Origin of the sequence: Aeoliella sp., from assembly GCF_965227375.1 — a bacterium.
In the GTDB taxonomy this organism is placed as follows: domain Bacteria; phylum Planctomycetota; class Planctomycetia; order Pirellulales; family Lacipirellulaceae; genus Aeoliella.
Genome location: NZ_CBDDFX010000002.1, coordinates 4202668 through 4318010 on the forward strand (window position 1 = coordinate 4202668; position 115343 = coordinate 4318010).

At 60.3% G+C, this 115343-nt stretch carries 77 protein-coding genes and 1 tRNA gene (1 of these 78 running past the window's edge); 47 read left to right on the top strand and 31 right to left on the bottom strand.

All coding sequences use genetic code 11. The features are described 5' to 3' along the window. Window positions 1-1065, bottom strand: partial view of an MJ0042-type zinc finger domain-containing protein gene (locus ACQK2L_RS29455; RefSeq protein ID WP_425400632.1) — the 5' portion only. 360 nt of this gene lie to the left of the window's left edge; the window shows 1065 of its 1425 coding nt (coding positions 1-1065); it begins with the start codon at window positions 1063-1065; its stop codon lies off the left edge, out of view. Window positions 1066-1177: 112 nt separating this feature from the next. Between ACQK2L_RS29455 and ACQK2L_RS29460 the strand changes: the two genes are divergently transcribed. The 3 genes from ACQK2L_RS29460 to ACQK2L_RS29470 all read left to right on the top strand — a co-directional run bounded on the left by ACQK2L_RS29460 (window position 1178) and on the right by ACQK2L_RS29470 (window position 5021). Then, window positions 1178-2158: an ATP-binding protein gene (locus tag ACQK2L_RS29460; protein WP_425400633.1), complete on the top strand. Its 981-nt coding sequence runs from the start codon at window positions 1178-1180 to the stop codon at window positions 2156-2158. Window positions 2159-2497: 339 nt separating this feature from the next. Then, on the top strand, window positions 2498-4822 hold the full coding sequence (locus ACQK2L_RS29465; RefSeq protein WP_425400634.1) for a sodium-translocating pyrophosphatase: 2325 nt from the start codon (window positions 2498-2500) through the stop codon (window positions 4820-4822). A gap of 110 nt (window positions 4823-4932) precedes the next feature. After that, window positions 4933-5021: transfer RNA gene (locus ACQK2L_RS29470), tRNA-Ser, on the top strand. Between the two features lie 112 nt (window positions 5022-5133). On the opposite strand, the gene ACQK2L_RS29475 is transcribed toward ACQK2L_RS29470, so the two are convergent. From ACQK2L_RS29475 to ACQK2L_RS29490, 4 genes are read right to left on the bottom strand one after another with little or no spacing between them, the layout of a single operon-like run. Beyond that, window positions 5134-6744 carry a sulfite reductase subunit alpha gene (locus ACQK2L_RS29475; RefSeq protein WP_425400635.1) on the bottom strand — a complete coding sequence of 537 codons (1611 nt, stop codon included), beginning with the start codon at window positions 6742-6744 and terminating at the stop codon, window positions 5134-5136. Window positions 6745-6767: 23 nt separating this feature from the next. Beyond that, window positions 6768-8603, bottom strand: coding sequence for a NirA family protein (locus ACQK2L_RS29480; protein ID WP_425400636.1), 1836 nt, complete (start codon window positions 8601-8603; stop codon window positions 6768-6770). Then, entirely contained in the window at window positions 8600-10855 is a 2256-nt protein-coding gene (locus tag ACQK2L_RS29485) for a molybdopterin oxidoreductase family protein (RefSeq protein ID WP_425400637.1), read from the bottom strand. The genes ACQK2L_RS29480 and ACQK2L_RS29485 overlap by 4 nt, the downstream gene beginning before the upstream one ends. Next, complete coding sequence (locus ACQK2L_RS29490) at window positions 10852-12570, bottom strand: DmsC/YnfH family molybdoenzyme membrane anchor subunit (RefSeq protein ID WP_425400638.1); 1719 nt, start codon at window positions 12568-12570, stop codon at window positions 10852-10854. The genes ACQK2L_RS29485 and ACQK2L_RS29490 overlap by 4 nt, the downstream gene beginning before the upstream one ends. Before the next feature lie 530 nt (window positions 12571-13100). On the opposite strand from ACQK2L_RS29490, the gene ACQK2L_RS29495 reads away from it, so the two are divergent. After that, window positions 13101-14486, top strand: coding sequence for an MFS transporter (locus ACQK2L_RS29495; protein WP_425400639.1), 1386 nt, complete (start codon window positions 13101-13103; stop codon window positions 14484-14486). A 638-nt stretch (window positions 14487-15124) separates the two neighbouring features. On the opposite strand, the gene ACQK2L_RS29500 is transcribed toward ACQK2L_RS29495, so the two are convergent. Continuing rightward, window positions 15125-16519, bottom strand: coding sequence for an alginate export family protein (locus tag ACQK2L_RS29500; protein ID WP_425400640.1), 1395 nt, complete (start codon window positions 16517-16519; stop codon window positions 15125-15127). A 394-nt stretch (window positions 16520-16913) separates the two neighbouring features. Here ACQK2L_RS29500 and ACQK2L_RS29505 point away from each other — a divergent pair, with 394 nt between their 5' ends. Continuing rightward, entirely contained in the window at window positions 16914-17918 is a 1005-nt protein-coding gene (locus tag ACQK2L_RS29505) for a hypothetical protein (RefSeq protein ID WP_425400641.1), read from the top strand. Window positions 17919-17935: 17 nt separating this feature from the next. Here the strand turns inward: ACQK2L_RS29505 and ACQK2L_RS29510 are convergent, their stop codons facing one another. Both ACQK2L_RS29510 and ACQK2L_RS29515 read right to left on the bottom strand, forming a co-directional pair. Then, window positions 17936-22069 carry a beta strand repeat-containing protein gene (locus ACQK2L_RS29510; RefSeq protein WP_425400642.1) on the bottom strand — a complete coding sequence of 1378 codons (4134 nt, stop codon included), beginning with the start codon at window positions 22067-22069 and terminating at the stop codon, window positions 17936-17938. A 243-nt stretch (window positions 22070-22312) separates the two neighbouring features. After that, the gene (locus ACQK2L_RS29515; protein ID WP_425400643.1) at window positions 22313-24172 is read right to left on the bottom strand and encodes a BBP7 family outer membrane beta-barrel protein; all 1860 of its coding nucleotides are present in this window, start codon (window positions 24170-24172) and stop codon (window positions 22313-22315) included. A gap of 268 nt (window positions 24173-24440) precedes the next feature. Between ACQK2L_RS29515 and ACQK2L_RS29520 the strand changes: the two genes are divergently transcribed. The 7 genes from ACQK2L_RS29520 (at window position 24441) to ACQK2L_RS29550 (ending at window position 34242) form a co-directional block, all read left to right on the top strand. Further along, window positions 24441-27131, top strand: coding sequence for a TolC family protein (locus tag ACQK2L_RS29520; RefSeq protein WP_425400644.1), 2691 nt, complete (start codon window positions 24441-24443; stop codon window positions 27129-27131). A gap of 148 nt (window positions 27132-27279) precedes the next feature. Next, a complete protein-coding gene (locus ACQK2L_RS29525) occupies window positions 27280-28800 on the top strand; it encodes an efflux RND transporter periplasmic adaptor subunit (protein ID WP_425400645.1) in 1521 nt (506 codons plus the stop codon). Between the two features lie 60 nt (window positions 28801-28860). Further along, window positions 28861-29577, top strand: coding sequence for an ABC transporter ATP-binding protein (locus ACQK2L_RS29530; RefSeq protein WP_425400646.1), 717 nt, complete (start codon window positions 28861-28863; stop codon window positions 29575-29577). Then, on the top strand, window positions 29571-30896 hold the full coding sequence (locus ACQK2L_RS29535; RefSeq protein ID WP_425400647.1) for an ABC transporter permease: 1326 nt from the start codon (window positions 29571-29573) through the stop codon (window positions 30894-30896). The genes ACQK2L_RS29530 and ACQK2L_RS29535 overlap by 7 nt, the downstream gene beginning before the upstream one ends. Before the next feature lie 338 nt (window positions 30897-31234). After that, complete coding sequence (locus ACQK2L_RS29540; protein ID WP_425400648.1) at window positions 31235-31606, top strand: Hpt domain-containing protein; 372 nt, start codon at window positions 31235-31237, stop codon at window positions 31604-31606. Between the two features lie 65 nt (window positions 31607-31671). Continuing rightward, window positions 31672-32718, top strand: coding sequence for an HD domain-containing phosphohydrolase (locus tag ACQK2L_RS29545; RefSeq protein ID WP_425400649.1), 1047 nt, complete (start codon window positions 31672-31674; stop codon window positions 32716-32718). Between the two features lie 216 nt (window positions 32719-32934). Continuing rightward, complete coding sequence (locus ACQK2L_RS29550; protein ID WP_425400650.1) at window positions 32935-34242, top strand: OmpP1/FadL family transporter; 1308 nt, start codon at window positions 32935-32937, stop codon at window positions 34240-34242. Between the two features lie 127 nt (window positions 34243-34369). Here ACQK2L_RS29550 and ACQK2L_RS29555 read toward each other — a convergent pair whose 3' ends face one another. Continuing rightward, a complete protein-coding gene (locus tag ACQK2L_RS29555) occupies window positions 34370-35965 on the bottom strand; it encodes an SAM-dependent methyltransferase (protein WP_425400651.1) in 1596 nt (531 codons plus the stop codon). Window positions 35966-36518: 553 nt separating this feature from the next. Here ACQK2L_RS29555 and ACQK2L_RS29560 point away from each other — a divergent pair. After that, window positions 36519-42311 (top strand): protein kinase domain-containing protein, encoded by a 5793-nt coding sequence (locus ACQK2L_RS29560; RefSeq protein ID WP_425400652.1) that lies wholly within the window; start codon window positions 36519-36521, stop codon window positions 42309-42311. A 17-nt stretch (window positions 42312-42328) separates the two neighbouring features. On the opposite strand, the gene ACQK2L_RS29565 is transcribed toward ACQK2L_RS29560, so the two are convergent. Together ACQK2L_RS29565 and ACQK2L_RS29570 are read right to left on the bottom strand one after the other, a co-directional pair. Beyond that, window positions 42329-43837, bottom strand: a complete 1509-nt coding sequence (locus tag ACQK2L_RS29565; protein ID WP_425400653.1) for a glycoside hydrolase family 13 protein — start codon at window positions 43835-43837, stop codon at window positions 42329-42331. 219 nt (window positions 43838-44056) lie between these two features. After that, window positions 44057-44524 carry a hypothetical protein gene (locus tag ACQK2L_RS29570; RefSeq protein ID WP_425400654.1) on the bottom strand — a complete coding sequence of 156 codons (468 nt, stop codon included), beginning with the start codon at window positions 44522-44524 and terminating at the stop codon, window positions 44057-44059. Between the two features lie 636 nt (window positions 44525-45160). On the opposite strand from ACQK2L_RS29570, the gene ACQK2L_RS29575 reads away from it, so the two are divergent. Then, window positions 45161-46582: a Gfo/Idh/MocA family protein gene (locus ACQK2L_RS29575; protein ID WP_425400655.1), complete on the top strand. Its 1422-nt coding sequence runs from the start codon at window positions 45161-45163 to the stop codon at window positions 46580-46582. A 2-nt stretch (window positions 46583-46584) separates the two neighbouring features. Here ACQK2L_RS29575 and ACQK2L_RS29580 read toward each other — a convergent pair whose 3' ends face one another. Further along, complete coding sequence (locus ACQK2L_RS29580; RefSeq protein ID WP_425400656.1) at window positions 46585-47883, bottom strand: hypothetical protein; 1299 nt, start codon at window positions 47881-47883, stop codon at window positions 46585-46587. 219 nt (window positions 47884-48102) lie between these two features. Here ACQK2L_RS29580 and ACQK2L_RS29585 point away from each other — a divergent pair, with 219 nt between their 5' ends. From ACQK2L_RS29585 to tsaD, 7 genes are all read left to right on the top strand, one after another. Continuing rightward, entirely contained in the window at window positions 48103-49254 is a 1152-nt protein-coding gene (locus tag ACQK2L_RS29585; RefSeq protein ID WP_425400657.1) for a fatty acid desaturase family protein, read from the top strand. A 68-nt stretch (window positions 49255-49322) separates the two neighbouring features. Beyond that, the gene (locus ACQK2L_RS29590) at window positions 49323-50378 is read left to right on the top strand and encodes a ketopantoate reductase family protein (protein WP_425400658.1); all 1056 of its coding nucleotides are present in this window, start codon (window positions 49323-49325) and stop codon (window positions 50376-50378) included. Window positions 50379-50417: 39 nt separating this feature from the next. Then, complete coding sequence (locus ACQK2L_RS29595) at window positions 50418-52115, top strand: GH3 auxin-responsive promoter family protein (protein ID WP_425400659.1); 1698 nt, start codon at window positions 50418-50420, stop codon at window positions 52113-52115. 51 nt (window positions 52116-52166) lie between these two features. Further along, window positions 52167-53189 carry an NAD-dependent epimerase/dehydratase family protein gene (locus ACQK2L_RS29600; protein ID WP_425400660.1) on the top strand — a complete coding sequence of 341 codons (1023 nt, stop codon included), beginning with the start codon at window positions 52167-52169 and terminating at the stop codon, window positions 53187-53189. Between the two features lie 23 nt (window positions 53190-53212). Beyond that, entirely contained in the window at window positions 53213-54451 is a 1239-nt protein-coding gene (locus ACQK2L_RS29605; protein WP_425400661.1) for a dipeptide epimerase, read from the top strand. Window positions 54452-54550: 99 nt separating this feature from the next. Beyond that, entirely contained in the window at window positions 54551-55405 is an 855-nt protein-coding gene (locus ACQK2L_RS29610; RefSeq protein ID WP_425400662.1) for an alpha/beta fold hydrolase, read from the top strand. 102 nt (window positions 55406-55507) lie between these two features. After that, window positions 55508-56530, top strand: a complete 1023-nt coding sequence (tsaD, locus tag ACQK2L_RS29615) for a tRNA (adenosine(37)-N6)-threonylcarbamoyltransferase complex transferase subunit TsaD (protein ID WP_425400663.1) — start codon at window positions 55508-55510, stop codon at window positions 56528-56530. Between the two features lie 89 nt (window positions 56531-56619). Here the strand turns inward: tsaD and ACQK2L_RS29620 are convergent, their stop codons facing one another. After that, window positions 56620-57141, bottom strand: coding sequence for a hypothetical protein (locus ACQK2L_RS29620; RefSeq protein ID WP_425400664.1), 522 nt, complete (start codon window positions 57139-57141; stop codon window positions 56620-56622). Window positions 57142-58113: 972 nt separating this feature from the next. Then, on the bottom strand, window positions 58114-58419 hold the full coding sequence (locus tag ACQK2L_RS29625) for a TIM barrel protein (protein ID WP_425400665.1): 306 nt from the start codon (window positions 58417-58419) through the stop codon (window positions 58114-58116). Between the two features lie 85 nt (window positions 58420-58504). Here ACQK2L_RS29625 and ACQK2L_RS29630 point away from each other — a divergent pair, with 85 nt between their 5' ends. From ACQK2L_RS29630 to ACQK2L_RS29675, 10 genes are all read left to right on the top strand, one after another. Further along, window positions 58505-59908 (top strand): alkaline phosphatase PhoX, encoded by a 1404-nt coding sequence (locus ACQK2L_RS29630; protein ID WP_425400666.1) that lies wholly within the window; start codon window positions 58505-58507, stop codon window positions 59906-59908. A gap of 90 nt (window positions 59909-59998) precedes the next feature. Then, on the top strand, window positions 59999-60919 hold the full coding sequence (locus tag ACQK2L_RS29635; protein WP_425400667.1) for a TIM barrel protein: 921 nt from the start codon (window positions 59999-60001) through the stop codon (window positions 60917-60919). Window positions 60920-61351: 432 nt separating this feature from the next. Next, window positions 61352-61657, top strand: a complete 306-nt coding sequence (locus ACQK2L_RS29640; protein ID WP_425400668.1) for an STAS domain-containing protein — start codon at window positions 61352-61354, stop codon at window positions 61655-61657. A 62-nt stretch (window positions 61658-61719) separates the two neighbouring features. Beyond that, window positions 61720-62085, top strand: coding sequence for a response regulator (locus ACQK2L_RS29645; protein WP_425400669.1), 366 nt, complete (start codon window positions 61720-61722; stop codon window positions 62083-62085). Between the two features lie 12 nt (window positions 62086-62097). Beyond that, on the top strand, window positions 62098-65121 hold the full coding sequence (locus ACQK2L_RS29650; protein WP_425400670.1) for an Hpt domain-containing protein: 3024 nt from the start codon (window positions 62098-62100) through the stop codon (window positions 65119-65121). 6 nt (window positions 65122-65127) lie between these two features. Continuing rightward, entirely contained in the window at window positions 65128-65628 is a 501-nt protein-coding gene (locus ACQK2L_RS29655; RefSeq protein ID WP_425400671.1) for a chemotaxis protein CheW, read from the top strand. A gap of 199 nt (window positions 65629-65827) precedes the next feature. After that, entirely contained in the window at window positions 65828-67876 is a 2049-nt protein-coding gene (locus tag ACQK2L_RS29660; RefSeq protein ID WP_425400672.1) for a methyl-accepting chemotaxis protein, read from the top strand. 88 nt (window positions 67877-67964) lie between these two features. Then, complete coding sequence (locus tag ACQK2L_RS29665) at window positions 67965-69515, top strand: CheR family methyltransferase (RefSeq protein ID WP_425400673.1); 1551 nt, start codon at window positions 67965-67967, stop codon at window positions 69513-69515. A 66-nt stretch (window positions 69516-69581) separates the two neighbouring features. After that, on the top strand, window positions 69582-70661 hold the full coding sequence (locus ACQK2L_RS29670; protein ID WP_425400674.1) for a protein-glutamate methylesterase/protein-glutamine glutaminase: 1080 nt from the start codon (window positions 69582-69584) through the stop codon (window positions 70659-70661). A gap of 181 nt (window positions 70662-70842) precedes the next feature. Then, the gene (locus ACQK2L_RS29675) at window positions 70843-72963 is read left to right on the top strand and encodes a methyl-accepting chemotaxis protein (protein ID WP_425400675.1); all 2121 of its coding nucleotides are present in this window, start codon (window positions 70843-70845) and stop codon (window positions 72961-72963) included. Window positions 72964-73070: 107 nt separating this feature from the next. Here ACQK2L_RS29675 and ACQK2L_RS29680 read toward each other — a convergent pair whose 3' ends face one another. The 4 genes from ACQK2L_RS29680 to ACQK2L_RS29695 all read right to left on the bottom strand — a co-directional run bounded on the left by ACQK2L_RS29680 (window position 73071) and on the right by ACQK2L_RS29695 (window position 76519). Then, a complete protein-coding gene (locus ACQK2L_RS29680; RefSeq protein ID WP_425400676.1) occupies window positions 73071-73301 on the bottom strand; it encodes a hypothetical protein in 231 nt (76 codons plus the stop codon). Between the two features lie 232 nt (window positions 73302-73533). After that, on the bottom strand, window positions 73534-74892 hold the full coding sequence (locus ACQK2L_RS29685; RefSeq protein WP_425400677.1) for a Gfo/Idh/MocA family protein: 1359 nt from the start codon (window positions 74890-74892) through the stop codon (window positions 73534-73536). A 101-nt stretch (window positions 74893-74993) separates the two neighbouring features. Continuing rightward, a complete protein-coding gene (locus ACQK2L_RS29690) occupies window positions 74994-75740 on the bottom strand; it encodes a 4'-phosphopantetheinyl transferase family protein (protein WP_425400678.1) in 747 nt (248 codons plus the stop codon). Continuing rightward, window positions 75737-76519 carry a thioesterase II family protein gene (locus tag ACQK2L_RS29695; RefSeq protein WP_425400679.1) on the bottom strand — a complete coding sequence of 261 codons (783 nt, stop codon included), beginning with the start codon at window positions 76517-76519 and terminating at the stop codon, window positions 75737-75739. The genes ACQK2L_RS29690 and ACQK2L_RS29695 overlap by 4 nt, the downstream gene beginning before the upstream one ends. 573 nt (window positions 76520-77092) lie before the next feature. On the opposite strand from ACQK2L_RS29695, the gene ACQK2L_RS29700 reads away from it, so the two are divergent. From ACQK2L_RS29700 to dnaB, 12 genes are all read left to right on the top strand, one after another. Next, window positions 77093-79306 carry an AMP-binding protein gene (locus tag ACQK2L_RS29700; protein WP_425400680.1) on the top strand — a complete coding sequence of 738 codons (2214 nt, stop codon included), beginning with the start codon at window positions 77093-77095 and terminating at the stop codon, window positions 79304-79306. 180 nt (window positions 79307-79486) lie between these two features. Beyond that, complete coding sequence (locus ACQK2L_RS29705; RefSeq protein ID WP_425400681.1) at window positions 79487-80437, top strand: ribose-phosphate diphosphokinase; 951 nt, start codon at window positions 79487-79489, stop codon at window positions 80435-80437. A gap of 423 nt (window positions 80438-80860) precedes the next feature. Continuing rightward, entirely contained in the window at window positions 80861-81373 is a 513-nt protein-coding gene (locus ACQK2L_RS29710; protein WP_425400682.1) for an RNA polymerase sigma factor, read from the top strand. Continuing rightward, window positions 81366-81929: a hypothetical protein gene (locus ACQK2L_RS29715; RefSeq protein ID WP_425400683.1), complete on the top strand. Its 564-nt coding sequence runs from the start codon at window positions 81366-81368 to the stop codon at window positions 81927-81929. The genes ACQK2L_RS29710 and ACQK2L_RS29715 overlap by 8 nt, the downstream gene beginning before the upstream one ends. Beyond that, the gene (locus ACQK2L_RS29720) at window positions 81926-82864 is read left to right on the top strand and encodes a secretin N-terminal domain-containing protein (RefSeq protein ID WP_425400684.1); all 939 of its coding nucleotides are present in this window, start codon (window positions 81926-81928) and stop codon (window positions 82862-82864) included. Before ACQK2L_RS29715 ends, ACQK2L_RS29720 begins: the two co-directional genes overlap by 4 nt. A gap of 28 nt (window positions 82865-82892) precedes the next feature. After that, window positions 82893-83453, top strand: a complete 561-nt coding sequence (locus ACQK2L_RS29725; RefSeq protein WP_425400685.1) for a hypothetical protein — start codon at window positions 82893-82895, stop codon at window positions 83451-83453. Between the two features lie 417 nt (window positions 83454-83870). After that, the gene (locus ACQK2L_RS29730; protein WP_425400686.1) at window positions 83871-84509 is read left to right on the top strand and encodes a 50S ribosomal protein L25; all 639 of its coding nucleotides are present in this window, start codon (window positions 83871-83873) and stop codon (window positions 84507-84509) included. Between the two features lie 61 nt (window positions 84510-84570). Further along, window positions 84571-85128, top strand: coding sequence for an aminoacyl-tRNA hydrolase (gene pth, locus ACQK2L_RS29735; RefSeq protein ID WP_425400687.1), 558 nt, complete (start codon window positions 84571-84573; stop codon window positions 85126-85128). Window positions 85129-85189: 61 nt separating this feature from the next. Continuing rightward, window positions 85190-85585, top strand: coding sequence for a 30S ribosomal protein S6 (gene rpsF, locus ACQK2L_RS29740; protein ID WP_425400688.1), 396 nt, complete (start codon window positions 85190-85192; stop codon window positions 85583-85585). A 127-nt stretch (window positions 85586-85712) separates the two neighbouring features. Continuing rightward, window positions 85713-86165, top strand: coding sequence for a single-stranded DNA-binding protein (gene ssb, locus ACQK2L_RS29745; RefSeq protein ID WP_425400689.1), 453 nt, complete (start codon window positions 85713-85715; stop codon window positions 86163-86165). Between the two features lie 158 nt (window positions 86166-86323). After that, window positions 86324-86848 carry a 50S ribosomal protein L9 gene (gene rplI / locus ACQK2L_RS29750; RefSeq protein WP_425400690.1) on the top strand — a complete coding sequence of 175 codons (525 nt, stop codon included), beginning with the start codon at window positions 86324-86326 and terminating at the stop codon, window positions 86846-86848. Between the two features lie 112 nt (window positions 86849-86960). Continuing rightward, entirely contained in the window at window positions 86961-88406 is a 1446-nt protein-coding gene (gene dnaB / locus ACQK2L_RS29755) for a replicative DNA helicase (RefSeq protein ID WP_425400691.1), read from the top strand. A gap of 20 nt (window positions 88407-88426) precedes the next feature. On the opposite strand, the gene ACQK2L_RS29760 is transcribed toward dnaB, so the two are convergent. Together ACQK2L_RS29760 and ACQK2L_RS29765 are read right to left on the bottom strand one after the other, a co-directional pair. Beyond that, entirely contained in the window at window positions 88427-89062 is a 636-nt protein-coding gene (locus ACQK2L_RS29760; RefSeq protein ID WP_425400692.1) for an SGNH/GDSL hydrolase family protein, read from the bottom strand. A 22-nt stretch (window positions 89063-89084) separates the two neighbouring features. Then, window positions 89085-91139, bottom strand: coding sequence for a PEP/pyruvate-binding domain-containing protein (locus ACQK2L_RS29765; RefSeq protein ID WP_425400693.1), 2055 nt, complete (start codon window positions 91137-91139; stop codon window positions 89085-89087). Between the two features lie 360 nt (window positions 91140-91499). Here ACQK2L_RS29765 and ACQK2L_RS29770 point away from each other — a divergent pair, with 360 nt between their 5' ends. Next, window positions 91500-94655 (top strand): BamA/TamA family outer membrane protein, encoded by a 3156-nt coding sequence (locus ACQK2L_RS29770; RefSeq protein ID WP_425400694.1) that lies wholly within the window; start codon window positions 91500-91502, stop codon window positions 94653-94655. A 6-nt stretch (window positions 94656-94661) separates the two neighbouring features. Here the strand turns inward: ACQK2L_RS29770 and ACQK2L_RS29775 are convergent, their stop codons facing one another. From ACQK2L_RS29775 to ACQK2L_RS29810, 8 genes are all read right to left on the bottom strand, one after another. Then, window positions 94662-94952 (bottom strand): hypothetical protein, encoded by a 291-nt coding sequence (locus tag ACQK2L_RS29775; RefSeq protein WP_425400695.1) that lies wholly within the window; start codon window positions 94950-94952, stop codon window positions 94662-94664. 40 nt (window positions 94953-94992) lie between these two features. After that, complete coding sequence (locus ACQK2L_RS29780) at window positions 94993-95517, bottom strand: hypothetical protein (RefSeq protein WP_425400696.1); 525 nt, start codon at window positions 95515-95517, stop codon at window positions 94993-94995. A gap of 546 nt (window positions 95518-96063) precedes the next feature. Beyond that, the gene (locus tag ACQK2L_RS29785; protein ID WP_425400697.1) at window positions 96064-97563 is read right to left on the bottom strand and encodes an amidase; all 1500 of its coding nucleotides are present in this window, start codon (window positions 97561-97563) and stop codon (window positions 96064-96066) included. 69 nt (window positions 97564-97632) lie between these two features. Continuing rightward, window positions 97633-98493 (bottom strand): heparin lyase I family protein, encoded by an 861-nt coding sequence (locus tag ACQK2L_RS29790; RefSeq protein ID WP_425400698.1) that lies wholly within the window; start codon window positions 98491-98493, stop codon window positions 97633-97635. A 112-nt stretch (window positions 98494-98605) separates the two neighbouring features. Further along, entirely contained in the window at window positions 98606-101689 is a 3084-nt protein-coding gene (locus ACQK2L_RS29795; RefSeq protein WP_425400699.1) for a PEP-CTERM sorting domain-containing protein, read from the bottom strand. 115 nt (window positions 101690-101804) lie between these two features. Next, on the bottom strand, window positions 101805-103145 hold the full coding sequence (gene clcA, locus ACQK2L_RS29800; protein WP_425400700.1) for a H(+)/Cl(-) exchange transporter ClcA: 1341 nt from the start codon (window positions 103143-103145) through the stop codon (window positions 101805-101807). Between the two features lie 31 nt (window positions 103146-103176). Beyond that, window positions 103177-104058, bottom strand: coding sequence for a sigma-70 family RNA polymerase sigma factor (locus tag ACQK2L_RS29805; protein WP_425400701.1), 882 nt, complete (start codon window positions 104056-104058; stop codon window positions 103177-103179). A 309-nt stretch (window positions 104059-104367) separates the two neighbouring features. Continuing rightward, entirely contained in the window at window positions 104368-106227 is a 1860-nt protein-coding gene (locus tag ACQK2L_RS29810; protein WP_425400702.1) for a 30S ribosomal protein S1, read from the bottom strand. 320 nt (window positions 106228-106547) lie between these two features. On the opposite strand from ACQK2L_RS29810, the gene ACQK2L_RS29815 reads away from it, so the two are divergent. Further along, on the top strand, window positions 106548-107225 hold the full coding sequence (locus ACQK2L_RS29815) for a 3-keto-disaccharide hydrolase (protein ID WP_425400703.1): 678 nt from the start codon (window positions 106548-106550) through the stop codon (window positions 107223-107225). A 102-nt stretch (window positions 107226-107327) separates the two neighbouring features. Then, the gene (locus tag ACQK2L_RS29820) at window positions 107328-108812 is read left to right on the top strand and encodes a family 16 glycoside hydrolase (protein WP_425400704.1); all 1485 of its coding nucleotides are present in this window, start codon (window positions 107328-107330) and stop codon (window positions 108810-108812) included. 784 nt (window positions 108813-109596) lie between these two features. Here the strand turns inward: ACQK2L_RS29820 and ACQK2L_RS29825 are convergent. Together ACQK2L_RS29825 and ACQK2L_RS29830 are read right to left on the bottom strand one after the other, a co-directional pair. After that, window positions 109597-110136, bottom strand: a complete 540-nt coding sequence (locus tag ACQK2L_RS29825; RefSeq protein ID WP_425400705.1) for a DUF4303 domain-containing protein — start codon at window positions 110134-110136, stop codon at window positions 109597-109599. Between the two features lie 94 nt (window positions 110137-110230). Continuing rightward, window positions 110231-111532, bottom strand: coding sequence for a DUF3748 domain-containing protein (locus ACQK2L_RS29830; protein ID WP_425400706.1), 1302 nt, complete (start codon window positions 111530-111532; stop codon window positions 110231-110233). A gap of 281 nt (window positions 111533-111813) precedes the next feature. On the opposite strand from ACQK2L_RS29830, the gene ACQK2L_RS29835 reads away from it, so the two are divergent. Beyond that, window positions 111814-113229, top strand: coding sequence for an excinuclease ABC subunit UvrC (locus ACQK2L_RS29835; RefSeq protein ID WP_425400707.1), 1416 nt, complete (start codon window positions 111814-111816; stop codon window positions 113227-113229). A 9-nt stretch (window positions 113230-113238) separates the two neighbouring features. Here ACQK2L_RS29835 and ACQK2L_RS29840 read toward each other — a convergent pair whose 3' ends face one another. Further along, on the bottom strand, window positions 113239-115125 hold the full coding sequence (locus tag ACQK2L_RS29840) for a BPL-N domain-containing protein (RefSeq protein WP_425400708.1): 1887 nt from the start codon (window positions 115123-115125) through the stop codon (window positions 113239-113241). Window positions 115126-115343 lie beyond the last annotated feature (218 nt).

Sequence of the window (115343 nt, forward strand, 5' to 3'; positions counted from 1 at the left end):
GGCGGAAGCCAAGGCGGCGACCATCATGTAGAGCGCTTCGCCCATCCAATCGATGGGATTGATCGTCGGCCAGGCGGTCATCTTGTCGTTGCCTTCAGAGCTTTCGGTGATCACCGTCATGGCGATGGCTGCACAGCATCCGTACCACAAGCCAAGCATCGCCCCGGCAGCGCAGAATAGCGGCAGGCCGGCCACCGCGCCGTAGGGGCCGCCGCCGAAGATGAGTGTGAACGAGAACGCGGCCAGCGCAATGCACCCGCTCAGCCACACGCTGAGCCCCAACCACCGCGGCACCACGCCGGGTGAACGGAGGAAGGCTCCCCAACCGGTCACCAGCGGCAACCGCGGCATCTGAGGGCGTGCCTTGCGGTTGGTCGCCACGCGCGACATCCGCTCTTCTTTATCTTCGTCGCTCAAACTTTCAAAGTCATGCAGCCGTGAATAGACCGGCGGCGCCGTGGGCGTGGCCATCTCCTCGGTGACCGTAGGCGGCTCTAATTCCAGGTCGGGCCCCAGGTCTTTCTTGGCGGTCGTTGGTTTGGGGTGAACTCGCGTGCCATGATCGCAGTCGGGGCAGACCGCCACCGAGCCAACCATCTCGGGCGGCACATGCTGCAGCGTGCCGCACAACTCGCAGTGCACCGGCACCGACTCGGCCTGCGCGGCGGCTAAGGTGATGCCCCACGGCTGGTCGTCGCCTTCGTACAGTTCGTACTGCTCGCCGAGCATCGCCGCGGGAACCGCTTGTTTGGCCGTGGGCTTGGGCGGCGGCAAGGTGGTCTCGGTGTCGCAGTCGGGACACTTCATCGGTTTGCCGACCTGATCCAGCCGTCCGTACATCCGCGTACCGCAGAGTCGGCAGTTCACGCCGACGTAGGTTACCTCGGGCGGGGCGTCGGCCTTGTTGGACTTGGGCCCGTTGGATTTGGACTGGGCCACGGGCTGAATCTCGAACGCCTGGCGGCAACCAGGGCAGCGGGTCCGCCGCCCGACGTGCTCGCTGGCCACGCGAAACTTCGCCTGGCAGCTTGGGCACTGGGTGCGAATGGTCGCGTCGGTCGTCATGGCGGATCCGCAGGTTCCAGCGGGGGAGACGAAAAACATCGCAGCTTCGAGTATAACTGTTTCGCACGCGGTATGTGTTTCAATTCCCGATTTACCCAGCGGTGGTGCTGCGATGTGGATGGGCATCCACGGTCACGATGCGATTGCCGAGCGATTCGCGCACACGCTGCGCGACGGGCGACTGGCGAGCACCTACTTGTTTGTGGGGCCGGGCGGAGTGGGCAAGCGGATGTTCGCCCATCGGCTGGCCGAGTGTTTGCTGTGCACCGAGTCGCCGCCCAACGAACTGGTGGCCTGCCGCCAATGCAAGTCGTGCTTGTTGATGGCCGCCGACAACCACCCCGATCTGCTGGAAGTGGGACTGCGAAAGGACAAGCGAACGCTCATCCTCGAGCAGTTCGTTGGCGACGACGAGCATCGCAATCGCGAGGGGCTGTGCCACGACATTTCGCTCAAGCCGTACCTCGGCCGACACCGCGTGGCAGTGATCGACCACGCCGATACGTTCAACAACTCCACGGCCAACGCGCTGCTAAAAACCCTGGAAGAGCCTCCGCCCCGCTCGGTGATCATCCTGATTGGCACCAGCGAAGCGCGGCAATTGGCCACCATTCGCTCGCGGTCGCAAATTGTCCGTTTCGCTCCCCTCGACGTGGAAACGGTAGCGCAGTTGCTAGTCGAAAACCAGCTGGTCGCCGATCCTCAGGTTGCCGCAACCGTTTCGGAATTGGCCGAGGGAAGCCTTGATCAGGCGGTGGCGATGGCCGACGAGGCGCTGTGGCAGGTCCACACGCAGGCCGTGGAATTGCTGAGCCAGCCGGTGATCGACAGCGTGAAATTGGCCAGTATGGTGCACGAATTCTCCAACTCGGCCGGCAAAGAAGCGGGCCCCCGTCGTAACGCGCTGCTGCAAGTGCTGGGCCTCGTGGCGCGGCATTATCGCCGTCATCTCCGCGCCGATGCCGCCTCGGCCGACGCGCCGCGGATCATTCGTCGCATCGATCGCTGCCTGGACGCGGAGTATCAAGTCGACCGAAATGTCCACCTACAGACGGTCATCCAGGCGTGGGCGGACGATTTGGCGCGCTCGTGAGTGTGCACTGAGACGATAAGGCGCGCTCGATGGACAAAGCGTGCTGATGCGGCCCACTCCCCGCATTGACAGCAATTCGACGCGTGGGCTAGACTTCCACGTTATTAAGCGTTGGGCCATGTGAAATCACACGATCCGCGCTTGCCCGAGGGGCATAGGAATCCACTCGTTGACCAACAGGAGCGGTGACGCGGCACCGATGGTCCATTCGCATGTAGTCGTGCTACGGCTATCTCTCATTACGCCGGCGCTACACGGCGAACGCCTCGCCCGCAGAGCCTCCCAACTATACCATCGTTCACCTCAATGGTAGCTGCTTGAGCTACAAGGACTCGCACCATGCCCGACCCGAAACTCATCATTTATGTTGTTCCCGCGGTTGCCATCGCCGCCCTGGTCTATGCGATGGCCAGAGCCAAGTGGGTTCGTGAGCAGGACGCTGGCGACGATCGCATGAAGATGATCGGCAACTGGGTGGCCGAAGGCGCCATGGCCTTTTTGGCTCGCGAATACCGATCGCTGGCCGTGTTCGTCGTGGCCGTGGCAATCCTGCTGGGCATTTCGAACCAGAGCCTCGGCAATGATCAGAACACGAACGGCTTCATCGCCCTATCTTTTGTGCTTGGGGCGTTTTGTTCGGCCCTGGCGGGTTTCTTTGGCATGAAGACGGCCACACTGGCTAACACCCGCACCGCTGCGGCAGCTCGCGGCGGGCTCAACACGGCGCTGCAAGTGGCGTTCGCTGGCGGCTCGGTCATGGGACTGTCGGTTGTAGGCCTAGCATTATTGGGACTCGGGGGCTTGTTCTTTGCTTATACCGTGATGTATCCCGAATCGCTTAGCGACAACGAGTCCGCACGAAATTTGGTCCTCAACATCCTGTCTGGCTTCTCACTCGGTGCTTCGTCCATCGCGCTGTTTGCGCGTGTGGGCGGTGGCATCTTCACCAAGGCGGCCGACGTGGGTGCCGACTTGGTGGGTAAAGTCGAAGCGGGTATTCCCGAAGATCACCCGCTCAATCCCGCGACCATCGCCGATAACGTGGGCGACAACGTGGGCGACGTGGCCGGCATGGGCGCCGACCTGTTCGAGTCGTACGTCGGTGCGTTGATCTCCAGTATGATTCTCGGCGCTGCCTGGTACGGTAGCCTGGAACTAGCAGAGCCTGGCTCCGGCATGAACGCGGTGTACTTGCCACTGGTCGTCGCGGTGGTGGGGGCGATTGCCTCGATCATCGGCTTCTTCTTCGTCACCACCGAAGAAGGGGGCGACCCGCAGAAGGGTCTGAACCGCGGCATGTTTGTCGCTGGCGGCCTAATGATCATCGGCACGATCGGTGCGATTTACGCGCTGATCCCCGAAGGCATCGCCTTTCAAGAAACAGTCATCTACGGCCAGAGTGCGCCTGAAAACGTGTACTCCTGGAAGGGCGTAAGCATGGCTGTGGTGGCCGGGCTGATCGCCGGCATTTTGGTCGGCATGATCACCGAATGGTACACCGCATGTAACCGCAAACCGGTCGAGACGATTGTCCAAGCCTCAAAGACCGGCCCGGCCACAACCATCATCCAGGGCGTGGCGGTTGGCATGAACTCCACCACTGCCCCAATCCTGGTGATCGGCGTGGCGATTCTCGTGGCGTTCTATTGCGCCGGGCTGTATGGCATTGCGATGGCCGCTTTGGGCATGCTCTCGACACTCGGCATCCAACTAGCCACTGACGCGTACGGACCGATCGCCGACAACGCGGGTGGGATCGCCGAAATGTCGCGCCTGGGCCGCGAAGTGCGTGCTCGTACCGACAAGCTCGACGCGGTGGGCAACACCACAGCCGCCATCGGTAAAGGTTTCGCCATCGGCTCGGCTGCGCTCACAGCGCTCAGCCTAACCGCAGCCTACCTCACCAAGATGAACGGCACCGTGGAAATCAATGCGGCCGATCCTTTCGTGCTGGTCGGTCTGCTAATTGGCTGCATGCTGCCGTTCCGCTTCTCGGCCATGGCCATGGTGGCGGTGGGCAACGCGGCCCAAGACATGATTCAAGAAGTGCGTCGGCAGTTCCGCGACATTCCCGAACTACGCCCGGCGCTCGACGCGGCGCAACGGGCGGAGAGCGAAGAGCGTGACCCCACGGACGAAGAAAACGCGATTATTACCGCGGCCGATGGAAAGGCTGAATACGCCCACTGCGTCGAAATCGCCACGGCAGCGGCCATCAAGCAAATGGTGGCGCCGGGTCTCTTGGCAGTGATCGCCCCCATCGTAATTGGCCTCTACTCGCCCGATATGCTGGGCGGCCTGCTGGTGGGTGTAACGATTTCGGGAGTTTGCTTGGCGATTTTCCAGGCCAACTCCGGTGGTGCTTGGGACAATGCCAAGAAGCAGACCAAGGACGAAGGTCACGGCAAATGGGGCGACGACTTCGACGAAATGCACAAAGCCACCGTGACCGGCGACACCGTGGGCGATCCGTTCAAGGACACCTCCGGCCCGTCGATCAACATTCTGATCAAGCTGATCAGCGTGGTGGCGATGATTATTGCCCCGGTGCTTTATTCGCTCCACCACCGAACCGAGGGCAACTCGGACGGGTCCAGTGAAGCAGAGGCCCTGAATCGGCCAGCCGCAGTCGCCCCCGTGGACGACAGCCTGGCCGCCCGGTAGGCCCAAAGAGCCCGCCCAAATCGCAAAAAAGGCTGGACTTTTCAGCACGCGATGGGCGACGTAGAATAGGACCCTTGGTGCTGGCGCGAGCCGTGCGCCGGCACCCACCAGGAGAGGTGGCTGAGTGGTCGAAAGCACCGGTTTGCTAAATCGGCGTACGGGTCATTCCGTACCGCAGGTTCGAATCCTGTCCTCTCCGCTTGCACAAAGTTGCACCGAGTTGCCGCTCGCGGCATTGGCCCCTGCAAGAGCAGGGGCTTTTTTATGCGCAGACCCCAACGCCCTGCCCATTGTCCAAGGGGCCTGAATTTCTAGTACACGTCTCGCATGTACCGTTGGTTGGACTTGAGCTTCTCGACGTAAGCTTTCGCGTCCTCGGGCGTCATGTTGCCGTGGGTCTCGACCACTTCGTGCAGCGCGCGGTCGACGTCGGCGGCCATCCGCTTGGCGTCGCCGCATACGAAAAAGTACCCACCTTGCTCCAGCCAACTAAATAGCTCGGCGCCTTCTTCACGCATTCGGTCCTGCACGTAGATCTTCTGCTCCTGGTCGCGGCTGAAGGCCACGCTCAGTTTGTTCAGCTTGCCGGACTCGATGAGTTCGTCGAACTCGGTGCGGTAGAGGAAGTCGGTCGACGCGCGCTGATCGCCGAAGAACAACCAGTTCTTGCCGGTGGCTCCGGTGACGCATCGCTCTTGCAGGAACGCACGAAACGGTGCGATGCCGGTGCCGGGGCCAACCATGATCATGGGAGCGTTGGGATCGGCCGGCACGGTGAAGCCGTGCGACGGGTGGACGTACACACGCACCGGGGCGCCTTCGCTCACCCGGTCCGCAAACATCGTGGAGGCCACGCCCTTGTAGGTTCGCTCGCCGATGGTCGCAGTCGCGCGGCCGACCGTGAGGTGCACCTCGCCAGGATTGGCGTTATGCGAACTGGCGATCGAATACAATCGCGGCGCCAGTTCCGAGAGGCTCTCGACAAACTCGGCGGCCGGGAGCTTCGTGGTCGAGCATTTCCTGAGTGCATCGAGCACGTCCATCTCGTCCAGTTCGTCCGCATCGATCAGTTGCAGGATGCTCTGCTTCTGGGCGGAGTCGTCGCACTTGGACGCCATGAGTTCGATCAGCTCGTCGGTCACCGACCGCAAGCAGTACTTCTCCATCAACAGCGAACGGAGCGATTCCGGATCGGGCGTGTCGAGGTACTGGAAGATGTCGTTCACCAGTTCGTCGCAGTTGGTGGGATAGACTCCCAGCGAGTCGCCCACTCGGTAGTCGAGCCCGCTCTCGCCCAGGTCGATCACCACGTGCGAGGTATGCTTCGCGGAGCCTTCGAGGTTCAAATTGAAGCTCGACTTGAGCCTGGCGGTGAAGGGGTTCGAGCGACTGAATCCGTTGGAGGCTCCATTGAGGGCGGTGCCGTTGCCATTCGTATGACCGTTGCTGTGCCCGTTGGCTTTACCGTTCGATTGTCCATTGCTCTCGGGACTCGACTTTGCCTCTTTGGCGAGCTTCTTGAGCATCTTGGCCGTGTCTTTGCCGCCGGGCGAGCAGAGCGTCAGGTTCTTTTCGCTACCATCGGCGATCGCTTCGCTGTAGGTCTGGCAGACGTAGCCGCAAGCGCCGCAGTTGAGCTGCGCCATGGCGGCCATCATCCGACGTTCGATCGGGCGGTCCTTGGCCATCTCGAGCCGCTCGTCGATCTCGATGGCCGGATCGTGCCACGGGAAATCCTCTTCCTCTTCCGCGGCAGGCTCGGGCGCAACGTCGAGTAGCGCGGTGGCGACTTCCGCGCCGTTGGCGAGATGGGCTCCGTTGGCGGAATCAACAATGCCAGTCCAACCAGCCAGAAAACCATTGAGCCACGCCCGTTGCTCTTCGGTGAACGGGGCGGAATCGGGGATTAGCGAAACGCTCATAGTCGTCAACTCGATTCAGGTGTCTACGAACTAACTGGCTGCAAGCTGCAAAACTCGCGCAGCTCTTCTACTTCGTGTCTCCGGGCAAAATCCACAAAAGCCTCGTCGGGGCCTTCGCGACGATCGAGGTACGCCTGCAACAACGCTGCCACGCGCGACGGGACGGCCTCGAACGGAAGTGCGGGGAACAGTTCCCGCGCGATCGCCTGGCGGATGCCGTAGCCGCCGCCGACGAATAGGTTGTAGCCCTCGACGGTGTCGCCATCGGGGTCGTCGGGATTGTCGACGTTCGCGGCAATCAAGCCGATGTCGCCGATGTAATGCTGGGCGCACGAATGGTGGCAGCCGGTCAAATGGATGTTCACCGGCGTGTCGAGTTCCAGTCGCTGCTCCACGTAATCTGCGATCGCCATGGCGTTGGCCTTGGTCGGCGCGGCGGCGTACTTGCAGCCGGCCGCTCCGGTGCAGGCAATCAGCCCGGCGCGGATGCTATTGGCCGACCAATCGAGGCCAATCGACTCGATTGCTTGCTTGACGTCGTCGATGTCTTCGTCGTTAATGTTCGGGATCAAGAGGTTCTGCCAAACGGTTAGGCGAATGTCGCCCGTGCCCCACTTTTCGGCGATCTCGGCTAGCGACCGCATCTGGTCACTCTGGATCCGCCCCACCGGCAAGGCGACGCCCACGTAGTTCATGCCCGGCTGCCGCTGGGCGTGGAAACCGATGTGCCCCTGGCGATTGTCCGAGGGACGCGGGTCGCAGGCGTCGAGCGGTGCGCGGCGGAGCGTGCGGCCGAGGTCCTTTTCGACTTCTTCCAGGAACTTGTCGAAGCCCCAGTCGTCGAGAACGTACTTGAGCCGCGCGGTCTTGCGGTCGGTGCGATTGCCGCTACGAATGAACACCCGCACCACCGCGGCGGCCACTTCCACGCACTCTTTGGGTTCCAACAGAACCCCCGTCGGGCGGGCGAAGTCCTTGTGACCCGTGATGCCGCCGAGCGTGAGCTGAAAGTAAATGCCTTCAGGCAACTCGTCGCCACGGGCGCGAACTGCGGTGAAACCGATGTCGTTGGTGTCTTCCAGGGCGCTGATCGAACCACCGCCGTCGAAGGCGATGTTGAACTTGCGCGGCAGCCCGTACATTTCGCGGTGGTGGATGATGTAGTAGTGCATGTCGCGGGCGAGCGGCAGCGTCTCGATCAGTTCTTCGGCATCGATTCCGCTGAGCGGGCTGGCGGTGACGTTGCGAATGTTGTCGGAGCCAGAGCCGTAGTTGATGATGCCCAGATCGCGGAGCCCGGTGAGGACGTTGATGGGGTCTTTGGCCTTGATTTCGCGTAGTTGCAGGTTCGCCCGCGTAGTGACGTCGGTGTATCCGCCAGCGAACTTGTCGGCCAAATCGGCCAGCCCGCGGAGTTGCCACGAGCGGAGGTCGCCACCGGGAAAACGCAGCCGGCACATGTAGGAGTCCTGCGCCGGGGCGACGTAGAACATGCCGTAGTACTTGGTGAGGAAAACGTCGGTCCCTTTGGGGAACTGACCGTCGGCCGCCCGGGCGACCATTTCGTCCCACATGCCGGAGGGTGGTTTCTCGCGTTTGGCTTTTTCCTCGGCGACCAACTTCCCGCCAGCGGCCACCTGCTGGTCTTGCGCTTCGCTGTGCATCGACTCGGGATCGAAGGGCAACGCTCCGGCGGCTGGCGGCGCGGCCGCGCCGACGGTGATCGACTCGCCACCGGGACTTCCGCCACTTCCCGAGAGCACCGGCAGACCGCGAACCTTGCGCGACACATCGGTGCCGAGCGCGAAGCCCTGCAGGAAGTTCTTTTGCTCCGGGGAAAAGCCATTCGACTCACTCATTTTGCCACGTCGCTCCCTTCTGGGCGGATACTCACGGCGCAGTTCTTGTACGATGGCTGGCGCGAGTAAGGGTCGAAGTGCGCCAGCGTTAGTTGGTTGGTTTCTTCGTAGTGCATGGGAATAAACACCTGCCCCTGCTGCACGGTAGGCGTGACGAATGCCTTGGCCTTCAAGCTGCCGCGCTGCGAGGCGACCCGGACCATCGAGTTCGGCCGAATACCCTCTCGCTTGGCGTCGTCGGGGTGCATCTCGACGTAAATGTGTTCGGGGTAGAGCGTCCGGAGCACACTCGACTTCGAGGTCCGCGTCTGGGTGTGCCACTGCGAAGCAGTGCCGCGGCCGGTGAGCAGCAAGTACGGGTACCGCGGGTTCGGCGGCTCGGGCATCGTTTTGGGCTCTTCGTACAGCAACCGCGCCCGACCGTCTTCGTGGTAAAAACGGCCATCCTCGAACAACCGCCGCTGCGAGTCGTCGGAGTCGACGCCTGCACGGTAGGGCCACTGAATGCCGCCCCGCTCGTCGAGCATGCGATAGTCGTCGATGCCGGTGATCTCGCAAGGCTGATCGCGCGAGAGTTCTTTCATCGTCTGGAACACGTCCTCGGGCGAGTCCCAATCGGCGAACATCTCTTCGCAGCCCCAGTAGTGGGCAATGAGCTTAAAGATGGAGAAGTCCGAGAGCGCCTTGCCTGGCGCTTTGCAGACTTTCTTCAAAAGGCCAATACGGCGTTCGGAGTTAATGAACGTGCCTTCCTTCTCACCCCATCCGGCGGCCGGCAAGTACAGGTCGGCCAGTTCCGCGGTTTCGGTCGAGTGGTACATGTCCTGCACCACCAGGAAGTCGAGCTTGTCCAGGATCTCGCGGCACGTATTCTGGTTGATCCAGGAGTGCGCCGGGTTGGTGCAGATGACCCACAGGCCTTTGATCTCGTCGCGCAAGATGCCTTCGATGATGCGGTCGTACGCCCAACTGTCTTCGTGGGGAATGTGCGACTCGTCGATACCCATCACGCCGGCCACTTTGTGTCGGTGCGCTTCGTTCTTGAAGTCGTGACCGCCCAACAGGTTGGTCGTGTTGCTGAACAGCCGCGAGCCCATCGCGTTGCACTGTCCCGTAATGGAGTTGGCCCCGGTGCCGGGTCGACCGATGTTGCCGGTGATGAGCGCTAGGTTGATGATCGCCTGCGCGGTCCGCACGCCCTGGTAGCTTTGATTGACGCCCATCGTCCACCAGAAGCTCACCCGCTTGCCGAGGTGGATGGTGCGGGCGACGTAGTAGAGTTGCTCTCGAGTGATGCCGCTCTCCTGCTCCACTCGCTCCGGCGTGAACGCCTGCACGTGGTGGGCAAAGCCATCGAAGTCGGCCGTGTGCGCGTCGATGAACTCACGATCGATCCACCCTTCGGCGATCAAGATATGCGCGAGGCCGTACAACACGGCCATGTCTGACTTCGGTCGCAAGGCGACGTGCTGTGTGGCCGCGTTGGCGGTTTCGGTCGCGCGGGGGTCGAGCACGATGATTTCGGGGTTGTGCGGGTTCCGACACACGCGTTGCCACATGATCGGATGCGCCAGGCACGGATTTGCGCCGACGAACACCAGCACGTCCGACTCTTCAAAGTCCTGATACGTGTAGGGCGGGGCGTCGAAACCGAACGCTTGTTTGTAAGCCACCACGGCCGTGGCCATGCACTGCCGCGTGTTGCCATCGCCATGCAGCGCGCCCATGCCGAACTTGGCGAGGCTGCCGAGAAAGGCCATTTCCTCGGTGGGCAGCTGCCCGGTGCTGAGGAACGCAACGGATTGCTTGCCGTGCTTCTCCTGGATGGCCTTGAAGCGATCGCAGAACACCTTCAGGGCGATCTCCCACTTCACTGGCACGCGGTTGCCGAAGTCGTCGGGCATCAGCGGAATCGTGCCGCGGTCGCTCGCCTGCAGCACCGACAAGGCTTCCCACCCTTTGGGGCAGGCCATGCCGGTGTTCACGGGATATTCGACGTCCGGCGTGAGATTCACGGCCTCGCCGTCGCGGAGATGGATGTTGAGTCCACATCCGGTCGAGCAATAGCCGCAGACTGCGGTCGTGGTCGCGTCGGGCGCTTTGCCGGCCGGCACCTGCCCCAGCCCGAACTTGCCCGGCGTGCGAAGCAAGTCGGCCGTGAGCGGGCCTTGCCATTGGCGGACCAGCGACGCCACACGGTCGCGAATGGCCACACGGTCCGACGATGGTGCGATGGGTAGTTCGGTGCTCATGATCCCGTCGGTCCTGGCATGGGAGGGGCGACTACCGCCGCGAAGAACAAGAAACGCTCCACCATTTCGCCGAGCGTCAACAACAGGGTGATCAGCGAGACCACGATCAACAGGAACAGCGGATCGAAGCCTTCGGCGCCTGCCGAACTGGCTTGACTGGACAACAGCGCCAGCGGCAACACCACTCCGCCCAACACGCCGAAGAAGTAACGCAGCAGTGTGGTCATGCTCAACTCGCCAGAGAGAAGCATCGCGGTCCGCTTCATCGGTGTATGGTCCTGCTGCTTGAGATACAGGAAAACGCTCGACTCGAGTGCCAACTTGGCGACCGTTGCAATGATTGTCAGGACACACAGCGACTGACCGTAGCGCCGCATGATGGCATGTGGCTCCAAGGCGTCGTTGAAGTAGCACGCCGAGAGCGACACCACCAGCGCCACCGGCGCGCCGAGCATCACGCTCGTTAGCAGGAACTTACCGGCGGTGCGGGGGAACCTCCAGAACGGGCGGCGGGTCTTCACGTAGATCATCACGGAGCACAGCACGCCACCTATGCCCGCCGCCACGGTAAGCCAGCCCAATCCATTGGCCAGCGGCAAGAGCATCGGGCGATCCTTAGCCAACCAGAGCGCTGCCGCGTAAGCAAACGCGCAGCCGGCGAAGCCGCCGAAGGCGAATATCTCGCGACTGAGCCACGAAGTGCGCAGCCCCAGGAACGCCCGAAACGCGTACTGCGGGCGCCCCAAGTGAAACACGGCAGCGTGCATGCCCACGAAGCCGACCAGGAAGCCGACAATCGTGTAGACCGGTCGCACGCCTTGCAGCATCACGGTGTCCTGCCAAGGTCCTGTAACCAACAGTTGTCCGATCAGGAACGCACCGACAGAAAGTTGCGTCAGCACCAGCATCATCACCAGCGGCATGTGGCTATGCTGGATCTTGGCCGAGTAGTAGTCGGCCGGTTTGAGCGACGCGGAGAGGTCCTTGCTCGACTTATACCGCGTGGTTGGTTTGGTAATCGTGGCGTCGGGCGTGCCGGGCAGGAAGCGGTTGTGGGTGCTTTCCTGGCATACTTCGTCCTTGTTCACCGTGCGAATGCTGATTGCGCGGTTCGGGCACGATTGCACGCAGGCGGGCGCTTCGCCTACGGCCAAACGGTCGTGGCACATGTCGCATTTGCGAACGATGCCACGCTCCGGGCTGTACCGCGGCACGTCGTAAGGGCACATGAACACGCAGTACTGACAACCGATGCACTGGTCGTCCAGGTGCCGCACGATGCCCGTTTCGGGATCCTTGTCGTATGCCTTTACGGGACACCCGAGCAAACAACCCGGGTCGACGCAATGGTGGCAAGCCGTAGTGACGTGTTGCAGTACCGGCTGATGATCGGAATCGCCGTGCAGCAGGCCAACCTTGCGCCACTGCTCCGCTTCGTCCAAGCCATTCAAATTGTGACACGCAGCAACGCACGCCTTGCAACCGCTGCAAGCGTCGAGGTCGACCTCAAACGCATACTGCTCGCCAGGATTGGGCTTGGAGAGAGGGATCAGGTCGCTGTATTGTCTAGCCAGTAGAGGGTCGGTCGTGTCGGCGTGCTTCTGCGCGAAGCGAGCAACGGCGGTTGTCTCCTGCTGCTCGGCAATGAGCATATCGACCAACGAGAAAGCTTCACCATCTCGCTCGTTCGATAGGGCCTGAGTGACGATAGACATACAGATAATGAAAGAAAGCTCAGCGAAAGAAATAGCACGGCAGGACGTTGCCCGCACGAACCAAGCCCGTAGAGCAATTGGGATACCACTTGGATAGATGCCAACGCGATGCCGCGCGAGGCTTCGCATAAAGTCCCCAAAAATGCGGAGGAACAAGCGTTTTGCATCCCTTCGCGCGCTAATAATGCGCGCGCTTCTGCCCACCAGTTAGGCAATGCGTGCATCGCAAATAGGCTCTATTTGTCTCCATTGCCAACGCTCGGCGGTGGGAATCCCGCAAGAATTGCGGCCGAAATTTGACTTTCTCGGACCCATAGAACGCAAAAGGCGGTTCCTCCGCCGAGTTCTTCGCGTTTGGCATAACGCTTGCGTTCGGCACTGCGGACACGTATGCCCCCATCAACTTCCCGTTCTCGTCGAGAACACCCACGCAGCCAGGCGGTCGCTGCGGGCTGGAAGGCCCACTGTTAGGGAAGGAGTTGTGGTAAGCGCTTTTGAACACCTCTTTTTGCAAATAGCAACGGACCGCCATGAAAGTCGAAAACAAAGCCACTGCTCTGTGGAGTAACTTCTTCCGTTTGGACATGCCGCAGATTCGAGCGTTCCACATGTCGTGGTTCGCCTTCTTTCTCTGCTTCTTTGCGTGGTTTGGCATCGCCCCGTTGATGGCCGTGGTTCGCGACGAACTCTCCCTCACCAAGCAACAAGTCGGCTGGTCGATCATCGCCTCGGTGGCGATTACCATCGTCGCGCGGTTGCTGATCGGGTGGCTGTGCGATCGATTTGGTCCCCGACTCACTTACACCTGGCTACTAGTGCTCGGTTCGCTGCCAGTGATGGGCATTGCACTGGCGCATGACTTTCAAACGTTCTTGATCTTTCGACTCTTGATCGGCGTCATCGGCGCCTCGTTTGTGATTACGCAGTATCACACGTCGATCATGTTTGCACCTAACGTGGTTGGTACGGCAAATGCGACTTCAGCTGGATGGGGTAACTTGGGGGGCGGCGTCACACAGTTTGTGATGCCTGTGGTGTTCGGACTGTTTGTGACCGTGCTTGGATTGAGCGACGCCGTTGGTTGGCGGGCGTCGATGGTCGTAGCGGGTGTGGTCTGCCTGCTGACAGGTATCGCCTACTACAAATTCACGCAGGATGCTCCCGATGGAAACTTCAAAGAACTACGTGCAGCGGGCAAGCTGCCGGAAGGCAAAGCAGCGAAGGGCAACTTCCTCGAAGCGTGCAAGGACTATCGCGTTTGGTCGTTGTTCTTCATCTACGCCGCCTGCTTTGGTATTGAACTGACCGTCAACAACGTGGCCGCACTGTACTTTACCGACTACTTCGGCCTGGGTCTCACCGCTGCAGGCGCGATGGCTGCCTGCTTCGGGTTGATGAACCTCTTCGCCCGCACGCTGGGCGGCATCTCTGGCGACCTATTTGGCACTCGCTGGGGCCTCAAGGGGCGTGTGACCTGGCTGTTCATCGCGCTGTTCTGCGAAGGACTGGCTTTGATGTTCTTCTCGCAGATGAGCGCCATCGCGGTCGCCTTGCCGGCGCTGATCCTGTTCAGCCTGTTTGTTCAGATGTCCGAGGGAGCGACCTATTCGGTGGTGCCGTTTATCAACAAGAAGGCACTCGGCGCCGTTTCGGGAATTGTCGGCGCTGGTGGAAACGCTGGCGCAGTTGCCGCTGGCTTCCTGTTCAAGAGCTCTTTGGAATGGCCCACCGCCTTCTTGATCCTTGGCGGACTGGTAACCGTCGCCTCGTTCCTGGCGTTCACGGTTCGATTCAGCGAAGCGGCCGAAACGGAATCGAAAGTGGAACTCGAAGCCGCCAAGGCTTCCCTCAAAGAAGGGCACGAAGAGTTCGTCGAAGAAGAGGGCCTCGCCGCCGTGGGCGCGACTTCGGCCTAACCAACTTCAACGCGAAACTCAAAAGCCGCGACCACATGGTCGCGGCTTTTTTCGTTGGACGTCGACGCGCCAGCCTCCGAAAGCGAAGTGCCTCATAAATCGGTGTGTAAAATAATCGCTGTTGAAATCGCGCGGTGGTGTGATCCAGTAGAGGTGCGGCAACTTGTAGCTGCGGTAGATCTTTGGCAATTTGGTTGAGGTGAGTAAGTGAGTAGGTGAGTAGGTGAGTAGGTGGAGTAGGTGAGTAGGTTTTCCACTGGCTTGCCCTTCGCGTATTTGCTCCCGGTGTTTTGGGCCAGCTGAGTTTTGGGCCAGCTGAGTTTTGGACCAGCTGAGTTTTGGACCACCGGGGTTTTGGACCACCGGGGTTTTGGACCAATGGGGTTTTGGTACAACATGCGGGGAACAACTCCCTGGGGAATTGACCCGCGGGAGCGAAAACACCCCTTAAATTGCAGTCCATTTTGAACACGGGAACCCCAGAGCCGTTGGGGTTTTGGGCCAATGGATCAAATGTTGGGTCAATTGGCCCAAAACCCATCCATCCAAATTCGGAGCTCAGGTAAATGACCAATGGCCAATGACGCAAGTGCGCGCCATTGGCCATTGGGTAGTTCGTCGTTCGGATCGTCAGCCCGTTAGAAGTCCAATTCCCACTGCGTGTAGAAGAAGTGGGCGTCGTTGGTGCCGATGATCTTGCTGCCACGCCACAGATTCGAATAGCCGAACAGGACGTTGGAGCGAGGGGCAAACTTGTAGGCGGCGATCAAGTCCAGCTCGTGACCAAAGTACTTCGTGGTGGTGTTCTGCACCGACGGGGTGGCCACGAACGGAATGGTGTCGCTGGCCTGGTCGGCGCCCAGGTAGTAGTACCAGCACAACAGCGACCATTTGCTGCTGGGCGACATTGTCAGCAAGCAGTTCGGCGAGCTGATGTTCGACCGCTGAGCTGCGTCGATGAAGCCAAGGTACTTGTGAGCCAAGGGGAACAATTGGTTATAGCGATTGAAGTTGCCCTGCTGATCGTCGCCCGAGGCGAAGTCGTAGTACATCCACACCGTGGGGGCCCACGCCATGTCGAGCTTCTTACCAAAACCAATCGTGCACATGCCGGCACGGTGATCGCGGCCCAGTCCGCTTTGGCGACCGGTCTGCAAGGTGGTTTCCAATTCGTACAGCCACTCACCGTCGATATCGCCCCACAGTCGGGTGCCGAACGTGTGAACCGAGAAGTCGGCCGAGCCCGCGGTTACAACCGTCGGGGGCGAAGCGTACTGGTTCTCGTTGTCGTAACCAAGGTAGAACAGGTCCATGTTGGCCCCGCCACACTGATTGTAGCGAGTCGCGTAGACGCCGTAGAACGATTGGTTGTAGTCGGGCTCGTCGAAGTCGTAAGGCGAAACCGGCACGTAGTTGGTGAAGAACGCGTCGACGTCCCACACGTCGCCCCGATACATCGTCTTGATGCCGGAGAACGTTCGGCGGGTATTGGCCCAGTCGAGCGGCGACACGTGACGCTGCACGCCGTACAGCAGTTCTTGACGACCAACGCGAACCGTGAACGAGTCGGTCAAGGCAACGTCGGCGAACAAGTTGAGGAAGTCGGCCGAGTTGATATCGATCGGGCGAGGAACGTACAAGTCGTTCGAAACCACTTCGGCAGTGATGCCTTCGGCGTAGATCCGCAGCCAGTCTTTCTTCCAGTTGGTGTACAACCGCAAGCGAGTGAGCATGAAGTCGTTCTTGGTATCGTTGAACCCGGAAACACCAGGCTGGCGACCCATGCCGTCTTCGTGGTGGTATCGCAGACGCAGTTGGCCACCGATGTCGAGCGTGCCCCAATGGCCGCACGGGTCGATTGCCATTTGCTTCATGCAGTCGCCCAAACAATCGCCGCAGTAGTTCGGATCGTTCAGGTAACTGAAGTCGTTAGCGTAGAAAACAACCTTGTGGCTGCCAGCACAGGGGTTGGGCGTGGCTGCTTTGGCCGGCCCATTGCTGAGCACGGCGAGCACTGCCAAGCTGAAAGACAATGCGCAGCGCAGAGTGGTAGAGTGGTGAAACACAGCGATCCTCGCGTCTATATATCGTTTTCTAATCCGTTAGTGGCCAGACCGGCCTCCAGGGGGATAGGTCGGGCAAGCACAGGCCTTCAATTCAGTTGCAACGCTTGCATCCCCCCTATCGCGCCAAGCGTCAAAGCTTCACGGCGGACGATTGGGAGTACAGGAAAAGGCGACTTTGTAGCGAATTCCGTCCCCAAATTGTCGCACGCGCGCGGTACAGCCGCTGCAAACCGCGGTGGGGCAAACGCCCTAATGAAATGATTGACGGGTCTACCGGCGGCTCGTATAGTGGTCCGTATGTGGCGGACACCCGCACATCATCGAAACGACACCTACTGACTCAAACGACGGAGCAGCGCTAATGAACACGCGAACAATCTTAGTCGGTGCTGCAATTGCCATGGTTTGGCTTGGAGATTGGCGTCTCGCGGAAGGCAACGCCGGCGTGTTGAGCCAAACGGCATTCCTTGCTGGAGAGCAACAGACGTTCGGAGAAGAGCCCGACTTCATCTTCCTGGATGCGGTGGGGCGGTTGGACGGCGCTGACCAGACATTTATTGCGCCAGGCGATGAATCGTCGCGCTACTCTGGACTGGCGCTGCTCAACGGTGAGTTGCTCGTCGCCGACTTTGGCAACGACGAGATTCGCAAACTGACCACCAGTGGAGATCCGGCAGGGGTCTTCGCCTCGATTCTGAATCCAGTGCACCTGGAAACGGACAGCAGTGGATCTGTCTACACAACATCGGGGCATCTCTCGTCCCCCAGCTGCTGTGGCCCACCGAATACCGTGGCAACGCGATTTGACTCGACCGGCGCCATCACTGGGCAATTCATGGATAACGACTTGATGCACCTTGCTGGGATCGATGCCGATGCTTCCGGCAACGTTTACATCGCGCATCTCGGGGGAGAGCTATTCAAGTTCGCGCCCAGCGGCACCCTTATCGGTGTAGCCACGTTTCCCGGCTTGGAAATGTCGGACATTGCCATCGATGAGACTGGCAATCGCCTGTTCGCGGGCAGTGTCCTGGCGGACGTAGGGATTCACGTGTTCGACATATCGGGCACCTTGCCGACATTGATGGAGACAATCCCTGCTCCCGCATCCCCGCCATTCTACAGTTCCACCGAGATCGTAGGCGTTCACTACGATTCGAGTTCACAACACCTGTTTGCCACCGATGGTCTCAACACCAGGGCCCATGAATACGACGAAAACTTCAACCTGATCGCCAGCTTCCTGACGGAGAACAACGGCGACGTACTGCGCGACATCGTGACCTTGCCGGTTCCAACGCCCTCCAGCTTGTCGCTGTTGGCAATCGCAGTCGCGGGAGCGGCATGCCTCAGGCGTCGACGGTAAGTGCTCGTTGTGGCGGCCTAGCCGGCGCCGACGATGCTCACCGCCGACGGAGGAGCATCGGCCGCAGCGTTGTAGGTCGAGGTGCCTGGAGAAACCGAAGTGAAGCTGGCCGAATCGATTTCGGTAATGCTGGCCAACGCACTGCGGATGGAGTCGATGGGCACGCCCACCGTGCTGTCGATCTGCAGTGTGTAGCTTTCGTTGCCACCCACGCTGCCGTTGTCGACTACGTTGGTGCCCGTGCCCGACAGGTTGACCTCGCTGAAGTCGATGTCGATGCCACCGGTCAGACCCGTTGCAGCCAGCAGCACAATCGTCTCGGTGGTCACCACTTCGTCCACTCCACCCGTCAGCGAGACAGTGCTGTTTGGAAGTTCGTTGATCGCAGCAACGTCGTGCACGTTGAACGTCGCTCCGGCGCTCGCAGTGATCGTTACCGAATCGATCTCAGCAATGGTCTCCAGGGCGGTCTCGATCTCCTCGATGCTCACGCCGCCAGCGTGATCCCTGTTTAGCTGCACCGTATAACCGCTCGCTGCGTCGCCAATGATCACCACTTCCGGAGAACCCGAACCCAAGGCCGCTTCGACAAAGTCGATGTCGATCTGGCCGTCGGTGCCTTCGGAGGCCAGGGCCTGGATGTCGATTGTCACAGCCGTGGTCGTTGCATCCGTACCGTCGACCGTAACGGTCAGCGCGCCGGTGTTGGTGTCGACGGTCGCGGCCGTGCTACCCAGCAGGAAGGCCCCGTTGGTGAGCGACGGGCTGCTGGTGGCTCCGTTCACGGTGAACTCGCCGGACGCGGCAATCAAGTCCGCCAAGTCCTGGAAGGTTCGGTTGGAGGTGTCGCCACTGTTGATGTTCACGTTCAACTGATTGGTCGCCGCATCGTAATCGGCCGAGTCCGCAGCTGCGTTGCCAGTGAAGGCGATCGTTGGCGCGTTTCCGGCGGAGATCTCGGCGCCATCGGCGTCGGAGTCTTCAATGGCCACAAGTGTCAGCGTTTCGGCGCCACCGCCTGCCAGGGCGCTGTCCGGCGTTATCGCCAGTTCGTCGGCCGCGATGGCGCTCGCACCACCACCGGCCGTGCTGCTGGTGAAGTCGCCGGCCGCGATCGTGCCCGAGTAGTTGATCGTACCCACGTTGCCAGTGGAGCCATTGTTGTTGATTGCATTGATCACGTCGTCCACGACGATCGCGTCGGCGTCGAACGTGAGCGTCAGAGCCGTGCCAGTTCGATCCACGGTGACATCGTTGCCCGCGGTTGCACTTGCTTGGTCGACATCGACGTTGATCTGCGTGATCGCGCCGTTACCGGCAGCTCCGTCGAAGCTGCCAGAAGCCAACGCGGCGACAGTGACCAACTCGGTGCCAATCGTGAAGTCGCCCGTAGCCTGCGACGTGAGTCCCAGCGTGGCAGTACCCTGGCCGGTATCGGCCGTGATCGCGGTGAACCCAACCCCGGTGGCCGAGGCGCCTACACCTGCGGTGGTGATGATGTCGAAGTCGACACTGCCGGTGCCGGCCGGAGTGACCGACGAAGCGAGGAATCGGCGCTTGCTGAGCGTGGGCGGCAGTTCGCCGAAGTTGTACGCGGTAGCGTTGACGCCGGAGCCCAGCACGATGTTCGACAAGTCGTCGTTGGCCAAAACGCCACCTTCGCTACCCAACGCGTCCTGCCCGTCCGGGAAGAACGCCGGGTGCGACTCGGTCAACTGGTAGGTGCCTGGCAGGAGGTTGGCGAACTGGTAGGTACCGTCGGCCGCGGTGGTGGTGACCTGGTTGACAGCCGCGGTGGTGAAGTCGGTACCCGTGAGCGTGACCGTTACGTTGGCAATGCCCTGCTCGCCGGCGTCGCGGACACCGTTGTTGTTCGAGTCGACATACACCGAGCCGGCGATCGACGACGGCGAAACCGCCACGAGCGATTGCGACGTAGCCGAGTTGTTGGCCGTGGTGGTTTCCGTCTCGTCGGCAGTGGCAGACGCGGTGTTGGTGAGCGTGCCAACGAACGTGCTGCTCACCGTGGCCGAGATGGTGATATCGGTGCTCGCCCCACTGGCGAGTGTGCCCAGGTTGTAGGTGAGCGTGGTGCCGGTGCTCGGACCGCCGACCACCGAGTCGGGTGTTGGCGTCGACGCGCCGGTGTTGAACGTCAGGTTGGCCGGCAGGTTGTCCGTCAGCACCACGTTGGTCGCGGTCGAGGGGCCGTTGTTCCTCACCGTCACCGTGTAGACGATCGTATCGCCCGGCGCCACGTCGGCGTCGCCGTCGTCGTCCACTTTGGTCACTGCCAGGTCGATCGTCTCATCGACGCTGGTCATGGCGGTCGCGGTGTTGTTCGAAGTATCGTCCTCGTTGGCGGCCGAAACGGTGGCCGTGTTGGTCAACGTGCCGGTAGCGCCGCCATCGACGTCGACGTTAATGGTCACCGTGACCGTATCGCCCGAGGCGATGTTGCCCAGGTTGGCCGTGACCACGCCCGCCGCGTGTGCCACCGCGCCCACAGTGGTGCTGCCCGAGTCGAACGTCACGCCGGCAGGCAGCGTGTCGCTGAACGAAACACCGAGCGCTGTGGACGGACCGTTGTTGGTGACATCGATCGTGTAAACCAACGCACCGCCAGTGGAGACGGCCGACAGGTCGACCTCTTTGTCGATCACCAGATCGAAACCATAGAAGCCGAAGTCGACGGATAGGTTCGTGTTCGCATCGGAGTCGCCATCGTCGGTCGGCTCCGCGTCGCCCACCAGCGTCACGGCTTGCGTCACGACGCCGAAGGTCGACAGGGCGTAACCGTTGTCGTCGTCATTGGTATCGTCGTCGGGGTCGGGCGCGACAGTGGCAGTTTCGTTGCCGGTGGAAGAGATCAACCCATCGAGCGGCTCGCTGGCGGCGAACTCGGTTTCCGCAATGCGCAGGATGTAATCGCCTGGCAGCAGGTCTTCGAACAAGAAGTTGCCCGACGCGTCGGTCGTGTCGTTGCCTATAAAGGTATCGACACCATCGCTGTAGACGCCGTCGGTGTTGGTATCCTCGTACAACGACACCACCACGTCCTCGATACCCGTCTCGCCGAGGTCCAGCACTCCGTCGTTGTCCAAGTCGGCAAACACCTGGTCGCCCAGGCTCATACGATACAGTGCAGTGAAGTCGGCCGTCTTCACCGTATTGCCAACCACGCCGACCATTTCCACACGCGCGTCGAGGCCGCTTACCGAGGGATCCTGAAAGTCGAGGATCATCTCGATGGCCGTGACATTGCTGAAGTCGACTCCCGTGCCCTGCACGTTCTCGGTGAACGCGGTGAACGGCACAACGATTTCTTCGTCGGCGTCGCCATCCAGGAGACCATCCTGATCGAGGATGCTCACGGTCGCCTCGGCCGTGTTACCACTGCCGCTGGTAAGTCGCATCGTCACTTCGGCAGCGGGCTTGGCGTCGGCGCTTACGCGCAGCAACATGCCGAAGTTGCTACCGCTGTCGGAAAAGTCGAGGCTCAAGCCGGTGGGGTCGACCGCGTCGCCGTCGCCATCGGCGCCGTCCCAGGTGACGCGCGCAAGTCCCTCGGTGCCACTACTCGACTCGAGGCTCAGCAGATTGCCGCCACCAAACATCGAGGTGAGCGTCACGTTGCCGGTGGTCGTGGCGTTGACGTACAGATCGCGCACGCCGCCATCGTTGGCGTTGGCCGCGTCGGCGTCCGAGGCGTCAGTCACACCCATGGCCCCACCCGTGCGCATCACTGTGGCGGTTTGGGCGGTCGCAAAGTCGTCGATCGTCAGCGCGGTGACGCCCATCGCCTCGGCGGAGTTGAACGTCACGGTTTGCATGTCGCCGCCAGCCAGCACCTGCAGGTCGGCGGTCGGCGAGATCTCGACGAAGTACGTTCCTTCGATCAAACCAGTGAACGTGTAGTCGCCGCTAGCATCGGTCACGGTAGCCGATCCGTACTGCGGATCGGTGCCCGCGCCGTCGAAGGTGCCATTGGAGTTGCCATCGCGGTACAGCGTGACTGGCAGTCCCACCACTGCGGTGTCGTTCGCCGGGTTGCCATCGTTTTGCAGATCGTTGAGCACCGTGCCCGAGATTTGGCCCAGGTCGACGGCCAGCAACTTACGGTCTTCCAAACGTTCGAAGCGGCACTTCATCGCAAAGCTCTCAAGAATCGAGGAGTCGGACCAAAGTCGCGGCCCGCAGGGGATAAGCAACTTGCCGCGCAACCGTTCTGTAGAGAGCGGGCGCAGCAGTTTCTATATCGCCCAAACCATACCGCGCAGTGGACCGACAACCGTCAGAATCGGCATAATCGGCAAAGTCCAGCGCCGGCAATGACTGCAGCGCTAGCTTGGCGAGCCGGGAGCGTGAGCGACAGGAGCAACTGGCAAGCGCTCTTAAAACCGATAGTCGAGACCCGCATTGAGTCCGTGGGCCAGCAGCGAAGTATCGTCCCACCTGAAGCGGGGACGCTCCGGGCCCACCACCGGTTCGACCACCGGCGGCAGCAGGTTGGGGTTCACGTCGAGGTCGATATGATCGCCTGGCCGTACTACGGAACCCCAATAGATAAGCGTGTAGCCCAATGTGGCTTTCAGTCGCGGAGTAATGCGGTAGCCGGCCGTGACGCCGATCTCGGGGATAGCGGTGAACTTATTGCGTTTGTAGGTGCCAATGTTGCTACGCAGCGCGAGCAAACCGCCCTCTTCGGTATAAGTGTTGACTCCGTCGCTCACGGTGGTTTCGCCATCGATGGTCACACGCTGGTGCGTGTTGCCCAGCGCCACCTTGGTCAGGAACTCCAGCGTCCAGCGGGGCGACTCCCATTCCCAGATGAAACCAACATCGCCGCCGTGGAACTCGTTGTAGGTGTCGAAGCGGTCGTAGATGTCGAACGTGCCGGGACTGGCGGTGATCAGTGAATTCAGGTCTTCCTGGATCAACACGCGTTCGTCTAGTTTCAGGAAGCGGTAGCCAGCGATTGCATCGATCCGCGACACGCTGCTCGGTCCCACGGCAGGACCGCAGGGATCGCAAGTATTGCATACGCCGCCGATCTCCTTGCAGCAGAGGGCCGCTCGCAGCCGCAAGCCAGCCCCGGCGAAATCGCTGCGCGTGTCGACACTCACCGTGCCTTCAACCACGCCCGGGAAAGACACCAACTCGGCGTCTTGGGCAGGCGGGAGAACGTTGTCCATGGCGTCGACCGGTACCATGTTGAAGAACGGACGCGCCAGGATGGGATCACCCGCCACGCCAGTGCCGCTGAAACCGGTCGACTCGGTCTCGAAGAAGAACATGTCGCCTTCGATGGCCAAATCCTGGTAGTCGTTGAACCAGGTTCCGAGTTTGAATCGCAAGCCATTGCGGCTGCCACTGTTCACTTCGCCGTTGCCGAACAGGATCGACGTGTTGGGCTCGCCCAAGACGCCCGCCTGGGCTTGGGGCGTGCCAGCGGTGCTGGTGGTTACCAGCGGCGGAACGTACATGCCGTCGAACCACCACAGCAGGTACTCGGCGCTGCCGTAGAACCGCCCGCGTGCGCCGCGACAACAACTGGGATTGAAGCTCGTGTCAGGCGATACGTAGTACGGAGCGTAGGTCTGGCAACCATTGCATGCATTGTTGCCCCATACATCGTAGCCATTGATGTAGCCACCGCCGGCAGGCACGCCGTATTGGTTCACCGTGCTCGCTTGGCCGTATTGATCGACCACCACGGGCGCCACTTGGGCGGTGCGATGCTGCGGTTGGCTGTTGTCGATGCGCTGCGCGACCGGCTGTTGGTGATCGGCCTGCACGACATTGAAGGGTTGCGGATTGTTGTACTGGGGTGCGACGCCCTGCGACATCGCTGTGGTCATCGGCAAGTTGAGCTGCGAGGCGAGCAGCGTGGTGCCGGTATCGCTACGCACGGTCACCCGCTCGCCCACGAACGAAGCCAGATCGATGCCGGGCGAAGGCTCGACGTACCGCTGCACGCGGCCGTACTGATCGGCCAGCGCGAACTCGCTGGTGCCGTTGCTGGTATCGGGATTGCGGATCAACAGCGCCTGCTGCACTTGGGGCGGAGCAACTTGCGCCGGCGCGGGTTCGGCGGCCAACTGTGCCAACGAACGAATTGGCTGAGCGCCGCCACGCTGTGGCGACCAGGCCAATGGCTGCGCGGTGGTCAGTCCCATCGCTAGCAACGCCACCGTCGCTGTCACTGTACGAACCAACGAAACGCACAGCACGCGCGAGCATACCTTAACCATGGAACAGCTCCCAGCAGATGAGTTGCCCACCGCGTTTTCCGCAGCAGGGCTCGAAGTTTAGCAAAAGTGAAAAGATTTCGAAGAAAAGTCCGCGGGCGGCTTTTAGCACAAGCTCCGAGGGCTCGCAACGCCAAAGCCGCACAATCGTCACAACCGTTAAAGCTTTCCACGCCCGGCGGTCGAATCATAGCCATGTGCGTCGAAGCAATGCGCGCATTTTGTGCCAGCACACGCTGGCGGATTATCAGTTCCCGGTCGGTCCAACCGCATGTCGTCGCGACTGCTACTTGTTGCTTGCATCAGCACCCTGTCGCTCCTGGCGTTGGGGTGCAGTCCCACGTTTTACCGGCGGCAAGCCGATCGCCAGGCGGAGTGCCTGACCAACCAGAAAGCCATCCCCGCCGAAGGCGTGCCCGGCAGCTACGGCATCCAGGTCGATCCTCGCTCGCGAATGTTCGATCCGTTCGACCCCGACGTCGAACCGATGCCGCCCGACGACCCCGCTAGTTCGCGGTACATGGAATGCGTCGATGGCAAGCGCGGCTCGGCCGCCTGGCGGAAGCTGCCAAAGACCAGTTTTGTCGACAATCCGCGGTGGCAAGAGTATCTGCCACGAAACGACGAAGGTGTCGTCGCGCTCGATCAGCAAGCAGCGATGGAAATGGCGCTGCTGCAGTCGCCCAACTACCAGGAACGGCTGGAAGAGCTGTACCTGTCGGCTCTCGACGTGTCGTTCGAACGATTCCGCTTCGACACCCAGTTCTTCGGCGGCTCGCAGATCGTGTACCGCACCGAAGGCTCCGGCCGTGGCGGCGATAGCACGCTGAACGTGTCGCCATTCAGTGCGGCTGCCGGTCCCAGCATCGATAGCAATCGCCTACGAGCCGACACGCTGACCGCAACCGGCGGTGAGTTTGTCGTGGGGCTGGCCAACTCGCTAGTGTGGCAGTTCTCCGGCTCGGACAACTACACCGGCTTCACACTGCTCGACTTCAGCCTGGTGCAACCGCTGCTGCGAGCTGGCGGGCGGACCGTGGTGCTCGAGCGACTGACCATCGCCGAGCGGGCGCTATTGGCCAACGTGCGACAGATGGAACGCTATCGTCGCGGCTTCTACGCCGAGATCATCACCGGTCGCGATGCGGGCGGCGGGCCCTCGCGACGCGGCGGTTTCTTCGGCGGCGCAGGCCTCGAAGGCTTCTCCGGCGTCGGCGGCGGTGGCTTCGGCCGCGTGGGCGGCTTTGGCGGTTTCGGCGGTGGCGGCGGTGGCGGTTTCACTGGCGGCGCTGGCGCGGCACAAGCGGGCGGATTCCTGGGACTGCTGCAGGATCAGCAGGAGTTGCGCAACCAGCGGGCCAACGTCACCGCACTGAAAGCCAGTGTCGATCAATTGCAAGCCACGTTCGAAGCGGGCCGCATCGACCGCTTCCAGGTCGACCTGGCGCGCCAGGCGCTGTTCAACGCACAGAGTTTGCTATTGCAGCAGGAGAACGGCTACCGCGCGTCGCTTGAGTCGTTCCAAACCAACATCGGCCTGCCACCAGAGTTGCCGATTGTGATTCAGGATACCTACCTCGACCGATTCAACCTGCTCGATCCCGATCTGGAAGAGCTGAAGTTCGACGTGGCTAACGTACTCGAAACACTACGCGATCGACGGCAAGAGTTGGTGGAAGCCGGCAACGACGCGCAGCTACAGGCGCTGGCCCTCGAGGAACTCGAAGCAACGCACGCGGCTATCGACGACCTGGTGGCGGCCATCGCCGTGCGGCTCGAGGCGGTGAAGGACGACTTTGCCAAGCTCGATGCAGCCCTGCCGCAGCGGCGGGCGTCGCTCGAACAACTGATCAACCGCCCGGAAGTCCTGGAAGCGGAGATCGATACCTCGCTGTTGAGCGTGGAGCACTTGGACGAGTACATCGCCAATCGTCGGGCGGAGCTCGAGCGATTGCAGCGTGTGTTTGAGCAGACCACCCAGGATCTGGCGGAGATGCCGGGCAGCGACGCGAACGAAGAACTCACCACGCGGCTTCGCAACACCACCGAGCTGTTGAGTCGCACCTCGGGCGAGTTGCTGGAGTTGTCGCTGCTGCAAGCCAGCGTGCGACTCGAAACGGTGACCATCAAGCCGATCGAACTCGAGCCGCCCCAGGCCTTGGCCATCGCCAGCGCGTATCGCCGCGACTGGAAGAATGCCCGCGCGAACCTGGTCGACACGTGGCGACTGATTCAGTTCAACGCCAACGATCTGGAGAGCGGCCTCGACCTGGTGATCGATGGCGAGATCGGCAATGTGGGGCAAAATCCGTTCAACATCGAAGCGGCCAACAGCGCGTTGCAGTTCGGCGTGCGATTCGACGCGCCGCTCACCCGATTGGCCGAACGAAACGTCTACCGCCAGTCGCTGATCGAATACCAGCAAGCGCGACGGAGCTACTACGAGTATCGCGATCAGGTGTACCTCGGCCTGCGCAACCGGCTGCGGCAGATGCGGCTGGACGAAATCAACCTCGAACTGCGGCGCGCGGCGGTACAGCTCGCCATTTCGCAGGTCGACCTGACGCAATTGCGGCTAAGCGAACCACCTCAGCCAGGCGAGACCGCCGAGCTGGGCAACACCACCGCCCGCGACCTGGTGCAATCGTTGTCGGACCTGCTGAACGTGCAGAACGACTTTTTGAGTGTGTGGGTCGACTACGCGGTGCAACAAGTGTCGCTGGAATTCGATTTGGGCGTGATGGAGGTCGATTCGCGGGGTATCCGCATCGACTCAGAGGTCCCCTACACTTCGTATCTCACCAATCTGCCCGTCTATCCCAGCGACCTTTACCCGGGCATGGGTTGCGGCCCACCCCTAGAGACTCGCCAGGCGGGAGAGGTGCTTGAGGAGATCGAGCCCCTGTTAGACGATTTCATACAGCCTGCCGAGCCGCTGCCAACACCGGCAAACGAAGAGTAAGCGGCCAAGTTTGCCGCCCAAACGGTCTTTTAGTCGGTGTGCGGGGTTAAATATGGTTGGACGAGGGGTGGTTGATTCAGGTGGCGAATCACCGCCAATCGCCTATAATGCAGTTCCCCCCATTTGCCCCACCTTCAGGCGTAGAGTTATGGTGCCTTCTGCTGGTAAGCGTCGAACACAAGGCCTCGTCCAATTTCTGTTGGTCGCGGTACTCGCCATCACAGTGATCGCGGGCGGCGTGTACTGGTACTCCTCGGTCGCCGGTGGCGATCAGACTTCGCACCTGGTGCTCCACGAGGTGGATCGCGAGGACTTCTTGCTGTCGATCACCGAACGCGGCGAACTGGAAGCCGCCGGCGTGACGGAAGTCCGCTCGGAGGTCAAAACGCAAAACCAGCCCGGCTTGGCCATTCTGCGCGTGGTAGCCGAAGGCACTCACGTCAAGGCGGGCGACTTCCTGGTGGAGCTGGACTCCTCGGCCCTCGACGCTGAGAAGACCACTCAGCAGAACCTCGTCAACCTTGCCGAAGCGACCGTGGTCGAGACTCGCAATTTGTACGAGACCGCGCTGATCGCCAAGCAAGAGTACATCGAAGGCACCTACATCCAGGAACGCACGACGATCGAAGGCGAGATCTTCGTCGCCGAAGAGAACCTGAACCGCGCCCGGGAATACTACTTGTTCAGCCAGAAGCTGGCGGCCAAGGGACACATCAACGAGTTGCAACTCGAGGCGGACAAGTTCGCCGTGGAAAAGTCGGAGAAGGAACTCGAAGCGGCCAAGACCAAGCTGCACGTGCTCGACGAGTACACCAAGGCAAAGATGATCAAGCAGCTCGAGAGCGACATCGTGATCACCGAAGCCAAGTGGGGCTCGGCGAAGAAGAGCTACGAACTGGAAGTCGAGACGCTGCAGGAGATCGAAGACCAGATCGCCAAGTGCACCATCTACGCTCCCAAAGATGGCTTGGTAATTTACAACAACGACCGCGATCGCCACGGCAACGATGAATGGATTGTCGAAGAAGGCGCGGAGGTCCGCGAGCGACAGGTCATCTTCCGCCTGCCCGATTCCTCCGCCATGCGAGTGGAGGTAAAGGTCAACGAAGCCCTGGTGCAGTACGTGAAAGCCGGCCTGCCCGCCACGATTCGCCCGATCGGCATGGACGGCATGGAGCTTCACGGTCAGGTAACCAGCGTGAGCCGCTACGCCGAGCCCGGCAACTGGCGCAAGGCCGACGTCAAGGAGTACAAAGCCTACGTGTCGATCGACGAAGAGGCCGAAGGACTGCGTTCCGGCATGACCGCCTCGGTCACCATGAAGTGCGACTACGTGGCCGACGCGATTCAGGTGCCCGTTCAAGCGGTGCTGCCTCATGGCGACGACTTCTACTGCCTGGTACGCCAAGCGGGCGAGTGGATTCCGCAGAAGCTGACCGTGGGCCCCACCAACACCGAGTTCTTCGTGGTCGAAGCCGGGGTGCAGGAGGGGGACAAGGTGGCGATGAATCCTCGCGACTACCTCGCCGCGGTGGAACTTCCCGAATTGCCACCGCGCGACAAAAAGCGCCGCGGCATGCCGCCCACGGAGGAGTCGGTGGCCGAGAGTGTCGAGCCCGCCCAGACCACTCCCACCGCCACGACCTCCGAAGACCAAACCGCGACCTGACGTTGGCCGTGACGAACCACCTCTCGCATTGCTTTCTGTAGGCCGCTAACGACTCGCCGCATGTTTACCACCCGGCCCGACACCGGTTCTCTCGCCGCCAGCATCCACAACCTGCACAAGCAGTACGTCCTGGGTGGCGAAACAGTGCACGCGTTGCGGGATGTTTCGTTCGACGTGCCAAGCGGCGACTACATCTCGATCATGGGCCCGTCGGGATCGGGCAAGAGCACGCTCTTGAACCTGCTCGGCTGCCTCGACACGCCCACCAGCGGTAACTTCTTCTTGGGCGATCTGGACGTAGCGAAGATCGACGACGACCGCCGCGCGGAGGTTCGCTCGACGCTCATCGGCTTCGTGTTCCAATCGTTTTACCTGCTGCCTGCATTGACGGTGGTCGAAAACATCGAGGTCCCCCTGCTCTACAGTGGTCGACTCGACCGCGAGTCGCGCGCCAGGGCCATCCACTTGGCCAAAGAGGTGGGACTCGGCTCGCGCCTGGAGCACCGCCCAACACAACTTTCCGGCGGCCAGCAACAACGCGTGGCCATCGCCCGCAGCCTGGTGAACGATCCCCGGTTCCTGCTGGCCGATGAGCCGACCGGTAACCTCGATTCGCAAACCACCGCTGAGATTCTTGACCTTTTGGGCTCGCTGAACGAAGAGGGGCGAACCATCCTGCTGGTGACGCACGAGCCAGAGGTGGCTGAGCGCACCAAACGCAAGATCGTGCTGCGAGACGGTCAGGTGCAAATCGATGAGAGGATCCGCCCATGCTAGCCTGGTGGCGGACAATCCGATTGAGCATCAAAGAGCTGATGCTCCACCCGCTTCGCTCCTCGCTCACGGTGCTCGGCATCTTTATCGGCGTGGCCAGTGTCATCTGGCTGCTGGCCATTGGCGAAGGCATCGGCCGCAAGGCCGAAGAGCAGATCGTCGACTTGGGCGCGCGGAACATCATACTCAAAACAGAGAAGCCGTCCGGTGAGCAAGCAGGCGACGGACTGTACGGTGTGACGCGCGAAGACTTCCGCCGACTGAAGAACACCCTCGACGAGCACTTGGAACGAGCGGTGCCGATTCGCATCTTGGCCAAGGAGTTTGGCCGCGGGCCTCGGTCGATGGAAGGCCGTTTAGTAGGCACGACCGCCGGTTTTCTGGAAGTGATGCGAATGGAGGTGGAAGAGGGAGGCCGATTCTTCACTCCTATCGACAGCGTCGAAGAACGTCCTTACTGCGTGCTCGGCCCCGAAGCGCGCGCCAAGTTAGTCCCGTATGGCGACCCAATCGGCGCGACGGTCCGCATTGGCGACGAGTTCTACGAAGTCATCGGCGTGATGAAGGATAAGAGGTCGCACAGCCATGATGAGAAGATCAAGACAGACGACTACTCGAAGGACATCTATATCCCGATCGAGACCTTTTGGCGGCGAATCGGGGACGTGATCATCATCACCGGTAGTGGCCTTTTTAAACGCGACATCGTCGAGATCAGCCAGATCATTCTGGAAGTGAAGGAACAGAAGAGTGAGCAGAGCAAGGTGCTAGAGATGGCCCACGTGGTGCAAGATACCCTGGCGGCCGAACACACGATGCCCGACTACACGATGACCGTGCCCTTCGAGCTACTGGAACAAGCCCGCACGACACGACTGCTGTTCATAGTGTTTTTGGGGATGATTGCCGCCATTTCGCTAGTGGTGGGCGGCATCGGCATCATGAACATCATGCTGGCCACGGTAACCGAACGAACCCGCGAAATCGGCATCCGCCGAGCGCTCGGCGCCAAGCGGCGGGACATTACCAGGCAGTTTCTTATCGAAGCGATTGTGCTATCCACCATCGGTGGGCTGCTCGGCATCGCGGCCGGACTCACCTGCCCGCTGTTGGCCAGTCCGCTGCGGCGCGGGCTGATCTACTTCTTCCCCTCGCAGATGGCCGCGTTACCCGAAGAAATTCGCAATGTCGAGCCACTGCTGGTTACGTGGTCGATACCGCTGTCGCTGGCCATTGCGGTGGTGGTGGGCGTGCTGTTCGGCGTCTATCCCGCGATGAAAGCCGCGCGGCTCGATCCCATCGAAGCACTCCGCCACGAGTAGCAGCTCGCTGGCATCAAGTCCACCAGCAGCAACTGCGGGATGGTGCTATTTACTCAAACGCACCGCGTATCCTATCAACCGAGGGGGATGCGGGTTCTTCGTCGAATCGATTTTATCGTACCGGTTCGACTAACCGTCAGCGCGGCCAGAGCAACTTCTGGCACAACCCTCAAAACCCGTGCGACCTGAGCGGGACTTCCGCAGTTTAAATGAAAAAGCGCTGCGCACAATCGACATATAGTATGCTTTCGGTACGTCAGGGCAGATTGATTGCGGCTACTGCAACTAGTTGCACGAAGTACGGAGAGAGACCACGCGGTCACTTGGGGAGGCAGAATATGAAAACGGAATCGCTCGACAGGTACTCGAAAGTGCTGGACGTACAGGACTTGATGAGCCGCTGCATGGGAAACATTGAGTTTGCCTGTCGCGTGCTGCAGATACTTAGCGAACGGTGCGATAGCGACATCGACGGATTGGAGCAAGCGGCTGCCCAACAAGACTTCGATCAGATTTACCACATCTCGCATCGCCTGAAGGGTGCGTTCGCCAACGCCTCGGCAACCAATATGAGCCGCCTGGCCGACGAAGTCTGCACGGCGTCGCGAGCGAAGAACGAAAGCGACTCGCTGGAGAAGACCTGCAAACTGCGGGACGAGTGGGACGAATTCATCGCCATGGTCCGCAACGATGTGGACGACGTGAACTGACCAAGAACAAGACACAGGCGCGGCTGGAGGAGACACTTCCGTCGCGCCGAAATTCCCAGCCCTCAATGACCAAAGTACTGGTAATCGACGACGACCCCGTCTCGGCCGAGATGCTCAGAGGCACTCTGGAGCATTTCGGCTACGAGGTCCAGTACGAATGCAATGGTATCGAGGGCTATGAGCGGATTCGCTCCGGCGAATACAGCATTGTCATCTCCGACTGGGACATGCCCGGCATGCGGGGCGACGAGTTGTGCCGGATGGTTCGCGAGCGACAGTGGAGCGGCTACATCTACTTCATCCTGCTCACGTCACACGGCGACATGGAGCATCTGGTAGATGGGTTGCGATCTGGCGCCGACGACTTTCTGGTCAAGCCATTCCATCCAGAAGAGCTTCGAGTGCGACTGCGGACCGGCGAGCGACTGCTCGGCATGGAGAGCCGCGACGTGTTGCTCTTCACGCTCGCCAAGCTGACCGAGTCGCGTGACAACGAGACCGGCTTGCACTTGGAGCGGATGCGGGAGTACGGACGGGTTCTCACCGAGGAACTCTCCACCTGGGACGAGTTTAAGGACGAGGTCGACGGCGACTACGTACAGATGATGTACTTGACGCTACCGCTGCACGACATTGGCAAGGTTGGCGTCCCCGACAGCATCCTGCTGAAACCCGGGAAGTTGACGCCCGAAGAGTTCGAGATCATGAAGACCCACGCAACCATCGGGGGCAACACCCTGGCGGCCGCCGTGGAAGTGAATCCGAACGCAAAGTACCTGCAAATCGCCCGCGACATCGCCTACCACCATCACGAAAAGTGGAACGGAACGGGATATCCCTTTGGCCTGTCGGGAGAGGATATTCCACTGTGCGGTCGGATCAGTGCCCTGGCCGATGTGTACGACGCGCTCACTTCCAAGCGCGTGTACAAGGACAAGTTTTCGGACGACAAAGCCAAGTCGATCATCCTCGAAGGTTCGGGCCAGCACTTCGATCCGCGTATTGTCGAAGCATTCTTGGCCAACGAAGACCGGTTCCTCGAAATCTCCAGGCAGCTCGATAGCTCACTGGCTAACGAGTCAAATTCAGCCCTGGTGCCTGCAGCGGTCTAGCTGAAAGCGGTCTAGAACCGCGACTGCTATCGCTGCTGTCACGCGCTGCGTTCGTTGGCGTTATTTACCAGTTTGCCTAATCGTCACAAGGCGAACCGCCAGTGCGATGCGCATGTTTCGTATGGCAAACCCCGTCAAGCTGTGGAACGCGGGTGGCCGATGCCTGATACGAACCGAGTTGGCCCATCCATCTTCTCGTTTGGCTCGAAAACTACCGTGCACAGACTTCTCCACCCCGCCCGCGTTCTGCTTTGCCTGGCCATGCTTCCGAACCTATGCGGCCGCGCAGTGCTGGCCGACGGCGTCACGCTCGATGGCGTGTCGGCCGTAAGCATCGGTCGAGGCGGCACCAACCTCGGTTTCGCCGACAATGGATCGATGATCCACGATAACCCGGGCGCCATGGGGCAGATGGACTCGGACGTGATTCTGCAACTGGGCGTGACCACCATGTTCTCCCAGTTCGATTACGGCGACGCCGACAATGTTCAGCAGCGCTCGCAAAACCAGATGTACCCACTCCCTGAAGTGGCTTTGATTAAGCGACTCGACAGCCAATGGAGCGTTGGCTTTGGCCTCTATACTCCCACCGGTTTCGGCTCGGTATACAACCTGGAGGGCAATGCTCCGTTCTTCACTGGACCGCAGCGTTATGAGTCGTTTGGGTCGCTGTCTAAAGTGTTATTCGGCGCCTCATACACGCCGGTGGGACACGAGTACATCTCGTTCGGCGGCACGATTGGGCCCGGCATCTCGTTCGTAAACCTCGAAGGTCCGTACACTCTGCAGGGGCCCACGGCAGCAGGCGTTCCCGGGATGTTGGACCTCGGAGTCGATGGCGCTGGGTTCACGTGGTCGGCAGGTGTGTCGTGCCAGTTGACGCCTGACACGTCGGTCGGTTTTTCCTACCTGGCGGACGTGAAGGTGCAGGCCAATGGCACCGTGGGCCTGAACTCGCCAGTGCTGGGCGACACGCTGTACGAAGTCGACACCGAAGTGAAGTGGCCTCGCACCATCGGCGGCGGCCTACGGCACCAGGTCAACTGCCGCACTGTGGTGGCCGTCGACCTGATCTGGACCAACTGGTCAGACGCGTTCGATCACTTGGACCTCTACCTCAGCGATCCGTCCAATACGGCCACCTATCCGCCGAACGCCCTGGAGCGTTTTCCTCTGAACTGGCGTGATACGTTCTCTACTCGAATCGGAATCGAGCGAATCGTAGCACCTGGCCACACCGCCCGGGCTGGCTACGTCCATCACAAGAGCCCGATTCCGAACGGAACCATCACGCCATGGATTCCCGCCGCGCTGGAGCATGCCTTCTCACTGGGATACGGCGTCGAGTGGCGCGGTTGGGACGTGAACGCCGCTTACATGTACTCGTTCGGACCAACGGTTAACGTGACGACCAGCGACTTCATCGGGGGCGACTTCGACAACAGCGTGCACCGCAACCGCTCGCACTGCATGGCCTTCAGCTTGACCAGGAAATTCGGCTCCGGCTGCAAATCGTGCCGCTAAAGCGGCGTCGATCATGGTGTTGCGCAAACCCAGTTAGAACGCACTACACCTGCTTGTAACGCGAGTCTACGAAGCCAATCACGCTTGGCATTGGAAGCCGACTTGGTCTACCAAAGGCCGGCATACGTCACTGGGTGGACGAGTTCACACCATTGCCGTTGGTGGGTACACCATTGGCTTGGCCATTCGAATGCCCGTTGGTCGAAACTCCGTTGCTGTGAACACCGTCCGCCGGAAAGTGCGGCATCGGTGTAGTCCGGCTGGGGGCGTGGTAGGCGACCTTGCGGAACGTCTTTGGCACGTACTCTTCGTGCACAGCCGCACCTGCGATCGTGCAGAACTGATAGATGGAATAGACCGAATCGGTCGATTCAGGGAAGTACAGATCCGAGGTCACCACGTCGATGCACCGCAACCCGCACTGGTTGATGAACTCTGCGGGTGTATCGTTGCCAAACGTGAACGGTTCGCCGAGTACCTGCATTCCGCGCATGAAGTTCTGAATCGAAGCGGAGAACGCGGACGGATTGACTACCGGTTCGCGGTCGACCATATCGAGCCACAACAGACTGTCGGGGTGGGAGAGCAGCGACTTCATGTCTTTTAAGATGCCGGTAACTCCCGGTTCGTCGAAGTACATGCTCATCCCTTCCCATATCACCAGAATCGGCTCGTCGGCGGGAAGGTGGCCAGCAAGTGTTTCCTGCAAGCTCATGGTACGCAGGTCGATGGGCAGCTGATGCCGGACCACTCCCGGTTGATCCATCATGCCCAATTGGTCAATCCGCAACTTCCGCTCGTCGAGCGTGGTGGGGAAGTCCAACTCATAAAAGGTCGTTCCCTCAGGAAGTTCCATGCGGAACGCCCTCATGTCCCAACCAACTCCCACGTTCACGATGTGCCGGCCACCCTCGGCGATGAAGTTCTTCATGACGTCGTCCAGGTGGCGCGTCCGCGCAGCAACCATGGGGCCCAGTTGGGGGGTTCGCTGGCAGAATCGCGTGGCCACGGCCATCCCATGTTGCCCCGCCATATCAGCGGCGTAGGGATCGACGAACAAGTCGCCACTTTCCTGCGCCCGCACGCCAGCGATCATCTCGGCGGAGGAGGTGAGTTTCAAAGCATACAGCGAGTTAACCTTGCTCGAGTCGATGCCATTGGAACGCAGAGCAGTCGACTGACGCGCAAAGTAAGTGCAAGTACCTTCGGCTACCAATTCGTCGTCATTCATGAATTGCATGGTCAACGACTCGATAATAGGCTTGCCAGCCAGGAAGCGCCGCTGGATCTTTTCGCGCCGCTCGGGCGCGATCACCGCCCGCACTCGCAGGTCGGCAGTGCTGGGGCGAATGTACTTCATCTCCACCTTCAGCAGCCACATGGAAACCGACTTGGGCGAGTCGACCGGATGAACACCAACGACAGGCCATCCCCAAAACAGCGTGGCCAAGGCAGTGCCGCCGCTATAGTCGGCCGACAACATAATGAGTGCGGCCTGGTGCGTGAAATGCTGGTTGGTGGAGGGAGGGTTCAGGGGGAGTACTGTCTCGACCTCACCTGGGCGAACGCTCGTTACTTTCCAGTCGACGAAATCGAGCACCGGAATCTGCTCGCGCATGAAATTGGTAACGAGCGGGGGATCCATGCGCAGCGCCAGATCGTCCTTCCAGGAGATCTCGAATAAGGGTGATTTCTCATCCACGTTCACTTGGGCTTCCTTCATGGGAAACACTCCGTCGGCGACAATAAGGGGGAATCGACAAGTTGCATGAACTACCTGCGCCCCCCGGCGGCGGGTGATATTATCCCGCGCATGCATCGGCCGAGACCAATTGCATGGCCTACATACTATTTGGGAAAGAGTGCAAAGCATAGACATTTCTTGGCGGTTCTGAGGCAATTCGGCTAACACCACGCTCACGATTGACATAAGCGTCAAGGAATCTCATGAACTCCCCCTCTAGAGTGGTGCTTAGTCGGTATAACCGGAACCATGGTTACACTTATCCAGATTAGAATTCGTGTTTCTCATCTCTGATGGTCAAGGGGTTGAACACCGGTTCGGACCAAAATTCCTTGGTGACGTTCGTGCGTAACCTACCTTTTGGGGGCACTTTGCGCGCGGTTCGCCTGGCCGCAGTAACTGCGAAGTGCCACCCTCCAGGTCCAATCCGCCGGTTTCACCTCCCATGTCCAGCGAAGCCGAACCCTCCACCACTCAGCAGTCCTTGCCCTCGCAGAGGACGATTGCGGACCGTTATGCGCTGAGGATTTGTGTGGGTCAACGGCAAGGAGCAGCCTACTATCAGGCCAATGATCTGGAAACGGGACAAGAATTAGACGTCAAGCTCGTCTCGAGTTCGCTTCTCTCGTCATCCGTAGAGATGCGGCTGGAGTACGAGTCCAGTCGGGCGGCACAGCTCGAGTCGCAGCATGTTGTGCCGCGCTTGAAGTTTGGCAAAGAAGGTAGCGAGTTCTACCTCATCAGCCCGCACACCGAGGGCGTTTCGCTCGACTACCTGTTGGCCAAACGACCTATAAGTGTCGAGCAAACCATCGAACTGGGGCGCGGCATTCTGGTCGGCCTTCGCGACCTACACGCAGCGAAGATGCTGCACCGCAATCTGCGGCCGACCAACGTGATGATCTCCTCGAAGGATGAATTCTCGGGAGTGAAGCTGACCGACTATGGCCTCTGTTTGGCGGTCGAACCCGACACACCGCTCGCATTGCAACCGCTCGACATCGCCCTGTATGCATCACCCGAGCAAGCTGGGTCCATCGACCACGGCATGACCGCCGCGTCGGACCTTTACAGCTTGGGTGTGCTGTTGTTCCACTGTTTGGCAGGTCATCCGCCTTTCGAGGGCGACACCGTTGGCACAGTGCTGTTCAAGCACCTGACCGAACCGGTACCCGATCTTACGTCGGACGTAGCAGAGATCCCGCTGGCGCTTGACAACTTTGTGCAACGGCTGTTGCGCAAAGACCCCCGCGAACGGTATCAAACCGCCGAAGCCGCGCTGGCCGACCTGGCGGAGATTGCTTGGAACGTGCTCTCTGGCGACCCCCATGCCGACATCGCATTGGGATCGAAAGACTGCCGCGCTACGCTGATCGAGCCCGCCTTCGTGGGGCGTTCCAAGCAGATGTCCACCCTCGAGCAGGCGATGAATCGCACTGCCGAAGGGAACAAGGTCGTCACGCTGGTCGAAGGCGAGTCGGGCGCGGGTAAGTCGCGGCTACTGGCCGAGGTGCTCCGTGTCGCCTGCAAACGCCGCTACCGAGTGTTCCGTGGCATCGGCGCCAGCGACGTTTCGTCCCGACCATTTCGCCTGCTGGACGGTGTGGTGGAGGGAGTTGCCTCGGAAATCAACACGCACCCCGAGCTGCGCGATCAACTGGTCAAGTTGCTCGACGACCGGCTGCCGCGGGTGTTGGCGGCGCTGCCGGCCTTGTCGGCTGTGATCGGTAGCGACGAAGAAGGCGAAGTCGCGCCGGAGGAAACGGGCGAAACTCGTACCATCGAAGCGTTGATTGCCTTCTTCGAGGCCCTGGGGCAACTCGAGAAGCCGACGCTGGTGCTACTGGACGACTGCCAGTGGGCCGACGAACTGACCGTGAAGTTCCTCAAGCGGTTGGCCACTAACGAGGTCAATCAGGGCAGCAAGTGCTCCTTGATGGTCGTGCTTTCGTTCCGCTCGGAAGAGATCGCCGCCGACCACTTGCTCCGCGAGGTCGAAGTCAGCGAGGCGCTGAAACTCGACCCCCTGGAGGATGACGAAATTCGCCAACTGGCCGTGTCGATGGCCGGGGCTCTGCCACCCGAAGTGATCCAAACCGTCACGCGCCTGGCGTCGGGCAGCCCGTTCATGGCGTCGGCGGTCCTCCGTGGACTGGTGGAGTGCCAGGCACTGAAACCTACCGACGGTGGCTGGTTGGTCGACCGCGACGCGCTGGCAGACGCGGGATCATCGGACCAGGCCGCCTCGTTCCTGGCGCGTCGCTTGCAACTGTTGCCGGAAGATGCACGCCGGCTGCTGTCGGTGGGTGCGGTGCTGGGAAAACAGTTCGACCTGCATACGGCGCAGCAACTGGCCGACATCGACCCGAACAAGGTGATCGAGTCGCTAGAGGAAGCCAAGAGCCGACAACTCGTGTGGATCCGCCCTAACGGTTCGGACTGTGTGTTCTTCCACGACAAAATCCGATCGACGCTGCTGGAGCAGATGCCCGAAGAGTTGCGTCACCGCAACCACCTGAGGGCAGCTCGTCACTTCCTGGAAAACTCACCCGAACGATCGTCGGACATCGCTTACCACTTCGACGCCGGCAACGATGCCGTAGCCGCGTTTCCGTTCGCCGTGATCGCCGCTGAGGCCGCCCGCGAACAATATGCTCTGGAGGTCGCCGAGCAGCAGTACCAGATCGCGATGCGCGGTGCGTCGCGAGACAGAGAGAAGCTTCGCATCATGGAAGGGCTGGGCGATGTCCTGATGCTTCGAGGTCGGTACGAGGAAGCTGGTAAGTGGCTCGAACAGGCGGCGCCGCTAGCCGAAACGGGATTTCCCCTGGCCGAAATTCGCAGCAAGATCGGCGAACTGTACTTCAAGCGTGGCGACATGGCCACGGCCATCCAAAATTTCGAGACGGCTCTCCGACTGCAGGGCGTTTACGTCCCGCGGTGGTCGGTTCTGATGGTCCTCATTTTGTTGTGGGAGGGATTTGTGCAGGTGCTGCACACATGCTTCCCCCGAATATTCCTGCACCGCGTGAAGCGGCAACCCAACGCCTCAGAGGAGTTGAGCATGCACCTGCTCATCTACCTGGGCTACGGATGCTGGTACTCGCGGCGGCAATTGCCACTGCTGTGGTCGCACCTGCGTCACCTGAATTTCGGCGAACGATTTCTGCCCAGTGAGGCGCTTGCGCATGCGTACTCGGGCCACGGCCCAGCGATGAGCCTGGTCGGCTGCTTCCGCCGTGGTATTCGCTACGCCGAACGCTCGATCAAGATGCGCCGCGAATTGGGCAATACCTGGGGCACAGGACAATCGCTGGTGTTCCTCGGCATCACGCTGTTCGCCGCGTCGCGGTACCGCGAGTGCATCGACAAAAGCCGTACCGCCATCCGCATCCTCGAGCGGATGGGCGACTACTGGCAGATCCACATGGCGCGGTACCAAATCGCCGCGTCGCTCTACTTCCTCGGCGATGTACGCGGAGCCATCGAAGAATCCAAGAAGAACCGTAAGTCGGGACTCGAAACCGGCGACCACCAGGCGTCCGGCATTATTCTCGATGTCTGGGCGCGGGCGGCGATGGGGCAGATCCCCAAGGACATCGTCGACCTCGAGTTCGCCCGCGAGAGAAGCGACGTCCAGGGCGCGTGCGAAGTGATGCTGGCCAAGGGCATCTGCCAACTGTTCGACGAACAGTACGACGAAGCGATTGAGCTGTTCGATCAAGCCACCCGCGTGGCCGCCAAGGCCGGCGTGAAAAACGCGTACACACTGCCGCCCTTCGTGTGGGGCGCCACGGCTCTGCGGCGAAAAGCCGAGGCCCTGGGCAACTCCACTCCGTTCGAACGCCGAAAATGCCTCCGCCAATCGGAACGTCTCGCCCGCGAAGCCATCCGAGTGGCCAGGCTGTGCCGCAACGATTTGCCACAGGCGTATCGCGAGTTGGGACTGGTGCAGGCCATGCAAGGTCGAACCTGGCAAGCGCACTGGTCGCTGCGAAAGAGCATTCGTCACGCGGAACGCCTGGGGCAGAAGCTGCAACAGGCCGAATCGCTCTCGGTAGCCGCCCGCATCGGCACTGAACTCAACTGGCGGAAGGCCGAGCAGTATCGCAAACAAGCGTCCGACCTGATGGCCGAGCTGCAACTGGCCAGCGACGGCGCATCGTTAGCCGACGGCACGGGTGCAGAAGTAAACCTCTCGCTGGTCGACCGCTTCGAAACGGTGCTCGACTCAGGTCGTTCCATCGCCTCGTCGCTGACTTCCGAAGCCATTCACGAACAGGCGATCAACGCGGCCCTGCGAATGTTGCGTGGCGAGCAATGCCACGTGCTTCCGGTACTCGACGGCAGCGAAGTCGACTGGTCGGCCTGCTCCGGTGGCATCCGCGACACGACGGTCGACCTGGTCGATAAGGCGCTAGCCACCGGAAAAGCCGTGGCCAGCGAAGCCTCCAGCGCCGGCGGCGAATCGTCCGCCAACATCCTGGCCTCGGAACTGTGCGTGCCGATCTTCGTGCGTGGCCGCGTTGTTTCGCTGCTGCACGTAGTGCACTCGGGCATCGAAGGCCTGTTTGCCGAAGACGAAGCGCGGCTCGCCGACTTTATCGCCACCATCACCGGCGCGGCACTCGAGAACGCCGAAGGCTTCGCCGAGCTGCAAGACTTGAACATCACGCTGGAACAACGCGTGGCCGAGCGAACCGCAGCCGCCGAGTCGCGAGCCACCGAACTGGCTGTGTCGAATGCCGAACTGGAACGCACTGCCCAGGAACTGCGCGAGGCCGAGGAAGAACTCCGCGGCGCGAAAATGGTCGCCGACCAGGCCAACGAAGCGAAGAGCCGCTTCCTGGCCACCATGAGCCACGAAATTCGCACGCCTATGAACGGCGTGCTCGGCATGACCGACTTGCTGCTCAACACTCCGCTCGACGCGCAACAGCGAAACTACCTGGCCACGGTCAAGCAGTCGGGCGGGGCGCTGTTGTCGCTGCTGAACGACATCCTCGACCTGTCGAAGATCGAAGCGGGACGCATGGACCTCGAGTCCATCCCGTTCGAACTCCGCCAAGTGGTGATCGACGCCGCGCGGCTGCTGGCGGTATCGGCGTTCGGCAAAGGCCTGGAACTGGTCGTGCGCATCGATCCCGAAGTGCCCGAGCGGATGGTGGGCGATCCGAATCGTGTGCGCCAGGTGATCGTGAACCTGATCAGCAACGCCATCAAGTTCACGGCCGAAGGGCACGTGCTGGTGGATGTCGAACTGGAAGCACGCGACGACCACCGCGCGGTGCTCAAGTTCCTGGTGCAGGACACCGGACCTGGCATCGCCAAGGACAAGATCTACGACATCTTCCAGGCGTTCAAGCAGGAAGACAGCTCCACCACCCGCAAGTACGGCGGCACCGGACTGGGACTGTCGATCACACAGCAACTCACGCACCTGATGCGGGGCGAAATCTGGCTGGAGAGCGAAGTGGGCGTCGGCAGCGACTTCCACCTGATCTTGCCGTTCGACCTGCCGGCCGACGAAGCCCAGCAGTCGACCCCCGAACCGACCATCGCCCGACGTGTTCAGCTCGTAGCGCACAACCCACTGACCGAGGAAGTCTACCGACCGATGCTCGCCAAATGCGGCGGCCAACTGGTCGACAAAGGCACCACACCGGACGTCGCCGTGGTCGATGTGGCCGCGGCGCAATTGGGAGAACTCGATGTCGTGGCGAAAGAACTAAAGCAGTTCAAAGACTCTGGCGTGCCTGTGGTGGCGTTGCTGCCGGCCGGTAACGTGGCAGTGGTCGAGATGTGCCGCGACGTCGGCATCGAACACACGACCATGAAGCCGGTGAAACGCGAGGAACTCAACGCCGCGCTGCTGGCCGCCACCAGCGAGGAGCCGACCGATGACGTCGACACCCACCAACCGGATTCCAGCGCCCAGGCGTCGCTCCACATCCTGGTGGCCGACGACAGCCCGGTGAATCAAGAAGTCGCCTGCGGACTGCTCGACTTCCTCGGGCATCAAGCCACCACGGCCGACGATGGTCTGGAGGCGGTGAACAAGTGGAAGTCCGGCGAGTTCGATCTGGTGTTGATGGACATCGAGATGCCGGAACTCGATGGCTTGTCGGCCACGCGGAGGATTCGCGACCTCGAACAGGAGTTCGGCCGCCCGCACACGCCGATCTTCGCCCTGTCCGCGCACGTGACCGACGACTTCGTGCAGGAGTGCGAACAAGCCGGCATGGATGGCAACCTCACCAAGCCCATCGATCCCTCCAAGGTGAAAGCGGTGATCGACTCGGTGACTGTGCAACTCTCCACCTGAGCAGCGGGCAGAGGTAGTTAGCCATTACCACGCATCAGCACCAGTGCGTCGCGTGCGGGGAGTTGGCAGAGCATTCCCTCTTCGGTCGTGGAGCGCTCGTGGTGCTTCTCGAGCGGCCACACCTGGCGGAACTCCTCGCAGCGGTCTTTCGCCACGGGCAAGGTGACCTGCAGTGGTTCCTTGGCAGCATTGAACACCACCACGGCTTCGCCGCCTTCGAGTTCGCGGCGGAACGCGTACACCTGGTCCTTGGCATACAGCGCTTCGAAGCTGCCCACGCGGAGCACGGGGTGGGTGCGTCGCAGCGCGATGGCACGCTGATAGAACTTCAGCAGGTCGAAGTCCCACTGCGACTCGTCGTGCCACGGAAACGCCCGCCGGCAGTCGGGATCGGAGCCACCGGTGACGCCCACCTCGTCGCCATAGTAGATGCACGGCGCGCCGGGCATGGTCACTTGCAACAGCACGCATAGCCGTAGCGCGGACGGGTCTTGCATGATCCACGACGCGCGCGGCATGTCGTGGCTATCGAGCATGTTCATCTGGGCGAAGTTTATTTCCCAGTCGTAGTGGCCGTGCATCTGATCGACCAGCTCGCCGAACTTCGCGGCGTCGATCGGCTTGAACTTCAGATCGGGGTGCGTGAAGTCGCCGCGGAGCGTTTCGGCCGCGTAGAAGCTCATGGCCGGGCTGGTGAACAAGTAATTCATCACCGCGTCGAACTGGTCGCCCGCCAGCCACCGCTTGGCCTCGTGCCAGATTTCGCCGCAGATGTAGGCTTCCGGGTTCTCGCCCTTCACCACCTGGCGGAAGGTTCGCCAGAAGTCGTCGTCGTCGATCTCGCACGGCACGTCGAGCCGCCAGCCATCGATGCCGAATCGTATCCAATGCCGCGCGACCTCGAACAGATGCTCGCGTACGGCCGGGTTGTCGGTGTTCAGCTTCGGCAACGCCGGCAGGCCCCACCAGGCATCGTAGTTGGTCTTCCGCTTGCCGCTCGTGGGGTACGGATTTAGCGGCCAGTCGCGCACGCGGAACCAATCGAGGTAGGGCGAGTTGCCGCCGTTCTCCAGAATGTGGTGAAACGCCCAGAAGCCCCGGCCCGTGTGGTTGAACACCCCGTCGAGCACCACGCGGATTTCGCGATCGTGCGCGGCGTCGATCAGTTCGCGCAAGGCGTCGTCGCCGCCCAGCAGTGGATCGACCTTGAAGTAGTCGTACGTGTGGTAGCGGTGATTCGAGGCCGACTGAAAGATGGGCGTCAGGTACAGCGCGGTGACGCCGAGTTCTTCGAGGTACGGCAACTTGTCGACAACGCCCAACAGGTCGCCCCCCTGAAAGCTATCGACCTCCGGCGGCGCGCCCCACTCCTGGAACTTCAATCCCGGCAAGTGATCGATCCGCGAACTTCGCGCGAAACGATCCGGGAAGATCTGATAGAAGACCGCATGCTTCACCCAGTCGGGCGTCTTAATCGGCTGCTCCGAGGGCGGCGGAGCCAGTTCGTGGGGCTTGTGGTCTTGCATCTTGATAGCACAGCAGTTGGATGTCGCGGGATAGGGACAATCCAACTAAGAGAAAGGGGAACGGCGTGCGACGCAAGGGTGCCGCGGGGGAATGACGGCAAGCCATCTGGCATAACACTAGACCCGGCATTTATGCCGGGGGTGCGAATCGAGCACCTTATGGCCCTGTTTGCAGAGCCGTTGGAGTGCGTGGGCCGGAGCTTGTTTGCAGCGTACTTGCTATCTGCTGAAGCTGCGCAACCAATCACCCAGCGAGTTATACACGTCTCTGGCGAGCTCGTGCCCCTCTGCGGACCTCTCTCCACGCTCGAAGACGCGCAGAGCCACCACACACAGGACATTCATATTACTGCCGTAGTCGTGGGCGACTATGTAAGTTGCAGTCCGACTGGTGGAATCCTCGGACTTGTACCAGAGCTCCTCCACTACGTTTCCAGATGGTCTGTACCCCGAATTGGAAATGTTAGGAGCCTGGCACGCCACAAATCCTTCGCTGTTCAGCCAATCCTGCCAGGCTTCTTGGAACTCAGGATGTGTGCCGATGACGTAGTAGTCGGTGCAATACACATCCACCGTGCGTGAACTGTGCATTACGCTCAGACCGACGATCACGGCCGCGATCAACAGCAGGGCCACGCCCAATATCACGGCCACGATCAACAACAGGGTTCGCAATCGGAATCGCATATTCGGAGACGACACAGTGACAAACTTGTGGGTATGGGTGCGGAGTAAAAAGGTAGTAGGAATCTTACACACACTATGAGAAAATACGGGGGCCCAGAGTGTTGCCTTTCTGGGTGCAGGAGTTGTGTGCGCGTTCGGTGGAAGGATGACCGTGTACGAGCGCGCTCGTTCGCGGGAGCGAACGGCGACTATCGTTTTGCCCCAATGAGAAACATGCGGGGAACAACGTGGCGGGTTTTGTTACCCCATGCGATTAGTTTGACCTGGAAAACAAGGGGTTTCACCACTTGGGGGGTGACCAAAACCCATGGGGTTTTGGGCCCATGGATCGATGTAGGGGACAAAACGGACAAAACCCCGTTTGGGCCAATGAGTCGCTGCGGCGCGCTGTTGGGGCAAAACCCGACGGCATGTGTCTACCAACGGAAGTTAACTACAACTCAAGAAACTCAACCAGCGTGCTAGAAACTCGGAATCCAAGTTCCAAAAAGACCAAATTGCGCCTTATAACGTTAGTGCATTCGTGCCACGAAGCGTGTTATCATGTGGCTGTCGCATTTTCGGCCCGCAGTTCGCCCTGTGAGGCGGGCAATCAGGAATTAGCCAACTGCAACCATGTAGATAGAGAGTCGATCGATGTTTAATCGCCGTCAGTTCCTCGCCACTTCCGGGGCCGCCGCTTCGCTGGCCGTTGGTAGTTCCTGCATCGCCGCTTCGCCCAACGACAAGATTGGCCTGGCGTTTATTGGCTTCGGTGGCCGGGCCGGCAGCTTGCTGAACTCGTTCACCAAGTTCTCCGACGTCGAGGTGGTGGCCATTGCCGAACCCGACACCGATCGCCTGGCGCAAGCTAAGGAGCGTGCTCCCAACGCCGTGTTGGTGCAGGACATGACGGAGGTGATCGACCGGCCCGACGTCGACGCAGTGGTGATCGCCACAACGAATCACTGGCACTGCCTGGCAGCGATCCGCGCTTGCAAGGCCGGCAAGGATGTGTACGTCGAAAAGCCGCTGGGCCACAACTTGTACGAGCAAGAGCAACTGGTCAAAGCAGCACGCAAGTACGACCGCATGGTGCAAGTTGGTACGCAGCAGCGATCGAGCGAGATCCAGGCGCGGGCCAAGGAGTTGCTGCATAAAGAAAAGGTCATCGGCGACTTGAAGTACGGAGTCGTGAGCCGCATCGGCCGCCGGGCTTCTATCGGCAAGCGGAGCGAACCGCTGCAAGTGGCTTCGTCGGTGGACTACAACCAGTGGATCGGCCCTGCACCGGATGAGCCGCTGTACCGCGACAAGCTGCACTACGATTGGCACTGGGATTGGAACACCGGCAACGGCGAGATGGGCAACTGGGGCGTGCACGTGCTGGACGACATGCTGAACGTCGGTCTGATGGACAAGGCTGGGTTCCCCACTGGCGTGCAGTCGGCCGGCATGCGGCTCGAGTGGGGCGACGCCGGCAACACTCCGAACACGCAAATCGCGCTGTTCGAGAACAACCTGCTGCCGATTTCGATGGTGATGAGCAACCTGGTCCCCTCCGAGGCGCTGTCGAAAGGCGCTCACAACGACGGCTTCGGCACCGGCTATACGCTGTTCGGCGAAGGTGGCCGCTACTGCGGAGCCCGCGGCGTCTGGAAGGTGTTCGACAACGACGGCAAGGTGATCGAAGAACTCAAAGGCAGCGACGGTACCGGTCGCCACCAACGTGTGTTCCTCGACGCGGTAAAGAGCCGCGACCGATCGAAGCTCACCGCCGAGGTCGAGCTGGGCCATATCTCCACGGCATGGTGCCACCTGGCGAGCATCGCCGCGCTCGAAGGCGAAACCAGCGGTGGCCAATCGGTAAGCGATTCCACCGGCCATTGGTCGGACCTGATGGACGGCTACCTGGCGCAAGTGGAAAAGAAGAGCGACGGCACCACCCCGACGCCGGCTGGCCGCATCGAGGTCGACGCGAAGACCGGCAAAGTCAAGCAGGTTTCCTCCGAGGCGGCCCAGCAGTTGGTGCACCGCACCTATCGCACAGGCGAGTGGGCGGCCGAATTCGAGGTTTGAGCCTAAGTCGCACTCGCGCCGGCGAACACCTTGCGGAACGGTTCGATGTCGAGCTGTTCCATCGCTTGGGTCGCCGTGCGCGGAAGCGAGTAGTTATCGACCGTTTTGGCGACGATCTTTTTCGATTGCCGCGGCGAGAACAATAGCTGCAGCGCGACGCCCCACATGGGGATCATGCTCATGTAATCGTCGCGTGGGCGGGTCAGTTCATCCTGGCTATCCTCGTACAAGCCTCGGCGCAAGCGGAACTGAACGATCTCCTTGAGCAGCTCGCGGCGCGTTGCGCCGTTGTACGCCATGGAGAGCAGGATCATGAAGAAGCTTTGGGTCCGCTGCCCAGCAGGAGCGGGCGCGAGCACCTCGACCGACTCGCCGGCCGACAGTCGCACGAGTTGCTCGGGAAGGTTGACGCCGGACAGCCAGGCGTTCACCGTTTCGCCGACGCGAGGATTGCACTCGATGTACTCGGGCCGTTCGGTTTCGTAGTCGTAGAAGTAGTCGATGAACATGGCGCCGTGCCACTGCAGGTGCGAACCAAGTCGCTCGACGTGCTCGCGGACCACCGGGTGGTCGGCACCGGTCCGCGCGGCCGACATACCGCCGACGCCCAACCGCCGGGCGTCGAACATGTGGCTGCCGATCATCCGACCGTGATCGAACACCGCCTGCACGGTGGCCTGGTTACCCTTGGCGGGTTGCTGCACGAGCATCTCGACCGAGCCATCCAGATTGCCATCGGCACGCAGTAGCTCGATTCGCTTGGCGAGGTCGTCCTCGTCGGCAATGTGAAACACCCCCAGCCCCGCCGTGCTGTGGGCCAACTTCAGATAGAAAGGATAACTCCAGTTGTGAGCCAGATCGGCCTCGGTCGTGGCGAACGAAGTCTGCGGGTAGGGCAAACCGAGCGACTCGAGCGTGCGGGTGAACTCGGCCTTGTCCTGCATGCTGCGCATGGCGTCGAAGTGCGGCAAGGCGATGCCGGCCGCTTCGCCCACGACGTCGCGAAACTTGCTAAGCAGGTACACTTGCTCGTGAGTGGGCAACACAACGTCGTACTGCTCGTTCCGCACCATGTCGGCCAGGAAGTGCAGGAACTCGCCCGGATTTTTGGCGTAGTGCGGCGAGATGCGAAATCGTCGTACAAACCGCGAGAACTTACACTGACACAGCCGGTCAGGATCGATCACATCGATGACATGCCGCCCACCCAGCGCGTACAATGACTGTCGGGCCGAGAGGCTCGTGCCCTCGGTCATGAGGATTTTGAGTGGCGGTGGAGTGGAATTGTCGCTCTGAGCCATGTTTAGCTACCGAAATCGAAGGAATTCTTGGCATCGACCAAAAAGCTACCGATATTGAGGTCTGACAGCGATTCGTGCCCTGGAAAGCAGAATTGAGGTTGAGTTTGGCCGATTTGCTCCTGGAGAGAACATACCACCCGAATGGACAGAAAGTCTTGCCCAGGGCATCCACTTTATATATTTTAACGGGTTCTCCCCTTGGTCCTGCGAGCCCCCACCATGACCACTTCTGACTCCGCTCCCGAACTGACTCGCCGCGAGATGTACGCGGCGATTCGCAAGCTGTGCGCACCCGACAACTATACTAACTGGTTTGTACTGGTGCGGGAGTACGCGGTCTATGCGGCGATTGTCGCCGGTTGTCTGTGGTCCATCCGCAGTCTCGCGGCGGCTGGCTGGTCGTGGGGATGGCAAGTGCCGATCTACGCGGTCACGGTGTTTCTGATCGGATTCTGGTCGCAGACCCGCTTGGCCACGCTGGTGCACGAATCGAGCCACTACCTGCTGTTCAAGAACCGGCTGCTGAACGACGTGATGGCCAATTTGTTGGTGGTGTTTCCGTTCTTCGGCAAGGTGGGCAACTACCGCATCGGCCACTGGGGGCATCATCGCAACGTGAACGACCTGGAGCACGACCCCGATCTGCTCCGCTTGCTCAAGCATCACCCGCGCGAGTTTCCGCTCACCAGGTGGCGATTCCTGTGGGAGTACGTGCTCCTGCAGTTCTCGCCCCACAAGGCGTTCAGCTACCTGAAGGGTCGTGCCGAGTACGTCACGTTCATGAAGGAAGAAGACAACATCCAGGACCGCAGCCCGCTGTCGCCGCGCGCGCTAAAGCTCTTGCGTCTGGCGTACTACGGCACGCTGGTCGCAGTGCTGGCGTACTTCAACTTGTGGCTTTACTACTTTGTGTTCTGGTTGGTGCCGCTGATCACGGTTTACCCTGCATCGCTCTTCCTCCGCGAGATCGCCCATCACGGCAACTTCCCCGACAACGGCGACTACACCAACAGCCGCGTGTACGAAGGGCTATGGCTCGAGCGGGAGATCTTCTTCCCGTTTGGCGAATGGAATCACGTGCTGCATCACATGTTCCCGACCATTCCGTGGCACAAGATGCGGGAAGCTCACAACCTGATGATGCGCTACCCGCCGTATCGCGATAACGTGGTGATTTGCGATGGGTTCATGTTCAAAGGCCACATGGGCGACGAGTACCCCACCGTGCTAGATGTGCTGTCAAAGCCTTCGCACACCTATCTGCGTGGCGACTTGAGCCAGCGCGAGACCTCGGAGATTCGTCGCTCCACCGCGGAAGAAATCGGCACCACCGAAAAGCATATGGACAAAATGCTGGCGGGCGAATCGTGATTCGGCCGATGCGTGGGATGTCCCTCGATGTCCATGCCAGGGTTTGAATCGCCAAGGTCCTGTTCGCCATGAAAGTTAGCTTCCTGGGTGCCGGTGCCATCGGCTCGATGTTCGCCGCCTTGTTGCGCAAGCACGCGCCGGAACTCGATGTGCTGGTGGTCGTCCGCGGCGCTCACGGCGAAGCCGTGGCCGAGCGCGGCGAGATCGAGATCGTCGGCCCGTGGGGCGAAGAGCGCGTGCCGATCGCGTGGTCGTACGACCCGCAAGACGTGGTGGGGTCGGACATCGTGTTCGTGACCGTCAAGTCACAAGCCACGAAGCCTGCGTTGGAGCAAGCGGGCGAGGCGCTCGGCGACGCGCTGGTTGTCTCGATCCAGAACGGCATCAACGATCACCAGTACGACGGCTTCGTACCAGTCGATCGGCTGGTGATGGGCATGACCACCACCAACATGGCCGTGTTGGCGCCAGGACGCGTCAGCATGCAACTCGATGGATGCACACTATTCGGCCCGGCAATCGGCTCGTCCAGCACCGCTGGGGCGCAACAAGTGGTCGATCTGTTGCGCCGCATCGACGTGCCGGGGCTCGATTTCGACGCCCAAACGAACATCCTGGGCGTCCGCTACAACAAGTTGATCATCAACGCCCTAGGGTACGCATCTTGCCTATCTGCATCGAATTTCATCACCGAAGCGCTCTGCTATCGACCTTGGCGGGAGGGCGTGGGATTGCTAATAGTCCAGGAGTGCAAGCGAGTTTTGGCCGCTGCGGGAATCGAAATCGAGAAGATTCCCGGAAGATCAGATCTTTCGCGGATAGAAAACTTGATGCTAGCACTCAAAATGCCGATACTAGGCAAGATGGTACAGATGGCGATTAAGGGGAAATTCGAGAGATCGCCCATCGTATTTTCCCTATACCAGGATCTGCAACGGGGAAAGCCTACGGAGGTTGAGCACATCAATGGCCAGATAGTCCGCTTGGCGAGTTCGGTGGGCACTCAAGCGCCAGTCAATGCAGAGATCGTGGCGATGACCCACGAGCTAGAAGAGAGGCCGGGCGACACGTTTTTTTCCAGACAGGACGTCATTGATCGTATCACGAAGTTGACAGCAACCTAGAAATCGCAACGATGGCGACAGCGTCCGCCACCATTCATCATGAACCTGCTGGCAATGCAAGCCCCTATTCGTGAGGCCATCCTGCGCTATAAGTGCAGTCAAGTGAATCGCTTTGTTGCCGGCGCGCAGCGGGGACGTGCTACACAACTCGAGCGCTTGCTGGAGAAGGTCGGTCGCACAGCCAATAGCGAGTTCGGCAAACGGTACGGGTTCTCTTCGGTGCACGACGTCGCCAGCTTCCGGCGACAGATCCCGATCACCGGGTACGAAGACTATCGCCCGTTCATCGAAAAGGTCATGCAGGGCAACGTCGAAGCGATGTTCGCTCCCAAGACCCGAGTGCTGATGTTCGCCATGACTTCTGGCACCACCAGCGAACCCAAGCGCTTGCCGGTCACCGACCTGTTCTATCAGGAGTACCGCCGCAGTTGGCAACTGTGGGGCACCGGCGTGTACCGCGACCATCAGGACTTGTTGCGTCGGCAATCGCTGCAACTCTCCAGCGATTGGCAACTGGAAGACACGCCCAGCGGCGCGCCGTGCGGCAACATCAGCGGGCTGGCAGCCACCAGTCGTCCGTTCTACATGAAGCGGATCTTCGCCCTGCCACCAAGCGTGATCAAGATTCGCGACTTCGCAGCCAAACATTACACGTCGTTGAGACTCGGCATGGCCAGCGACAACGTAGGCTTGCTCATCACGGCCAACCCCAGCACGTTCGTCGAATTCGCCCGCCGGGCGAGCAACGAAGCCGATGCGTTGATTCGCGACATCCACGATGGCGGCATCAACTCGGCGTACTCCGTGCCACCCGAAGTGATCGATCAACTGCGGAGTCGACTGCGGCCGAATCCGAAGCGTGCGAAGCAACTCGAGAAGATGCTCGAGTCACGCGGCGCGCTGCTGCCACGAGACTTCTGGCCGAATATGCGAGTGATCGCCACGTGGACGGGCGGGTCGGTGGGTGTTTATCTGCCGCAGCTCGAAGAGTACTACGGCGACGTCACCATCCGCGACCACGGCATCTCGGCCAGCGAAGGACGGATGTCGATCCCCTTGGCCGACCATACTCCCGACGGATTGCTGGACTACGAGAGCCACTTCTACGAGTTCATCCCGGCTGAGGAGCATGGCGATCCCGATCCCACGGTGCTCGAAGCGCACGAGTTGGAAGAAGGTCGCGATTACTTCATCCTGCTCACCACGTCCGGCGGTTTGTACCGCTACGACATTCACGACATGCTCCGTTGCACCGGTTTCGTTGGCGACGTGCCGATTCTGCGGTTCCTGAACAAGGGCCGGCACTTCTCCAGCATCACCGGCGAGAAGATCAGCGAGCATCAGGTGGTCATGGCGGTCACCAAGAGCTTCGAGCAGTTGGGCTTGCCGCCCTGCACGTTTACGCTGGCGCCCACCATGGGAGTCAAACCTCGATACGTGCTGTTGCTGGAGTCGCCCCAACACCTGCAGTCGGCAATGCCGCTGGCCCAGCGCGTGCAACAGAACCTGGCGGAAGTGAACGAGGAGTACGCGGACAAGTGTCGCAGCGGTCGGATTGAGCCGCTCGCCGTGCACGAAATCCCCTCCGGCACCTGGGCGGAACTTCGTGCCGAGCGCAGCCGCGCGCGGGGTAACTTCGAAGAATTCAAACAGCCACTGCTGGTAGGCGACATGGAATTCGTCGAAAAGTTGCCAGTGCCCACCCAGCCTATCACATCCGCCCGCGCCGCCTCGTAAAGTGCGGAGGCCGCGCGCTTCGTTCAGCGCGGCGGAGAAGGAGCACCCATCGTGCCTGGAAAAACGGTTCTCGTCACCGGTGCCACCGGACTGGTAGGCACGTGCGTCGCCCGCAAGCTGCGCGATGCCGGATATCGTGTGCAAGCGATGGTCCGCCGCGATTCCAACCGCGACGTTCTCCAACAGATGGGCGTCGAGCTGGTCGAAGGCGACCTGGCCGACGTCGAGTCGCTGCCCGGCGCGGTGCAGGATGCGGAAGTCGTGGTACACGCGGCCGCACACATTGGCGACTGGGGCCCCGCCGAAAAGTACCGCGCGATCAACGTAGCCGCGCTCGAGCACCTGCTCAATGCGGCCATGCGAACTGGCAAGCTCGAACGCTGGATTCAAATCAGCTCGCTCGGTGTCTATCCGGCCCGCCACCACTACGGCACCGACGAGTCGACACCTCCCAGCCTTACCGGGCTCGACGGCTACACACGCACCAAGGCGGAAGCCGAAGTGCTTCTCCGTCAGCACATCGAGGAGCAGGGACTGCGGGCGGTGATCCTGCGGCCTGGCTTCATCTACGGCCCCGGCGAGCGGCACTCCATCCCGCGAGTGATCGAGAAGCTGGAAGACGGCTCGATGAAGTTCATCGGCCCTGGCGACAAGCTCCTGAACAACACCTACGTGGGCAATCTGGCCGACGCGGTGCTGCTGGCCATCGACAACGAAGCCGCGATCGGCGAGACGTTCAACATCCGCGACGAGCGACTGGTGACACGCGAGGAGTACATCAACACGATCGCCGATTACCTGGGCAAACCGCATCCCAAGCACGTGCCTGAGTGGCTCGCTCGGATCCTGGTCGGCCCGATCGAACGGTTCGCCAAACGCCGCGGCGCCACCGAGGCGCCGCTACTGACGCAGGCGCGGATCAAGTTCATGACGCTCAACCTCGACTACTCCATCGCCAAAGCAAAGAAGGTGCTCGGCTACGAGCCCCAGGTCGACTTCCGCGAAGGCATCCTCGAAGCCCTTGATGATCTGATCGGCAAGCAGACGCCCGACGAGGCCGCGGCCGCCACTTAACCTCTCCGCCTTGCCGCCCACTCATGCAAGTTCGCAAACTGTCGGCCTACGTCCTGCGTGTATCGCTGCGAAAGCCGTTTCGCCACGCGTCGGCCGAGCGGCACTACAGCGACAACATTGTCGTCCGCACGGAGCTTGCCGATGGCACCTTCGGCTGGGGCGAAGGAGTGCCGCGGGACTACGTGACCGGCGAGACCGCCGAAGGCGCGCTCGCACAGTTGACCGCCACGCCCGCTGCGGAACAACTGGCCGACGACGCTTCCACCTGGCAGGACGTACTCGCACTGTGCGACCGCTTCCAGCCAGCCGCGATGATCGACGACCCCCGCGACTGCCACGGCAACTCGCTCCGCGCGGCAGTCGAGCTGAGCCTGCTGGACGCTTACGGCAAAGTGTTCGCCGAACCCGTGAGCCGCGCGATCGAGACCTTCCTAAGCGCGACATCGCTTTCCCAAGAAGAACAGCCGACGAGCTACGCCTCGTCGGAACACTCCCAGAGGACGACTCTGCTTGCCCCACGCGACCAGGTGCAGTACAGCACCACCATCGACGCCGAGCATGGTCGCAAGCTCTGGCGGTCGGCCCTGAAGATGCGCGTGTATGGCTTCGCGCAGTGCAAGGTGAAGGTCGGTGCGGATGCTGAGTCGGATACTCGGCGAATGCGCGTGATCCGTCGCTGGATCGGCCCGCGGGTCGACTTGCGCGTCGACGCCAACGAAGCGTGGCGAGCGGAAAACCTCGTGACGCGCGAAGAGGCTCTACGCCCGTTCGGCGTGACGTGCATCGAGCAGCCGCTACCGCACGAAGACCTCTCGGCTTTGGCGGAGCTGCGCGGCAAGATCGACACGCCAATCATGCTCGACGAATCGCTGACGAGTCTTCAGGACGCCAAGGAAGCCATTCGCCTTTCCGCATGCGACCTATTCAACATCCGCATTTCGAAGTGCGGCGGGGTGCTCAACTCGCTGCGCCTGGCCGCCCTGGCCCACGAGCACGGGCTCAGTTACCAACTCGGCTGCCACCCAGGCGAGACCGGCATCCTCTCGGCCGCTGGGCGTCATCTGGCTTGCACGCTGGGCGGCATCCGCTACCTGGAAGGCTCGTACGACCACCACGTGCTCGCCCAGGTGCCGACCACGCCCGACCTGACATTTGGCTACGGAGGCCGTGCACCGAGGCTCTCAGAGCCCGGGCTGGGCGTGACGCTCGACTTGGACGCGTCTCGCCAGGCGATTCGCGGCCAGTGCGAGGTTGAGTTCTAGCGCCACGACCCGTGCAGCCGGAATTAGACTTCCACTATCCGCTAAATCTGGCGCGATCCAATTTCCAGGCGTGGCCTCTGTGAGCTACACTTTTCCGCTATGTCTTCCCAGCCCGCCAATATCGAAACCTACACCGCGCCGAACGGCAGCAAGCTCGCGCTGCGGCATTTCGAGCCGTCGTTCGAGCCGCTGGGCAGCGTGGTGCTGCTGCATGGCATCATCAGCCACTCCGGCTGGTACGCCGCGAGCGCCGAGTACCTCGCCAGTCGCGGGTTCGATGTCTACGCGCTCGACCGGCGCGGCTCCGGCTTGAACATGGACCAGCGCGGCGACGTCGACACCTGGCGGACCTGGGTCGACGACATCGTCAGCGTGTGCGAACAGCGCAAGAAGCATGGTCCGGTGGTGCTCTTGGGCATCAGTTGGGGAGGCAAGATTGCCCCGGTGATCGCCCGCGAGCGACCCGACTTGCTGGCCGGCTTCGGCATGCTGTGCCCCGGCATCTACGCGGAGCAACAGCCCGGTTTGGCGAAACGCTCGGCCATGAAGGCCTCCGGCACGCTCGGCATCAACGAGCGGCGCGTCACCATCCCGCTGGAAGACCCCGCGCTGTTCACCAACTCGGACAAGTGGCAGAAGTTCGTGCGCGACGATCCGCTCACGCTTCGCGAGATTACGCTGCGGTTCGCTCGCGAGGACCATAAGATGACTCGCTGCAGCCGCCAGTCGCCACGGTTCATCCACACACCGGCCCTACTGGTGCTGGCGGGGCGGGACCGGATGGTGAAGAACCCACGCACGCGGCGTTACCTGACTGAGCTTGCCTCGCAGGACAAAACGCTGCTGGAGTACCAGACGGCCGCGCACACCCTGGAGTTCGAACCCGATCCCTCGGTGTTCTTCGACGACTTGGCCGATTGGATCGCCCGGGTCATCCGTCGGCGGAAGGTGTAAGAGGCACCGGCAGGTTGGTATGATGGCTGGTCGGTACCGCGAACGCGCAAGCGCGGCGGTACTTGTCCTTATGCTTCCGACCTTCTACCTGCCATGTGACACGTGCATCTACTGACCATCGAAACCACGTGCGACGAAACCGCAGCTGCGGTGATTACCGACGAGTTGGAAGTGCTTTCCTCGGTCGTGGCGTCGCAAGAGAACCTGCATCAACAGTTCGGCGGCGTCGTGCCGGAGATAGCTTCGCGGGCGCACGTGGAGAAGATCCTGCCGGTGATCGACCAGACGCTTCGCAAGGCGGAACTCACGCTCGGCGACATCGACGCGGTGGCGGTCGCCAACACGCCGGGCCTGGCTGGATCGCTGTTGGTGGGACTCACGGCCGCCAAGTCGCTCTGCCTGGCGCTCGACATTCCGCTCTTGGCTGTGAATCACCTGCAGGCCCATGTGTACGCGTGCCGGCTGGCGAGCGGGCGTGACGTGTTCCCCTGCATCGGCATGATTGTCAGCGGCGGTCACTCGAACCTCTATCGCTGCGACGGCCCCACCGATTTCGAGCTACTGGGCGGAACCATCGACGACGCGGCCGGCGAAGCGTTCGACAAGGTGGCCAGCCTGCTCGGCCTGCCCTACCCTGGCGGTCCCTCCATCGGCAAAGCGGCCACTGCGGGCGATCCCAAGCGATTTCGTTTCCCGCGACCGCTGGTCGACGATCGCACGCGGCTCGACTTCAGCTTCAGCGGCCTGAAGACGGCCGTGCGGTACCAGGTACATGGCACGGGGAAACTGACCGACGCTGCCGAACTCGACGAACAGACCATTGCCGACGTGGCGGCCGGCTTCCAGGAAGCAGTGGTCGATTGCCTGGTGGCGAAGGCCGAACTGGCCCTGCAGCAAACAGGCTACAAGACACTGTGCGTCGGCGGCGGCGTGGCGGCCAACACCCGCTTGCGCGAGCGGCTGCAGCAATCTTCTAGCGAACAGGGCTACGAACTGCACATCCCACCGATGAGCCTCTGCACCGACAACGCGGTGATGGGCGCGATTGCCATCGAACGACTCAAGGCCGGAAAGTTTGAAGACTTGAACCTCGACGTGTACCCAGGGCTGGAACGCCCCGTTTGAACAACACGTCACCCCTCTAAAAACGAAAGCGGCCCGGACACTGCTGCCCGGGCCGCTTGTCGTTAGGTTTTCAATTCGCGCCGTTTGGCTTAGTAGCCACGTTGGCACTTCGCGCAGTAGGGGCGAGCTTGCGGCGTGTAGGGCTGGTAGCTCTGGGTGCTAACAGGGGTGCTACGCACAACCGGCTTGGCGACCACGTGACGCACGGGCTTTTCGCCAGTGCGGTTCTTGGAGACCATCGTGGTCCATTGATCGGTGGTGATCTCACCAGAAGCCGATTGCAGGATCACCTTGCCCGACTTGTCGATGCAAGCCACGTAAGGAAACGCTTTGGCGCCGAACGCGTCGGCAACCTTGGCACCGTACTTGGTGGAAGCATCCACGCGGCACAGGTCGTAATCGGCCAACGCGCCTTCGGCGTCGTTGTTGATCACTTCGTCCGACAGGCTCTTCTCAGCCACGCCGGGGTGATCGATGACCATCAGCATGGGACGGTCGTCGGCGCGATTCTGCTTGAGCGCAGCTGCGTAATCGCTTTGCCACTCAGCAGCCGAGGCATTAACAACCGTAAGACCTAGGATGGCGGTGAAAATGGTAAGTGACTTCAGCATGAATTACTCCTTTTGCTGTTCCCTGCCGTCTGACGAATCGCAGTGCACGGGTGCAGGATCCACGAGACCCTGGGAGTGCGATGCGAGCCGTAAGAAAGGCTCTTCAGGTCAACGAACTTCGCGTCATTCGTCCTCACTGATTGGGTTGCGCGAATAAACGAGCGAAACACCAAGTCGAATGAGGATAGTTCCAGCAGGTGGGCTAATGGGGGCGGGATTCGGGGCGGGACTGGGTGGCAGTCGCCGGCAAACCAAGACGCCGACTGCGCAACTAACAGTTGCAGAAAATATCGCCGCTCGGATAGCTCGGTTCAAGGGGTAAACTGGGATGGGTTTACCGAACATCCAAGCTTGGGAGCTTCGCTGACCGCCTTTAGAGCGGCTGATCAGAGCACACGGGGCGGCAGGAAGTCCCTGCTACCAAACGAGTTGTCTCTCTCGACATCTTTACAACCTTCGGTACATATCCCCACCGGAAAAAAGTTGGATGTGCGGGGTTCCGGAAACCCGCTGACGCCACACTGGGAGATTTGCGACAGATAGATCAAATGACGTCGCCCGCAATCCAGGAGCAGAAAAACGCTCCGCTCCGCAGAGCACACCATCTCCGATGCTTCTAGAAAGTAGGTCACGCAAAACGCGCGCTACTCGGCCATCCGCTTTTGCGAATGGCGACAAATCATCTGCACGAAGGCGTGTGTTTAACCACCTTTACAAGCGACTTGCCGTATCACCCATATGCCACCTATGAAATTGCAATTTGCAATTCCCGGGGTTTGAGCCAGTTTCCACCGCCCAGCGCGGTCCGAGGAGCGGCTAGAGCGCTGCGACGCGCTGCGAAGAGGCCATTCCGAACGTGCCTGAGACGTTGGAACAACCGGTACAGAATGAAAATTGGCAGTGCAAAAAATTTGCGCGCAGGAGCCTCTCTTTGCCGACTCGTTGCTGCGCTGGAACCTAGGCGATCGAACGTTAGAAGTTGTCGGCCGATCGATAGGCAGCGATTAGGGCTCGGTCGCCTTCTTTCCCTGGAAGGCTCTTGCCATGCTCCATGCCCATGATGCCATCGAATTTCTTGGAGTGGATGTGCTTGAACACGTTCCGGTAGTTGATCTCGCCGGTACCGGGCTCTTTGCGCCCAGGGTTGTCGCCGCACTGGAAGTAACCAATCTCGCTCCACGCCATGTCGATGTTGGGGATCAGATTGCCTTCCTGAATCTGCTGATGGTAGATGTCTTTGATTAAGAATTGATGAAGGACAATTGATCGCTGCGGCAAGGGGTGTAGCTTATGGGCTTGGATTCCTCTCGCAGGCGACGTTTCCCGTCCCTGCATAGCTACTCCCTTCGATGGACATTCACTCATGTCAGCCAGCCGTCGCACCTTTCTCAAGTCTTCCGCCGTGTTCGCCGTGGGCATGAGCGGCCTAAGGCAATTCGTTGCGGCTGGTGAGCCATTGGCCAACAGTAACGGTAATCGGTTTGGACGGATCGTTGCCGACCCGCATAACATCCTGAGCTTGCCAACTGGTTTTTCGTACCGTGTGATTTCGCACGCGGGCGACCAAATGGACGACGGTCTGGTGGTGCCAGACAAGCCCGATGGCATGGCGACCTTTGCCGGACCGAACGGCTTGACGTTGCTGGTACGCAATCATGAGATCGAACCACGACAGGCGGGGCCCTTCGGTTGGGGCGCCGAACTGCTGAACAAAGTGGACACCGATCTGCTCTACGATCTGGGGGAAGAAGGCAAGCCATGCAACGGCGGCACCACGACCGTGGTGTACGACACTCGCAACCAGCGCGTGATTCGCCAGTACCTGAGCCTCGCTGGCACCATCCGCAATTGCGCCGGTGGGCCCACACCGCGCGGCACCTGGATTACCTGCGAGGAAGCTTGCGACACGGTGGGCAAGAACAAGGTGGACGATGGTCCTGAGATCTACTGCCAGCAAAATCACGGCTACAACTTCGAAGTGCCTGCTACGGCCGACATTCGACTTGCTCCGGCGATCCCACTACGGGACATGGGACGCTTTCGGCACGAGGCAGTGGCCGAGGATCCTCACACCGGCATCGTTTATCAAACCGAAGACCTGGACGATGGGCTGATCTATCGCTTCCTGCCCCACCGCCCTGGCGACTTGGCGGCCGGCGGCAAGCTTCAGGCGCTGGCCTTGGTTCATCTGTCGAGCGCCGACACGCGCAACTGGAACGGCGAAACAACTATCACGCCCGGTCTGCGTCACGCGGTGCGATGGATTGACTTGGACAACGTCGAATCGCCTGACGACGACCTGCGTTTACGCGGCTTCGACGCCGGGGCCGCTCGCTTCGCCCGTGGCGAAGGCATGTGGTACTCCGAGGGCGAGATCTACTTCGCCTGCACCAACGGCGGCTCTACCGAACTGGGCCAGATCTGGAAGTACACGCCCAGCCATTCCGAAGGAATGCCGGGCGAGGTCTCCGACCGCGGCATGCTGGAGCTGTTCGTCGAGCCGAACGACTCGAACCTGGTGGCCAATGCCGACAACCTGACCTCGGCACCCTGGGGCGACCTGATCGTGTGCGAAGACCGCGACGGCCAGGAGATTCGGCTGGTGGGCGTCACGCCAGAGGGTGGCTGCTACACGTTCGCCCACAATCACGTGCACACCGAGTTCTCCGGCGCCACGTTCTCGCCCGACGGCACTACCCTGTTCGTCAATCTGCAGCACAAGGGCATGACCCTGGCCATCACCGGCCCTTGGCCACGCAACGCCTAATTGGACGCCAATTCGCCTTCACGCGCACCAAGCGATCGGTTCGTGTAGAATGAGTGCCTGTTGATTTTGCACTCATTGAGGAATTGGGCGATGAAACGACGCGACTTTCTTACCACTTCGGCTGCGGTTGGTGCCGGTGTGCTTGCTCACGGGGCGGCGGAAGCCCAGCCAGCGAGCGACGAATCGACCTCTCAGGGCAAATTCAAGCTGCACTATGCGCCGCACTTCGGGTTGTTCGGCAACCTTGCAGGCGGCGATCCCATCGACCAACTGAAGTTTGCCGCCGACCAGGGCTTCACCGCCTGGGAAGACAACGGCATGAAGGGCAAACCGGTCGAGTTGCAGGAGAAGATCGCCAAGACCATGGAACAGCTTGGCATGAAGATGGGCGTGTTCGTCGCCCACGGCAACTTCGGCGGCAAAGCCTTCGTGACCAAGGACAAGAATGCCCGCGCTCAAGTGGTGCAGGACATCAAAGACAGCGTGGAGGTCGCCAAACGCGTCAACGCCAAATGGATGACCGTCGTGCCGGACGGCTATGTGACAAACGCTGAATGGGGCTACCAAACTGCCAACTGCATCGACCTGCTGCGCGAATGCTCCGAAGTGCTGGAACCCCACGGATTGGTGATGGTGCTCGAACCACTCAACTGGTGGAAAGACCACCAAGGCTTGTTCCTGCACAAGATTCCCCAGGCGTACGAGATCTGCCGCGCAGTGAATAGCCCCAGCTGCAAGATCCTGTTCGACATCTACCATCAGCAGATTCAGGAAGGCAATCTGATCCCCAACATCGACATGGCGTGGAGCGAGATTGGTTACTTCCAGTGCGGCGACAACCCTGGGCGCAAAGAGCCCGGTACCGGCGAGATCAACTACCGGAACGTGTTCAAGCACATCCACTCCAAGAAATTCGATGGCATCATGGGCATGGAGCATGGCAAGAGCCTTCCAGGGAAAGAAGGCGACCGAGCCCTAATCGCTGCCTATCGATCGGCCGACAACTTCTAACGTTCGATCGCCTAGGTTCCAGCGCAGCAACGAGTCGGCAAAGAGAGGCTCCTGCGCGCAAATTTTTTGCACTGCCAATTTTCATTCTGTACCGGTTGTTCCAACGTCTCAGGCACGTTCGGAATGGCCTCTTCGCAGCGCGTCGCAGCGCTCTAGCCGCTCCTCGGACCGCGCTGGGCGGTGGAAACTGGCTCAAACCCCGGGAATTGCAAATTGCAATTTCATAGGTGGCATATGGGTGATACGGCAAGTCGCTTGTAAAGGTGGTTAAACACACGCCTTCGTGCAGATGATTTGTCGCCATTCGCAAAAGCGGATGGCCGAGTAGCGCGCGTTTTGCGTGACCTACTTTCTAGAAGCATCGGAGATGGTGTGCTCTGCGCACCGTCCATTAAAGACTCCGAGGCACAGTTACTCGCACGAGGATATCCCATGCCGAAAACAATCAGTGTGAAGCGCAACAGCAAACAACCGACTCGTGTTTCGTTGAAAGGCGACGTCGGCATTGTTTCGGTTTCCGAGTTGCACACAGTGCTGAAAGAACTTGCCGATGCAAACGTGTCCGTTCGCGTCGACTGCAAAGATGCGACGCACCTGGATGGTTCCGTCTGTCAGTTATTGCTGGTGGCACAGCGCAGCTGGCCCGGCGGCGCTGATTGCTTTCAGGTCAGCAACGCTTCGCCCGCATTGGAGTCGCATCTACTGCGGACCGGTGCAGTTGGGGTAGCGAGCACCTGAAGCGTCAGCGGCCGTCTATCAGCTTCCACAATCCTACACACATTTGGAATCGCGATCCGATCATGTCCAAGACAGCCCTAGTTGTTGATGACTCGCGCTCGTTGCGTGGACTTGTCTGCGAAACGCTTGAAGAAGCAGGCTACACAGTCCTGCAATCCTGCAACGGGCAGGAGGCGCTCGAGACGGTAACCAAGAATTCGGTCGACTTCGTAATCACCGACGTCAACATGCCGATGCTGGACGGCATTTCCCTGGTGAAGCAACTGCGCACCCAACCAGAACTGAAACATGTTCCGATTCTGATTCTGACCACCGAAGATACCGTCGAGATGAAGAATCGGGGGCGACAGGCCGGCGCCACGGGGTGGATGGTGAAGCCCTTCAACCCGCCACAGTTGATCAATGTTGTCTCTCGCATCGTTGCCTAAGGAGTTCGTGCTGTGTCTACGAATGTAAAGAACTATCGAGAGATTTTCTTCGAAGAAACCTACGAGCATCTGGCCGAAGTAGAGGCCGGGCTGCTCGGGCTGGAAGACCATCCCGAAGATACGGGGTTGCTCGACCAGGTTTTTCGTGGAATTCACTCCATCAAAGGCGGAGCCGCCACGTTCGGCGTCGATGCCGTCGCGGGATTCTCCCATTCGTTGGAAAATCACCTCGACAAGCTTCGAGCCGGAGAAATCCAGAACGACCCGGAGTCGTCTGAGGCGATGTTGCGTTCGGTCGACTGCTTGCGAGCCTTGGTCGAGGCAGCGCTGGAGGATAGCGCGCCAGACGATGAAACCAAGAAAAGCATCGACGAGATCACCGCGGTGCTCACGCAGCGTGGCTCGACGGACACGGTGGCCCATGCGGGCGAGCCCGCCCCCCAGGGCGATACGTCGGTCGCCACGACCACTTGGCGAATCGTCTTCGCCCCGGGCCCGGAAGCCTTCCAGAACGGACTCGACCCCACCCTCATTTGGCGCGAGCTGGATGGATTGGGCGAACTGACCGTACGGCTCAACGACGAGAAGCTTCCGGACCTCGAGAACCTTAATCCAACCGAGTGCTGCCTGGCCTGGGAAGCCACCCTGGTAACCGACACGCCCAAGGACGAGATCGAACAAGCTTTCTTCTTTCACGCCGACGACTCCAATCTCGTGATCGAGCCGACGGACTCTACAGCGGCGACGCAGGCTCCCACCCGGCAGACGTTTGGAGATTGGCTGGTCCAGCGGAAGGTCGTGACCGCGGCTCAGATGCTGAAAGCCTTGGACCTGCAGTACAAGAACCGACTTCCGGTGGGCCAACTCGCCCTGCGAGAAGGGGCGATGAATGTCGACCAGGTGTTTGAGACACTCGAGTGGGGCTCCGCCAATGGAGAGCGTTTCGGCGAAACGGCCATTTCGCGCGGATTCCTTACCGCCGATTCCTTGGCCAAGTTGCTGGATCTGCAGGTTCGCGAACTGCCATCGCTATGCGAAGCATTGATCGAAGTCGAGGCTGCAAGCCCCGAGGTACTGGAGCAGCAGCAACGTGAATATCGCGAAGCTGGAGGTGCAGTTTCCCAAGGGGAAGAGTTTGCTGCTCCCAAGCAAAGTGCCGAGCAGGAACACAAGCCAACCGCCACGAAGCCGGCCAGCCATGAAACGCTGACCCTGGCGGTCAACATGGAGATGCTGAGGCAGAATAGCGAACTCATCGGCGACTTCCTCAGTGATTGCCGCGAGCACCTTGAAGAAGCCGAACGGCAAGCGCTGCAAATGGAATCCGACGCGACTTCCGAGGAGCAGCTACATGCCCTCTACCGCGCGTTCCATACCATCAAAGGCGTGGCGAGCTTTGTGGGGCTCACTCAGATTACCGAGCTGGCTCATGCCGCCGAAGACGTGCTGAACCTGGCCCGCGAAGGCCAGTTGTGCCTGACCGGCGAGCCTTTCGAACTGGTGCTGGCCAGCTTGGACAGCCTGCGAAGACTGGCCGACGACGTGCCTAACATGCTGCAGTGCGAAGAATCGCCTCCAGCCGACACCAAAGCGCTGCAGCTGATGTACAACCTGCAGGCAGTGGCGACGGGTGAACCGACCGGGCAGACCGTTCCGGTCGCAGCGAACACTGAATCCGCCAACCAAGCCGCGGCAGCCGTACCAACAGGCACCACGCCCGTTGAGTCGGCCCAAGCAACACCGGCGAGCGGCAGCGCCGACCCCGCCGAAGCAAGTACGCCGGGCAAGCCAAAGTCGCACGGTCACGAGATGAAAGAAACGGTGCGAGTGGATCGCAGTCGTCTCGATCAACTCGTCGACATGATCGGCGAACTCGTGATTGGCGAGGCCATGGTCCGCCAAGAAGTCGCAGAGCTGCAGGGCGAAACAGAAGTGGAATCGGTTGCCCAGCTCGGCCGCACGGTCCGTGAACTTCAGGAAATGAGCTTGTCGCTACGGATGGTGCCGATCGCGGCCACGTTCCAGAAGATGCATCGGATCGTTCGCGATGTGTCGCGAAAACTTGGCAAGCAAGTTCGGTTCGAAGTCGAAGGCGAAGAGACCGAATTGGACAAGACGATGGTCGACCAACTCGGCGACCCGCTGATGCACATGGTCCGCAACGCGGTGGACCACGGCATCGAAATGCCTGACGAACGCACCGCCGCTGGCAAACCAGCCGAAGGACATGTCGTACTGAGCGCGTACCTGCGAAACGGCAACTTCTTCATCGAGCTGACCGACGACGGAAAGGGTCTGGACCGCGAGAAGATCCTGCAGAAGGCCGTAGAGCGAGGTGTCGTTCAACCAGCCGACGCGGAAACCATGCCGGACGCGGACGTGTGGATGCTCGTGTTTGCTCCCGGCTTCTCGACCGCTGCCGTGGTGACCGACGTGTCGGGGCGCGGCGTGGGAATGGACGTTGTGAAACGTGCCATCGAAGCCCTGAATGGATCGATCGAAGTCGAAAGCGCCAAAGGACAGGGAAGTGTCTTCCGGGTGCGGCTGCCGCTGACCATGGCTATCGTCGATGGCCTGTCGGTCAGCCTGGGAGAAGAAACGTTCATCCTGCCGCTGGTATCGGTTATCGAATCGGTACGGCCACAGGGCAACGAAGTGAAAACGATCGTTGGCCGTGGCGAAGTGGTGCAGGTGCGTGAAGAGACTATTCCGCTGGTACGGTTACACCGAGTGTTCAACCGCCCGGCTCGAGAACTTGATCCGTCTCGTGCGTTGGTTGTGATCGTCGAATCCGACGGCCGCCGCCTGGCGGTGTTGGTGGACGAGCTGCTGGGGCAAGTTCAAGCGGTGATGAAGAGTCTGGAGACCAACTACGAGAAGGTGCCGGGTATTGCCGGCGCCACGATTCTTGGAAACGGCGAGGTGGCTTTCATCCTCGATGTTCAAGGCATTGCAAAGTTGCATGCCTCTACTAAGTGCGGTCGGGCGCCTACGTGCGAACCGACTATCGAGTCCACTCAAAAAGAAAGCGAGTAGTTCACGATGGCAGATAGTATGACTATGAGCGGTGCCCCCGACGCTGGGTTTACGGCCGACGGAGAACAGTACCTGACTTTTACGGTCCAGGGCGAGGAGTACGGCATCGACATCCTCCGCGTGCAGGAGATCAAGGGCTTCACCGCTGTGCGGCCGATCCCCAACGCTCCCCCCTACGTGAAGGGCGTCCTGAATCTCCGTGGCACGGTTGTTCCCATTGTCGACCTCCGCAGCCGCTTCGACATGGACATCGAAGAGTACACCCAGTTCACCGTGATCATCGTTGTGAGCATCGGCGACAAGGTGGTCGGGCTGATCGTCGACGCCGTTTCGGATGTCTTGAACATTCCCGCCGGCGAGGTGGTAGATGCTCCTGAAGTGGGAGGCGACGTCGACACGACGTTCTGTGCTGGAATGGCCAAGGTGGGCGAGAAGCTCGTCTTGTTACTGAACATCGACAAGCTGGTAAACAACGACGCTATTCAGAAGCTCGAAGGAGCTGCGTAACCGCGCAAGTTCTGACCGAGTCGACTTCCAACCATCCTTCTTAGTGCTAGCGAGAAGATTCAACGGTTTACACGGTTAAGGTTTCGCGCCGACTATCTCGGCTGCAACCTGACTGGCGGTAAACAGTGGATTCTAAAGACAGCGGTGTCGTGGGGCGCCGCAGCTAATCGTCATGAACGGGGCAGTCAGGATAATAACCATGAAAATGTTCTCGAAGCTATCGCTGAAAACCATCCTTATCACCTTTTGCCTGTTCTTGGCGCTGGTGCCACTGAGCATCGTTGCCGCGATGGCATGGCGATCGGCAACAAATTCTGCCGATGACATGGCCAACACCTACTACACAGTGGCGGCCAACATGGTCGATAAGATCGATCGAAATCTGTTCGAACGATATGGAGACGTTCAAGCCTTTGGCTTAAATCACGCCGTACGGGATACAGAGTCGTGGTACAAGCCAGGTGAAGACAATCCCATTGTGCAGGTCATGAACAACTATGTCGACACCTACGACATTTACTACTTCACGCTGTTGGTCGACCCCCAGGGCAAGCTAATTGCCGTAAACACCAGGGATGACTCCGGCAATCCGATCGACACCTCGGCACTCTACAAGAAAAACTTCTCCAGCGAGCCTTGGTTTGTCGATTGCGTTGCCGGCCGCTTCTACGAAAACAAAGACGGCAGTTTCACAGGAACTGTCGTCACCGACATCTACACCGACGAGGCTGCCAAAGAGTCTTACAGCGATGAGGGACTGGCGCTCGGCTTCTCCGCACCGGTGCATGACGCCCATGGAAACGTAATCGCCTATTGGAGAAACGTCGCCAAATTCGCCTTGGTAGAGGACATTGTACTCAGCACTTACAAGGACCTCGAGAAGCAGGGCCTCGCATCTACCGAGATTACCCTGTTAGACAAGCATGGCAACGTGATTGTCGACTGCGATCCATCAACGCTTGGGCGTGTTGAAATCGCTCGCGACATGTCCGTCATCGGTAAGTTCAATCTTGCGGATAAGGGCGTAGAAGCTGCTGAGCGTGTGGTTGCCGGAGAGACCGGGTGCATGACCAGGTCCTACCACGCACGCAAGGAAATCGACCAAGTTGCTGGATTCGCGCCGTCCCAGGGCGCCTTGGGGTTCCCTGGCATGAAGTGGAATGCACTTGTTCGAGTGGCCAGCTCTGAAGCTCTGGCTACGTCCAACACCACCAAGACCATGAGCGTCGCTATCTTAGTAGTCGCGTCCGTGGTGGTGGTCATCGCGAGCTGGTACTTTGCACGTTGGCTAATCGGGGCGCTGCTGGAAGTGGACGCGGTAGCCCGCTACCTGGCGGGTGCTTCTGAGCAACTGGCCGCCGCGGCCGACCAACTCTCCAGCGGAGCGCAACAACAAGCAAGCAGCCTGGAAGAGACCGCCGCCAGCCTGGAAGAGATTACCGGCACGGTTCAACAGAACGCCGACAACGCTCAGCAGGCAAACCAGCTCTCGTCCGGCGCACGCGATGTGGCGGAAAAGGGCGGCACCGTGACCCAACGTGCTGTCACCAGCATGAGCGATATCAACTCCGCTTCGAACAAGATTGCGGACATTATCACCACGATCGATGAGATCGCCTTCCAAACCAACCTGTTGGCACTCAACGCGGCCGTGGAAGCGGCTCGAGCGGGCGAGCAGGGACGAGGCTTTGCCGTCGTGGCTGGTGAAGTTCGCAACCTGGCACAACGCAGTGCCGGCGCGGCGAAAGAGATCAAGTCGCTCATTCAGGACTCGGTCGACAAGGTCGAGGCCGGCTCCGATCTGGTGAACCAATCTGGCGAAACGCTGGAAGAAATCGTCACCAGTGTAAAGCGAGTGACGGACATCGTTGGCGAGATCGCCGCTGCGTCGCGCGAGCAAGCTAGCGGTATCGAGCAAGTAAATCGTGCCATCACCCAGATGGACCACGTTACACAGAACTCTGCGTCGCAAACCGAGGAGCTTTCGTCTACCGCTGAATCGCTGTCAGCCCAGGCGAATCACCTGCGCGATGTCGTGGACCAGTTCAACCTGAACAGTGAAAAGTACGGCAAGTCGACAGCGGCGGCCAAGCGTCCCGCCAAGTCGGCGAAGCGCTCGGCAACGCCCCCCCCGGCAGCACCCGCATCGCAGCCAACCGAGCAGTTTGGATTCGATGATCCGGCAGACCGAGAGCTTCAGGCTGTTGGTGCTGGCGACGACGAGTTCGGAGCGTTCGAAGAGTTTTGATTGCGGAGCTTTGTCGCCCCCGATGGACCACGCTGAGCGGTCCATCGGGGGATTCCCATACACCTGAAGTTTCCTGGCAACGACTTACATGACAACTGCGGCTTGCGACACGAACGACCTCTACACTATTGGCGATGCCGAGTTTGGCACGTTGCGGGAGATGCTCTACCGCGAGTGTGGTGTGTCGTTGAGCGACACGAAACGGGCATTGGTTTGCTCGAGGTTGGCGCGACGCTTGCGCAGTCTGCAGCTATCGAGTTATGCCGAATACATCGAGTACCTCGATCAGCAAGACAGCAATGGCAGCGAGCTCCAAATGCTCGTCAACTGCCTGACAACGAACAAGACGGACTTTCTGCGCGAACCGCATCACTTCGACTTCCTGCGAGATGTCGTCATCCCGGAGGCAAGAAGGCGTGCCGAGTCGGGTGCGCCGCGCAAGCTGCGCATCTGGAGCGCCGCCTGCTCCGAAGGAGACGAACCCTACACGATCGCCATGACGCTGCTGGAGCACTTGCCCCAGAACGAATCGTGGGACGTGCGAATCCTGGCAAGCGACATCAACACCGAAGTGCTGGGAGTCGCTAAGGCGGGCGAGTACCCGATCGGCAAGTTCGACCCGCTGCCCGAGCAGTGGAGGAAGAAGTACGTCCGGCATGGCATTGGCAATCGCGATGGACTGGGAACTGTCTGCCCGGAAGCCAAACAGTTGATTACCTTCCGTCAGATCAACCTCATGGAAGAGTGGCCCCACAAGGCCTTGTTCGATGTGATCTTCTGCCGGAATGTGATCATCTACTTCGATCAGCCGACCCAGGAGCGGCTGCTCAAGCGACTCAGCCAACACTTGAGCGAGCACAGCTACTTGATGCTCGGGCACTCGGAGAGTTCGCCCTGGCTCGTGCAGTCCTTTGAGTCACTCGGCAAGACCGTGTTCAAGCGTCGCGCATCGACGTCGAAGGTGCAACGCACCGCGTCGCAACCCGTCCCGGCGCAACCTACCCGCAAGCCCCAGCCACCCGCGCGCAAGCCAGTGCAACAGAAACCCAAAGCGAGCCAACCTCGCAAGTCCGTGGTTCGACCAGTTTCCGATTTGCCAAGCCGCAACATCCTGGCCGGGCAAACGTACGTGCTGAACAAGCCGGGAGAGATCACCACCGTTCTCGGATCGTGTGTGGCCGTGTGCCTATACGACCCACAAACCGGCGTGGGCGGAATGAACCACTTCATGCTGCCCAGCCAATCAGCCGACGCCGGCGTTTCGGCGCGCTATGGCATTCACGCCATGGAGTTGTTGATCACGAACATCATGAAGAGCGGCGGCGAGCGAGGTCGCCTGGTGGCCAAGGCCTTTGGCGGCGCCAACCTGCTGCAATTGAACTTCAGTGAGGAACTAAGCGGCATTGGCCAGCAGAACGTCAAGTTCGTCCGCGAATTCCTCAGCACCGAGGAAATCCCCCTGGCGGCGGAGAAGCTGGGCGGCGAACAGCCGCTGAGAATCTTCTTCCAGCCACACAACGGTCGCGTATCGGTAAAGACACTAAGAAAAGCACAAGAAATTGCTACTCGCGAGTGCAGTTACAAACAAAGCTCCGCTCAGAAAGCGCAGAGCACCGGAGATGTCACCTTCTTCAAATAACTGAGTTGAAACGGATATCACTCGCCACTTCGCGGTGCGGGTGTCAACCTTCCAAGGTCTTAACCCATGTCCATCAAGGTCCTCATAGTCGACGATTCGGCGCTGATACGCCAGATTCTGACGGACATTCTCCGTAGCGATCCTGACATCGAAGTGGTGGGGGTGGCGAGCGATCCGTTGGTGGCGCGAGACAAAGTCAAGTCGCTGAATCCTGACGTGATCACTCTCGATGTGGAAATGCCGAAGATGGACGGCTTGACCTTCCTGGAAAAGCTGATGAGGGCCCGCCCTACTCCGGTGTTGATGGTATCGTCGCTGACTGAGAGAAACTGCGAAACAACTCTCAAAGCGCTCGAACTCGGCGCGGTCGACTTTGTTACCAAGCCGAAGCTGGACGTGCAGGACGGCACCTTTGATCTGGCCGATGAGATACGCACCAAGGTGAAGGCCTGTGCACAAGCTCGCTTCCAGGGCAACCGCAGTCGACAAAGCCCCCGAGTCGAACGTCGCGTCTCCATGGGTACTAGTGCCCTGATCAAGAGTACCGACCAGGTGATTTGCATCGGCGCCTCGACCGGTGGAACCGAAGCACTTCACGAAGTGCTCACAGCGATGCCAGCCGACTCGCCCGGCACGCTGATCGTTCAGCACATGCCACCCGGATTCACTCGCGCGTTTGCGAAACGATTGGACAACGCTTGCCAGATTTCGGTTAAGGAAGCCGAAAACGGAGACCGGGTACTCCCCGGGCACGCCCTGCTCGCCCCCGGCGGCTTGCACATGGGCGTTTGCCGCAGCGGTGCGCATTACTCCGTGCGGGTGGGCCACGGTGAGCCCGTGAACCGCCATCGCCCTTCGGTGGACGTGTTGTTCCGCTCGGCTGCCAAGCACCTTGGCCGCAATGCCATTGGAGTGATCCTGACCGGCATGGGCAACGACGGCGCCGCAGGGATGCTGCAGATGCATGAGGCAGGCGCAAAAACGATCGCTCAGAACGAAGAGACCTGCGTGGTATTTGGAATGCCCAAGGAAGCAATTGCCACAGGCGGCGTGGATGATGTGCTGCCACTGGAGAGGGTAACCGAACGCATGCTGACACTTGCCGCGGGCCTCTCCCCGATAACCGCTTCACCTACCACCCACTAGGCCCTGGCGACTTCGGGTATACCAATTCCACCAAGTCAAATCCAACCTAACCACAAACTACAAGTAATTATTGATCCACCGTGCCTCTGCCGGCAAGTCAAGATCCAACAAGTTCGCACTTGCTCTACAGCGGTCCCTCAAAACGGTAGACCATCAACTCCCTACGAAAGGAACACTCACGATGAGTTTCGGAAAGAAGATGTTGATACTGGCTACTGCTGGTACGATCATCACCACCGTGTTGATGATTGCTGTAATCTGGATGCAGCAAGGAAAACTGCAGGAGATCGTACTCAAGGACACGGATGCAAAGGCACACGAATCCTGCCTACGGATGGCCGATCAACTTGTGGAGACGCTCGACCTGGTGCATCGCGGTGAGATGGAACACGTAAACTCTGTGCTCTCTTGCACCGAGAATGCATTCGAAAAGCACGAACTATCGCTCTCCGACGAAACCGTTGCCTGGAACGCGATCAACCAGTTCGACAAATCGGTTCACACAGTCCAGTTGCCCAAAGTGCTTCTGGACGGAGAGTGGCTGGGGCAAAATCGCTCCTTTGATGAGCGATCTTTGTTCGTCGACGATGTCGACGCGATTAGCGACGGAGCTTGCACGATCTTCCAACGGGTCAACGAAGCTGGCGACATGCTGCGGATCAGCACCAGCGTGAAGAAGACCAACGGAGAACGTGCGGTGGGCACGTACATTCCTGCTGTTCACCCCGATGGATCGCACGACCCTGTGGTTAGCGCCCTGTTGAACGGCGAGCGGTTCCTCGGTCGGGCTTACGTGGTGAATGGTTGGTGGAGCACTGGCTACGCCCCCATCACCAGTGAAGACGGTCACATCATTGGCGCGGTCTTCTATGGACGTCCCCAGTCGTCGATGACCGCCATTCGCGACCACGTGCAGTCGCTCGAACTCGGAGACTCGGGATACGTTTACGTCCTGCAAGGTAGCGGCAAAGACAAAGGCGCCTACCTGATCTCCAAGGGCGGATTGAGCGATGGCAAGAACATCTACGATGCTCAGGACTCCAGCGGGAAGTACTTTATTCGCGAAGCCATCGACCTCGCCAAGGACCCAGCGAACGAAGGGTCCACCATTGTCGAATACTACTGGCAGAACAAGGACGAGAAGACACCGCGGCTGAAGATTGCTGCGGTTGAGTTCTTCGAACCTTGGGACTGGGTGGTTGGCGTATCGGTCTACAACGACGAGTTCCGTCAGGCCGCGTCCGCCATCGAAGCCGGCATGTCTCAGATGACGATGATGGCCACGTTGACCGGCGTTATCGTTGCTCTCGTCGTGGGCGTTGTTTCGTACTTCGCAGTGCGACGGATGCTGAAGCCGCTTCGAGAAGTGGACGAGGTTGCCATCGGTGTGGCGGATGCAGCCAACCAACTGGCATACGCTTCCGAATCGCTCTCCAGCGGTGCCCAGGAATCGGCTTCGAGCCTCGAAGAAACGGCCGCCAGCCTGGAACAAATCACCGCCACGGTACGGCAAAACGCCGACAACGCCGATCAGGCCAATCAACTGGCCCGAGGATCGCGGCAGAGTGCCGAGAACGGTGGCGCTGTGGTGTCCGATGCCGTGCGAGCGATGGACGAAATTGATAAGTCGTCGCGCAAGATCGCAGATATCATCACCACGATTGATGAGATTGCGTTCCAGACCAACCTGCTGGCTCTCAACGCTGCGGTGGAAGCCGCACGAGCCGGCGAGCAGGGACGTGGTTTCGCTGTGGTGGCCGGTGAGGTTCGCAGCCTGGCTCAACGCTCCGCTACGGCGGCTCGTGAGATTAAGGGCCTCATCGAGGACTCGGTCGACAAGGTCAAGGCTGGTTCCGACCTGGTGAACAAGTCGGGCGAGACCTTGCAGGAGATTGTCACGAGCGTGAAGCGAGTGACGGACATCGTTGCCGAAATCGCGGCTGCCTCTCAGGAGCAAACCACTGGGATCGAACAGATCAACCGCGCTGTGACTCAAATGGATCACGTCACGCAAAGCAACGCTTCGCAAACCGAAGAGATGAGCGGCACCGCAACCGCCCTGTCGGGCCAGAGCGGCCGACTGCAGGAAGCGATCGCTCAGTTCAACCTGCGAAAGCACGACAAGGTGGCAACGTCGAACTCACAACCCGCACCTGCCAAGCGGGCCAAGAGCAGCAATAAACCCAGCCAACCGGCGCCCGCTCCTCAGCAGGCCGCTGCAGGCTGGGTGGACGAAGCTCCCCAGGACGATTGGGAAATGGCTGGCGCTGGTGCCGGTGCTGGAGAATTCGAGGAATTCTGAACCACACCAACGTGCTGAAGTAAAGCCTTGAAACGACAATCGGCCGTCGACGCCTTGAAGGTGTCGACGGCCGATTTTTTTGCTGTTCTACTTCCGCAGGGCACGCACTAGATGCCGAACATCTGCGTGTAGGCCGCAGCGTTGTTCACGCGACCACGATAGTACTGGTACTCGTACCCTGGCAGAGCGTAGTCGTAGGATCGCGAGTAACGCGGCGCGTACGACCGGTAGGCCGGGTAGCTGTTGCGGTAGCAGCGAGGTCCTCTGGCGGAGGCCGACTCGGCTGCAGTGAAGTGGATGGCCACACCCATGGCGGCGATGAGCATCAAACGTAACATGACAAACTCCTGGAGGCGGGAACCTAGGGAAGAGAAGCTGCAAGAGTGGACTGGGCCGATACCGAAAACGAATAGGCCTGACTTCAGATTAGTTAGGGGCACTCACAGCCGCAATAAATTGATGACCGCCAACGTTCTGTTAACCGCAACTTGGCAACCAGTTTTGCCCTTTTGCATTTGGTTGTACCAGTTGTATCAAGTGCACACCAACCACTAGCGGCGCGGCTAAAAGCTACCCCGCTTGTGCAGTTTGTCCCGCGTCCTCCGCGTTGATTCGTGGGATCTCAAAACCCGGTCGTTGCTTTCGCGCGAAGAACGTTGCCGCTTGATCGTCGCCGGTAATCTGCTCGGCTTTCGGGTCCCAGTTGATCTTGCGATTCAGTCGCGCGGCGATGGACGACAAGTGGCAGATGTTCATCGCCTGGACGTGGCTGAACACGTCGGACACCGGTTGGCCTCCTTCGCGAATGCAGCGGAAGAAGTTGTCCTTGTGACCTTCGAAAGGCTTGCCCTTATAGAGCTCTTCAACGGCCGCGTCGGTGAACTCTGCTTCGTCCCAATTCTCCTCGATCGGCTTGCCGGTAATCTTGCCGCGATTGACAAACATGCGTCCCTTGGTGCCTTCGAACAGGATGCCATTCTCACCACGACTGGTGACGTGCAGTGTGGTGCCGTTGTCGTACTTGCAGACCACATCGAAATCGTGCGAAGTGTTGTACTCGTTGTCGACCGTGGGATAGCCATTCTCGAACGGCACCGGGTGTTTGGCGTCGGTGCCGTCGATCTCCACCGGGCCCATGCCCTCGCCCTGCTGATCGAGGGCCCAAGTAGCAATGTCGACGTGGTGAGCGCCCCAGTCGGTAAACTTGCCGCCCGAGTACTCGTACCACCAGCGGAATTCGTAGTGGCACCGCTTCTCCATGTAGTCAGTAAGCGGCGCCTGGCCAAGCCACATGTACCAGTCGAGATCCGCCGGGGGCATCACGGCCTTGAAAGGGCCACCAGTGGGGCTGCCGTTGATGCAAGCAGTGACCTTTTCGATGTCGCCCAACAGGCCCTTCTGCACCATGTTCACCGCTCGCAGGAATAAGTTCCGCTGGCTCCGCTGCTGCGTGCCGACCGTGAACACCAAATCGGGGTACTTCTTGCAGGCGTTACGAATCAGTTGGTTCTCTTCCAGCGTCAACGTTAGCGGCTTCTGGCAAAAAACGTGCTTGCCGGCCTGCAACGCTTCGATGGCAATCTTCACGTGCCAGTGATCCGTGGTCACGATGCTCACCACGTCGATGTCGTCGCGGTCGAGCACCCGGCGATAGTCTTCGTAAGTGTCGGCCTTGCCTTTGCCAATGTTGTCATCCTTCTTGGCGCGGCGGCAGTGGTTCATGTCGACGTCGCACACCGCGACGATGTCGCCGAAGTGATTATGCTGCCGGGCGTCGCCGGTGCCCATGCTGCCCACACCAATGCAACCAATGTTCGGCCGGTCGTTCTTCGAGTCGTTAGCAAACGCCTTCGGGCTCCACGCGAAGTATGGAACAGCGGACGCAGCGGCAGCAGAAGTAGCCAAGAACTGGCGGCGGGAAGTCGGCATGGTGGGGTTCGCCTGAGGAAGGATTCGGTGGGAGGGACAACGAAACCTTGAGTATATCGCGGCGACGCAGGAAACTCAAAAAGAATGTCGGGGACGCTTCCCTAGCCAGCACAACTCGCCAAAGCAAAGCACCGCACCTCGATGGGGCGATCCTGCGAGGCAATGGCTCCATAGCAGTTGTTCGCAACCGTTAAATCGGCAAGCCAACCGATATTCAGGTTTGTCTCCCACTGCGGGGGCAACTCGATTCGGCAGAAGTCGCACGAAACGGAAGCCACGTCGAGTAGGCGAACCGACGCACCAAGTCCTAGCCCCGTTAGTTTGACGATCGCTTCCTTACGAGTCCAGATTTGCAGGAAGTACCCCAAAGCTACATCATCCGGCAGACCTCTCAGATCAGCCAACTCATTGTCGGTGAAATATTTCTCAGCCAAGCGTCGCAGGTCGGTGATGCTTCGAGTGAACTCGATATCGATACCGACTGGCTGGCGCCCGACAACCAGGACGACTTCGTCGCCCGAGTGCGATATGTTGAATTCCAACGCCCGATCGGGAAGGAACGGCTTACCCTTCGGCGCGCGCTCGAACTCGAGTTCATCCGGCTGGCAATCCAGGTAACCAGCCAGCACTTGCCGCAACCCGCCATGGGCAGCCAGGAAGCGCCGGCTAAGCTCTGGTGTTACGAATCGCTGATGCTGTTGTTGCTCGACCGGGTCGAGTTGAGCAAGCCATGCGTCTTGGGCGCCACCGACCTCCCATCGCCACACATGCAACTGATCGGCCGCGTCGGGCGGCGGCACGCTGCCGGCGGCAACTGGCTTCGCATGGCACAAGGAGAGGTCGATCATGCCGTACCTTCACTCGCAGGAAGCTGATCGCAAATCAGCGACAACGGTGCAGGGCGGGCGGCCCCGGCTGCCGCTTCGCGGCGCGGCGCCGGATGCAAGAAGAAGTGCCCGCCGGGAAACAGCCGCATTTGGAAGCTCCCGCCGGTGAAGTTGCGCCACTCGTTCAATCGATGAGGACTCACCCCGCCATCGTCCGTGCCGCCGAGCGCCAAGATATCGATCGGCAGCGGCGTTGTGGGTTGGTAGTCGTACGACTCGATCATCTGAATGTCGGCGCGCAGCGCCGGCAGCACCATGGCCAACAGTTCGGGGCTCTGACGCACGAGGTCGGGTATTCCGTCGTAACGTGTGGCCACGGCATCGACGAACGCATCGTCGTCCAGTTGGCCAATGGGCGACTTCGATCGTCCGCCCCGCGGCGCACCACAAGCAGCCACGATCAACTTGCTAGGAACGTGCGAAGTGTCCAGCAGGCGCTTCGTCACTTCTAGTGCTACGTAACCACCCAGGCTATGCCCGACGAACAACGATGGTAGCGGTGCGAGCGACGCTACCGCTTCGGCCGCATCGTCGGCCAGTTGGGCAAGATCCGCGTAGGGTGTCTCGCCCAAGCGATCTTCGCGACCTGGCAACCGCAGCGGCACGAGCGCTACGTCGTTGGGCAGGTAACGCGACCATCGATAGAAAGCCGCTGCACCGCCGCCCGCGTGGGGAAAACAAAAAAGCCGCCGCTGGGCGTCGCTTGGCAGGGTGGTCGGCAGTAGCGGGTGGCGTGTCACGCGAGACTTGGCTTCCGATTGAACCTGAAGAACACACCCGCCGCTGTAACACCCCGCGACTTTCTCCGTACGAGGGGAAACTTCGGAACTCCGAGCACCTCGCCGGACCAACGCCGCGTCGTAGGACTTCCCGCGGCATGTAACCTTAGCGCCGACAAACAGTTGCGCTAGTTTCGCCACAAATCATGGCGCGGCGGGAAACCAGGAGGACTGCGCTGCATGTTGCGGTTGTATGCTTTTTGCGAGGGCCTTACGTCCCTTGTTTTTTATACCTAAAATGGTCGTCTTGCCAGGGCTTGCTCTCCCACCACTGGGAGATGCCCAATCCCTGCGCGGCAAGGACTCGGGGAGGGTCGGATCGCATCGAGGGCGCATAGTACTGCGGGCCGATCGGTCTGAAGGGGCGAAGCTACCCAGCTTGGCATCCGAAGTTCCAATATACCGATACCGATTACAGTGCACTTTCGACTTTGCTTGCCAATCCCACCTAATAGTGCATTCGAAATCCGAATGCATCCAGCTTAAGATAGTGATGGTGTCGCCAATCACGGCGACCCCCTCCCGAAACAACCTATGGCCTCCGTCATCCTGCAACGCGCTCGTACGCTCGACACGATGGTCGACCTGCTCCGCCAACAAGCGGCAAGGTTCGGCGATCGCACGGCCTACGTCTACCTCGACGAACAGAATGGCGAGCAGCCCATCAGCTTTCGGGAACTCGACCAGCGGGCCAAAGCGATTGCCGCTAACCTGGTTGCCGAGGTCGAGCCCGGCGAACGCGTGCTGCTGGTTTACCCGGCGGGCCTGGAGTTCATCTCCGCGTTCTTCGGTTGCCTGTACGCCGGAGTGGTTGCCGTGCCGGCCACCTACCCGAAGCCTCGTCGCCCGTTGCCGCGGATGGCGAGCATCGCTCGCGACAGCAACGCCCGAGTTGCGTTGACCACTCGACAGACGCTCGACACGGTCGATATGTCGCAGCAGGACGAAGTGGTAGCCGCTATGCACTGGCTGGCCACCGACGAAGTGCCAAGCAGCGACGCCCAAAGTTGGACGCGGCCCGACATCGACGCCGAACAATTGGCATTCCTGCAATACACGTCTGGCTCCACCAGCGACCCCAAGGGTGTGATGGTCAGCCACGGCAACCTGTTGGCCAACCTCGAAGCCATTCGTCAGTCGTTCGGCATCGAGGTCGACTACTCCAGCCGCGAGAAGATCGCCACCGGCGTATTCTGGCTGCCCGCCTACCACGACATGGGCTTGATCGGCGGCATCCTCACACCGCTGTACGTCGGTGGTCGCAGCGTACTGATGGCGCCGGCCGCGTTCCTGCAGAAGCCGATGCGGTGGCTCGAAGCGATCGACAAGTACGAAGCCACCATCAGCGGCGCGCCGAACTTTGCCTACGAATACTGCGTCAAGCGAACCACGGCCGAAGATCGGGCGAAGCTCGACTTCTCCAGTTGGGAGCTCGCATTCTGCGGTGCCGAGCCCATTCGCGCCGAAACGGTTCGCCAGTTCACCGAGGCGTTCGCCGCCAGCCGGTTCCGGCCCGACGCGTTCTACCCTTGCTACGGGCTGGCCGAAAACACCCTGCTGGCCGCTGGCCGCGAACACCGTCGCGCCCCCACCATCCTGCGAGTCGACCGCGCGGCATTGGCCGAGGGCAAAGTGCAATTGGCCGTGAACGGCAGTTGCGAAAACGTACAAGAACTGGTGGGCTGCGGCACCGCGCCCGCCGAACACCGCGTCGAGATCCTGCACCCGCTCACCGGTCAGATGTGCCCCGAAGACGTCGTGGGCGAGATCGTGTTGCAAGGTCCCAGCGTGGCGAAGGGGTATTTCGGCCGCGCCGAAGAGATCAACCGCAACTTCCATTCCCGCGTCTGCGGCATCGAAGGCGAGTTTCTCAGCACCGGCGACCTGGGCTTCTTCCACCGCGGCGAGTTATTCGTCACTGGGCGGTTGAAGGACGTGATCATCATTCGCGGCCGCAATCACTATCCGCAGGACATCGAAGCCACGGCCGAGTCGGCCCATTCGGCGTTGATGCCCGGCGCTGCGTTCAGTGTGAGCGTGGACGACGAAGAGAAGCTGGTGGTCGTCAACCAGATCGACCGTCAACTCGACAAGAGCGAACATGCAAACGTGATTAGCGCCATCCGCCAAGCGGTGGCCGAGGGGCATGAACTGGATGTGCACGCAGTGGTGCTCATCCGTCAGTCGTCGCTGCCGGTAACGTCCAGCGGCAAAGTTCAACGGTCGCTCACGCGCGACCAATACATGGAGGACAAGTTACGTGTCGTTCACCAATGGAAAGCCCCTGTCCGCCCCGCCTCGCCCGGCGGACAAAAACGTGCAGAGCAAAACGGGCAAGCTCCTCGCAGCAATCAGCTCACTGGCGACGTCTTTGGTGTCGAGCAAACAGCCGAGAGGATCGAGGCCTGGCTGGAAGAGTGGCTGGTAGACCGCGTGGGCCTCGACCCGGCCGACATTCATCGCGACAAGCCCTTCGCCGAGTTCGGCGTCGACTCGCTGACGGCCGTGGAACTGAGCCACGAACTGGAAGAAGAATTCGGCGTACCGCTACCACCGATCGTCGCCTGGAACTACCCCACGCCGGCCGCCCTCTCGCGGTACCTGGCCGAACAGTCGATCGGTAAAGACGAGCCTGTCGCCGCGGTGGAAGAAGAACCGGAAGCGGCCGACGAAGACCTCGAAGCCCTGCTCTCGGAGATCGAAGGCATGAGCGACGAGGAAGCCCAGCGAATGCTGGACGGGGAATAGCGCACAAGGCGAGCTGGAAGCGCGAGCGCCCGGAGTTGCCTGAAGTGCCGATTGTCTCTTCGCGGCGTCTATCATTCCCCACGCATTCCTGGCAAAATAAAGTGCCCCGAGGGCGTGGCGGTGCGTCCCTCGTTCGTCTGTTTGCCAACCTGCGGTGGACCATCCCTGGGCGCACTCTCGATGCAAGACATCAAACTATTTAGCGGTTCTGCCAACCCTGATCTCAGCAAGCAAATTGCCGACTACCTGGGCGTGCCGCTGGGGAAAGTCTCCCTCGGCCGGTTTCCCGACGGCGAGATCTCCTGCAAGATCGATGAGGACATTCGCGGCCGCGATATCTTCCTCATCCAGCCGACCTGCCCGCCGGTGAACGAAAACCTGATGGAGCTGTTGATCATGATCGACAGCTGCCTGCGGGCAAGTGCCGAACGGATCACCGCGGTCATCCCCTACTACGGCTACGCCCGGCAGGATCGCAAAGACGAAGGCCGCGTGCCGATCACCGCCAAGCTGGTGGCGAACCTCATCACCCGCGCCGGGGCCGATCGGGTGCTGACCATGGACCTGCACGCCGCGCAGATTCAGGGCTTCTTCGACGTGCCGGTCGACCACCTGTACGCCGCGCCGGTATTGAACCAGCACTTCCTGCAATCGGGCATCGATCTCGACGAAATTGTGATCGTCAGCCCCGACGAAGGAAGCATCAAACGCGCGCTAGGTCACTCGAAACGTCTTGGCGGTGAAGTAGCAATCATCGACAAGCGCCGCACCGGTCCCGAAACCACCGTGCAGGCCAACTTGCTGGGCGGAGCGGTCGATGGCAAAGTGGCCCTGATGTTCGACGACATGATCTCCACCGCCGGCTCGATCAGCGGCGCCGCGCACGTGCTGCACGAGTTCGGCGCGAAGGAAATTCATGTCGGCGTCTCCCACGCAGTGTTCTGCGGCCCAGCCCTCGATCGGCTGCACCACGCCAACCTGACGAGCCTGGTCTGCACCAACTCGATCCCCCTGGGCCCGGAAGTCCGCCAACGACTACCACAACTTGTAACGCTACCGGTCGACCAACTAGTGGGCGACGCGATCAAGGCGATTCACCGGAATGAGTCGGTGAGTAAGTTGTTTCGGTAGAGTGGCTTACCCTTCTCAAACAATCTGTGGCCCTAGCCGGCCCGCCACGCTGTATGCGGAGGGAAGCCACTGGAAGCTCGGGTATTTATTTGAAATGAGGTCTGCCAGGGAACTCCACGCTGGGAGTTTTCGAGCCCTACTTCAACCCGTCTCAACTGTCCGGCGGGAGTTCCCGCCGTCTTTTTGATGACACCGCAGCAATAAACTCTTTCGGCACCGCCTTTGGTGCTCACGGAAACATAGCAACCGACTTCAGTCAGAAGAACGCAAGCCGCTTCCTGGGCAACATCTCGTTTTTCCCGAATCTGGGAGTTTTCGCAAATTGGCCCAATTTCTGTTTAACCCTTCGGCGGGTCGATCGTTGTATGATTGAGCTCAAGTGAATCGACAACATCTATTTAGCGATTTGTGGCAGCGCATCGGATGGTAATCGACCAGGACGATCTTGCACATGCATACCGATTCGCCTTGAGCCTTTGCCGCAACAGTTGGTTGGCCGACGATCTGGCTCAGGAGGCGATCCTCCGAGCTGTAAGCACCAAACAGCAATTCACCAACCGCACCGAATTGAGGAAATGGCTATTTCGCGTCACGCTGAACCTATGGATCGACTCGACACGCAAATCCTCGGCTTACACCAACCGTCCGCTGGCGTTGCGAGACTTGGTGGACGGAAGCCAGAGGTTCGACCACAAGGCCGAGGTGGCCGAAGAGCTCACAGCCCTATTTGCCGAGATGCAGCGACTGCCGTTAAAACAACGACAAGTGCTTCACTTGCGAGTGATCGAAGGGATGAGCGTGAAAGACGTAGCCGAAATATTCGACATGACCGACGGCGCCGTTAAGACCAACCTATCGCTCGCACGCAAGAAGCTTCGCGAGAGCACGGCCATCGCACACCTACAACACAGCCCGCGACGACAAGAGAATGAATAACTGCTGTTCGCACATCGACGACTTTCTTGATGGTGACCTGTCGGAGGAAGAAAGAGCCGAGTGGCTTGCTCTGGCTCACGACTGCGCGTGCTGCCAAGAGATACTGGAGCAACATCGCCAGGTTGATTCGCTACTCAGCACCGCGTGGAGCCTGGTAGAGGGGCCCGCTCTACGTTCACATAACGCGGAATGCCCACTTGGGCAATGGCGACTGATTCGCGTCGCGGGTATCGCGGTGGCGGTGGCTGCGTGTGTAGCCATCGCCGATTTCGTCGCCTACCGCCCTCCTGCCCCGCAGCAGAGGAGTAGTTCGGCCAACGCACAGGATTCAGTCGTCCCTGCCGCTCCAGAATCTGTAGATGCCGCGTCTCCAGAAGTGCAGCAAAATGCTCCCCTAACTGAACCAACAACCGTGGTAACGTCGTCGACGGGACTGGTGGTTCCGCTTGCCAACGAGCCTGGCTTCACCATCGTCCGTTATGTGTCTCCCCACCTTCCTGGTGGCGATCTGCGCGCTGATGAAGCATCCGATTTCGACAAAGGAGAGATTCAGTGAACCGCCTATTTCTGATACCGATTTTGAGTCTGGTCATGGCTTGCTCGGCCCTGGCTCAGATGGAAGCAAAACCAGCGAAGGAAGACTCCTACGAAATAAAAATCTTCGAGTTGCAGAATCTACCCGCTTCCGAGGCCCAACAACTGCTGTCCGCGGTCGTGGGAAAGCAGCCCGGCGAGAGTATCGCGGTCGACGCCAGACGTAACTCTGTTATCGCCAGGGGCCCGCTCGACCGACTGCAAGTGATTGAAGCCCTTTTGCTCAAGCTCGATACCCCCTCCGAGCAACCTCAGGCGACACTGACGGTCTATCCGCTTCGTTACATCGCAGCGGAAAAGCTCTTGAAGATGGTAGATGCCCTACTCAGTAATTCGAGCAGGGTCGGGACTCTGCGACTTGGGATCGACGAGAGCTCTAACGCGATCATCGCTGTCGCTACTCCAGACGAGCACAAAGTGCTGCAATCGATCATCGAGCACGTAGACAAAGAGAACGATGAAGGCAGTGCGGGGTCCGCGCAATCGATTCGACTCGAAGTCTTTTGGATTGCGGAGGGAGAAGAAGCGAGTAAAGTTCCAGCAGAGATCGCACAAATCATCAGCGATCAGAACGAGCTGCTAGGCATTTCCAATCCGAAAGTTCTTGCGAGCGCGACGGTCGCCGCCTATTTAAGTGAAGGCTCCACGAACGGCCCCATTGTGCTGGAGGGCATAAAGACTTCTGACGGAAGGCAACTCGACTGCGTCGCAAATATTGACTACTTGGGAGAGCAGGCGTTCAAGTTTGGTCTGCGACTGACCGCCTACGCCAAAACGAAAACCTCGATAGAAACTACTATTCGGGCGAAGTTAGGTCATCCCGTGTTCATGGCCTCGACAACAACAGGAGACGACTCCGACAAACCAACTGTCTTCGTCCTAAGGATTACAGAATAACAAGTTCACTGTTGATAGTGAGAATAGAATGAAATGCCATGTACTTCCTGTAATACTGCTCGGCTTAGCGTGTGGTGTCACTGCTCGGGTTGGTGCCCAAGTAAGAGAGATCGCCCCAGACGACACGTTCGCCAATCGCATTCACGAAGTTGAGCATGTTGGACTGAGTACGGACGACAAATTGGGTGGTTACATCCTGTATTTGTACACACCGCCACAGTTCAAGGAGAATCTCGCCTCACTTGCCACCTATCGCCAGGAGTGGGACGCCTTCGTGCATCAATTAAGATTACTTGACGAAAGGCGACGGGCCGCCACTTCTGCCGACATAAGCAGCACACTCGTTGAAGAGCGGAAAAAGGTGTTCTCTGCCCGACCTAATTCCCGCTTTGCCGCGAAGGAGACCCTCTACACTGTGTCGCACCAGGGTGCAGACTATCTGGAGCTTCGCAAGGCTGAGAATCCGAAGGAATCAGTATTGATCCCGTTATGGAAGATCAGCAAGGTAGTCAGCAAAGACTCTGACACTAAGGAAGACAGCGAAAAACGACAACTTGATGATCGAAGGCCAGCGGACAGATCGTCCTGAGAAACGACCAGCGAGAGCATCTTCTCGCCAATCCGCTGAGCCAACTTCAAAGTGCCGCAACTGCGGCGAGCTTGTTATCGGCCTACGTTCGCCCCCCTTCGCGTCTTTGCGGCTCTGCGTGAGAAATCCCTCTGACACCTCGCGGAGCTCGACCCCAGCCACCCTTGGCCCCTGGCCACACGACCTTGCCCACCGGTTTTCCGGCCTCGGGCACTCCGGTAGCACCACCCAGCCTCTGCGATGGCCGAATCTTCCCTAATCCTCCCAAAATGACCCGAAATTCCCGCCCGCGGCCGCTTGCAATCTCGGCGAAAACTCGCAAAATGAGGGATTCTGCCAATTCAATTCGGGCGGACCCTCTGGGCGGCGATCGCTGCTGGCCCCGGAATTGGGTCGCCCGCTTGTGAGAACGCCAAGATGTCCGAAACACTGACCGTCAAGAAACGAGACAAAGTAGGCACTCGGGCGAGCGACCGCCTTCGCGCCGAAGGCCTGTGCCCCGCTGTGCTGTACGGCCACAACGAACCGTCGGTAAGCCTGGCGGTGCCGTACGAGCAACTGTCCACGACGCTTCGCCACGGTGCGAAGGTGGTGGACCTGGCCGGCGACGAAAAAGGCCAAGCCCTGCTGCAGGATCTGCAGTGGGACACCTTCGGCCGCTACGTGCTGCACGCCGACTTGCTGCGAGTGGCTGCCGGCGAGCGAGTAACCGTCGAAATCGGCGTTGAAGGCAAGGGCGAAGCCCCTGGCGAAGCCGAAGGCGGCGTGATGACCTGGGTGAACCACGCGGTGGAAATCGAAGTCACGCCGGCCAACATTCCTGAGAAGCTGCACATCGACCTCTCGGAGGTCCACCTCGGCGACACGGTCACTGCTTCGGCAGTGATCGACCTGCCCGAGGGAGCCACGCTCGTGACCGACCCCACGCGGGTGCTGCTGAACTGCGTCGCTCCGCAGGCTGAGGAAGAGGAAGAAACCGAAGCCGCTGCAGCCACTGGCGCCGAGCCGGAACTGGTTGGCAAGAAGGGCGACGACGAAGAAAGCTCCGACGAGTAACGAACACACCGAGGGCCATCATTTTGTGTTGGCCCTGGGATAGCTGGGACTGCTGACAACCATGAAGATGATCGTGGGGCTCGGCAACCCCGGCAAGAAATACGACGATACGAGACACAACGTAGGATTTGAGTTAATCGGCGAGCTGGCCAAACGCTGGCAAGTCGATGGGTTTCGCGACAAGCATCAGGCGCAGATGGCCGAAGCCGTTTTGGCCGGCGAAAAAGCCCTGCTGCTCGCCCCGCAGACCTTTATGAACCTGTCCGGCGTGTCGGTACGCCTGGCGGCGGACTTTTACAAGCTGCCGCTCACCGATTTGCTGGTGGTTTGCGACGATTTCAACCTTCCGCTGGGCTCGCTTCGCATGCGAACCAAGGGCTCGGCCGGCGGGCAGAACGGACTGGACAACATCATTCAGCAGCTGGGCACGCAGGAAATTGCCCGGCTGCGGATCGGCATCGGACCGGTGCCGGAGCGGTGGAGTACGGTCGATTTCGTCCTGGGAAAGTTTTCCCGCGACGAGCAGGAACTGGCCGACCAGACCATCCGCCGAGCCGCCGATGCGGTAGAATGCTGGATGGCCGAAGGACCGACCGCCGCGATGAATCAGTTCAACTGAAGACCCAACTTCACTTCATATACAACGCACGAACCTGACACCTCCCCACGGAGACGCGAAATTGCCCACGCAAGTTTACGAAGGCCTGTTCATTTTCGACTCAAACAAGTTTGCTCGCGACCAGCAAGGCTTGCCTGCCGAGGTTGAGCAAATGATTGTTGGCGCCGGCGGCGAGGTGGTCGTCAGTCGATTGTGGGAAGAACGCCGGTTGGCGTACCCGATCAAGGGTCAGCGCAAAGGCACCTACTGGCTGATCTACTTCCGCAGCCCGACCGACGCCATCACTGGCTTGAATCGCAAGTGCGAACTGCATGACGGAGTGCTGCGTCAGCTGGTGCTGAAGATTCACCCCAGCCTGGTCGAGCCGATCCTGGCCCACGCCCAGGGCACTCCCGAGGCGGAAGAAGAGCCCGCCGAGGAAGAAGCTGGCGAGCCCGTGGCCGCTGGAGCCGAATAGTCTCCGCCCCAAGCGTCGAACGGCCAGCCAGGCAAAATTGCTTGCCAGCCGGATGACGATCGGTTAGACTGCCGATCGGTTCAATTGTACACTACCCCTGATCCCATCCCCACGGACGAGGCACAGCATGGCTAGCTTCAATCGAGTGATTCTGGTCGGCAACCTGACCCGCGATCCTGAGCTGCGCTACCTTCCCAGCGGAACCGCAGTGGCCGAGATCGGCATGGCCGTGAACGAGCGGGTGAAGAAGAACGATCAGTGGGTGGACGAGGTGAACTTCTTCGACGTCACCCTGTGGGCGCGCACGGCCGAGGTGGCCAACGAGTACTTGAGCAAGGGCTCGTCGCTACTGATCGAGGGCCGTCTGAAGTACGACACGTGGGAAAAGGACGGTCAGAAGCGGTCGAAGATCAAGATCATCGGCGAGAAGATGCAAATGCTCGGCGGTGGTGGCGGAGGAGGCGGTGGCGGTGGCCGCAGCGCCCCGCAACGACAGCCGGCCGCCAGTTCCGGCGGTGGCGGCTACGACGACTACTCGCCGCCCCCCAGCATGCCACCAGACGACGAGATCCCGTTCTAGTCTCTGGTCAAGCCGAACTTTTCGTGTTGCGATGGCTAAGCTCAGTGCAGAACTTGAGACTCGCTAATCGCAACACAAAAAGATTCGTTTGACGTAAATAAACTGAGCCTGCTCCCCAGGCAACACATACAACTGAACCTGTCAGCGACCAACGAGCCATGCAAACCAAAGTCAAGCGTAAGAACAAGGGCTTCAAGCGTCTTCCCACCGGTCCTCACGGAGGCATTCAACTGCTGTTGATCCAGTCGGTTCCCGATCTGGGCAAGCAGGGCGAGGTGGTCGAAGTGAAGCGTGGCTACGCCCTGAACTACCTCATTCCCCAAGGCTTGGCGACCATTGCCACCGAGCATCATCAGCGGATGGTCGAGAAGCACAAGGTCAAGCTGCAGCAAATTGAGCTGGCGCGTCAGGCCGAGCTGCGAAACTACGCCGCCGAAATCGCCAAGCAAAGCGTTACCATCGAGGCTAACGCCACCGAAGATGGCCATCTGTACGGCAGCGTTGGCGCGCCTGAGATTGTGGCGGCTCTCAAGAAGAACGACATCAATCTCCACGCCGATCAAATTCGCCTCGAAGGCGTGCTGAAGGAACTGGGCCTCTACACCGTGAAGGTCCGCCTGTCCGCCGAGGTGGAAGGCGAGATCAAGGTGTGGGTGGTGCCAACCGTCGCCACCGACGAGTAGATTTGACGCCTCGGCCCTTTGCATCGTCCCCTCTCCCGGGCCCTTACCCAAGGTGAGGGTCCGGGAGAGGGGACTGGCTTATCGAAACAGTCGCAGGAAGGGAGTGTGCGCTGTGGCAGACGACCGTCGCAACGATTCGTACCGCAAGGACGACAAGCCGCGATCCCAGGAAGCCGATGGCCTGCTGGACCGCAAGATGCCTCAGTCGATCGAGGCCGAACGCGGCGTGCTGGGCAGCCTGCTGATCCTGCCCGAGAAGTTCGACGAAGTCGCCATGATCTTGCGTGCCGACGACTTCTACGACGACGCCCATGCGCGGATCTATCAGCGCTACGTCGAGATGCACGAAGACGGCAAGCAGATCGACCCAATGCTGCTGCTGCAGTTCCTGCGTGATTCGGGCGATCTCGATATGGTCGGTGGCTCGTCGTACATCGCGGAGCTAGGCGAGGCGGTACCCACCGCTGCTCACGCCGAGTACTACGCCAAGATCGTTCACGAAAAAGCAACGCTGCGGTCGTTGATCCACGCCAGCACCGACATTATTCGCGACTCGTACGATCCGACGATCGACCCCCGCGAGATGCTCAGTCGCGCCGAAGAGCGGGTGTTCTCCATCCTGGAAGAGAAGGGTAACACTCAGGTCGCTTCGATTCGCGAAGTGCTGCATGAAGCGCTCGAGCGGATCGACGCCCGCATGAAGAACGATCATGCGGCCGGCGGCGTCGAGACGGGCTTTCACGACTTCGACGAGATGACCGGCGGGCTGCATCCTAACGAACTCCTGATCCTGGCCGCCCGTCCTAGTATGGGCAAGACGGCGCTCGCTTTGAACATGGTCGAGCACGTATCGGTCGACTGCCAGGCGCCGACCTTGTTCGTGAGCCTCGAAATGTCGAAGCTCGAATTGGGCGACCGGCTGCTCTGCTCGCGAGCCAAGGTGAATGGACACCGCCTGCGTAACGGGCACATCAGCAAGGAAGAGAGCCAACTGCTAATTCGCACCGCCAACGAGGTGAGCACCGCGCCGCTGTACGTCGACGACACGCCCGGCCGCACGATGACCGAAATCTCGGCCGCCGCCCGCCGACTGAAACGCCGCCACGGGCTGTCGCTGATCGTGATCGACTATCTGCAGCTCATCGAGCCGGACAACTCTCGCGACCCGCGGCAGGAGCAGGTTTCAAAGATCGCCCGCCGGTTGAAGATGCTCGCTCGCGAGCTGGCGGTTCCGGTGCTCTGCTTGGCGCAGCTCAACCGTCAAGTGGAAGCGACGCGAGACAACAAGCCCGCGCTGAGCCACCTGCGTGAATCGGGAGCCATCGAGCAGGACGCCGACGTGGTAATGTTCGTGCACCGCGAGGAATACTATCAGACCAACGACGAAGACCGCGAACGCGTACGCGGCGAGGCCGACCTGTTGGTGCGCAAGCAGCGTAACGGCCCGACCGGCGACGTGAAGCTCACCTGGCTGCACGACTTCACGCGATTCACCAACGCCGCCCCGGCGCCGCACGAAGAGTTCTCTCACTACGGGGGCGGTGGCGACGAGTTTTAGTAAGTGACGACATGGGCGGGTCAACCTCCGCTGCCCAAGTCAAACATGTCGCACACAAAGTTTCTGGTGAGACTGAAGAGCAACTCATGTCCTCGGGAGTTGCAGTGCAGTCCGTCTGGTGCGAGCAAGGGATGTATCGCTTCGCCTTGAAGTTGCGCGAAGAAGTCTAGCACGCTCGCTTCGCGCTCTTTCGCGACAGTGCGTAGTACATCGCTATACAGTTCCGCGTCGCAGAGCAAGTAGTAGCTCTCGGTGCCGATATACGGTGTGGTATTCGTTTCGTCGAACGGGTAGCCCGTGATGACGACGGTCTCGGCAACGGTTTGCGCATTCGAGATCAGCTGGCGCATCGCCTCGCGATACGGATCCAACGCGACTGTATTCGGGCGGTCCGAGGAACCATCCCGCCGGCAATCGTTGAAGCCTGGGTAGACCATTATCAACTGAGGCCGACGCCTGGCGGCTTCGGGTACGATGCGATCGATCAAACTGCGAGTCTGTTCGCCCCAAATGCCCAGGTTGTAGACGCGGTGCTGGGAGTCGATCGCCTCGTACCAGAGGCGGAAGCGGTTGACGAATCCTCCGACTTCGTCATCCGCGGTTCCGTAAATGGAACTCGAACCGAAGAATGCAATTCGTCTGGGAGGCTTTCTCATATCGCAGCAACCATCACCCGTTTCACTTGCCTCCGGCTCGCTCTAGAATCCTGACCACCTGGTCGATCGCATCCACCTCCACCAAGTCGCCGTCGTGTATGACGGAGGTCGCCCGCTCGGTGCCGATGATCGTGGGGATCTTCAACTCGCGGCAGATGATGCCAGCGTGGCAGGCGACGCCGCCGTCGTCGGTCACGATGGCTCCGGCGTGTCGCAGTAGCGGCATCAGGTTCGGATTCGATTGAATCGATACGAGCACGTCCCCATCCTCCAGTTCGTAACCTTCTGGTTCGGAGGATAGCACCACCTTGGCTCGGCCCCGGTGAACTCCCGGCCAGGCTCCCATTCCTGACAGACAGTCCGGATCGTCGGTGGGAACCATTTGCCGTTGTCCGGCTTCGCGCATTAGCAAGTAACCCGTTTCCGAGACGAAGTCGACTCGCTCTTCCTCTCCCAGCATCTGGTACACGTAGCGGTAGCCTTGCTGAATGGCCTCCAGTCGACCTTCGAGCGTAGCGAGGTCAATGCTCTCTTGGTGCAATTCACGCCACGTGACTAGATGCTGCGCGCGGTCAGGCTCCGAAAACCCGAGGTCCTTGACCCAGGCTTGTGCCATCGGATTGATCAATTTGCTTGCAAACGGTGGATAGAGTGAATGCGAACGTAATTGCTCTGCCAACTCGCGAACCCGTGGGTCATCAATATGCCCAGCATCGAGCGCCATCAACGTCATGGCGGGAAAACTGGTGGTGTACTTCCCGATCTCCACGAGCCGCTCGGCAGCTTCGTCGAAGCTCGCAAAGCTCTCGCCGTGTTCTATCCTCTCGTGTTCTTGGCGATAAAATTCTACGCCACGTTCCAGAATAGCAATAAGTCGCGGACGATCTGTCTTGTCCAGCGTGCGGATGTGCTCGACGGCAGCATCAAACGCACCGGGGGAGTAGAACATGGTCGTCAGATCCGATGCATCCTCGATTGCCATGAAACGATCGAGATGAAAGTCGAACTCAGCGCCTGAGTGACGGCTATCCACCCAGTGCGAAATGATGGAAGCCTCCAGCAGCGCCAAGGGACGGCGAAAACCACGCCACCACGACTCGCTGGTATCGACAATCGCCTCGCGATACTCCTTGGCGAGCGTCGTGATCGGGCGAGCCTGCAGCACTTGGAACCGACCTTCTGCGAGCGCCCACTCCGTGTCGACGGGAAAACCATAGTGGTCTTCGATCTGGTCGAGCAACTTGGCGTACTCCAGCACTTGCGCTTCGGTCAACTTTGCTTCGGCGCCGCGCGGCCCCAGATCTCGCCACTGGGGTTCCGGCTGGTTCGGCTCCAGGAACAGTCCCTGCCGCTGATTGCCTCGAACGCTTTCGACGATCTCCTTGGCCCCGCGCTTCACCACGAACTGGTCGGGCACAATCGTACCCGAGACGATTGCCTCGCCGAGTCCGAAGCAGGCTTCGATCAATCGCAGGTCGGGCTCCTGTGTCACGGGATGGACCGAAAAGCCAATGCCTGAGACCTCGCTGGCCACCATCTGTTGAACCACCACGGCCACGCCGAACTGGTCGCCGCCATAACCATGCGCCGCGCCGTACGCCAGCGCGCGAGCGTGGTAGATGGAGAGCCAACACTGCTTCACCTGCGAGACGACCTCCGCGGGCTTTATGTCGAGAAATGTCTCGAGCTGCCCCGCCCAAGCGGTAGCGGTTCCGTCTTCGCAGGTTGCACTGGAGCGAACGGATACTCGGTCAGCGGCCAAGCTGTCTACACCCGATTGGATTGCTGAGGAGATATCCTCCGGAATCGGCGCGCCGGCCAGGAACTCGGCAATGGCTTTGGCCGCATCGGCTGGCGAGTTGCCGCCCGACTCTACCTCCGCTAGCCAACTCGCCACCCTGCCCTCGGGATCGGCAGACGCCATGAAGGCATCGAACGCAGGCCGCGTGACGACAAACCCCGCGGGCACCGGAATGCCAGCATGGACCAACTCGCCTAAGGAAGCTCCCTTGCCACCACCGACGGCTACATGGGTGCCATCGATCTCATCCAGGCGAAGCGTGTAAGTGGTGGACATCGATCGACTCTCCTTGGGGCCGAGGGCAACACGTGCATCACGTCGCAGAGCAGCCGCCATGCTACCCGGCAGGCGGCCCTCCGCACACCCACTAAGTCCGCCGGGGCAGTTTGGGCAAGGTGCGATGCAAGCAGTGACGTGCTGTGCCGCAATCACTCTCCCGGCGCGTTCGCACAAAAACTCCTGCTCGTGCCGAAAACCTTCGACGAAGCAACGAACCGCCGCACGAGCGGTATTGCCGCACACGCCGGATTTAGGTATCCCTTGCCCCCGCTGCGGAGATGGTCCTGCGCCGCAACGTGCGCGGCAGGTCCGGTGTCCCCATGCAGCAGCCGATCTCCTCTGAACGAGTCTTCTCGAATGAGCACTCCAAACGACCGAGTTTTTTCGCTCCAAACGCCTACTCAACTCCCGTCCGCTTACAAAGCGGCAAGGCAGTTGTTCATGGTGTGCGTGGCAATTTGTGGAACCGCTTTGCCTGCCGCTGGACAAGGCAGCATGAGCGCCGGCGACCTGGCTGGCAGCATTTTTGGGCGCGAGGAAAAGCCTCAGGCCGCTGGCGGTCCTTCGCTTTCCTCCACCAACGAAGTGGTGACGGATATCCGGGTCGAAGGCGCACGGACTGTCCCCAAGGTGAAAGTTCTTTCGCAAATAGACTCCCGCATTGGACGGCCCTACGACCCGAACCTCGTGCAACGCGACGTCAAGAAGCTGCTCGATTTGCCATGGTTTGTGAACGTCGAAACCTACACGCAGCACAGCGATGGCGGGCTGACCGTGATCTTCAAAGTCGTGGAACGACCCACGATTCGTATCGTGCAGTTCCTGGGTAACAAGAGCATTAAGGACACGAAGCTGCGAAAAGAGACCGGCCTGGAAGAAGGTGGAGCCTTGAGCCCCTATCAGGTGGAAGAAGGCCGCAGCCGTATTGTCCAGATGTACAAGGACAACGGATTTAACCGAGTGCAGGTGCAGATCGTCGAGGGGCTGAATTCGGACGATCAGGCCGTGGTCTACACGATCAACGAGGGTCCGCAGCAAAAAGTGTCGAAGGTGCGATTCGAAGGCAACCGATTCGCCACCGATGGCCAGTTGAAGCACAAAGTCAAAACCAAGCAGGGCATGCTGTTCGGGTTGTTCAAAGGGTACGTCGATAAGAATGGAATCGAAGCCGATCAGAGACTCTTGACCGACTACTACCGTCGGTTTGGGTTCTTTCAGGCGTCGGTCAGTCCCAAGATTGAGTGGAATGCCAGCGATACCAAGGCCACGATCCGCTGGATCATCCACGAAGGTCCGCAATCGAGTGTGCGAAACGTCTCCTTCATGGGCAATCGTTTGTTTGCCACCAAGGACCTCCAAGCAGGTTTGAAGCTCCAAGGCGCGCAAACCTTCGAGCGCGACCATCTGACGGGCGACGTCGAGTGGCTCAAGGAACTCTACGGCAGCCGAGGCTACGTGTTTGCCGACATTAACGCCGACGTCCGTTACCTGGACGAACCTGGCAAGGTCGACCTGGTCTACAGCATCGACGAAGGCAAGCAGTTCCGCGTGGGCCGTGTGTTCGTGCACATTGGTGGCGACAATCCACACACCAAAATCAGCACCGCTTTGAATCGCCTGTCGATCAAGCCGGGGGAGATTATGGATATCCGCGAAGTGCGGGCCAGCGAGCGACGCTTGCAGGCTAGCAGCCTGTTCCATACCGATGCGGCACGGAACATCTATCCGAAGATCTCCTTCCGCATCCCTGAAGTCGACAACGAAATGATCGCCACTGGCCAGCAACCGATGGTGCGTGGGCAAAGCCCGCCCGAGCCGGAGTACAACGCCGTGCCGGGCAAGCCGGGCACCTACGAGGTGGAACGACCCAACTACTCGGCTGACATCGATTCGGGCATGGATGTGCATTTGTACTTCGATCCGAATATGAAACCGATTGCTCCGCCGCAGCCGGCCGCACCGCAACCAGCGACGCAGCAACGTCAGGTTCACGAAGTGCGTAAGCCTGCGGTCGATGACTACCATGCAGCCAGCCGGCCAGTGACCAACACGGCGTACCAGCAACTGAACGTCCAGTCCGCTAGTCCCTACCAGCCCGCCCCGGCGATAACGCCCGCTTCGCTTGGAAGCGAGCCGGTGTATCGCGGGCAGAACAGCGGCAGCACCCCCGCCCAGGTCGGGTGGAGCGCCGGCAGCACCGCCACGCCACGTAGCGCTGCGGACGTGCTCTCCGGTGTCGGCGGCCAGGTGGTTCAACCGACTTCGCCAAGCAACGCGCCGGTCGTGGACCCCCGCGTGCAACAAGCTCAGTACGTGAACGAAATTCCGCCACCCGGACTGCCACCGCAAGCACTGCCGCTGCCGCCGGCCGAAGCGATCACGCCCTACCCGGCCGACCAGTTGGTCGTACCCGGCGCGAACGGCCTGCCGAGCTACACTCAACCCGAAGTCGACGTGTTCGTCGACTTGCAGGAAACCCAGACCGGCCGCTTCCTGCTCGGCGTGGGTGTTAACTCGAACGCTGGCGTGGTCGGTCAGATCATGCTCGACGAGCGTAACTTCGACTGGCGCCGTCCTCCGCGCAGTTGGCAGGACATCGCCGATGGCACCGCCTGGCGCGGTGGCGGGCAACGCTTCCGACTGGAAGCCGCCCCCGGTTCGCAAGTACAACGCTACTTGGCCAGCTTCCAGGAGCCCTTCTTCCTGGGCACCAATGTTAGCTTGAGTTTGTCCGGCTCGTACTTCGACCGACGCTACACCGACTGGGACGAACAACGCCTCGGCGGCCGCATTGGTTGGGGTTATCAATGGGTGCAGAGCGACGTGTCGACCAACTTCACCTACCGGGCGGAGAACGTCAACATTCGCAACCCTTCGAATCCCGGCGAACCTCAACTGGCCGAGGTGCTCGGCGATAACATCCTGCACGGGTTCCGGCTCGGCATCATCAACGACACCCGCGATAGCGCGTTCCTCGCCACGCAGGGTCACTACATGGAAATCTACGGCGAGCAGGTGATCGGCACGTTCGATTATCCTCGCGTCGGCTTCGACTACAAGAAGTACTTCCTCGTTCGCGAACGTGCTGACCATTCAGGCCGACACGTGGTGAGCATGGTCACTCAAGTCGACTACACCGGCAGCAACACTCCCATCTACGAGAACTTCTTCGCTGGTGGTTTCTCCACCTTGCGTGGTTTCGACTTCCGTGGTGCTTCTCCGGTATCCGGCGGCGTGGAAGTGGGTGGTGAGTTTAGCTGGATCAACTCCGTCGAGTACATGTTCCCGGTCACGGCCGACGACATGTTGCACGGCGTGGTGTTCTGCGACTTCGGTACCGTTGAGCCGAAGGTCGAGATCAACGACTTCCGTGTCTCGCCAGGCTTCGGTCTGCGAATCACCGTGCCTGCGATGGGCCCGGCGCCGATCGCGCTCGACTTCGCCTTCCCGGTTGCCAAGGCCGCCTTCGACGACACTCAGGTGTTCAGCTTCAACATCGGCTTCTTGCGGTAAGCTCGCTTACCTGTAGTACTGCCACTGCCAGACGCCATCGGCGAAGTCGCGATGTGTTCGCGGCGCGGGTTGATAGTGCTCCGCGCCGAACCATCCCCAGCGGAATGGCTGCGGTGCATACGTCTGCGGATACGCCTGATAGGGTGTCGCGCAGGGCGCATTGTAGGTTGCTCGCTGCGCGTTGTGCGTTGCTCGCGGAGCGTTGTATGTTGCTCGCTGAGCAGGTCGCGGCGCACCGGCCCAACTTGTCGTGTGGGTCATACCCACCACACACACCAGCAACAGTAGGCGTTTCATTCGATTTGCTTCCTTGCAAAAGGGGGAATCCGCTGAGCGATCACTCAACCGGCATCGGCGCCGCTTGATAAGGTGTTACGGGCACGCCGCCATCATAGTAGCCACGCCCACCGCCGCCAAAGTTGCCTCCATCGCCATAGAAGGCTCCGCCACCGTAGTAGTAGGGAACTCCCAACACCACGTTGGGCGGACCATACAAGTTGCCAAAGTAGGGTTCGTAGCTTCCGCCCCAACGCATGCGGTAGTAGTCCAAGTGATAGGGATAAGGTCGTTGGAAAGACCCGCTCGATACTTGCGGTGGGTTGTATCTCTGGTGTCGATGATTCCAACGCGACTTCTGGTACTTGCCGTGGTGACCGCGATCGTGGTTGTAGTTGTGCTCGCCCGAGCGGTGGTCGCCGCCGTGATCGTACGACGATCCCTGGCGACTGCGCTGGTACGTGGGGTTCCCGCCACCAGACGGTTGGGCACAGGCCCAATCCCCACCCACAAACGCCAGCACCGCCAGCGACAGCACCGAGCGTGACAAAGTTACGAGTGACAAGGTTGTGAACAGTCGAGGCATAAATTGCCCTACCCTTCTTGGTCGGAAGTTTCCGTGCGCTACTCCATGCTAGACAGGGAAAATCTTAACCGTCAAGCAAAGTAGGGGTTTTGAGGGTTATGGGAAATACACCACCGCGAGCCGGCTCGCGGTCTGCAGGGGTTTTGCCCCAGGGGTTTTGTCCCCGAAATCGATCCATTGGCCCAAAACTCCAAGCGAGTTGGTCACCTTCCAGGGACAAAACCCCCTTGTTTTCTCGATCAAACCACTCGGGGGGTGCGACACAACTCCTCGCGTTGTTCCCCGCATGTTTCCCTTGGGGCAAAACCCGGATAGTGGCCGTTCGCTCCGCCGAACGAAGTTCCGAAACGCCGCTCGCCGGATCGTGGTCCTACTCAACCGCGCAGCATCGGCGCGCCCCCGAAAACTCTTCCAAACGCATCCGCCGTCTGGCGACGGCAGCTACGGGGATGACTTGCCGCCTACCTATACATAACACCACCTGCTATTAGACCACGCGGTGGGGCGAATTCAACCGCGATTTTTTGACAGCAGCAACTTGCAACGCTAAGAAACCGTCGACAAGAACTCAGGCGAGCGACGCGCGTGGGTGGCTTGCTCGAAAGCGTATGCGTACCCGATGAGCTTGGCGTCCTCGAAGGCTGTGCTGAAGAAGGACAACCCGACTGGTAGTCCGTGCACAAATCCGGCGGGTATGGTGATGTGGGGATAGCCGGCAACCGCGGGCGGGGTGGAGCAGCCGAAGGGTAGGATGTGGTCGCCGACCACGGGGTCGATTGCGAATGGCGGTGATCCTTCCGTGGGAGCAATGATGGCGTCCAAGCGATGTTCGGCCAACGCCCTGTCGATGCCGTCGGTTCGTGACAGACGACGCAACTCGCTCCTGACCTCCATGCATCGCGCGTCGTTCCAATCACCCTTGCGCTGTGCCATCTCAAAAAACTCCTGCTCGAAGTACGGCATGACTTCCGCGGCGTGTTTTCGGTTGAACTCAACAAGCTCGTCGAAGTTCCGGACGCGCGAATTAGGGTGGTCCGCCAGATAGGCATTGATGTTCGCTTTGATGCCGTACTGGAACAATTCCAATTCCAGCGGTCCGAAGAACGGCAAGGTCGTGGCGTGAATCGGATCGACAATCTCGGCACCCAGTTGCTTCAAAGTGTCGATGGCCTGTTCGATCACCGCGCGCGTTCCCTCATGATCGGAGAAGCACTCCCTGGCGACTCCCAGCCTGGACCCGCGGAGCGCGTCGGACTGCAGGGCGGCGCAATAGTCGACCGGCCGCTGAGTATCAGCGTCGGCGGTTGCTGCATCTTCCGAGTCGGTGCCAGCGATGACGTTCATCACCGTGGCAACGTCGGCCACACTTCGGGCCATGGGACCGACGGTGTCCTGCGGCTCGGCGACTCCCATGACACCGCACCGGCTCACCAGCCCGACCGTGGGTTTCAGGCCCACGATGCCGTTGGCCGATGCGGGTCGAACAATCGATCCGTCGACTTCCGCTCCGATGGCCACCACGCACAGGTTGGCGGCAACCGCCACACCCGATCCACTGCTCGACCCGAGCGGACTACGATCAAGCACATAAGGGTTGCGCGTTTGCCCCCCCCGGCTGCTCCAGCCGCTGCAAGCTCGACTGGATCGCATGTAGCCCCATTCGCTCATGTTGGTCTTCGCCAACAACACCGCCCCCGCCTCGCGGAGGCGGCGGACCACCTCCGCATCCCGCTCCGCGTAGTTGCCGCTGAGCGCCAACGACCCGCCGGTCGTCATCATCCGATCGCCGGAGTCGATGCTGTCCTTCACCACGATGGGCACACCATGTAATGGCCCTCGAGCCCCCTGGCTACTCCTCTCTTCGTCGAGTGACGAAGCAATCTGGAGCGCATCGGGATTCACCTCGATCACACTTCGCAAGGTCGGCCCAGCGGCATCGATCTGTTCAATGCGGCGCAACAGCCGCTTGCACAGCATCGACGAGGTCCACTCATTGGAGCTGAACGACTCCTGCCACTTGTTGATCGACTGCTCTGGCAAATCCATAATCAACTCGCTTCCATACAGGTAGTAGCACCGCAACGCGCGACTAGTTTGGCCATGTTAACCAGTCTACTAATCTTCGGGAGTAGCGTCTTCCTCAGGCTCCAAGTCTGGCGAGCGGTGCGCACGGCTGGTTTCGACTTCGGACAGCCTGTAATCGTCAAAAAAGATGGTCATCGGATCAGGCCAGCGATCACGATAGAGACCGATCTTGTTATAGAAACTATTCCGGCCTTGAGTTGATGCTGTCGGCCCACAATATCGCACTACCTCCTCGCCATCCATCTTAACGCTCACAAAGCCACTGTCGTCCGTTGCGTAGCGAATCAGATAGTCCATGTCGTGCCATACCTCGGGCACCAGGTCCGGAAGTGGAAAGTATCGCCTTCCGTCGAGCACTCGATCAATCGTTCTGATGCTCAAGTAGTGACGACCGCCGCGGAAACGTTGAGCGACAATTGGACCATTGTGATACGACTTCTGCTTGAATTGTGCGATCACTAGACGATTCTCGATCTGTGGAAAGTCGTTCGGAATTAGGATCGAAAACTGATAGCGGATCGTTCTGCCCAGGAATGGGTGCTTCCCTGAGTCAAGTTCCGCGCGCTCGTTGTTGTTGCCATCGCTCACGTCGCCTTCGCGAAGCGTAATGCTCACACACCCCGTTCCGTTTCGTGCATCTCGCTCATTCGTGGTCGCGACCGCCCCGGGTTCGTAACGTCCGCTGCCGGCGTCGGGTTCCGCCCAAAACTCTTGGATGGATGGCTCCTCAAAATCATCGGCGAACAGCATCTGCTGCGTTGCAATGGCCGGAATGCTGCACTCGCTACCGACACGCACTCGGGGATCATAGTGTGAAAGCAGCCGACGAATTCCCAGCACTAGAGTAGTGATGACGAGGATCGTCAGAATTGTCTTGCCGACTTTTTTCATTGGCTTCGCTGTAGTTGAGACTCGACTGTCAGCCTTGCCATTCGTCGTTCGGCCAGTTTTCTTGGCATAGACTAGAGAATCTGTCCAGACGCTAAGCACTCCAGAACATTTGCTACTCCCACAGTCGCCGAACTCGCCCCACACCTGCGGCCATCGCCGCCAACGCCAGCAGCACCAGCGCGCTGGGCTCGGGTACGCGGGAGTTGGCAACTGCGGCTGGCAGTACGGCTCCGAAGTTCTTTTTCCAGACGTCGTATTGCGCCGCGCCAATGTCTCCGCCGGCGGTGTCGTTGGGCAGAGTGCCCTCGGGAGCGCCCAGGTTGTTGCGCCACACGACGTAGTCGGCTGCGTTCACCACGCCGTCGTCGTTGTAGTCGCCCGCGATGCCCTCGACCACGAGCAACTCGCCGGAGACGTACAGCATCGAAGCGTCCCACAGCAAACCAAAGGGCAGCGGCTCGAAGGTCAAGGTATCGAAGGTGCCCACGACGCCGTTGAAATCGAGCAAATCGTAAGCGGCACCAGCGGCCGGCATGTGGCCACCGATCAGGCTGACGATCAACTCGCCGGCCAGGTCCAAGTTACTCGCCACAAGTTCATCGTGCTCAGTGCCTGGGGTAAGACCTCCGATCTCCATGAATAGTTCGCCAGAAAACGTCTGCGTGTAGTCTTCGTTGATCACAAAGCTGCCAGCCGAGAAGCCGGGCGCCAGCTCGCCGCGGTTGACTACCGGCACGTCCAGCTCGGCCTCCCCATCGACGTGGCTCCCTTTGAGGATCTCGAGCGCACCGCTGCCCGTCATGCTTGCCGACGCATGGAACGTTGCATTGCCGTCGATCACCAGGTTGGCGTTAATCAATTGCGAAGTGCTGGCGTCTTCGAAGGTGGCGACCGTCTCGAGCGTGGAATCGACGTTTCGCACGGTCAAGGAACCTTCGTGTACAAACTCGGGAGCCACGTACCGCCCGCCACTCATCGACATTGACCCAAGATGGTGCAGCCCATGGTGGTCCATGCGATACTCGTAGCCGTCGCTGATGGACAGCACTCCGGTGAAGGCAAACAGCGCTCCGTTGTCATCGGGCACATAGATGTCGCCGCCGGTGGCGCGGAGCGCACCATTGCCGCCCGCGCCGTCGAGATCGGGAAACGCATCGAGCGGCATCAGCGTAAGGGTGCCGCCCGAAGCGCCAACCACGCTGCCATCGTTCGTGAATGTTGCGCTGATCACGAGTCCATCACCGCGAACGCTCCCGTGATTGAGCACGCCCCGCCCTCGCACGGTGCCGTCCATCATCTCGATGGTACCATCGAGGCGCCACTCGGCGTCGGTGGTGACCAGCAGTGCGGCGTTGATGAGTGTCGCCGTACCGCCGTAGCCATTGAGCGTCGGGTCGCCCGATTCGAGTTGCGATGAGGCGATCTGCAATACGGCATTGGTCACCGTGGTATCGGAGGGCGAGCCCTCGCCGTCCCAATCGTAGAAGTCGGGATCGATCACCGTGGTCGCTTCCACAAACGCGTCGCCATTCTGAATGATATGCCCGCCGGGGTTGATGTTGGGACCGCGGTAGGTCGTGTCGCCGGAGAGATACAGGATCGGTGGTTCGCCGCTGAGCCAACTGAGCTCGGAAGTCGACTCGAAGACAATCGGTGCGGTGATGTCGAAGAGGTGGCTGCCCACGACTTCGCCTTGGACGGTAACCTCCGCGCCGGCGAGTGTGGCCACTCCGCCGCCGAGGCCCGAACGACGTAATTCGCCACCGGTGCCGACGATCCAAGGCACCATGAAGGTCGCCGTGTCGTCGTCGCCGATGGTAATCCAGTCGTCGAATGGATCGGTTAGCCCCCGCTCGACGATCAAGTCCCCATTGTTCACATCGATCTCGCCGCGTTCCATCAAACCGTCGAGATCGAGAAGCGGCGGGTCAAGCGCCGATGGTGAAGTGAGAATCAACGTGCCGCCGCTGGTGCGGATCGTCCCTTCGTTGATGAGTCCCGTGCCGACACGAATCGTTCCATTGCCTTGCATGTTCGAATCCAAAGGAAACGATCCATCGTCGTCGATCGTCACCGTGCCCGAGACGTTGACCAGGCCGCCGCCGGGGGAGAGATTGCCGTCTTTGACCCACAGATCGGGCGCCACCAGTTCACCGCTGGCGGGCACGCGGAAGGTGCCATTCTCGTCGACCATCATCAGCCCGTTGACGGTCAACCGGTGCGACCCCGTCGATAGATAAGTATCGAGCAGGGTGAGCGTACCCACCGTGTCGTTGGCGGTAAGTTCGACCGGACTGTTGAATGACCCCTCGGCCGCGACGTAGGCGTCGTCGCTAGAGTTCGGCGGTTGACTGTCGAGCCAACCACTCGCGGCGTTGAAGTTCTTGCCGTCGACGAACATCTTGCGAGGGAAGTCGAGATTCCAGTTGCCCACCGTGGCCGCCGCCAGCATGTCGACCGCGCTCGGGCGCCGACGCACGCTCAGCGCACCACACGGCGTGCACATCAGCGACAGGTTGGGCCGAATGTGAGCAATGTCGCCTACCGCGTGGCGCACCTCGGCCGTGTTTCCGTTCATCTGACTTGGAGGCAAATCATAGGTGCCGTCGCCCGTCTCGGTCACCGCGTCGGGTAGCGACGAGGCAAGTCCGAGCAGGTGGCCAATCTCGTGCAGCGCGGTCGACTGCACATCCCAACTGCCGTTCGCGGGGCCCGAGGGGGCGAAGCCGCGGTAGCCCACCTCCAACCCGTCCAGCGGCGTGCCGATAAAGTGCGACGACGAACCATCGACCGAATACGGATGGTGCGTCATGTTGAATTCGGAGTCGTCCGATGGCGTGTTGTCGAACCACCAGGGGCGGAGGTCGTTGTCTTCGTCGCGAGTGTCGAAACGGATACGCCCCAAAGTGACACGGTTGTCGGTGAAGTCAAGCGGCTTCGCATCCGCCAAAGTGGTTTCGTCGAGATCGTCGTACCAGAACTGAATGGTCAGCGTGTGGTTGGTGGTGATGATCGATTCCCAATGATTGGCCGCTGCATTGAGCTGGGCGAACAGGCCGATGCCAATTGGATCGAACGCGGGATTCTCCGAGTTGTTCCCCGGCATGTACTGCAGTTGGATATCGAGCCCCATCGCGCATCGCGGAAGCAGTAGCAACAACCCAGCCACAACAGTGGAACACAAGCGGCAACGCATCACGGGCCTCCCGAGAACTTGGAGGATGAAGAGCCTGAGCACTACCGACAGTGTAAAGCGTGGCGCCCAGTCCGGCAATCAGTTCGAGCCGTCAGAACAGGGTGTTTCTGCAATTCTAAGAGTTGGCGTTTTGCAGCGTACGCGCCAGCAGCGATTCGTAGATCGGCCGGCTGCCGAGCAATTGGGCGGTAATGCTGGCGGTGATGCAGGTAATGAGTAGTGGGCCCAGCAATCCGAAGCTGGAAGTCAGCTCGGCAACGAGCACGATGCCGGTCAGCGGGGCACGCACGGTCGCCGCAAACAACCCGCCCATGGCCGCCAGGGCGAATGCGGCCGGGTACGACACCAACTCAGGCAGCAGCATGTGAGCCACCGTGCCGAAACACATTCCCACCAGCGCACCGATGGCCAGCATCGGCGCAAAGATCCCACCCGGCACGCCCGCGCCGTAGCTCAGGAACGTCATCGCGCAGCGGGCCACCAGCAGCAACAGCAGGAACCCGATGTGCGACTTTTCGGCGAACACCGATTGCACCAACGTCTCCCCACCTCCAACCACGCCAGGCGCGAGCAGCATCAACGCTCCGGCGACGCCGCCCAGGCAGGCGGTGAACAGGAACATGGTGCGGGCGCTACATCGATCGAGCACGTCGAGGCAGGACAACAGGGTAACGTTGAAGCCGGCGCCGCAAACGCCTAGCAACATCCCCAGGCCGATGAAGATTGGCAGGAACTCGGCCACCTCGGACGGATATTGAACCACCTCGGCCAGCGAACTCCGAAGTCGGATCGGCAGTAGCGGGCCCAAGCCGAACACTTGGTCGTCCACCACCTTGGCGGTCAAGGAGGAAACGCCTACCGCGTGAATCGAAACGAACGTGTAGCGGAACCGCCCGCGCATTTCTTCCATGACGAACAGAATGCTCGCCAGCGGTGCGCCGAAGGCCACGCTCAGCCCGGCCGCGGCGCCGGAAGCGAGCAGAATGTGGATGGTCGCCGGGCTCGCCTTGGCCTTCTCGCCGATCATCTTGCCGATGCTGCCCCCGAGGTGGACCGTCGGTCCCTCGCGACCCAGCACCAACCCCGCCCCGATCGCCAGCACGCCACCTACGAACTTCACCGGCAGCACCCGCAGCCAGTCGACCGTGCGCTGGCCTGACACGGCCCCTTCGATCTCCTGGATTCCGCTGCCGGCGGTCTCGGGTGCAAACCGCCGCACCAGCACAAAAGCCGCCCCCGCCATCGCGGCCCCACATAGCGCGGCGGCCAGTACGGCCATGCCCTGCTGTTCGGCGAACTTCTCCGCAATGGCCTCATGCAGCGCAAACGCCTGCTGCAGGCAGTAGTGGAACGCAGCGCCGAGCGCCCCGGCCGTCAAACCAACCAGGAAGGCGAGCAGGATGATACGAAGCGCCCTAACCTCGCTCCGCTGCTGGCTCTCGGCGGTTTGTGACATTGCTCATTCGCGCGATCGGATCGCAGGGTGGTTACTCTTCTTCGCTCGTCGCTCCGAACAGCAGCTTGCGATCGCGGGGATCTTCCAGGCCGGCGGCCATTTTCTTGAGGGCCTCGGTTTCGATCTGACGCACCCGTTCGCGGGTGAGGCTCAGTTGTTCGCCGATTTCCTTCAGCGTCTTCGGCTCGTGGCCTTCCAGCCCGAAACGCATCTTCAGCACGGTCGCCTCGCGGGTGTCCATGGTCTTGAGCATCTGCATCACATGATACAGGCTGTCAGACTCGACCAGCGTGTCGTCCGGCGTGCGTTGCCGTTCGTCCATCACCAAGTCGCCCAGGCTCCAACCGGCTTCCGCCTGATCGGTCTGCGGCGTGGCGTTGTAGATCTTGATCGCCTTCTTGATGATCGGCAGCTTCTTCTTCGGCAGCCCCAGCACGCGGGCAATCTCTTCAGGCGTGGGCGTGCGGTCCAACTCCTCGGTCAACCGCGCGGTCGCCCGGCGCCACTTGCTCAAGAGCTCGACCATGTACGCGGGAATGCGAATGGTCTTGCCCGTGTTGATCAGCGCCCGCTTGATGGACTGCTTGATCCAGTAGCTGGCGTAGGTGCTGAAGCGGGTGCCCATCGCGGGGTCGAAACCCTCCACGGCTCGCAGCAGACCGAGGTTGCCTTCCTCGATCAGGTCCTGCAGGCTCAGGCCCTTGCCGGAATAGCCGCGGGCGATGTTCACCACCAGGCGCAGGTTGGCGCGGACCATGCGGTCGCGTGCCGATACGTCGCCCTCGCCGATGCGCACGGCAAGTTCCTTCTCTTCCTTGGCGCTCAGGAGGGCGGTTTCGTTGATTTCGCGCAGGTAGGTTTCCAGCGGAGTTTGCACCGAGGAGCTGGCTTTGCGCTTCTTCGTGGAGGGCATGGTACACACGGATCGATAGGGGGAGTGCACATAGCGCGGCGCAGGTTCGGGAGGGCGACGGCCGATGGTACACGTAACAGGGAGGGCGGATACCAAAACTATCGACCCTATGGGTCTCGATTCTGCAAAGCCTTACCCATGTCGTAGGCTGCGCCGGTTGTGCGTGCGGCGCGGGAGCTACCGACAAAGACACCCAATTGGCTACATGGCAAGGCGCAAAAAAACCGCGGCGGTGCGAACCATCGTTCGCACCGCCGCGGTTGGGGGTGTCACATTCGTTGCCACCGGCACCTGGCCGGCTTGTGCAACTTACGCCTGTTCTTCCTCTTCGGCCGAAGCCTCAGCTTCTGCAGGGGCCTCCGCTTCTGCGGGCGCTTCGGGCTCGTCGCTGGCGGCCTTGAACAGCGGGCCGGAATCGCCTCCGATACCGCCCTTCAGTTCCTTGCCATCCGACGAGCGATTCTCGGCGGCTTCGGCTTCGATCTCGTCTTGCTCGGCCCACTCGACGCGCTTACGCGACAAGCCGATCTTGCGATCGTCGATGTCGACGCGAAGCACCTTCACTTCGATCTCGTCGCCCACGTTCACCAGGTCCGAGGGATTCTCGACCTTGTGATCGGCCAACTCCGAGATGTGCAGCAAGCCTTCCAACCCGTCTTCCAACCCGACGAACACGCCGAAGTTGGTGATCTTGGTCACCTTGCCGGTCACCAATTGGCCAGGCTGGTAGCGATCGGGGATGTCGGTGGCCCAGGGATCTTCGTCCAGCTGCTTGAGTCCCAACGCGATGCGGCGACGCTCCTGGTCGACCGACAGCACCTTGCACTCGATTTCCTGGCCCTTTTCGACCACTTCGCTGGGATGACCGATCTTGCGGGTCCACGACATGTCGCTTACGTGCAGCAAGCCGTCGATGCCCTCTTCGATCTCGATAAAGGCACCGTAGTTCGTGAGGTTGCGAACCTTGCCTTTGACCATCGCACCGGTGGGGTACCGCTCGATGACCTTGTCCCAGGGATTCTCTTGGGTCTGCTTCATGCCCAGCGAGATTTCCTGCTTCTCTTCGTTGATGCCCAGCACCACGACTTCCACTTCGTCGTCGATCTGCACCAACTCGCTGGGGTGGTTGATCCGCTTGGTCCACGACATCTCGCTGATGTGCACCAGACCTTCGATGCCGTCTTCCAGCTTCACGAACGCACCGTAGCTCATCACGTTCACCACGGTACCCTTCACCTTCGAGTTCACCGGGTACTTGGTGGCCACGTTGTCCCACGGGCTGGCTTCCTTTTGCTTCAAGCCCAGGGCAATCTTTTCCTTCTCGTAGTCGATGTTGAGGATCATCACCTCGACTTCGTCGTCGATCTTCACCATCTCCGACGGATGGTTGATGCGGCCCCAGCTCATGTCGGTGATGTGCAGCAGGCCATCGATGCCGCCCAGGTCGACGAACGCACCGAAGTCGGCCAGGTTCTTCACCACGCCCTTGCGGATCTGTCCAACCTCGAGTTCCTTGAGCAGCTCGGTCTTCTTCTTCGCCCGCTCCGCTTCGATCAGGCTGCGGCGGCTGACCACGATGTTGCGGCGCGTCTCGTCGATCTTCAGCACCATGCAGTCGATGGTCTGGCCGATGTACTCGCCAATGTCGTGTGGCCGACGAATGTCGACCTGGCTGGCCGGCAGGAACACGTTGACGCCGATGTCCACCAGCAGGCCGCCCTTGATTTTTCGCTCCACGAGGCCCGACACCACGTCGCCCTCGTTCACCTTCGACATTACGTCGATCCACTTCTCGATCTTCTCAGCCTTCCGCTTGCTGAGCACGATCATGCCACGGTCGTCGTGGCGGCCGGCGACGTCTTCCACGTCTTCTACCAGCACGCGGACCGTCTGCCCGATCTCGGGCGGCTCGTCGGCAACGTCACCCGATTCTTCGTCTTCCTCCCACTCGCTGCGGGGCACCATGCCCTCGCTCTTGTACCCAACATCGACGATGACAAACTCGTCGTCCACGCGGACGATCTTGCCTTCGACGATCTGTTCCGGCGAGATATCAACGTCTTCGTTGAGAATCTCCGGCGGAAGCTCTTCCATCAGCCCAATGCCGATGTCGTCGTTCCACTCTTCTTCCGAAACATCAAATTCACGAATTAAGTTACGATTGACCATGAAAAACCCATTCGGCGGCAGCTTGGGGGGAGGCCTGACGAGAGTTCGCGGGGCCGGGGGAGGAATAGCGGCCGTCGACCTACAGAAACAGGGTGCCATCGATACGCCGGGAACGTGCCTACCACGGTCCGAGGAAACAGCGTTTCGATAAGCCTGCAATCCTACCAAAACCGAAAAGTGGTGACAACTTGGGCTCAGGGGGTTTTGGGCCGGTTTACGGCGGTTTTCTGCCGTTGGGTGACACGCCCTGTGGCCCCAGCTACAATTGCTCTTTCTGCCCAAGTACCCCCATTTCCCTGCTGACAGAGGAGTTGATCACGATGCAAGACGTTGTTTGGAAATCCTGGGCCTGCGGACTAGCTGTGCTGGTCGCCGCAGTGGTGCTGAGTGGGCAAGTGCTGGCTGCCGAAGAAGCGGCCGACGACGACGAGGGCTGGATCAGCCTGTTCAACGGCAAAGACCTCGAGGGCTGGAAGATCAACGAGAATGCCGACACCTTCAAAGTGGAGGACGGCGTGCTGGTGGTCAAAGGCGACCGTGGCCACGCCTTCTACAACGGCAAGGTCAAGGACCACGATTTCAAGAACTTCGAATGGAAGTGCGAGATCATGACCAAGCCCAAGGCCAACTCGGGCATGTACTTCCACACCAAGTTCCAGGACGGTGGCTGGCCCGACAAAGGCTACGAAGTGCAAGTGAACGCCACGCACGGCGATCGCAAGAAGTCCGGCGGCCTGTACGGGGTGAAAGACGTGATGGACGAGGCTCCTCACAAGGACAACGAGTGGTTCACCCAGCACGTGATCGTCAAAGACAAGCACGTCACCGTGAAGGTCAACGGCAAGGTCACCTGCGAATACACCGAGCCCGACGACGTGGAGCGCCCCGACTCGATGAAGGGCCGCGTGCTCTCCTCGGGAACCTTCGCCATCCAGGGCCACGACCCCGGCAGCGAAGTGCACTACCGCAAGATCCTGGTCAAACCACTAGACGACTAGTGCGGATCGAATGACGAATGCTCACCAACGCCCGGAGATTCGAAGCGAGCCTCCGGGCGTTTTCCATATACTGGCTATTTCCCGATTGATGAGGTTTCTGAGATGTTGAGTCGTCGCATTTGGGTTGCTGCGTTGATGCTGTTCGGATTTAACACACTGGTTCAGGCCGCCGACTCGCCCTCGGATTGGCAGGTGCTGTTCGACGGCACCTCGCTCGACGCCTGGCGGGGGTACGGGGCCAAGGATGGATCGCTGCCCGAAGGCTGGGTGATCGAAGACGGCACGCTCGCCCGCGCCAAGCAGGCCGGCGACATCATCACCAAGCAGCAGTTCGACAACTACGAACTTGAGTTCGAGTGGAAGATCAGCGAGGGCGGCAACAGCGGCATCATCTACCACGTGCAAGAAACCGAGAACCCGCCGTACTTCACTGGCCCCGAGTACCAGGTGCTCGATAACAAAGGCTGGAACCTCGAGCCCACGGCCGACACCGCCGCCGGTTCGCTCTACGCCTTGTACAAGCCGGCCAAGGATGCATCGAAGCCAGCCGGCGAGTGGAACACCGGGCGGATCGTGCTCGATGGCAATCACGTCGAGCACTGGCTCAACGGCCAGAAAGTCGTCGACGCCGAGATCGGCAGCGACGACTGGAACACGCGAGTCGCCAACTCAAAGTTCAAGGACTGGCCGTTCGCCAAAGAGCTCAAAGGCCACATCGCCCTGCAGGAGCATGGCCATCCGGTGTGGTTCCGCAACATCAAGATCCGCCCGCTGGCCGAGAAGGATGCCGCTGCCGACAAGCCGCTCCGCATCCTGCTGGTCACTCAAAGCGGAGGCTTTCAGCATCCCACCATCACGCGTAAGTCCAGCGACCTGTCGCACACCGAGAAGATCATGACCGAGCTGGGCATCAAGAGCGGCCTGTTTCGCGTCGATTGCACCAAGGACGTCGAGAACGACTTCAAGCCGGAGTTGATCAAGAACTACGACATCGTGATGTTCTACACCACCGGCAAGATGTACAACAAAGACCAGCAGCTGCCGATCTCCGAGGACGTGATGGAGTGGTTTCTCGGCACGTGGCTTAAGCAGGAAGGCCACGCCTTCCTGGGCGTTCATTCCGCCGCCGACACGTTCGAGGACTACGAGCCCTACTGGGACATGATCGGCGGCAGCTTCAACGGCCACCCGTGGGGCGCCGGTTCGACAGTCACCATCAAGGTGCACGACCCCTCTCACCCAGCGGCCGCCCCGTGGGGCGAAAGCGTCACGCTCAAGGACGAGATCTACCAGTTCAGCCACTGGCAGCCCGAGAAGGTCCGCGTGCTGATGAGCCTCGACATGGAGAAGACCGACCTCAAGAAGCCGTACCACGTGCCCGTTCTGTGGGTCAAAGAGTACGGCAACGGCCGCGTGATGCACATGAGCATGGGCCACCGCGAAGACGTGTGGGAAAACCCGACCTACCAAAAGTCGCTCCTAGGCGGCATCCGCTGGCTCAGCGGCCAAGAGCCTGGCAACGCCAAGCCGAACCCCGAGGTCGACGCCAAGGAAAACGAAATCGCCAAGTCGGCCGCCAAGGGCTAACGTGGTGGAGTAACTTTCACGGATCGCGTGGCGATCCGGCTATTGATCGCTAGCATGACCCAGCTAGCCCATAGCCGGAGAGCTACGCCTCTCCGGAAACGAGTCGTGCTTTTGGACCAAATGGGTTTTGGGCCCACAGGGTTTTGTCCCCAAAATCGATCCATTGGCCCAAAACCCCACTCGTATTGGTCCCACCCAAGTGGCGAAACCCCTTGTTTTCCAGGCTAAACCAAGCGGGGGGTGCGACAAAACTCCACGCGTTGTTCCCCGCATGTTCCCCAGTGGGGCAAAACCCGATAGTCGCCGTTCGCTCCGCGAACGAGTGCATGCACCACCACGCTCACCGTTGGAGTCAGAGCCAAACCGAGGAAAGACTCGTCTAGATTCCGACAACACGTAGGTTGTCGGCTAGCGGCTCTCACCTACTCACCTCTAACAAATTGCCAAAGAGCCACCACAGGCACAAAGTCCCGCCCCTCCATTGGATCAAACCACCTCGCAAATTCAACGGCGATTATTTTACAGCCGCGACTTTTGCGGAGCCTCCACAGAGTAGGTCAAGTTGGGGTGTCAGCCACGGATGAACACCCATAGACACGGATGGTCATAGGAAGAAACCATGGACCAAAGGTAGCTCCGAAGGAGCGAAATATGGTAGCCCGGGGCAAGCGTAGCGAGGAGCGAGCGAAGCGCCGCCCCGGGGACGATTGAGCGAAACACGCAGCGGTCGAGGAGCACGTTCTCCATCTGCCGGAGTGTGACCGAGACCGCAATGGGCCGTGAACTACTCCGGTTCAGCAGCCTCCTTCATCCAATCTGAGAGTGCCTGTTCGGGATTTAGCCTCTTGGCTCTTCCAACGTTCGTGTGGTCCGGCGGCATGACTTCCGCGTTTATGACGATCCGCAAACGATCGTTTCCTGACCCAAAAAGCCCCTCCTTATCGAGCATTGCCATTGCTAGTTCCATGGCCGTTAAACGAAACTCAAATTCTCTAGCATCTGACGTTGAGTCACGGTCATTCGACACTGACCTACCAACAAGTATCTGTTTAACCCTTTCGAAATGCGATTCTCCGAAGCAATGAAACGGGGAATCAGCGTAGGACCACTTCAGTTGTGCGGCTAGATCCTCACCACCACCTTCCGCCTTAACGGTTTCTTCCAGCTTCTCTTTTGACCACGCGGTAAGGTGTGGTGTGTGCCCTTCCCCAGTCGTAATCAACGAGCAGTAGTAGAAAGTGTCGCCTGCGTTCTCGCGAAACAGCTCTGAGATTGCGCGTCGCGCCGCATCGGCAATTGATGTTGCAAGTTCTTCAGATGTCATATCAGTATCGTGTTTGTGACTTGGGATACGGCTGAACATAAAACTCCAGCTATCTCAATAGTAGCCAAGGCCCAAACTAGGGAACTCGCACAGTTCACCGGTTGATCTCCGACGGCACAACGAAGATCTGGTTCAGCAATGTGCCGGATGTCGACACGGGGCGCACATACGCAATCGTGGCGCCGTCCGGCGAATAGACGACTGCCTCGGGCCTGACAGACGGACCATGTGTGGGAGCCGAAAGTGGCAAGACTCTCCCGCTGTGCGAGTCCACCTCACAGACTCGTCCGTTCGAAACGCACGCGATGGCTTTGCCGTCGGCGCGCCAGGTGAATGCTGAGGCAATGCCTTGTTCCGCTCGAGTAAGTTGTCGAAGTCCTTTGCCCGTGGGTGAGATGGTCCATAGTTGACCTCGACCTTTTTCGTCGGGCATCGATAGCGCGATTTCGCTTCCATCGGGACTACTGCGGGGCCAATGACGCGTGGGGCCCAGACCTGGATACGGCCGGTCCACCGTGTTCGTAAGACGGCGTTGATGGGCGCCGTGCGGAGGTGCGGGTCGAGTACGCTCCGTGCCACTCAGTGGCCCTGCTCCTGGCTGCGTGATGTCTTCTGGTATATCGACAAGGAACAACTCCGATACGGTTCGACCGTCTCTGGCGACCACGTCTCCCAGGAACGCCAAGGCGCGCTGTTGTCGCGAGCCATCCTCTTTCACGTACCCTGCGTTGCCCACCCATGCATCGCTGTAAGCGCGAGAAATCTGGTCGCTGCCTGGCCGGGGAGCATCCCATGTTTGGGTAACGAGTGCACAAAAGGCTTTGCCGTCGTGATTTCGTGGGTGCGTGGATGGAACGTGAACCTCGCCGTACGGAGCTGCGACACCGATGTTGCGCTGGTTCTTTGCCGCAGCGGGATTGTCGCTGGTTGCCAGCACGTGATCCTCGTAGGTGAAGCTAACCCACTTTCCATCCCCACTGAAAACGTGAACGTGCGTGCCGCCTCGCAGCGCCCCCGGTGTGAAAGGGCTGACGATATTGCGAGCGTCGAGCGTCGCAAGAGTATCGGGCAGCCCCGCACGCAGCATCGCACCGCGGCGGTGCCAGGCCGAATAGGCCCAGTCGTCGGTGGGATGTTCGGGACCAAGAATGAAGATAACCCGATCGTCCACCGGGCTGGCTGTAACTACCCCGCAGCAAGCACCGTTTCGAGACCGGTAGACGACTTGCACTTCGCCCGTTTCGGTATGCACTCGTTCGATTCGTGTTCCATCGAACTCCGATCCGTCCAGCGCGCTTCGGACGTCATAGTACACCCACTTACCGTCGGGAGACCATACGTTTGCATTCGTCAAAATGTGATTGTACGGTGCACTGGTGAGTTGACGCTCGGACAACGCTACCTCGCTGACTTCAGCAGGACCGTTGGCATTGGAAGGCGGCGCAAACCCAAGTACCCAAGCGGATCCAACGGCAAAGCAAAGAGGGCCAAGTCTCGATCCGTTCATGCTGCGCGGGCTGGGAAGTGAGAAGTCGACAACACGGAACGCATCTTACCTTGCCCGCGACCCGAAGTGAACCTGAGTGTAGTTCCAGGGCCAACCCAAGACCTCCACTAGCCTCTAACCGCCCCGCCGCCTAAGGTTAACAGGGACGCCCCGGACCTGGACGACTGAACATGGCGGACAACCCTGCTGACGAACCTTTGGACGGCGGAGCGATCGAGTCCACGCCCGCTGGCGATACCGGTGCGCCCCCGCCTGATCTTCCCAAGTCGCAGGCGGAGTTCTTCGCTCGGGCGGCGGAGAAGGTTCGCAGCAAGTTCCCCACCACGCCGGGCGTTTATCTGTTTCAGGACAAGCAGGGCCGGGTGATTTACATCGGCAAGGCCAAGAATCTCAAGGCCCGCGCCGGCAGCTACTTCCTGCAAGCGGCGGCCGACGAGCGCCGCACCGCGCAACTGGTTCGCGAGGCATACGACATCGACTTCCTGGAAGCCGAGAGCGAGGTCGACGCCCTGTTAATGGAGTCGCGACTGGTCAAGGACATTCAGCCCAAGTTCAACCAGGAACTTCGCGACGACAAGACGTTTCCTTACCTGCAGATCACCACGCACGAAGACTTCCCCCGCGTCGAGATCACTCGCGAGCCCAAGTCGTCCGGCGTGAAGCTCTACGGCCCGTTCACCAACGTCAGCAGCCTGCGCGGCGCGCTGCAGGTGCTGCAGCGGGTGTTCAAGTTCCGCACCTGCTCGCTCGACATCGACGATGGCGACGAGCGGTGGCGTTGGTTCCGCCCTTGCCTGCTGGCGTCGATCGACCAATGCACCGCGCCGTGCAACCTGCGGATCAGCAAAGAAGAGTACCGCAAGGACATCAAGCGACTGCGGATGTTCCTCGACGGCAATCGCAAGTCGCTGGTCAAGGAGATGCAAAAGGAGATGCAGCAGGCGAGCGCCGACTTGAAGTTCGAGAAAGCCGCCCGCCTGCGCGACGAGATCCAGTTGCTCGAGCGGATCAAGGAGCGTGGCGACTTAGAGCAGCACGAACAGCCCGAGGTGTTTTACATCGACCCCAAGAAGGGACTGGCTGGGCTGAAGAAAGTGCTGGGGCTCAGCGAGATGCCGCGGACCATCGAAGGCGTCGACATCGCCCACCTGGGCGGCAACGAGACGGTCGCCAGCCTGGTGCAGTTCATCGACGGACTGCCATTCAAGCCGGGTTATCGGCGATTCCGCATTCGCGAAGTCCAAGGCATCGACGACTACGCCAGCATCCGCGAAGTCGTCGCCCGACGATTCCGCGGGCTGCAGGAAACCGAGCAGGTGTTCCCCGACATCCTGCTGATCGACGGCGGCAAGGGCCAACTCGGCCGCGGCATGGAGGCGTTTCGCTCGCTCGGCATCGAGCCGCCGACCGTGCTGTCGCTGGCCAAGAAGGAAGAACTCATCTACGTGGCCGGTCGCGACGAGCCACTGCGACTGAGTCGCCACGCCTACGCGCTGCGGCTGCTGCAATACGTCCGCGACGAGTCGCACCGCTTCGCCCAGCACTACCACCATCTGCTGCGCCGCAAACGCACGCTCGGCGAGTAGTTCCGAAGGTCACTCTCCTCCAGTCTGCTCGCCCGCTCCGCTGGCCCACCGCACTCCGGCAGCGATCAGGTGGCTGGGACCCGAAGGCTTCTCGGGGTGAGGGCTGTAGCAAATCACTCGCCCCGCGCCGTGCTTCGCACGAACAATGGCGTGCGTATCTGGCATCGCCTCGACAACCGCTCCGCGCTTGGCAACACCTGTTTGATAGGTGGCCAGCACTTCGTAGGCGGGCAGTTCGGTATCGACTCCGCGGACCAGTAGCGGACCCTGGCCGTAGTAAACTTCAGCGGCAGGATGAGCGTGCGTGAGTGCTTCCTGTCCCGTGGGGGAAAGGCTCAAGTGCACGGTGCCGGTTCCTCGGTCCCAGTGCGTTCGATCCCAAACGCGAGCATTGAGAATACCCAGCGACCACGAGTAGTGCGTGGTCGCCAAATAGGAACCGGCACAAATGCCGACATAACCGCCTCCCGTTTGCACAAACTCGCGAACTTGTTTGTGCCCTTCGTCCTGCAAGTGACTCGATTGCGAACTGGCGCTGCCCCCCGGCATGATGAGCACGTCGAATTCTTCCAGCTCGCCGGATTGGATCTGCTTGGGAGTTACCCGCCGGGCGGCGAACCCAGCTTCCTCGGTCAGAAACCTCAGCAGATTCTTCGGCCCGTTGGCAGAACCATCGCTATGGTCGTAGATCGCAACGCTCACCACGCCCGCTCGGACATCGTTTTCGTAAACGGCGACTTGGCCCTGCGTGGCGGCGAGCTTGGCTTGCTGCAATTCATTGAGCATCACCTGGTACGACGCTTCCACGCACTCGGCGTGCCACTGGTCAAGCTGTGAGTCGGTGACTTCCTCGCTGCTCCACTCCTCCCGCGCCGCCAAGGTGCGCTGCAGTTGCTCGGCCTCCAGGGGGAGTACGTCCTGCCAGATGTCCCTCAGCCCTTGCGAGCGAAGCGTATTGGCCTGCGAAGCGCGGTTGATGTCGAGCAACGTTCGCGGCACTTCGCACAGCTCCGCGCCACGCGCACCTTCCACCGGGTCGGCGACAACGGTCTGAGTTGGAAAACACGGCACGGCAATCGAAAACTTGGGATCACCCAGCATGGCCCACATGGTCGTCAAACGCGGGTCCTCTCCAGGGCGAACACCGTGGAACACCGCGGCCGAAACCGTCTTGCGCCGGCTGATCGAATGCCGGTTCGACACCACGGCAGGCAACTCGCTGGTATCGCTGTTCAGCGAGCCAGGCACCACCTGACCGGATTCGTCCATCAAGTCTCGCGCCAGCCGTTGGACAATGGCACTTGCGCTGATCTTCCCGCCTTCGGAATTGGACAGCCAGTGCGATGCCCTCGCGTAGCGGTTGCCTGATGTCAACTCGGCCACGCTACCGGCCTTCGGGCAAGCAGGCAAATCGTGCACCGACGTGGCAAAGTTGGTGCGGACGATGAACCCGTCGGGTGCGACCTGCTGGTCGTTGGCGTCGAACATTGTGTAGTCGTACGGCCCAACTTCGAACATCACCGCACCGCCTTGCGCGTCGATCACTCCGAAGTTGCCGCGGGTCTTTCGGCCAGACTCGTTGGTCGTGTCGAGCAGCTTCTGGACATCAGCGACGGTTGCGCACGTTTGCAGTGCTTTCTTGATAAGGCCGCCGTTGCCGAACCCTTTACCGAGCTTCTGGCCCCGCTGCAGGTCGTTGCTCAGAGAGTTTTCGATGCACAGTCCCGCTTCGTTGGCGCCCATCCAGGCTGCCGAACGACTGCCGGCGTTCACCACTGCCACCGCCCGGTAGCGTCCTTCGGTCAGCAGCGCGACTTCATTGCGCGGCCGCAACTGGCAGTCGCGGTTCTTCCACAGCACAGGCCGACCGTCATCTGTTGCTCGGCCACTGATCACTGCGGTGGTGCAGGCCGGAAGCTTCGGACATCCCAAGACGATACAAGACAACAACAAACCGCAGACGAGTCGGTAACACGAGGGCGAGGGCACCTGAGACTTCCTTCGGTTGGCGCCTGGGGAACCCAGGCTGAGATCGGCGGGACCCAAGGTTGGGCGAGTGGGGGACCACAGCTTACCACAAGTCCTCCCAGGAGCAGCAATGCTTTCCGACAGGA

Coding starts and splice junctions, on each gene's coding strand:
- ACQK2L_RS29460 (WP_425400633.1), top strand. CDS start 1,178: ATGTGGATGGGCATCCACGGTCACGATGCGATTGCCGAGCGATTCGCG.
- ACQK2L_RS29465 (WP_425400634.1), top strand. CDS start 2,498: ATGCCCGACCCGAAACTCATCATTTATGTTGTTCCCGCGGTTGCCATC.
- ACQK2L_RS29475 (WP_425400635.1), bottom strand. CDS start 6,744: ATGAGCGTTTCGCTAATCCCCGATTCCGCCCCGTTCACCGAAGAGCAA.
- ACQK2L_RS29480 (WP_425400636.1), bottom strand. CDS start 8,603: ATGAGTGAGTCGAATGGCTTTTCCCCGGAGCAAAAGAACTTCCTGCAG.
- ACQK2L_RS29485 (WP_425400637.1), bottom strand. CDS start 10,855: ATGAGCACCGAACTACCCATCGCACCATCGTCGGACCGTGTGGCCATT.
- ACQK2L_RS29490 (WP_425400638.1), bottom strand. CDS start 12,570: ATGTCTATCGTCACTCAGGCCCTATCGAACGAGCGAGATGGTGAAGCT.
- ACQK2L_RS29495 (WP_425400639.1), top strand. CDS start 13,101: ATGAAAGTCGAAAACAAAGCCACTGCTCTGTGGAGTAACTTCTTCCGT.
- ACQK2L_RS29505 (WP_425400641.1), top strand. CDS start 16,914: ATGAACACGCGAACAATCTTAGTCGGTGCTGCAATTGCCATGGTTTGG.
- ACQK2L_RS29510 (WP_425400642.1), bottom strand. CDS start 22,069: ATGAAGTGCCGCTTCGAACGTTTGGAAGACCGTAAGTTGCTGGCCGTC.
- ACQK2L_RS29515 (WP_425400643.1), bottom strand. CDS start 24,172: ATGGTTAAGGTATGCTCGCGCGTGCTGTGCGTTTCGTTGGTTCGTACA.
- ACQK2L_RS29520 (WP_425400644.1), top strand. CDS start 24,441: ATGTCGTCGCGACTGCTACTTGTTGCTTGCATCAGCACCCTGTCGCTC.
- ACQK2L_RS29525 (WP_425400645.1), top strand. CDS start 27,280: ATGGTGCCTTCTGCTGGTAAGCGTCGAACACAAGGCCTCGTCCAATTT.
- ACQK2L_RS29530 (WP_425400646.1), top strand. CDS start 28,861: ATGTTTACCACCCGGCCCGACACCGGTTCTCTCGCCGCCAGCATCCAC.
- ACQK2L_RS29535 (WP_425400647.1), top strand. CDS start 29,571: ATGCTAGCCTGGTGGCGGACAATCCGATTGAGCATCAAAGAGCTGATG.
- ACQK2L_RS29540 (WP_425400648.1), top strand. CDS start 31,235: ATGAAAACGGAATCGCTCGACAGGTACTCGAAAGTGCTGGACGTACAG.
- ACQK2L_RS29545 (WP_425400649.1), top strand. CDS start 31,672: ATGACCAAAGTACTGGTAATCGACGACGACCCCGTCTCGGCCGAGATG.
- ACQK2L_RS29555 (WP_425400651.1), bottom strand. CDS start 35,965: ATGAAGGAAGCCCAAGTGAACGTGGATGAGAAATCACCCTTATTCGAG.
- ACQK2L_RS29565 (WP_425400653.1), bottom strand. CDS start 43,837: ATGCAAGACCACAAGCCCCACGAACTGGCTCCGCCGCCCTCGGAGCAG.
- ACQK2L_RS29570 (WP_425400654.1), bottom strand. CDS start 44,524: ATGCGATTCCGATTGCGAACCCTGTTGTTGATCGTGGCCGTGATATTG.
- ACQK2L_RS29575 (WP_425400655.1), top strand. CDS start 45,161: ATGTTTAATCGCCGTCAGTTCCTCGCCACTTCCGGGGCCGCCGCTTCG.
- ACQK2L_RS29580 (WP_425400656.1), bottom strand. CDS start 47,883: ATGGCTCAGAGCGACAATTCCACTCCACCGCCACTCAAAATCCTCATG.
- ACQK2L_RS29585 (WP_425400657.1), top strand. CDS start 48,103: ATGACCACTTCTGACTCCGCTCCCGAACTGACTCGCCGCGAGATGTAC.
- ACQK2L_RS29590 (WP_425400658.1), top strand. CDS start 49,323: ATGAAAGTTAGCTTCCTGGGTGCCGGTGCCATCGGCTCGATGTTCGCC.
- ACQK2L_RS29595 (WP_425400659.1), top strand. CDS start 50,418: ATGAACCTGCTGGCAATGCAAGCCCCTATTCGTGAGGCCATCCTGCGC.
- ACQK2L_RS29605 (WP_425400661.1), top strand. CDS start 53,213: ATGCAAGTTCGCAAACTGTCGGCCTACGTCCTGCGTGTATCGCTGCGA.
- ACQK2L_RS29610 (WP_425400662.1), top strand. CDS start 54,551: ATGTCTTCCCAGCCCGCCAATATCGAAACCTACACCGCGCCGAACGGC.
- ACQK2L_RS29620 (WP_425400664.1), bottom strand. CDS start 57,141: ATGCTGAAGTCACTTACCATTTTCACCGCCATCCTAGGTCTTACGGTT.
- ACQK2L_RS29630 (WP_425400666.1), top strand. CDS start 58,505: ATGTCAGCCAGCCGTCGCACCTTTCTCAAGTCTTCCGCCGTGTTCGCC.
- ACQK2L_RS29635 (WP_425400667.1), top strand. CDS start 59,999: ATGAAACGACGCGACTTTCTTACCACTTCGGCTGCGGTTGGTGCCGGT.
- ACQK2L_RS29640 (WP_425400668.1), top strand. CDS start 61,352: ATGCCGAAAACAATCAGTGTGAAGCGCAACAGCAAACAACCGACTCGT.
- ACQK2L_RS29645 (WP_425400669.1), top strand. CDS start 61,720: ATGTCCAAGACAGCCCTAGTTGTTGATGACTCGCGCTCGTTGCGTGGA.
- ACQK2L_RS29655 (WP_425400671.1), top strand. CDS start 65,128: ATGGCAGATAGTATGACTATGAGCGGTGCCCCCGACGCTGGGTTTACG.
- ACQK2L_RS29660 (WP_425400672.1), top strand. CDS start 65,828: ATGAAAATGTTCTCGAAGCTATCGCTGAAAACCATCCTTATCACCTTT.
- ACQK2L_RS29665 (WP_425400673.1), top strand. CDS start 67,965: ATGACAACTGCGGCTTGCGACACGAACGACCTCTACACTATTGGCGAT.
- ACQK2L_RS29670 (WP_425400674.1), top strand. CDS start 69,582: ATGTCCATCAAGGTCCTCATAGTCGACGATTCGGCGCTGATACGCCAG.
- ACQK2L_RS29675 (WP_425400675.1), top strand. CDS start 70,843: ATGAGTTTCGGAAAGAAGATGTTGATACTGGCTACTGCTGGTACGATC.
- ACQK2L_RS29680 (WP_425400676.1), bottom strand. CDS start 73,301: ATGTTACGTTTGATGCTCATCGCCGCCATGGGTGTGGCCATCCACTTC.
- ACQK2L_RS29685 (WP_425400677.1), bottom strand. CDS start 74,892: ATGCCGACTTCCCGCCGCCAGTTCTTGGCTACTTCTGCTGCCGCTGCG.
- ACQK2L_RS29690 (WP_425400678.1), bottom strand. CDS start 75,740: ATGATCGACCTCTCCTTGTGCCATGCGAAGCCAGTTGCCGCCGGCAGC.
- ACQK2L_RS29700 (WP_425400680.1), top strand. CDS start 77,093: ATGGCCTCCGTCATCCTGCAACGCGCTCGTACGCTCGACACGATGGTC.
- ACQK2L_RS29705 (WP_425400681.1), top strand. CDS start 79,487: ATGCAAGACATCAAACTATTTAGCGGTTCTGCCAACCCTGATCTCAGC.
- ACQK2L_RS29710 (WP_425400682.1), top strand. CDS start 80,861: ATGGTAATCGACCAGGACGATCTTGCACATGCATACCGATTCGCCTTG.
- ACQK2L_RS29715 (WP_425400683.1), top strand. CDS start 81,366: ATGAATAACTGCTGTTCGCACATCGACGACTTTCTTGATGGTGACCTG.
- ACQK2L_RS29725 (WP_425400685.1), top strand. CDS start 82,893: ATGAAATGCCATGTACTTCCTGTAATACTGCTCGGCTTAGCGTGTGGT.
- ACQK2L_RS29730 (WP_425400686.1), top strand. CDS start 83,871: ATGTCCGAAACACTGACCGTCAAGAAACGAGACAAAGTAGGCACTCGG.
- pth (WP_425400687.1), top strand. CDS start 84,571: ATGAAGATGATCGTGGGGCTCGGCAACCCCGGCAAGAAATACGACGAT.
- ssb (WP_425400689.1), top strand. CDS start 85,713: ATGGCTAGCTTCAATCGAGTGATTCTGGTCGGCAACCTGACCCGCGAT.
- rplI (WP_425400690.1), top strand. CDS start 86,324: ATGCAAACCAAAGTCAAGCGTAAGAACAAGGGCTTCAAGCGTCTTCCC.
- ACQK2L_RS29760 (WP_425400692.1), bottom strand. CDS start 89,062: ATGAGAAAGCCTCCCAGACGAATTGCATTCTTCGGTTCGAGTTCCATT.
- ACQK2L_RS29765 (WP_425400693.1), bottom strand. CDS start 91,139: ATGTCCACCACTTACACGCTTCGCCTGGATGAGATCGATGGCACCCAT.
- ACQK2L_RS29770 (WP_425400694.1), top strand. CDS start 91,500: ATGAGCACTCCAAACGACCGAGTTTTTTCGCTCCAAACGCCTACTCAA.
- ACQK2L_RS29775 (WP_425400695.1), bottom strand. CDS start 94,952: ATGAAACGCCTACTGTTGCTGGTGTGTGTGGTGGGTATGACCCACACG.
- ACQK2L_RS29780 (WP_425400696.1), bottom strand. CDS start 95,517: ATGCCTCGACTGTTCACAACCTTGTCACTCGTAACTTTGTCACGCTCG.
- ACQK2L_RS29785 (WP_425400697.1), bottom strand. CDS start 97,563: ATGGATTTGCCAGAGCAGTCGATCAACAAGTGGCAGGAGTCGTTCAGC.
- ACQK2L_RS29790 (WP_425400698.1), bottom strand. CDS start 98,493: ATGAAAAAAGTCGGCAAGACAATTCTGACGATCCTCGTCATCACTACT.
- ACQK2L_RS29795 (WP_425400699.1), bottom strand. CDS start 101,689: ATGCGTTGCCGCTTGTGTTCCACTGTTGTGGCTGGGTTGTTGCTACTG.
- clcA (WP_425400700.1), bottom strand. CDS start 103,145: ATGTCACAAACCGCCGAGAGCCAGCAGCGGAGCGAGGTTAGGGCGCTT.
- ACQK2L_RS29805 (WP_425400701.1), bottom strand. CDS start 104,058: ATGCCCTCCACGAAGAAGCGCAAAGCCAGCTCCTCGGTGCAAACTCCG.
- ACQK2L_RS29810 (WP_425400702.1), bottom strand. CDS start 106,227: ATGGTCAATCGTAACTTAATTCGTGAATTTGATGTTTCGGAAGAAGAG.
- ACQK2L_RS29815 (WP_425400703.1), top strand. CDS start 106,548: ATGCAAGACGTTGTTTGGAAATCCTGGGCCTGCGGACTAGCTGTGCTG.
- ACQK2L_RS29820 (WP_425400704.1), top strand. CDS start 107,328: ATGTTGAGTCGTCGCATTTGGGTTGCTGCGTTGATGCTGTTCGGATTT.
- ACQK2L_RS29825 (WP_425400705.1), bottom strand. CDS start 110,136: ATGACATCTGAAGAACTTGCAACATCAATTGCCGATGCGGCGCGACGC.
- ACQK2L_RS29835 (WP_425400707.1), top strand. CDS start 111,814: ATGGCGGACAACCCTGCTGACGAACCTTTGGACGGCGGAGCGATCGAG.